Origin of the sequence: Bacillus coreaensis (genome assembly GCF_050586445.1) — a bacterium.
Classification (GTDB): domain Bacteria; phylum Bacillota; class Bacilli; order Bacillales; family Cytobacillaceae; genus Robertmurraya_A; species Robertmurraya_A coreaensis.
Window position 1 is genome coordinate 115344 of record NZ_JBOCCY010000003.1, and the last position, 115048, is coordinate 230391.

General features: G+C 39.1%; 126 protein-coding genes, 4 pseudogenes and 6 riboswitches (2 of these 136 only partly in view). Of the genes and pseudogenes, 97 read left to right on the plus strand and 33 right to left on the minus strand.

Going from position 1 to position 115048, the window contains the following annotated elements:
• Positions 1-1170, plus strand: partial view of a peptidoglycan D,D-transpeptidase FtsI family protein gene (locus ACQ5H4_RS06555; RefSeq protein ID WP_430774162.1) — the 3' portion only. 720 nt of this gene lie to the left of the window's left edge; only the last 1170 of its 1890 coding nucleotides appear in the window; its start codon lies off the left edge, out of view; the stop codon is at positions 1168-1170.
• A 72-nt stretch (positions 1171-1242) separates the two neighbouring features.
• Here the strand turns inward: ACQ5H4_RS06555 and ACQ5H4_RS06560 are convergent, their stop codons facing one another.
• Positions 1243-1908 carry an HAD family hydrolase gene (locus ACQ5H4_RS06560; RefSeq protein ID WP_430774163.1) on the minus strand — a complete coding sequence of 222 codons (666 nt, stop codon included), beginning with the start codon at positions 1906-1908 and terminating at the stop codon, positions 1243-1245.
• A 90-nt stretch (positions 1909-1998) separates the two neighbouring features.
• Entirely contained in the window at positions 1999-2133 is a 135-nt protein-coding gene (locus tag ACQ5H4_RS06565) for a hypothetical protein (RefSeq protein ID WP_430774164.1), read from the minus strand.
• Between the two features lie 155 nt (positions 2134-2288).
• On the opposite strand from ACQ5H4_RS06565, the gene ACQ5H4_RS06570 reads away from it, so the two are divergent.
• On the plus strand, positions 2289-3647 hold the full coding sequence (locus ACQ5H4_RS06570; protein ID WP_430774165.1) for an amino acid permease: 1359 nt from the start codon (positions 2289-2291) through the stop codon (positions 3645-3647).
• A 36-nt stretch (positions 3648-3683) separates the two neighbouring features.
• Here the strand turns inward: ACQ5H4_RS06570 and ACQ5H4_RS06575 are convergent, their stop codons facing one another.
• Positions 3684-4802, minus strand: coding sequence for a CAP domain-containing protein (locus tag ACQ5H4_RS06575; protein WP_430774166.1), 1119 nt, complete (start codon positions 4800-4802; stop codon positions 3684-3686).
• Between the two features lie 221 nt (positions 4803-5023).
• Between ACQ5H4_RS06575 and ACQ5H4_RS06580 the strand changes: the two genes are divergently transcribed.
• A complete protein-coding gene (locus ACQ5H4_RS06580; protein ID WP_430774369.1) occupies positions 5024-5278 on the plus strand; it encodes a GNAT family N-acetyltransferase in 255 nt (84 codons plus the stop codon).
• Positions 5279-5326: 48 nt separating this feature from the next.
• Here the strand turns inward: ACQ5H4_RS06580 and ACQ5H4_RS06585 are convergent, their stop codons facing one another.
• Positions 5327-5704: a hypothetical protein gene (locus ACQ5H4_RS06585; protein WP_430774167.1), complete on the minus strand. Its 378-nt coding sequence runs from the start codon at positions 5702-5704 to the stop codon at positions 5327-5329.
• Between the two features lie 255 nt (positions 5705-5959).
• Between ACQ5H4_RS06585 and ACQ5H4_RS06590 the strand changes: the two genes are divergently transcribed.
• A complete protein-coding gene (locus tag ACQ5H4_RS06590) occupies positions 5960-6832 on the plus strand; it encodes a PP2C family protein-serine/threonine phosphatase (protein ID WP_430774168.1) in 873 nt (290 codons plus the stop codon).
• A gap of 43 nt (positions 6833-6875) precedes the next feature.
• Here ACQ5H4_RS06590 and ACQ5H4_RS06595 read toward each other — a convergent pair whose 3' ends face one another.
• Positions 6876-7628: a PAS domain S-box protein gene (locus ACQ5H4_RS06595; RefSeq protein WP_430774169.1), complete on the minus strand. Its 753-nt coding sequence runs from the start codon at positions 7626-7628 to the stop codon at positions 6876-6878.
• Positions 7629-7770: 142 nt separating this feature from the next.
• Between ACQ5H4_RS06595 and ACQ5H4_RS06600 the strand changes: the two genes are divergently transcribed.
• Positions 7771-8442, plus strand: coding sequence for an SOS response-associated peptidase (locus ACQ5H4_RS06600; RefSeq protein WP_430774170.1), 672 nt, complete (start codon positions 7771-7773; stop codon positions 8440-8442).
• Between the two features lie 43 nt (positions 8443-8485).
• Here the strand turns inward: ACQ5H4_RS06600 and ACQ5H4_RS06605 are convergent, their stop codons facing one another.
• A complete protein-coding gene (locus ACQ5H4_RS06605; RefSeq protein ID WP_430774171.1) occupies positions 8486-9370 on the minus strand; it encodes a YitT family protein in 885 nt (294 codons plus the stop codon).
• 140 nt (positions 9371-9510) lie between these two features.
• Here ACQ5H4_RS06605 and ACQ5H4_RS06610 point away from each other — a divergent pair, with 140 nt between their 5' ends.
• The 3 genes from ACQ5H4_RS06610 to ACQ5H4_RS06620 all read left to right on the plus strand — a co-directional run bounded on the left by ACQ5H4_RS06610 (position 9511) and on the right by ACQ5H4_RS06620 (position 12373).
• Positions 9511-10065: a tyrosine-type recombinase/integrase gene (locus ACQ5H4_RS06610; RefSeq protein ID WP_430774172.1), complete on the plus strand. Its 555-nt coding sequence runs from the start codon at positions 9511-9513 to the stop codon at positions 10063-10065.
• 13 nt (positions 10066-10078) lie between these two features.
• Positions 10079-11542: a potassium/proton antiporter gene (locus tag ACQ5H4_RS06615; RefSeq protein WP_430774173.1), complete on the plus strand. Its 1464-nt coding sequence runs from the start codon at positions 10079-10081 to the stop codon at positions 11540-11542.
• Positions 11543-11641: 99 nt separating this feature from the next.
• On the plus strand, positions 11642-12373 hold the full coding sequence (locus ACQ5H4_RS06620; RefSeq protein ID WP_430774174.1) for a ZIP family metal transporter: 732 nt from the start codon (positions 11642-11644) through the stop codon (positions 12371-12373).
• A 90-nt stretch (positions 12374-12463) separates the two neighbouring features.
• Here the strand turns inward: ACQ5H4_RS06620 and ACQ5H4_RS06625 are convergent, their stop codons facing one another.
• Positions 12464-12937 (minus strand): YhcN/YlaJ family sporulation lipoprotein, encoded by a 474-nt coding sequence (locus ACQ5H4_RS06625; RefSeq protein WP_430774370.1) that lies wholly within the window; start codon positions 12935-12937, stop codon positions 12464-12466.
• Between the two features lie 275 nt (positions 12938-13212).
• On the opposite strand from ACQ5H4_RS06625, the pseudogene ACQ5H4_RS06630 reads away from it, so the two are divergent.
• A pseudogene (locus ACQ5H4_RS06630) lies at positions 13213-13680 on the plus strand (DUF3231 family protein); the annotation flags it as partial.
• Between the two features lie 9 nt (positions 13681-13689).
• On the plus strand, positions 13690-14211 hold the full coding sequence (locus ACQ5H4_RS06635) for a DUF3231 family protein (RefSeq protein WP_430774371.1): 522 nt from the start codon (positions 13690-13692) through the stop codon (positions 14209-14211).
• A gap of 42 nt (positions 14212-14253) precedes the next feature.
• Here ACQ5H4_RS06635 and ACQ5H4_RS06640 read toward each other — a convergent pair whose 3' ends face one another.
• Entirely contained in the window at positions 14254-14379 is a 126-nt protein-coding gene (locus tag ACQ5H4_RS06640; protein WP_430774175.1) for a hypothetical protein, read from the minus strand.
• Between the two features lie 401 nt (positions 14380-14780).
• Positions 14781-14972 (minus strand): gamma-type small acid-soluble spore protein, encoded by a 192-nt coding sequence (locus tag ACQ5H4_RS06645; protein ID WP_430774176.1) that lies wholly within the window; start codon positions 14970-14972, stop codon positions 14781-14783.
• Positions 14973-15097: 125 nt separating this feature from the next.
• On the opposite strand from ACQ5H4_RS06645, the gene ACQ5H4_RS06650 reads away from it, so the two are divergent.
• Positions 15098-15670, plus strand: coding sequence for a cysteine hydrolase family protein (locus ACQ5H4_RS06650; RefSeq protein ID WP_430774177.1), 573 nt, complete (start codon positions 15098-15100; stop codon positions 15668-15670).
• A gap of 30 nt (positions 15671-15700) precedes the next feature.
• On the opposite strand, the gene ACQ5H4_RS06655 is transcribed toward ACQ5H4_RS06650, so the two are convergent.
• Both ACQ5H4_RS06655 and ACQ5H4_RS06660 read right to left on the minus strand, forming a co-directional pair.
• A complete protein-coding gene (locus ACQ5H4_RS06655) occupies positions 15701-16456 on the minus strand; it encodes a YqcI/YcgG family protein (protein ID WP_430774372.1) in 756 nt (251 codons plus the stop codon).
• Between the two features lie 135 nt (positions 16457-16591).
• On the minus strand, positions 16592-17404 hold the full coding sequence (locus ACQ5H4_RS06660; protein ID WP_430774373.1) for an EcsC family protein: 813 nt from the start codon (positions 17402-17404) through the stop codon (positions 16592-16594).
• A gap of 162 nt (positions 17405-17566) precedes the next feature.
• On the opposite strand from ACQ5H4_RS06660, the gene guaC reads away from it, so the two are divergent.
• Positions 17567-18550, plus strand: coding sequence for a GMP reductase (gene guaC / locus ACQ5H4_RS06665; RefSeq protein WP_430774178.1), 984 nt, complete (start codon positions 17567-17569; stop codon positions 18548-18550).
• Positions 18551-18568: 18 nt separating this feature from the next.
• Here the strand turns inward: guaC and ACQ5H4_RS06670 are convergent, their stop codons facing one another.
• From ACQ5H4_RS06670 to ACQ5H4_RS06700, 7 genes and pseudogenes are all read right to left on the minus strand, one after another.
• Complete coding sequence (locus tag ACQ5H4_RS06670; protein WP_430774179.1) at positions 18569-19231, minus strand: phosphatase PAP2 family protein; 663 nt, start codon at positions 19229-19231, stop codon at positions 18569-18571.
• A gap of 38 nt (positions 19232-19269) precedes the next feature.
• On the minus strand, positions 19270-20040 hold the full coding sequence (locus ACQ5H4_RS06675; protein ID WP_430774180.1) for a TerC family protein: 771 nt from the start codon (positions 20038-20040) through the stop codon (positions 19270-19272).
• A 117-nt stretch (positions 20041-20157) separates the two neighbouring features.
• Positions 20158-20487, minus strand: a pseudogene (locus ACQ5H4_RS06680) (redoxin domain-containing protein); the annotation flags it as partial.
• Between the two features lie 15 nt (positions 20488-20502).
• Complete coding sequence (locus tag ACQ5H4_RS06685) at positions 20503-20670, minus strand: putative periplasmic lipoprotein (RefSeq protein WP_430774181.1); 168 nt, start codon at positions 20668-20670, stop codon at positions 20503-20505.
• Positions 20671-20691: 21 nt separating this feature from the next.
• Positions 20692-21096 carry a DoxX family protein gene (locus ACQ5H4_RS06690; protein ID WP_430774182.1) on the minus strand — a complete coding sequence of 135 codons (405 nt, stop codon included), beginning with the start codon at positions 21094-21096 and terminating at the stop codon, positions 20692-20694.
• 59 nt (positions 21097-21155) lie between these two features.
• Positions 21156-22010, minus strand: coding sequence for a M56 family metallopeptidase (locus tag ACQ5H4_RS06695; RefSeq protein ID WP_430774183.1), 855 nt, complete (start codon positions 22008-22010; stop codon positions 21156-21158).
• Positions 22010-22432, minus strand: coding sequence for a BlaI/MecI/CopY family transcriptional regulator (locus ACQ5H4_RS06700; RefSeq protein ID WP_430774184.1), 423 nt, complete (start codon positions 22430-22432; stop codon positions 22010-22012). Before ACQ5H4_RS06700 ends, ACQ5H4_RS06695 begins: the two co-directional genes overlap by 1 nt.
• 168 nt (positions 22433-22600) lie before the next feature.
• Between ACQ5H4_RS06700 and ACQ5H4_RS06705 the strand changes: the two genes are divergently transcribed.
• The 19 genes from ACQ5H4_RS06705 to cobO all read left to right on the plus strand — a co-directional run bounded on the left by ACQ5H4_RS06705 (position 22601) and on the right by cobO (position 39137).
• Complete coding sequence (locus ACQ5H4_RS06705) at positions 22601-23251, plus strand: YdeI/OmpD-associated family protein (protein WP_430774185.1); 651 nt, start codon at positions 22601-22603, stop codon at positions 23249-23251.
• Between the two features lie 101 nt (positions 23252-23352).
• A complete protein-coding gene (locus ACQ5H4_RS06710) occupies positions 23353-23697 on the plus strand; it encodes a MerR family transcriptional regulator (RefSeq protein ID WP_430774186.1) in 345 nt (114 codons plus the stop codon).
• Positions 23694-23873: a hypothetical protein gene (locus tag ACQ5H4_RS06715; protein WP_430774187.1), complete on the plus strand. Its 180-nt coding sequence runs from the start codon at positions 23694-23696 to the stop codon at positions 23871-23873. Before ACQ5H4_RS06710 ends, ACQ5H4_RS06715 begins: the two co-directional genes overlap by 4 nt.
• A gap of 11 nt (positions 23874-23884) precedes the next feature.
• Entirely contained in the window at positions 23885-24142 is a 258-nt protein-coding gene (locus ACQ5H4_RS06720; protein ID WP_430774188.1) for a hypothetical protein, read from the plus strand.
• A gap of 333 nt (positions 24143-24475) precedes the next feature.
• Positions 24476-24829 carry a putative zinc-binding protein gene (locus ACQ5H4_RS06725; RefSeq protein WP_430774189.1) on the plus strand — a complete coding sequence of 118 codons (354 nt, stop codon included), beginning with the start codon at positions 24476-24478 and terminating at the stop codon, positions 24827-24829.
• Positions 24830-25115: 286 nt separating this feature from the next.
• Entirely contained in the window at positions 25116-26348 is a 1233-nt protein-coding gene (locus ACQ5H4_RS06730; RefSeq protein WP_430774190.1) for a multidrug effflux MFS transporter, read from the plus strand.
• A gap of 163 nt (positions 26349-26511) precedes the next feature.
• A riboswitch (cobalamin riboswitch) is annotated at positions 26512-26704 on the plus strand.
• A gap of 139 nt (positions 26705-26843) precedes the next feature.
• Positions 26844-27030: riboswitch (cobalamin riboswitch) on the plus strand.
• A 112-nt stretch (positions 27031-27142) separates the two neighbouring features.
• Positions 27143-27526: a (2Fe-2S) ferredoxin domain-containing protein gene (locus ACQ5H4_RS06735; RefSeq protein ID WP_430774191.1), complete on the plus strand. Its 384-nt coding sequence runs from the start codon at positions 27143-27145 to the stop codon at positions 27524-27526.
• 3 nt (positions 27527-27529) lie between these two features.
• A complete protein-coding gene (locus ACQ5H4_RS06740; RefSeq protein ID WP_430774192.1) occupies positions 27530-28243 on the plus strand; it encodes a HoxN/HupN/NixA family nickel/cobalt transporter in 714 nt (237 codons plus the stop codon).
• Entirely contained in the window at positions 28244-29821 is a 1578-nt protein-coding gene (cobJ, locus tag ACQ5H4_RS06745; RefSeq protein WP_430774193.1) for a precorrin-3B C(17)-methyltransferase, read from the plus strand.
• A gap of 56 nt (positions 29822-29877) precedes the next feature.
• Positions 29878-30789, plus strand: coding sequence for a sirohydrochlorin chelatase (locus ACQ5H4_RS06750; RefSeq protein WP_430774194.1), 912 nt, complete (start codon positions 29878-29880; stop codon positions 30787-30789).
• Positions 30786-31562: a precorrin-6A reductase gene (gene cobK / locus ACQ5H4_RS06755; protein WP_430774195.1), complete on the plus strand. Its 777-nt coding sequence runs from the start codon at positions 30786-30788 to the stop codon at positions 31560-31562. The genes ACQ5H4_RS06750 and cobK overlap by 4 nt, the downstream gene beginning before the upstream one ends.
• Complete coding sequence (locus ACQ5H4_RS06760; protein ID WP_430774196.1) at positions 31552-32199, plus strand: precorrin-8X methylmutase; 648 nt, start codon at positions 31552-31554, stop codon at positions 32197-32199. The genes cobK and ACQ5H4_RS06760 overlap by 11 nt, the downstream gene beginning before the upstream one ends.
• 3 nt (positions 32200-32202) lie before the next feature.
• Positions 32203-33303: a cobalt-precorrin-5B (C(1))-methyltransferase gene (locus ACQ5H4_RS06765; RefSeq protein ID WP_430774198.1), complete on the plus strand. Its 1101-nt coding sequence runs from the start codon at positions 32203-32205 to the stop codon at positions 33301-33303.
• Entirely contained in the window at positions 33300-34511 is a 1212-nt protein-coding gene (cbiE, locus tag ACQ5H4_RS06770) for a precorrin-6y C5,15-methyltransferase (decarboxylating) subunit CbiE (protein ID WP_430774199.1), read from the plus strand. Before ACQ5H4_RS06765 ends, cbiE begins: the two co-directional genes overlap by 4 nt.
• Positions 34505-35206: a precorrin-2 C(20)-methyltransferase gene (gene cobI / locus ACQ5H4_RS06775; RefSeq protein ID WP_430774200.1), complete on the plus strand. Its 702-nt coding sequence runs from the start codon at positions 34505-34507 to the stop codon at positions 35204-35206. Before cbiE ends, cobI begins: the two co-directional genes overlap by 7 nt.
• Entirely contained in the window at positions 35203-35976 is a 774-nt protein-coding gene (gene cobM, locus ACQ5H4_RS06780; protein ID WP_430774201.1) for a precorrin-4 C(11)-methyltransferase, read from the plus strand. Before cobI ends, cobM begins: the two co-directional genes overlap by 4 nt.
• Positions 35976-37097 (plus strand): cobalt-precorrin 5A hydrolase, encoded by a 1122-nt coding sequence (locus tag ACQ5H4_RS06785; protein WP_430774202.1) that lies wholly within the window; start codon positions 35976-35978, stop codon positions 37095-37097. The genes cobM and ACQ5H4_RS06785 overlap by 1 nt, the downstream gene beginning before the upstream one ends.
• An 18-nt stretch (positions 37098-37115) precedes the next feature.
• Positions 37116-38495, plus strand: coding sequence for a cobyrinic acid a,c-diamide synthase CobB (locus tag ACQ5H4_RS06790; protein ID WP_430774203.1), 1380 nt, complete (start codon positions 37116-37118; stop codon positions 38493-38495).
• Positions 38496-38600: 105 nt separating this feature from the next.
• Positions 38601-39137 (plus strand): cob(I)yrinic acid a,c-diamide adenosyltransferase, encoded by a 537-nt coding sequence (cobO, locus tag ACQ5H4_RS06795; protein ID WP_430774204.1) that lies wholly within the window; start codon positions 38601-38603, stop codon positions 39135-39137.
• Between the two features lie 29 nt (positions 39138-39166).
• Here cobO and ACQ5H4_RS06800 read toward each other — a convergent pair whose 3' ends face one another.
• On the minus strand, positions 39167-39598 hold the full coding sequence (locus ACQ5H4_RS06800) for a MarR family transcriptional regulator (RefSeq protein ID WP_430774205.1): 432 nt from the start codon (positions 39596-39598) through the stop codon (positions 39167-39169).
• A 152-nt stretch (positions 39599-39750) separates the two neighbouring features.
• On the opposite strand from ACQ5H4_RS06800, the gene ACQ5H4_RS06805 reads away from it, so the two are divergent.
• Positions 39751-40230 carry a DUF2798 domain-containing protein gene (locus ACQ5H4_RS06805; protein WP_430774206.1) on the plus strand — a complete coding sequence of 160 codons (480 nt, stop codon included), beginning with the start codon at positions 39751-39753 and terminating at the stop codon, positions 40228-40230.
• Between the two features lie 43 nt (positions 40231-40273).
• Here the strand turns inward: ACQ5H4_RS06805 and ACQ5H4_RS06810 are convergent, their stop codons facing one another.
• Positions 40274-40633 (minus strand): Lin0512 family protein, encoded by a 360-nt coding sequence (locus tag ACQ5H4_RS06810; RefSeq protein WP_066049581.1) that lies wholly within the window; start codon positions 40631-40633, stop codon positions 40274-40276.
• 677 nt (positions 40634-41310) lie between these two features.
• Between ACQ5H4_RS06810 and ACQ5H4_RS06815 the strand changes: the two genes are divergently transcribed.
• From ACQ5H4_RS06815 to clpP, 9 genes and pseudogenes are all read left to right on the plus strand, one after another.
• Complete coding sequence (locus ACQ5H4_RS06815; RefSeq protein ID WP_430774207.1) at positions 41311-42243, plus strand: prolyl oligopeptidase family serine peptidase; 933 nt, start codon at positions 41311-41313, stop codon at positions 42241-42243.
• Positions 42244-42365: 122 nt separating this feature from the next.
• On the plus strand, positions 42366-43532 hold the full coding sequence (locus ACQ5H4_RS06820) for an acyltransferase (RefSeq protein WP_430774208.1): 1167 nt from the start codon (positions 42366-42368) through the stop codon (positions 43530-43532).
• 24 nt (positions 43533-43556) lie between these two features.
• Positions 43557-45086 carry an AMP-binding protein gene (locus ACQ5H4_RS06825; protein ID WP_430774209.1) on the plus strand — a complete coding sequence of 510 codons (1530 nt, stop codon included), beginning with the start codon at positions 43557-43559 and terminating at the stop codon, positions 45084-45086.
• 24 nt (positions 45087-45110) lie between these two features.
• The gene (locus ACQ5H4_RS06830; protein ID WP_430774210.1) at positions 45111-46070 is read left to right on the plus strand and encodes a sulfonate ABC transporter substrate-binding protein; all 960 of its coding nucleotides are present in this window, start codon (positions 45111-45113) and stop codon (positions 46068-46070) included.
• A 17-nt stretch (positions 46071-46087) separates the two neighbouring features.
• Positions 46088-46852, plus strand: a complete 765-nt coding sequence (locus ACQ5H4_RS06835) for an ABC transporter permease subunit (RefSeq protein ID WP_430774211.1) — start codon at positions 46088-46090, stop codon at positions 46850-46852.
• A 20-nt stretch (positions 46853-46872) separates the two neighbouring features.
• Positions 46873-47625 (plus strand): ABC transporter ATP-binding protein, encoded by a 753-nt coding sequence (locus ACQ5H4_RS06840; RefSeq protein WP_430774212.1) that lies wholly within the window; start codon positions 46873-46875, stop codon positions 47623-47625.
• Positions 47626-47715: 90 nt separating this feature from the next.
• The gene (locus tag ACQ5H4_RS06845) at positions 47716-48408 is read left to right on the plus strand and encodes a hypothetical protein (protein ID WP_430774213.1); all 693 of its coding nucleotides are present in this window, start codon (positions 47716-47718) and stop codon (positions 48406-48408) included.
• A 163-nt stretch (positions 48409-48571) separates the two neighbouring features.
• A complete protein-coding gene (locus ACQ5H4_RS06850; protein ID WP_430774214.1) occupies positions 48572-49285 on the plus strand; it encodes a sigma-70 family RNA polymerase sigma factor in 714 nt (237 codons plus the stop codon).
• Between the two features lie 24 nt (positions 49286-49309).
• Positions 49310-49894, plus strand: a pseudogene (gene clpP / locus ACQ5H4_RS06855) (ATP-dependent Clp endopeptidase proteolytic subunit ClpP); the annotation flags it as partial.
• Positions 49895-49930: 36 nt separating this feature from the next.
• Here clpP and ACQ5H4_RS06860 read toward each other — a convergent pair.
• Complete coding sequence (locus ACQ5H4_RS06860) at positions 49931-50245, minus strand: DMT family transporter (protein WP_430774215.1); 315 nt, start codon at positions 50243-50245, stop codon at positions 49931-49933.
• On the minus strand, positions 50245-50586 hold the full coding sequence (locus ACQ5H4_RS06865; RefSeq protein WP_430774216.1) for a DMT family transporter: 342 nt from the start codon (positions 50584-50586) through the stop codon (positions 50245-50247). Before ACQ5H4_RS06865 ends, ACQ5H4_RS06860 begins: the two co-directional genes overlap by 1 nt.
• Positions 50587-50653: 67 nt before the next feature.
• Positions 50654-50754, minus strand: a riboswitch (guanidine-I (ykkC/yxkD leader).
• 143 nt (positions 50755-50897) lie between these two features.
• Positions 50898-50940: riboswitch (PreQ1 riboswitch) on the plus strand.
• 53 nt (positions 50941-50993) lie between these two features.
• On the opposite strand from ACQ5H4_RS06865, the gene queC reads away from it, so the two are divergent.
• From queC to ACQ5H4_RS06885, 4 genes are all read left to right on the plus strand, one after another.
• Positions 50994-51647, plus strand: a complete 654-nt coding sequence (queC, locus tag ACQ5H4_RS06870; protein WP_160546090.1) for a 7-cyano-7-deazaguanine synthase QueC — start codon at positions 50994-50996, stop codon at positions 51645-51647.
• 3 nt (positions 51648-51650) lie between these two features.
• Positions 51651-52130, plus strand: coding sequence for a 6-carboxytetrahydropterin synthase QueD (gene queD / locus ACQ5H4_RS06875; protein WP_391560580.1), 480 nt, complete (start codon positions 51651-51653; stop codon positions 52128-52130).
• Positions 52127-52855, plus strand: coding sequence for a 7-carboxy-7-deazaguanine synthase QueE (gene queE / locus ACQ5H4_RS06880; RefSeq protein WP_430774217.1), 729 nt, complete (start codon positions 52127-52129; stop codon positions 52853-52855). Before queD ends, queE begins: the two co-directional genes overlap by 4 nt.
• Before the next feature lie 150 nt (positions 52856-53005).
• Positions 53006-54214: an MFS transporter gene (locus tag ACQ5H4_RS06885; RefSeq protein ID WP_430774218.1), complete on the plus strand. Its 1209-nt coding sequence runs from the start codon at positions 53006-53008 to the stop codon at positions 54212-54214.
• Positions 54215-54242: 28 nt separating this feature from the next.
• On the opposite strand, the gene ACQ5H4_RS06890 is transcribed toward ACQ5H4_RS06885, so the two are convergent.
• Complete coding sequence (locus ACQ5H4_RS06890; protein WP_430774219.1) at positions 54243-55586, minus strand: MFS transporter; 1344 nt, start codon at positions 55584-55586, stop codon at positions 54243-54245.
• Between the two features lie 371 nt (positions 55587-55957).
• Here ACQ5H4_RS06890 and abnB point away from each other — a divergent pair, with 371 nt between their 5' ends.
• From abnB to ACQ5H4_RS06905, 3 genes are all read left to right on the plus strand, one after another.
• Complete coding sequence (gene abnB / locus ACQ5H4_RS06895) at positions 55958-58312, plus strand: arabinan endo-1,5-alpha-L-arabinosidase AbnB (RefSeq protein WP_430774220.1); 2355 nt, start codon at positions 55958-55960, stop codon at positions 58310-58312.
• 158 nt (positions 58313-58470) lie between these two features.
• Complete coding sequence (locus ACQ5H4_RS06900) at positions 58471-59205, plus strand: SGNH/GDSL hydrolase family protein (protein ID WP_430774221.1); 735 nt, start codon at positions 58471-58473, stop codon at positions 59203-59205.
• A 62-nt stretch (positions 59206-59267) separates the two neighbouring features.
• Positions 59268-59726 carry a DinB family protein gene (locus tag ACQ5H4_RS06905; protein WP_430774222.1) on the plus strand — a complete coding sequence of 153 codons (459 nt, stop codon included), beginning with the start codon at positions 59268-59270 and terminating at the stop codon, positions 59724-59726.
• Between the two features lie 25 nt (positions 59727-59751).
• Here the strand turns inward: ACQ5H4_RS06905 and ACQ5H4_RS06910 are convergent, their stop codons facing one another.
• From ACQ5H4_RS06910 to ACQ5H4_RS06920, 3 genes are all read right to left on the minus strand, one after another.
• Positions 59752-60804 (minus strand): iron-containing alcohol dehydrogenase family protein, encoded by a 1053-nt coding sequence (locus ACQ5H4_RS06910; protein WP_430774223.1) that lies wholly within the window; start codon positions 60802-60804, stop codon positions 59752-59754.
• Positions 60804-61457 carry an MtnX-like HAD-IB family phosphatase gene (locus ACQ5H4_RS06915; protein ID WP_430774224.1) on the minus strand — a complete coding sequence of 218 codons (654 nt, stop codon included), beginning with the start codon at positions 61455-61457 and terminating at the stop codon, positions 60804-60806. The genes ACQ5H4_RS06910 and ACQ5H4_RS06915 overlap by 1 nt, the downstream gene beginning before the upstream one ends.
• Positions 61458-61564: 107 nt before the next feature.
• Positions 61565-62035 carry a hypothetical protein gene (locus ACQ5H4_RS06920; protein ID WP_430774225.1) on the minus strand — a complete coding sequence of 157 codons (471 nt, stop codon included), beginning with the start codon at positions 62033-62035 and terminating at the stop codon, positions 61565-61567.
• Between the two features lie 112 nt (positions 62036-62147).
• Here ACQ5H4_RS06920 and ACQ5H4_RS06925 point away from each other — a divergent pair, with 112 nt between their 5' ends.
• The 25 genes and pseudogenes from ACQ5H4_RS06925 (at position 62148) to ACQ5H4_RS07045 (ending at position 86900) form a co-directional block, all read left to right on the plus strand.
• Complete coding sequence (locus ACQ5H4_RS06925) at positions 62148-63080, plus strand: D-2-hydroxyacid dehydrogenase (RefSeq protein WP_430774226.1); 933 nt, start codon at positions 62148-62150, stop codon at positions 63078-63080.
• 171 nt (positions 63081-63251) lie between these two features.
• Positions 63252-64958: a methyl-accepting chemotaxis protein gene (locus ACQ5H4_RS06930; protein WP_430774227.1), complete on the plus strand. Its 1707-nt coding sequence runs from the start codon at positions 63252-63254 to the stop codon at positions 64956-64958.
• 25 nt (positions 64959-64983) lie between these two features.
• Positions 64984-66039 (plus strand): sugar ABC transporter substrate-binding protein, encoded by a 1056-nt coding sequence (locus ACQ5H4_RS06935; RefSeq protein WP_430774228.1) that lies wholly within the window; start codon positions 64984-64986, stop codon positions 66037-66039.
• 204 nt (positions 66040-66243) lie between these two features.
• The gene (nikA, locus tag ACQ5H4_RS06940; protein ID WP_430774229.1) at positions 66244-67770 is read left to right on the plus strand and encodes a nickel ABC transporter substrate-binding protein; all 1527 of its coding nucleotides are present in this window, start codon (positions 66244-66246) and stop codon (positions 67768-67770) included.
• 75 nt (positions 67771-67845) lie between these two features.
• Entirely contained in the window at positions 67846-68781 is a 936-nt protein-coding gene (gene nikB / locus ACQ5H4_RS06945; protein ID WP_430774374.1) for a nickel ABC transporter permease, read from the plus strand.
• Positions 68778-69602, plus strand: coding sequence for a nickel transporter permease (gene nikC / locus ACQ5H4_RS06950; protein ID WP_430774230.1), 825 nt, complete (start codon positions 68778-68780; stop codon positions 69600-69602). Before nikB ends, nikC begins: the two co-directional genes overlap by 4 nt.
• Positions 69599-70417, plus strand: coding sequence for an ATP-binding cassette domain-containing protein (locus ACQ5H4_RS06955; protein WP_430774231.1), 819 nt, complete (start codon positions 69599-69601; stop codon positions 70415-70417). The genes nikC and ACQ5H4_RS06955 overlap by 4 nt, the downstream gene beginning before the upstream one ends.
• Positions 70414-71184 (plus strand): ABC transporter ATP-binding protein, encoded by a 771-nt coding sequence (locus ACQ5H4_RS06960; protein ID WP_430774233.1) that lies wholly within the window; start codon positions 70414-70416, stop codon positions 71182-71184. Before ACQ5H4_RS06955 ends, ACQ5H4_RS06960 begins: the two co-directional genes overlap by 4 nt.
• 15 nt (positions 71185-71199) lie before the next feature.
• Positions 71200-72330, plus strand: coding sequence for an MATE family efflux transporter (locus tag ACQ5H4_RS06965; protein ID WP_430774234.1), 1131 nt, complete (start codon positions 71200-71202; stop codon positions 72328-72330).
• Between the two features lie 1110 nt (positions 72331-73440).
• Positions 73441-73584 (plus strand): annotated as a pseudogene (locus tag ACQ5H4_RS06970) (HAMP domain-containing protein); the annotation flags it as partial.
• On the plus strand, positions 73576-74523 hold the full coding sequence (locus ACQ5H4_RS06975; RefSeq protein ID WP_430774375.1) for a methyl-accepting chemotaxis protein: 948 nt from the start codon (positions 73576-73578) through the stop codon (positions 74521-74523). The pseudogene ACQ5H4_RS06970 and the gene ACQ5H4_RS06975, both read left to right, overlap by 9 nt.
• Before the next feature lie 105 nt (positions 74524-74628).
• A riboswitch (TPP riboswitch) is annotated at positions 74629-74741 on the plus strand.
• Between the two features lie 94 nt (positions 74742-74835).
• Positions 74836-75651 carry a hydroxyethylthiazole kinase gene (gene thiM, locus ACQ5H4_RS06980; RefSeq protein ID WP_430774235.1) on the plus strand — a complete coding sequence of 272 codons (816 nt, stop codon included), beginning with the start codon at positions 74836-74838 and terminating at the stop codon, positions 75649-75651.
• A 15-nt stretch (positions 75652-75666) separates the two neighbouring features.
• A complete protein-coding gene (gene thiE / locus ACQ5H4_RS06985; RefSeq protein ID WP_430774236.1) occupies positions 75667-76302 on the plus strand; it encodes a thiamine phosphate synthase in 636 nt (211 codons plus the stop codon).
• A 20-nt stretch (positions 76303-76322) separates the two neighbouring features.
• Positions 76323-77138, plus strand: coding sequence for a bifunctional hydroxymethylpyrimidine kinase/phosphomethylpyrimidine kinase (gene thiD, locus ACQ5H4_RS06990; RefSeq protein ID WP_430774237.1), 816 nt, complete (start codon positions 76323-76325; stop codon positions 77136-77138).
• A 5-nt stretch (positions 77139-77143) separates the two neighbouring features.
• A riboswitch (TPP riboswitch) is annotated at positions 77144-77240 on the plus strand.
• Between the two features lie 99 nt (positions 77241-77339).
• A complete protein-coding gene (locus tag ACQ5H4_RS06995) occupies positions 77340-78110 on the plus strand; it encodes a thiazole synthase (protein ID WP_430774238.1) in 771 nt (256 codons plus the stop codon).
• 9 nt (positions 78111-78119) lie between these two features.
• Positions 78120-79235, plus strand: coding sequence for a 2-iminoacetate synthase ThiH (gene thiH / locus ACQ5H4_RS07000; RefSeq protein ID WP_430774239.1), 1116 nt, complete (start codon positions 78120-78122; stop codon positions 79233-79235).
• Between the two features lie 13 nt (positions 79236-79248).
• Positions 79249-80310, plus strand: coding sequence for a LuxE/PaaK family acyltransferase (locus ACQ5H4_RS07005; protein WP_430774240.1), 1062 nt, complete (start codon positions 79249-79251; stop codon positions 80308-80310).
• Positions 80307-81740 carry an acyl-CoA reductase gene (locus ACQ5H4_RS07010; protein WP_430774241.1) on the plus strand — a complete coding sequence of 478 codons (1434 nt, stop codon included), beginning with the start codon at positions 80307-80309 and terminating at the stop codon, positions 81738-81740. The genes ACQ5H4_RS07005 and ACQ5H4_RS07010 overlap by 4 nt, the downstream gene beginning before the upstream one ends.
• Before the next feature lie 13 nt (positions 81741-81753).
• Positions 81754-82506: an ABC transporter ATP-binding protein gene (locus tag ACQ5H4_RS07015; RefSeq protein WP_430774242.1), complete on the plus strand. Its 753-nt coding sequence runs from the start codon at positions 81754-81756 to the stop codon at positions 82504-82506.
• Entirely contained in the window at positions 82503-83270 is a 768-nt protein-coding gene (locus tag ACQ5H4_RS07020) for an ABC transporter permease (RefSeq protein WP_430774243.1), read from the plus strand. Before ACQ5H4_RS07015 ends, ACQ5H4_RS07020 begins: the two co-directional genes overlap by 4 nt.
• The gene (locus tag ACQ5H4_RS07025) at positions 83267-84268 is read left to right on the plus strand and encodes an ABC transporter substrate-binding protein (protein ID WP_430774244.1); all 1002 of its coding nucleotides are present in this window, start codon (positions 83267-83269) and stop codon (positions 84266-84268) included. The genes ACQ5H4_RS07020 and ACQ5H4_RS07025 overlap by 4 nt, the downstream gene beginning before the upstream one ends.
• 12 nt (positions 84269-84280) lie before the next feature.
• Complete coding sequence (locus tag ACQ5H4_RS07030; RefSeq protein WP_430774245.1) at positions 84281-85057, plus strand: SDR family oxidoreductase; 777 nt, start codon at positions 84281-84283, stop codon at positions 85055-85057.
• Positions 85058-85067: 10 nt separating this feature from the next.
• On the plus strand, positions 85068-85679 hold the full coding sequence (locus ACQ5H4_RS07035) for a thiamine phosphate synthase (RefSeq protein ID WP_430774246.1): 612 nt from the start codon (positions 85068-85070) through the stop codon (positions 85677-85679).
• Positions 85676-85879 (plus strand): sulfur carrier protein ThiS, encoded by a 204-nt coding sequence (gene thiS, locus ACQ5H4_RS07040; protein WP_430774247.1) that lies wholly within the window; start codon positions 85676-85678, stop codon positions 85877-85879. Before ACQ5H4_RS07035 ends, thiS begins: the two co-directional genes overlap by 4 nt.
• Before the next feature lie 4 nt (positions 85880-85883).
• Positions 85884-86900, plus strand: a complete 1017-nt coding sequence (locus ACQ5H4_RS07045) for a thiazole biosynthesis adenylyltransferase ThiF (RefSeq protein WP_430774248.1) — start codon at positions 85884-85886, stop codon at positions 86898-86900.
• 44 nt (positions 86901-86944) lie between these two features.
• On the opposite strand, the gene ACQ5H4_RS07050 is transcribed toward ACQ5H4_RS07045, so the two are convergent.
• Positions 86945-87400, minus strand: a complete 456-nt coding sequence (locus ACQ5H4_RS07050) for a hypothetical protein (RefSeq protein ID WP_430774249.1) — start codon at positions 87398-87400, stop codon at positions 86945-86947.
• A gap of 12 nt (positions 87401-87412) precedes the next feature.
• Positions 87413-89515: a peptidoglycan-binding protein gene (locus tag ACQ5H4_RS07055; RefSeq protein WP_430774250.1), complete on the minus strand. Its 2103-nt coding sequence runs from the start codon at positions 89513-89515 to the stop codon at positions 87413-87415.
• 126 nt (positions 89516-89641) lie between these two features.
• Here ACQ5H4_RS07055 and ACQ5H4_RS07060 point away from each other — a divergent pair, with 126 nt between their 5' ends.
• Together ACQ5H4_RS07060 and ACQ5H4_RS07065 are read left to right on the plus strand one after the other, a co-directional pair.
• A complete protein-coding gene (locus ACQ5H4_RS07060) occupies positions 89642-90148 on the plus strand; it encodes a GNAT family N-acetyltransferase (protein ID WP_430774376.1) in 507 nt (168 codons plus the stop codon).
• Between the two features lie 97 nt (positions 90149-90245).
• The gene (locus ACQ5H4_RS07065) at positions 90246-91223 is read left to right on the plus strand and encodes a DUF3231 family protein (RefSeq protein WP_430774377.1); all 978 of its coding nucleotides are present in this window, start codon (positions 90246-90248) and stop codon (positions 91221-91223) included.
• Between the two features lie 42 nt (positions 91224-91265).
• Here the strand turns inward: ACQ5H4_RS07065 and ACQ5H4_RS07070 are convergent, their stop codons facing one another.
• Together ACQ5H4_RS07070 and ACQ5H4_RS07075 are read right to left on the minus strand one after the other, a co-directional pair.
• A complete protein-coding gene (locus tag ACQ5H4_RS07070; protein ID WP_430774251.1) occupies positions 91266-92237 on the minus strand; it encodes an alpha/beta hydrolase in 972 nt (323 codons plus the stop codon).
• 12 nt (positions 92238-92249) lie between these two features.
• Positions 92250-92783, minus strand: a complete 534-nt coding sequence (locus ACQ5H4_RS07075) for a helix-turn-helix domain-containing protein (protein WP_430774252.1) — start codon at positions 92781-92783, stop codon at positions 92250-92252.
• A 215-nt stretch (positions 92784-92998) separates the two neighbouring features.
• Here ACQ5H4_RS07075 and ACQ5H4_RS07080 point away from each other — a divergent pair, with 215 nt between their 5' ends.
• From ACQ5H4_RS07080 to ACQ5H4_RS07105, 6 genes are all read left to right on the plus strand, one after another.
• Positions 92999-93220: a hypothetical protein gene (locus ACQ5H4_RS07080; protein WP_430774253.1), complete on the plus strand. Its 222-nt coding sequence runs from the start codon at positions 92999-93001 to the stop codon at positions 93218-93220.
• A 61-nt stretch (positions 93221-93281) separates the two neighbouring features.
• Positions 93282-93725: a hypothetical protein gene (locus ACQ5H4_RS07085; RefSeq protein ID WP_430774254.1), complete on the plus strand. Its 444-nt coding sequence runs from the start codon at positions 93282-93284 to the stop codon at positions 93723-93725.
• Positions 93726-93744: 19 nt separating this feature from the next.
• Entirely contained in the window at positions 93745-94278 is a 534-nt protein-coding gene (locus ACQ5H4_RS07090; protein WP_430774255.1) for a GrpB family protein, read from the plus strand.
• A gap of 161 nt (positions 94279-94439) precedes the next feature.
• Complete coding sequence (locus ACQ5H4_RS07095; protein ID WP_430774256.1) at positions 94440-95138, plus strand: response regulator transcription factor; 699 nt, start codon at positions 94440-94442, stop codon at positions 95136-95138.
• Positions 95135-96067 carry a histidine kinase dimerization/phospho-acceptor domain-containing protein gene (locus tag ACQ5H4_RS07100; RefSeq protein WP_430774257.1) on the plus strand — a complete coding sequence of 311 codons (933 nt, stop codon included), beginning with the start codon at positions 95135-95137 and terminating at the stop codon, positions 96065-96067. Before ACQ5H4_RS07095 ends, ACQ5H4_RS07100 begins: the two co-directional genes overlap by 4 nt.
• 30 nt (positions 96068-96097) lie before the next feature.
• Positions 96098-96496: a PepSY domain-containing protein gene (locus ACQ5H4_RS07105; protein ID WP_430774258.1), complete on the plus strand. Its 399-nt coding sequence runs from the start codon at positions 96098-96100 to the stop codon at positions 96494-96496.
• A 27-nt stretch (positions 96497-96523) separates the two neighbouring features.
• Here the strand turns inward: ACQ5H4_RS07105 and ACQ5H4_RS07110 are convergent, their stop codons facing one another.
• Positions 96524-97423 carry a Gfo/Idh/MocA family protein gene (locus tag ACQ5H4_RS07110; protein WP_430774378.1) on the minus strand — a complete coding sequence of 300 codons (900 nt, stop codon included), beginning with the start codon at positions 97421-97423 and terminating at the stop codon, positions 96524-96526.
• Between the two features lie 226 nt (positions 97424-97649).
• Here ACQ5H4_RS07110 and ACQ5H4_RS07115 point away from each other — a divergent pair, with 226 nt between their 5' ends.
• The 11 genes from ACQ5H4_RS07115 (at position 97650) to pepF (ending at position 108003) form a co-directional block, all read left to right on the plus strand.
• The gene (locus tag ACQ5H4_RS07115; protein WP_430774259.1) at positions 97650-98213 is read left to right on the plus strand and encodes a sigma-70 family RNA polymerase sigma factor; all 564 of its coding nucleotides are present in this window, start codon (positions 97650-97652) and stop codon (positions 98211-98213) included.
• Positions 98206-99336 carry a hypothetical protein gene (locus tag ACQ5H4_RS07120; protein WP_430774260.1) on the plus strand — a complete coding sequence of 377 codons (1131 nt, stop codon included), beginning with the start codon at positions 98206-98208 and terminating at the stop codon, positions 99334-99336. The genes ACQ5H4_RS07115 and ACQ5H4_RS07120 overlap by 8 nt, the downstream gene beginning before the upstream one ends.
• Positions 99337-99437: 101 nt before the next feature.
• The gene (locus ACQ5H4_RS07125; RefSeq protein ID WP_430774261.1) at positions 99438-100244 is read left to right on the plus strand and encodes a Cof-type HAD-IIB family hydrolase; all 807 of its coding nucleotides are present in this window, start codon (positions 99438-99440) and stop codon (positions 100242-100244) included.
• A gap of 258 nt (positions 100245-100502) precedes the next feature.
• The gene (locus ACQ5H4_RS07130) at positions 100503-101111 is read left to right on the plus strand and encodes a TetR/AcrR family transcriptional regulator (protein ID WP_430774262.1); all 609 of its coding nucleotides are present in this window, start codon (positions 100503-100505) and stop codon (positions 101109-101111) included.
• Positions 101112-101122: 11 nt separating this feature from the next.
• Positions 101123-101734: a TetR/AcrR family transcriptional regulator gene (locus ACQ5H4_RS07135; RefSeq protein ID WP_430774263.1), complete on the plus strand. Its 612-nt coding sequence runs from the start codon at positions 101123-101125 to the stop codon at positions 101732-101734.
• Positions 101735-101881: 147 nt separating this feature from the next.
• Positions 101882-103396: a carboxypeptidase M32 gene (locus ACQ5H4_RS07140; RefSeq protein ID WP_430774264.1), complete on the plus strand. Its 1515-nt coding sequence runs from the start codon at positions 101882-101884 to the stop codon at positions 103394-103396.
• 72 nt (positions 103397-103468) lie between these two features.
• Positions 103469-104344, plus strand: a complete 876-nt coding sequence (locus ACQ5H4_RS07145; protein ID WP_430774265.1) for a GNAT family N-acetyltransferase — start codon at positions 103469-103471, stop codon at positions 104342-104344.
• A 247-nt stretch (positions 104345-104591) separates the two neighbouring features.
• Positions 104592-104981, plus strand: coding sequence for a hypothetical protein (locus ACQ5H4_RS07150; protein WP_430774266.1), 390 nt, complete (start codon positions 104592-104594; stop codon positions 104979-104981).
• Between the two features lie 20 nt (positions 104982-105001).
• The gene (locus ACQ5H4_RS07155; protein WP_430774267.1) at positions 105002-105652 is read left to right on the plus strand and encodes a PspA/IM30 family protein; all 651 of its coding nucleotides are present in this window, start codon (positions 105002-105004) and stop codon (positions 105650-105652) included.
• A 116-nt stretch (positions 105653-105768) separates the two neighbouring features.
• Positions 105769-105963, plus strand: coding sequence for an IDEAL domain-containing protein (locus tag ACQ5H4_RS07160; protein ID WP_066049157.1), 195 nt, complete (start codon positions 105769-105771; stop codon positions 105961-105963).
• A gap of 252 nt (positions 105964-106215) precedes the next feature.
• Positions 106216-108003, plus strand: a complete 1788-nt coding sequence (gene pepF / locus ACQ5H4_RS07165) for an oligoendopeptidase F (protein WP_430774268.1) — start codon at positions 106216-106218, stop codon at positions 108001-108003.
• 47 nt (positions 108004-108050) lie between these two features.
• On the opposite strand, the gene ACQ5H4_RS07170 is transcribed toward pepF, so the two are convergent.
• The gene (locus ACQ5H4_RS07170; RefSeq protein ID WP_430774269.1) at positions 108051-109715 is read right to left on the minus strand and encodes a hypothetical protein; all 1665 of its coding nucleotides are present in this window, start codon (positions 109713-109715) and stop codon (positions 108051-108053) included.
• A 163-nt stretch (positions 109716-109878) separates the two neighbouring features.
• Between ACQ5H4_RS07170 and ACQ5H4_RS07175 the strand changes: the two genes are divergently transcribed.
• Positions 109879-110538: a hypothetical protein gene (locus ACQ5H4_RS07175; RefSeq protein ID WP_430774270.1), complete on the plus strand. Its 660-nt coding sequence runs from the start codon at positions 109879-109881 to the stop codon at positions 110536-110538.
• A 254-nt stretch (positions 110539-110792) separates the two neighbouring features.
• Here ACQ5H4_RS07175 and ACQ5H4_RS07180 read toward each other — a convergent pair whose 3' ends face one another.
• Positions 110793-111044 carry a phage holin family protein gene (locus ACQ5H4_RS07180; RefSeq protein WP_430774271.1) on the minus strand — a complete coding sequence of 84 codons (252 nt, stop codon included), beginning with the start codon at positions 111042-111044 and terminating at the stop codon, positions 110793-110795.
• Between the two features lie 196 nt (positions 111045-111240).
• On the opposite strand from ACQ5H4_RS07180, the gene ACQ5H4_RS07185 reads away from it, so the two are divergent.
• The 4 genes from ACQ5H4_RS07185 to ACQ5H4_RS07200 all read left to right on the plus strand — a co-directional run.
• Positions 111241-111384 carry a YvrJ family protein gene (locus ACQ5H4_RS07185; protein WP_340903521.1) on the plus strand — a complete coding sequence of 48 codons (144 nt, stop codon included), beginning with the start codon at positions 111241-111243 and terminating at the stop codon, positions 111382-111384.
• A gap of 221 nt (positions 111385-111605) precedes the next feature.
• Positions 111606-111806, plus strand: coding sequence for a cold-shock protein (locus ACQ5H4_RS07190; RefSeq protein WP_430774272.1), 201 nt, complete (start codon positions 111606-111608; stop codon positions 111804-111806).
• Between the two features lie 148 nt (positions 111807-111954).
• On the plus strand, positions 111955-113094 hold the full coding sequence (locus ACQ5H4_RS07195) for an exonuclease SbcCD subunit D (RefSeq protein WP_430774273.1): 1140 nt from the start codon (positions 111955-111957) through the stop codon (positions 113092-113094).
• A gap of 1 nt (position 113095) precedes the next feature.
• Positions 113096-115048: the 5' portion of an AAA family ATPase gene (locus tag ACQ5H4_RS07200; protein WP_430774274.1), read on the plus strand. Its footprint extends 1185 nt past the window's final position; 1953 of the gene's 3138 nt are visible here — the first part of the coding sequence; its start codon is at positions 113096-113098; the stop codon falls past the right edge of the window.

Genomic DNA, 115048 nt, shown 5'->3' on the forward strand with positions numbered 1-115048 from the left:
GAAACCTGGCTTAGAGGGACCAAGGAAGAACAAACGTATGTTCAAGATAAGACAGGTAACCTGATTGAAGGGGAAGTGACCCCTGGGGAATCTGGAAAGGACTTGATTCTTACCATTGACTTAGCCCTTCAGCAGGAAGCGGAGAAAATCATAGAGGAAGAGTTGAAAAAAGATAGTGGTGCAAGGGAAGCATATGCGGTCGTAACCAATCCACAAACAGGTGAAATTCTTGCGATTGCTGGAAAAAGTGAAGAAAATGGTTCTATAAACGATGAAACATACGGAGCATTATATAATGCCTATGCAATGGGTTCTGCGGTCAAAGGAGCAACCGTGTTAACGGGTTATGAAACAGGAGTAATATCTCCAGGAGATACTTTCCTAGACAGTCCGATTAAAATTGCTGGCACTCCAACGAAGAAGTCATATCAGAATATGGGGACCATTAATGACCTTACCGCTCTCGAGCGATCTTCAAATGTGTATATGTTCCACATCGCCATGAAAATAGGAAACTATGATTATACGGAGAAAGAAGGCTTTCACGATCCTGATGAAGCATATGCAACCATGAGAAAGTTTTTCAACCAATTCGGTTTAGGAGTAAAAACGGAAATTGATCTTCCGAGTGAAGCAACGGGCTATAATGGCGGGGTTCAGCAATTAGGAAACTTAATGGATTTTGCTATTGGACAGTTTGATACGTACACGCCTCTTCAACTAGCACAATACGTTTCTACCATCGCAAATGATGGAAAAAGAGTGCAGCCTCACTTGATGAAGGAGGTACGCGAGCCGGATCACGAAAGTGGTGAGTCAAGTGAAGTGATTGAAGAGTTTGAAATCAATGTGTTAAACACGGTGGATATGGACTTATCTTATATTGAACGCGTACAAGAAGGATTCCGCCGAGTGATGATCGGATCAAAAGGAACCGCAGCGTCCTACTTTAAAGGGGTCACCTATGATCCAGCCGGTAAAACAGGGACGGCTCAGGTGTCAGATGGAAAGGGTGGCTACAACTATAACTTAACATTAGTTGGCTATGCACCCTATGACAATCCCGAAATCGCAATCTCGATCGTTGTGCCCAATGCAGAAAATGATAGCAGCGGAATTAATAAATATATCGGAAAGAGAATACTTGATTTTTACTTTGAAAATAAGTGAGCCGGCGTCTAATTGGATGCTGGTTTTAAAATAAGCCAGTTTCCCTTCAAAAAGGAACTGGCTTATTCCACGTTATTTGTGTTGCTTTTTTGTTAAATGGTCTAATAAATCGTCAAAAGATAGTTCAGACATGGATGTAAGTCGGTGAACATGACCTTTAAAGTCCAAGTATTGTGTTACTGGGTTGGGGACGATGACACAATGAAGTCCAGCTCCAACTGCAGCTGTTAGCCCATTTAAAGAATCTTCAAAGCAAAGTGCCTCATTAGGCTCGACTTCTAGCTCCTGAAGGGCCTGTACATACAACTCGGGATCTGGTTTAACTTTTTGAACGTCATCGGAGGTTTTGATCACTTGGAAATAATCTAGAATCTTAAATCTATCAAGGTAATCAACCACCCATTTTCTACTCGAGCTTGAGGCAAGTCCAATCTTTAACCCATGTTCTTTCGCAGCTTGAAGATAATCTAACACTCCCTCACGAAGAGCAAATTGATCCTTTCTTTGCTGATAAAGTTCATTTGTTCTAGATTTCACTAATTCCCGATCAAATGGTTGATCGGACATGGCGTTCAGTTCGTCGTACAAGCCACCACCTGTTGTTCCTATGTATTTTGCAAAATTCTCGAGCTTTAAATCACAACCGTAATCCAGCATGACCTCCTTGGTCACGTCATACCAAACGGATTCGGTATCAACAATTAATCCATCAAAATCAAAAATGATTGCTTTATACATAATTACCTCCAGTTTTGATAATAGGTTATAATACATTATATCTGTAAAAAGGCCAAAATCCCATAACGATTTTGGCTTATTCAATTGATTTTATCTGTTTTCTTTACGATCTGGTAGATCAATCGCTTGTTTATGTTTGTTACCTTTATAGGAATGCTTTTCATCCGTACGAGTTTCCCAAATACTATATTTAATGTCATTCGAGCTTTGTTTTTTACTTGTCATCCAAAAAACACCTCCTTATTATAGATTTTTATAAATGGAAAATTCTATACAACAATAATAATAAAAGAATATTGGCAATTTTCTTTCGTATGGAAAAGTACGGATTGATTGTATATTCTGATAAGATAAACCGTTTTTGAAGGGTGGAGTATTTTGTGGGGAAACATCACGAAAGTGAGAAGTTACAGCGCGGGTTAGACAACAGGCATATCCAGCTGATTGCGCTAGGAGGAGCGATTGGAGTTGGCTTATTCTATGGATCGAGTGCAACGATTCAAATGGCTGGTCCTGCGATTCTTCTCTCTTATTTAATCGGAGGAATTGTCATTTTTACGATCATGAGAGCATTAGGGGAAATGGCAGTGGATGAACCGATTTCTGGTAGCTTCAGTTCTTATGCTCATCGTTACTTAGGACCGTTTGCGGGCTACCTTACTGGCTGGACGTATTGGTTTATGTGGGTGGTTGTCGGAATGGCCGAAATCACGGTCATCGGCGTATACGTGAATTATTGGTTTCCAGATATCCCTCAGTGGGTGACGGCTCTAGCTACATTAATTGTCGTAACCCTAATTAATTTAATGAATGTAAAAGCCTTTGGAGAGTTTGAATTTTGGTTAGCACTTATTAAAGTTGTGGCTATTATCGGAATGATTTTAGTTGGCTTAGGGACAATTTTGTTTGGGTTTGGAAATGGTGGACAACCTATGGGTCTAGACAATCTTTGGGCACATGGCGGATTTATGCCAAATGGAATAGAGGGAATTTTATTATCTTTAGTTTTGGTGATGTTCTCTTTTGGCGGAGTTGAGCTAGTAGGGATCACGGCAGGTGAAGCGAAGGATCCACGCAAGTCGATTCCGTCTGCGATTAACAATGTCGTTTGGCGAATTTTAATTTTTTATATTGGTGCTTTAGGAATTATGATGATTTTATATCCTTGGAATGAAGTGGGATCCAATGGAAGTCCGTTTGTTTTGATTTTTGATAAAATCGGAATACCAGGCGCTGCACATATTATCAATTTTGTCGTGTTAACGGCTGCGTTGTCTGCCTTTAATAGTGGCATGTTCAGCACAGGGAGAATGCTTTACAATTTATCGCTACAAAATAATGGCCCTAAATACTTTGGTAAGTTAAACAAACATCAAACCCCAAGACGTGGAATACTATTCTCGGCTTCGTTTTTATTAGTCGCTGTATTTCTTAATTATATTATTCCAGAAAAAGTATTTATGTTTATTTCTTCAGTTGCGACAGTGGCTGTCATTACAAGCTGGACGATTATACTACTCACGCAAATAAAGTTTAGACAATCAAAAACAAAGGAAGAGGTTGGAAAGTTAGCGTTTAAAATGCCTCTTCATCCACTTTCGAACTATGTGGCTCTTGTGTTCTTAGCTTTTGTGATTGTGTTAATGGCATTCATGGACGGTATGAGAGAAGCCTTATATGTAGCACCTGTATGGTTTCTTATCCTTTACGTAGGATATCGATTAAAAACAAAGAAATAACAACAAAGCGGTCTCTCAATACGGAGACCGCTTCTTTTAGTTAGCGTAATAATTTTGTGTGTAATAAGGCTGTGCTTCCTCATTAAAGGCAACTCCAACACCTAAGTATTCAAAACCAGACTTTATAATATTTTTCCGGTGCCCTAAAGAGTTCATTAATCCTTCATGTGCAAAAATACTGCTGAACTGACCGTACGCAAGATTTTCTCCAGCCAAAGTGTACCTTATTCCGTCTTCTTCCATTCGGTCAAAAGGAGACTCTCCTTGAAGATTCGTATGATCAAAATAGTTGTTAACGGCCATGTCCGTGCTATGCTTCCGTGCCGTTTGCATCACATGTTCATCCCATGAAAGAACCTGTAGCCCATGATTGACCCGAGTCGCATTAACCAAATCAAACATTTGCAACTCAAATCCTTTTTTTAATGCGTCACTTGGCTCTGAATAGATTGCTTTTTTATTGTTTTCAACCTCTTCAGTTAATATTTGAATGGCGGTTACCGTATTATCTTCATGCACATCATAAAAAAAAGTCACGTATGTTTCATCAATCTCATACATGTCATAATCGCTGTCTTCTTGTAGCTGATAAAAAACTAATCCCTTTTGCAATCGAGTGATTGGCTGCCCTAATGAGTCGCGAACGGTTTGTTTTGGACTATTTAGTTTAATTCCGTTTGTGGAAGAAATCAAATCTTGATTCGTGTACAAACCAATTACTTCTTGCTGGTCATTGTACATAACTTTGACAAAGTTATGGTAATTTTCATGATACGTATGCCATTCCGTTCCATACTCATTCATCTCAGAACGCTTGGGTGCTCCCAACATATTTTCAATATCTGTCTTCGATTCACCGAGTTCGATATTATATATCGAAAACACTTGATTGGAGGGTGACTCCAGATCGGGAGAAGGGACTTCTTTTTCAGAAGGCAGCTGATCCTTAGCCAGTTCTTCAACTTTTTCCTCAAGAAACCCTATGCTGCTAGCAATACCCATGTATAAGTCGTTCAAAAGTTCAGATAGATCGATATGATCTCCTTGTATGTTAAGTTCCTTAGTTATATCACCTAATCCGAATTCTTTACCGTACGAATTCCATAAATAATTCAAACCAAACAATAATATAACTAAGAGAAATAGTCGTCTCAAGTTTTCTCCTCACTTTCTACCATAAATCCTATCTATTCCATTATAGCTTCCAATTTCAAAGCCCATACCTATTTCCATTGTAAACGATGTTTCTTTCCTCGTGTTAGTAAAAGGAACTTGCAGGAAAATGGAAAAATTTGTTGTATTCTAAAATAGAACAATGAAGGAGGGAGTGTATGAGTTTTTCAGATTTACATGAGGCAGGGGAATGAGACCAACATCTGTGGGGAGATGATCTTCCTGTAAATACTGTCTACTTGCATAGACTGGCCATTTCCCCAGCCTTCATGAGTCAGGGAATTGGTAAAAAAGTGATTGAGTGGATATCTATGAGAGAGATAGACAGAGTAAGATTGGATTGTGTCGCAGACAATGATAAATTGAATCGATTTTATCAAAATAGTGGCTTTGAGTTGATAGGAATAACGGATGATCATTGCAAATATCAAAAAATCATGAAAAGGGGGCTTTCCTAGTATTTGTACATTAAGGGTGTAAACCATTTTTTACACCCTATTAATAAATTAGGGTATAAACCCTTCACTATCTCTAGCAATTTCGTCTCTAATAAAACGTTCTCCGCCTGTTGCCTCCACAGCAGCCCCCATGGATTGCAACCAATCCCCATTTATGGCGGTTCTTTGCCCAGAAAGGACGGTTTTATTGTCTTTTGCTAGACTTTGTTGTGTGACGCCAATGGCTTCTATTAATTGTCCAATCACTTGTATCCAGATGCCAGTAACAATATCCTGAGAACCTGGCCTCTGTACCTCTAACTCATATAGTTTCGTTACTGCTATCGCTTCCGAAAGTAAAGCAAAGAACTGAATCCATAGGCTGGCTTCTACCTGTTTTTCCAATACTAACTTCGTTTGCTCCTGTTTGTCTCCTTTTCCCTGCATTTTTCAGGTCACTCCTTACTCCATACCTTTGTTATGTATATCCATTACATTAAAAAAGGTCCATGAACTATTCGTTGACTTATTCCATAAATTTCCTGGCTAGATTGTGAAAAATCTTTGATAAAATAGTCATCAATTGCCTTAGGACTAAAGAACTAAAAATAAGACAAGATTACTATATCCATTGTTTGACATTGTGGTAGAATATGAGATTATTACGAATTCTAAAATAAATAGAGTTTCGAGGAAAATAGAGTGGCGCATACTTATTTAGCGTATAATTATCCGACCGTTATTGTAACGGTGCTTGTTGCCATTATTGTTATGACGATAATCATCGTTGGAATTACCTATACTGTATTTCGAAATGAAAACGAAGACCTTCTTAAACTAAAGCTCACAGAATTAAACTTAGCAAGAGCGGTTCAGGAAAAATCATTACCTCTTCCTATCCATAACGAGAGGATAAACATCAGTGCCTATTACAAAGCGTCCGAAGAACTGTCAGGCGATCTGTATTATTGGTCAAAAACAGACAGCGATCAGTACGGTATATTTATTATGGATGTGATGGGACATGGAGTTTCTTCATCCATTATCAGTGTGTCGATAAAATCGTATCTTCAAGGAGTATTAAGGAGAGTAAGTGAACCTATGAGTGTAATGAAGGAGCTGTCTGATCATATGAATTCGATGTTTGAGGGAAGTGATAACCCGTTTTATTTTACAGCCATTTATCTTTTAGTCGATACGAAACAGAAAAGGATCACTTATGTTAATGCAGGTCATCCATCAGGGCTATGGCAGGTCAAAGGGGAACCGGTTGTACCTATTGCGTCCACGTGTCCACCGATTGGACTTGTAGCAGAATTACCAATCATAGCTGATGAGATTTCCTTTGAAGGACAAGGAAGACTCGTGTTATATACAGATGGATTTATGGAGGGCATAAGTGATCATCCTAGAGTACAACTTAAGGTAATTGAACACATTCTTGTCTCTAACCAAGAAAAAGACATAGAAGAGGTAAAAACTCAGCTGCTAATAGAACACAAAAATCATCAAAGGCAACCGGATGATACTTGCCTGCTGGTGATTGATATTAATGGTGAATATTCAGACACCTAATTAAATAAATTAAAAAAAGACCAAAAATCTATTTTGGTCTTTTTTATCTTCCTTGATAATAACTAATCGCGTCTTTAACGGTGGCCATCGAGCGAGTGGATGACAAGTTTAATCCTTGATCTACAGCCAGCTTAGCTAATTCGGGTCTCAGTCCAGCAATAATGGAATGTACACCCAGAAGTGACATAACATGAACGATTTTAAAGAGCGTATCAGCCACTAAGGAATCTAAATTAAAAGTTCCAGAAAAATCGATGATTAGGCATTCAACCCTTTCCTTTTGTATCTTAATCGGTATGGTATCAAGTAGCTGCCTAGCTCGGTCTTCATCAATTGATCCTACGAGGGGAAGGACGGATATCTCATTTGAAAAAGGTACAAGGGTTGCAGACAGTTCATTAATTTGTTTCAGCATTTGTTTTTGTAACTTTTCGTTTTCTTTTCTAGCTGTGATATCCCATACGATGGATTGAATCGCTCTTTTATCGGCAAGTGGGGCAGGATGACAATACAGGTCAATATCTACCATTGTTCCATCCATTCGATAGACGGTTTCTTCAATGACTGGCATGGGTGTTTCGTAAGCGGATTCTATTCGTTTCTTTATGGCTGCCTTGGAGAAGTCTTGAAAAATATCAAGTGGGCTAAGGCCTAGAACCTCTTCTTTCGTTGTTCTAAAAAAAGTCTCTGCTGCGTGGTTGATATAAATTATTTTTAAATCTGTATGAATAATAACGGGGTCTAACGAATATTCAACGATCTGGCAGTAATTTATTTTTGAAAGATCTTCACTCACGATGTTCACTCCCTTGTAACTAAGGGTAAAGTATCATACCATATTTATCAAGGAATTAAGATAATTTTGAATAATAATAAAATGGTTAAAAATCGTTATACTGATACATATTGAATTAATTAATGAGAGGGGTGAACGTTCCTTGTGTGGAAGATTTTCCTTAACCGAAGAAATATATAATTTAAAGAGGCAGTTTGAATTTGAATTCTTGGAGGAATTCGGTCCAAGGTATAATATTGCTCCAAGTCAGATGGTGCTAGCGATTGGACAAAATAAAGGGGTACGTAAAGGAGCGTATCTCAAATGGGGTTTGGTTCCATACTGGGCAGCTGATCCAAAGATAGGGTATAAAATGATTAATGCTCGAAGTGAAGGGATTGATGAAAAACCATCATTTAAACAACCTTTCAAACAGCGGAGATGTCTGATCTTAAGCGATGGCTTTTATGAGTGGAAAAAGATCGGGAAAGAGAAACATCCATATCGGTTTGTTATGAAAGATGACAAGCCATTCGCACTAGCTGGTCTTTACGATGTGTGGAAAAAGGAAGGGCAGCCCACATTAACCACATGCACGATCATTACAACAACACCAAACAGTGTAACTGAGGATGTTCACGATCGAATGCCCGTAATTTTAAAAAAAGAAGACTATGACAAGTGGTTAGACCCGAATAACCAAGATACCTCTTTACTAAAATCTCTCTTAACTCCTTATCCAGCTGAGGAAATGATGAAGTATGAGATATCTTCATTAGTAAATAGTCCGAGAAATGAAGATCCAAACATCCTTCAAGCAATAAATAGTCTGTAAAAAATAGACCTCTCTCAGAAACATGAGAAGAGGTCTTATCGTTTTAGTGGATTGCTTTTTTCTTAAATCTACCGCCTCTAACCTCAGCGATATCTGCAATCGCTAAAAAAGCAGATGGGTCGATTTCTTCGACGATACTAGTCATTTTCGACTCTTCTAGCCTTGTGATGATACAAAAAATGACCTTTTTATCATCGCCTGTATAAGCACCCTCTCCATGTAAAAAGGTAACACCTCTACCAAGACGGTCCGTAATGGCATCCCCGATTTCATGGGCGAAGTCACTAATGATCCAAACCGATTTGGATTCTTCCATCCCAGTAATGACAATATCAATCGCTTTTGAAGCAATCACGTACGCTAAGATCGAATACATAGCACGATCCCAGGAGTACACAAAACCGGCAGAACCAAGAATGAATAAGTTAATAAACATAACAATCTCACCAACGGAAAAAGGAACCTTTTTACTAATTACGATCGAAAGGATTTCTGTTCCATCGAGTGCTCCACCATTTCTAATAACTAGTCCCACACCGATCCCTAAGAAAATACCACCAAAAATCGTTGCTAGTAGGATATCATCGGTAAAAGCAGGGACTGGATGAAAGAATGTTGCAAATAGGGATAACATGATAATTCCATACACCGTGGAAATCGCAAATGTTTTTCCAAATTGCTTATAACCTAAATAAACAAAAGGTAGGTTTAGTAAGAAAAGAAAGACCCCTAATTTAATTCCAGTAATATGTGAAAGCATAATCGAAACCCCGGTTACACCCCCGTCAATAACCTGGTTAGGAATCAAGAATATTTCTAAACCTACAGCCATCAACAAAGCCCCGATAGTTATAAAAATACCTCTTTGAACAATTCTAAGGGCTGATAATCTTCGGTGTTGTCTTTTTTCTAACGCTAAATCTGTCAAAACCCATCACGCCTTTTCTATTATATGTAATTAACAAAACATAAGATCCCTGAAAGCAACATATTTGTATGTAACATAAGTATATAATATAATAAGGTTATGTTACCAAATATATGCTCAGAAGAAGGGAATCAGTCACTATGGAATATGTAGATGCGATTCGTGATACAGGGAAAATTAAAGCCCTTAAAAAGTATCTGAAGGACCAATCGTCAAGAGATTACTTATTATTTGTTCTTGGAATTAATACAGGATTAAAAATTAGTGAAATTTTGATTATTAGGTGGAGCGATATTTTAAACGAAAATGGAAGTATTAAGAATTTCATGGAGCGAGAAGAGCAAGAAATCCCCATTTATGTAAATGCAAAAGTAAAGCATGCTATTTCTCTTTATCTTTCCTCAATTTCCTATCATTATAGTGACTATGTTTTCAAATCCTCTAAAACAAATGACCCCATCACGAGGCAGCAGGCGTATCGAATCATTAATAAAGCAGCAAAACATGTGGGGATTGAAGGGAATATCGGAACACACTCCATGAGAAAGACCTTTGGATATCACGCCTACAAAAAAGGAATCGCCATTGCACTATTACAAAAAATCTTTCACCATACATCATCTTCTGAGACATTCAAATATTTAGGAATCAAAAAGGAGGAAGAAATCAAAACTGAAATCGATGTGAATTTATAAGGGGGAAAAAAACATGATTAATATTGATTACTCGATTTTACTAGGTTCGTTACTTCTTATTATAGGAATCATTACAACCAAATTCTCAAGTCGACTCGGTATGCCAGCTCTAATTCTCTTTTTAGCCGTAGGGATGATTGTTGGAAGTGATGGGTTAGGAATCATCTATTTCGATAATGCTACTTACGCACAGCTAATTGGTGTTCTAGCACTGATTATCATTTTGTTTGAAGGTGGTTTGCAGACGAGATGGACAACAGTAAAATCAGTGTTGAAGCCATCGTTATCTCTTGCAACCGTAGGTGTATTGATTACAACTTCCGTCGTAGCTGTTGTTGTTAACCTATTATTTGATGTTCCTTGGCTGGAAGCATTTTTAATAGGATCTATCGTAGGTTCAACCGATGCGGCTGCTGTATTTGCAGTATTAAAAGGGCAAAATATTAATCCTAAACTTGGAGCAACCCTGGAGGCTGAATCTGGTACGAACGATCCTATGGCCATGTTTTTAACCTTAATGTTTATACAGTTGCTGACGATAGATGAGGCAAACATGTTCCTACTAATCATCTCTTTCTTTTGGCAGATGGGAATGGGATTACTTATTGGTGTTATCTTCGGGAAACTAGCAACCATGGCTATTAATCGAATAAATCTAGATTCTAGTGGACTTTATCCAATTTTCGCAGTAGCTTTTGCCTTACTGACCTATAGCTCCACAGCGTTGGCACACGCTAGTGGATTGTTAGCTGTATATGTGGCAGCTCTTATTATTGGGAATTCTGACTTAACCTATAAAACATCCATTTTCCGTTTCAATGAAGGATTTGCCTGGATGATGCAAATCCTAATGTTTATCATTCTAGGATTATTGGTTTTCCCATCTCAGCTATTTACCGCTGATGTGATAATAAAAGGCATACTCATTTCGGTAGCTTTAATCTTTGTAGCACGCCCAATCGCGGTATATGTTTCAACGATAAAAATGGATTTTAGTCATAAAGAAAAGATCTTTGTAGCTTGGGCGGGATTACGCGGAGCGGTGCCAATTGTATTGGCAACATTCCCTATGCTTGCAGGAATCGCCGATAGTCAAACCATCTTTAATGTCGTATTCTTCGTCGTGTTCACGTCCGCATTGATTCAAGGGTCAACCATTTTGCTACTTGCAGGAAAACTAGGGCTAACGGGACCAAAAAAGACGACCCCTGCACATTCATTGGAATTAGTCTCTATAGGGAAAGCCAATGCAGAAATCATCGAGTACGAGATTCATAAAGAAGATTTACTAGTAAATAAAAAAGTTGTAGACATTTTATTTCCAGAGAATGTTCTGATCAACGCCATCATTCGCTCCGATAAATTGGTCACACCAAGAGGGGATACTTGTTTGCAAGAGGGTGATCTTCTTTACATCCTCACACCAAGAACCAGTATTGGAAGATTAAAACAGATGTTTAAGGATCATGAATTTTGATATAAAACGGACAGTTATTCATGAAAGAATAGCTGTCTATTTTTTTACAAGAATGCTTGGCAAATTTATACATATGATGGGTATATAAACAAATGGAGGTTGTCCATGTCCTTACTCCCAATTATTGTCTCATCATTATGTACCGGTTTAGGTGCCTTGCCTATTTTACTCGTAAAAGATGTTTCTCACAAGGGAAAGGATGTGTTATTAGCATCTGCAGCGGGAATCATGGTGGCTGCATCTGCCTACGGTTTAATTCCAAATGCAATTAAGCTATCAAATGTAACCGTTTTGGTGGTTGGAATCTTGTTTGGAACACTCGTTCTAACCTTGTTGGAAAGTATGATTCCGCATGTTGATCTCGAGCATTCGGAGCAACCGTCAAGAAAAAATAGAGTCGTCTTTTTGTTTCTAGTAGCCATGTCTCTACATAATTTACCTGAAGGACTATCCGTAGGGATAAGTAATGCCAGTGAAAATCATCAAGTTGGCTCGCTTGTATCATTTGCCATCGGCTTACAGAATGTCCCAGACGGTTTTTTGGTTGCGTTATTCCTTCTAAGTCAAAACGTAAGTGTTTACCGTTCGATTTTGCTTGCGACTTTAACTGGTTTTATTGAAATGTCTGCAGGTTTAATTGGAGTATTTTTGGGGGATACGTTTGAGCCAATTATTCCGTATGGACTAGCATTTGCAGCTGGCTCTATGTTATTTGTGGTGTATAAGGAGCTGATTCCTGAAAGCCATGGAGACGGAAACGAAAGGGCATCAACATGGGCATTTATTATTGGGTTTGTGGCTATGATTATTGTGACAGAGGTTTTTCGATAAGATGGAATAATCGAGGCTACTCATAAATACTACTCACCATTTTGAGATGATGATGACAAGTGTCTTGCAAATGTCATCATCATCCTTATTTTATCGTCCACTAGGAAAAACTCGTTCAACCATCTCTGTAAATTCCTCAAACAGTCCTTTAACAGGTTCACCTTTTTGAATCTTGTCGCCATAATCTCCCATGCGATCAACGAAGTCTGGGTTACTAGATACAAAAACATTTCGAATTCCTTTGTCTGTTGTTTTTACTTGATCCGAAATTTTTTTCTCTAGATCCTCTCTAACATCGCCCTTTGTATTGTCCTCTAACACAACAGCGACATAAGCATTATTTTCAGTCACAATCACATTCGCATGACGCACTTCTTGCATATTTTCGATTTTGTCCTGTGCTTTGTCAGCTACACGCATTTTAGAATCGTTGTTTTCATCATCTACGTTTTGAACCTTTGTTCCTCTGTCATTTTCCTCTTTGTTATTGTCATCTGCCGCACTATCTGCCCCGCAAGCTGTTAAGACAAAAGACAGCGTTAGGATAGTAAGCCATTTGAACATGTTCATAGTATCCCTCCTACCATTTATTGATTATAGATTTACCAAAACGACTGAATTTATGTAAGTTCGGAAAGATTAGGAAAGAGGTGATACAAATGGTCAAATAAATTGTTGGCATTTTCCTAAAGTGAAGGTTGCTAGTGGAAGCCAAGGTCAGATCTTTATTGCCAAAAAAGCTGACAGCGGGTGGTTTGTTTGGTTTAAATATCACTAAAAACGTATAGAATGGCTGCTTCAAAGAGAAAAATACTTCTATTGGAAACGGAGGTAATACAATGGAAAAGCATAATATACGACTCACTTCCTCAGAGGTAGCGAATCTATGGGCAAACTACATGGGAGATAGTATGTCTATCTGCGTATTTACATATTTCTTGAATCATATCGATGACTTGGAAATTAAACAGGTATAAGAGCAAGCCATGGATTTATCCTCCCAACACATCAAAAAAATCACGAAAATTTTTGAAGAAGAAGGAATTCCCGTACCCCGTGGGTTTACCAATGAAGATGTGTATCCAAATGCGGAACGATTATTTTCTGACTCCTTTTACCTGCAATATGTGAAGCATATGACAAAGGGAGGACTTGCCACTTATAGTGCTGTTTTACCAAATGTGTTTCGAAATGATATTCGGGAATATTATATGTCTTGTATCTCTTCAACGATGGAATTGTTTAATGAATCAACCAATGTTTTACTTTCGAAAGGACTTGAAACTAGGTCACCAAATCTAACTTACCCTACAAAAGTGGAATTTGTAGAAAAGCAAAGCTTTTTAGCTGGTTGGTTTGGTGAACAAAGACCCTTGACCGGACTAGAAGTCACACATTTATATGCCAATATACAAACGAACAAGCTGGGAGAGGCTTTTTGTCTAGGGTTAGCCCAGGTAGCAAAACAAGAAGAAATTAGGGACTATATGATAAGAGGAGTTGAGATATGTAAAAAACACATTACCCTCTTTAGTGAGTATCTTCACTCTAATTTTCTTCCAGCTCCTATGACATGGGACCAAGAAGTAACAGGCTCAACCGATTTACCATTTTCAGAAAAACTCATAATGTTTCATGTAGGTCTATTAAGTGCGGCTGGAATGGGGAACTACGGGGTGGCGATGTCGCTATCGCCAAGAAGAGATATTGCTGCTATGTATGCTCGATTAATTCCAGAGGTAGGAAAGTTCGCAGAAGATGGAACAAACATAAATATCAAACATCGCTGGATGGAAAAGCCGCCTCATGCCATCGACAGAGATGAACTAACAAAATAGAATGAAGAACGCTTAGGTAGCGAGCACCCAAGCGTTTTTGTATTATTTATTTAAATCTTTCTTTGTCATTTCGCTTCGAATGTCTTTTTCCTTTGAGAATTCTGTATCTTGCTTTTTATTGTTCGGATACTTATTTTTACGTTCGCGGTTATCGTTTCGGTTGGTCAAGAGTTTCACTCCTTTCTATGTAGTCGAAATTATTATTGGCTATTTTCATCCTATATATTAACCATTCTTGTTTAGAACGTCCTCCAAACACCCAAACATTTTCCACTATAATATAAAATATTAAAACATCTTTCCAACGGATCTCATGTCATAAAGGAGTCCTGTTACAATAACATTGGCCATCTGCTTTCATGAATTTAAAGAAACTGGTTACTTAGACTTGGCAAGGTGCTTGACGATGACTCTAAAAGTGTATTTCATAGGTTTTGAGTCAAATTTTTAAGAGTATACCTGCTGATTGGAGCGGAAATCAGTCCTTTTCCTACAATTCTCCAATCAAAAAAATGACAAAAGGTAGCGAGAAGTTGAACTGCCTTTTGTCGACAATCTGAGACATCCGACTATGATTGGATGTCTTCTCCGTGAAATCTTCTTTTGATTTCTTCTATATCTGTATTACTGTACTGACTAGTTCCTTTTCCGCCTGTTTGAGATAGTAACGCTTTCATCTCATTATAAGACAAACCTGATTCCGCATTTTTCCTTTTAACTTCATTGATATCTGTTCCAACCTCTGTATAATCCTTATCCATGAAATGACCTCCTAATGCCTCTACTCTTACTCTTTCTTGTTAAAGATAAAATTATGTAATGGAAGGGTCTTAACTTGCAAACAATGTAAGTTGTAGAAAAAGTTTATCAAGATAGGAGTCATCCAATGGCAAAATTAATTAATTTACCAGCGTTACTCATTCTAGATGTTCAAAAAGGATTTGATGATCCATACTGGGGCAATAGGAACAACCCAAAGGCAGAGGAAAACATAGCTCGGTTACAAGAGGAGTGGAGGAAGAGGAAGGGGACCATCTTTTACTCGAAGCATCTATCCATTCAACCCCAATCACCTTTACACCATACGAACAAAGAAGGAACTGAGTTTAAAGAGATAATTAACCCTAAACCTAATGAAACAGTTTTCACGAAACAGGTGAACAGTGCTTTTATAGGAACAGAGTTGGAAACGTATTTAAATGAGCAGAATATAAAAACAGTTGTTATCACAGGACTTTCTACACAGCATTGCGTTTCGACCACTACAAGAATGAGTGGGAACCTCGGTTTTCAAACCTATCTTGTTTCAGATGCGATCGCGGCTTTTGAGATTACGGATCACAAAGGAAAAAAACACTCTGCTGATACCATTCAGGAACTTGAATTGGCGATGCTCCAAAAGGAATTTGCTACGATTTTAACAACCAATGAAATTATTAATCAACTCGATCAGCTTTAATACATATGTAAAGCGCAGGGGAGCTCTGCGCTATTTATCTAGCTTAAACAAATTTATGAAGCGGTGGTAGGGACATTTGGATAATGACGTATCATCATCGCGTAAGAAATATTGTCTCCACTCAAAATTATCTTCTGACCCATAGCTATTTAAATCGGGGTGGATGGAAATAAAATCGTACATCGCAAGGCGTTTACGTACCTGCTTTTTAATATTTTTGGCATATGATTCATTTTTACTAAATTCTTGTAAAACCCATCTTGGGGTAATTGCGAGCATCATCGTATCAAAATGCCGGCTTTGTCGATTTTGGTGTGATGGGGTGGCACAATACATAAAGTATTTTTCCCCGTGGAAACAAAACTCCCAGACCGAATCATGAGGGTCAGTGGGAATGTCTTTAGGCCACTCCATCCCGTCAATAACAGAAAGACCACCTAATTGTTGCCAAAATAGTTGTTCAAACTGTTCCACTGTATATGATTTTTCTACTTCTTTTGGAATTTCATAAAAAACAATAAGTGACGTAAAGTTACCAAATCCCTTTGATTCTTCAGTGAACCTCACTAATAGTTCTGCTAGTGCATGTACCGTGGAATCCCTCCTTGGATCACCTACAAATCCATAGCGAAGTTGATTAGTGGAATACCCAATAGTAGCTGGTATGCAAGGGAAGGGTCTTTCTTTATCCGTCATTTTTGCGTCGAATTTTTCGAGAGCATTTCTTTCCCATGGGGCTAGTTGTTCTCGTAATATCACTTCATCTTTATATAAACCTTTGATAATGATCACCTCACAAAAGCTTATATACTATATTCCTAAAAGCTTTTGCTCGATGAATGTCCTAGAGAAATTGGGCGATTATGAAGACCAAGCGATGAAGACCATCCATCATGCTTCGACTCCAAAATCCAACCATCCTTACGCCTGTTCTTCAGTAGTAACTCCCAATCGCTCCATAATTCTTCTTTTTCGATACAACATAACTCCCACTTCTGCTAGGTCATTAATCATCGAGCGATTGGTAAAGGCGCCGAATACCATTCCTGCGATAGGGACCATTTGAAATAGTTTTTTCCATCCAAATTGATCTCGGTATGTATACACGACTTCTCGCCAGCCTTGAAGCTGAGACATCATCTCACCCGATTGATTGCCGTTTTGGTAGTAGTTGGATAACTCCTTGAGAATCGCCTTTTTTCCAACAATATCAGCTGATGAAAATTGTAAACACTTGATGATAAAGATTCGCTCGCTTTTTTCGTTTGGATCGTACCCGTGGATGATTGCGATTTCTTGCAGTGTTTTTAATGAGATGGCTAAAAGCGCGGGTACATCAATCGCGAGGGTGAAGATTCCTCCGATCCCTGTTGTTGCTCCTTGGAACGTTGCGACCTTTTTCCGGTTTTCCGTTAATTTTTGACTTACCGTTTTCATAGTGGAAAGAGGGATTTCTTTTATCTCCGCTATGCTCTCTATTGATTGGTTAGTTTCTTTTTCGATGAGCTCAAAAAGCTGTTTTTCCGATACTAAATATTTTCCACCAGTTTGAATGTAATTTCCAACTTCATCTAATAAAACTCCCACTTTATTGTGAACAAACTGTGGGGTAATTTTGTCTAGTAATTTAAAAGGAAGTCTTCCAAGTCGTTCCCAAATCCACAAATTCCCTTGGTCCTGTTCCCAATTTTCAATTATAGCTAGCTCTTTTTTTAATTCTTCATTCTTTTCCAAAATAATCATCCTTGTCCTTCTCCATTTTCCTCAGTTTTTCTTATTCATCATTGTTCTAATCATTAGATACGGAATTACCTGAAAAAAGGTTTCAAAACTATCTTTCATGATTAAAAGGGGAAAGGCCATACTAAGCTTATTCAATACATAGAGGTGATAGTGATGGATAACGTATTTGATTATGAAGACATACAATTAATTCCAAACAAATCGATTGTTAACAGCCGAACGGAGTGTGATACGAGTGTGACGTTTGGCGGTCATACGTTTCGATTGCCGGTGGTGCCTGCGAATATGCAGACGATTGTTGATGAAAAAATATCCGTATTTTTAGCAAAAAATAACTATTTTTACATTATGCATCGTTTTCAACCAGAAACGCGAATACATTTTATAAAAGATATGAAAGCTCGTGGGTTATACGCTTCGATAAGTGTAGGTGTAAAGGAAGAGGAGTATCCGTTTATTGAACAACTAGCAAAGGACAATTTGTCCCCAGAGTTTATAACGATTGATATTGCGCATGGTCATTCGAATGCAGTAATTAATATGATTCACCACATTAAGAATCATTTACCTAATAGCTTTGTAATTGCAGGCAATGTGGGTACACCAGAGGCAGTAAGAGAGTTGGAGAATGCAGGTGCGGACGCGACGAAGGTTGGAATTGGACCAGGGAAAGTTTGTATTACGAAAATAAAAACAGGCTTCGGAACAGGTGGTTGGCAATTAGCGGCCTTACGATGGTGTGCGAAAGCCGCTAGTAAACCCATTATTGCAGATGGGGGGATTCGCACTCACGGAGATATTGCCAAATCGATTCGCTTTGGTGCATCCATGGTTATGATAGGTTCGCTCTTTGCGGGACATGAAGAATCGCCAGGAGAAACTGTTGAGAAAGATGGGAAAAAGTTTAAGGAGTATTTCGGATCTGCCTCTGAATTTCAGAAGGGTGAACGAAAAAATGTCGAAGGAAAGAAAATGCACGTGGAATTTAGAGGGTCATTAGAGGACACGTTGATTGAAATGGAACAAGATTTACAATCATCCATTTCCTATGCAGGTGGAAACAAGCTGTCAGCGATTCGAACAGTCGATTATGTAATTGTGAAGAACTCGATCTTTAACGGAGATAAGGTATACTAACAAAAAGGAAAGTGAGCATTACCCAGATGGGCTGCTCACTTTCCTTTTTCTTTTATCCATATATCGCTGGAAAAATCCAATAGCTAACGTAAGCCAAAAAGCACTGATAAAATAGCCCGCTAAAATGTCACTTGGATAATGAACACCGAGGTAAATTCGACTTATACCTATGGAAAGGATAACGATACTACTCACAATTATGTGAATCGTCCTTTTGAAGGACGTATTGATATGACGCCATAAAATAAAGGTTAGAACTCCATATAAGGAGAAAGCCATAGTCGCATGACCACTTGGAAAGCTATAATTAGTCGCTTCCGCTAAACGATGCAAATCAGGTCTTGCCCGTTGAAAGAACATCTTTAACGTGAGAAAAAGAATATTCGCACCTAAGATTACCGTTATAAATAGAATAAGCTCAGCTCGGTGATTGAGAACCTTGTAAAGAAGAATGATACTGACTAGAGACAAAATAATCACCGGAATCGTATCACCAATAAACGTGAAAAATCGCATAATGGAGGTTAACCATGGAGATTCCAATCCTTGAACAAAGGAAATAATTTTGCTATCAAAAGAGACAATGGTATTCTTCTTTACTAAAATTGCCATTACACTAAATGCTAGTAAAGAGACTAGGCTTATTAGAAATGCAATGAGAAGTTGTATTTTTAATTTCATGTAGTACTCCATTTTTTTCATAATAGCGTTTTTAAAGTTTACTTACCGGGTTCCTCAGCAACTTTTTCTTTAGAAAGAAACCAGCCTAAAACGGCTATTAATAACAGAACGGACCAAAATGTTAGTTTCCATTCTGTTGATTTAGGAAATGCCTTTGGTAGATAACCTAAATCAGGGTGAGCAAGGGTGTATACTGCCAATTTAACACCCACCCAACCGACGATAAAGAAAGCGGCCGTTTCAAGCCCAGGTTTTTTATGAAGAATCCCTACAAAGAAATTAGCGGCAAATCTCATAATCACTAAACCGATGATTCCACCTGCCAAGATCACTAAAAATTGTCCACCATCTAATCCCCCAATAGGAGGTAGTGGCGTTTCAGGGAGAGCAACGGCAAAAGCAACCGCAGCTAAAATCGCATCTACGGCAAAAGCTAAATCGGCTAATTCAACTTTTAACACAGTCATCCAGAAACCTGAACCTTGCTTTTCATCTCCCGTTTTCTTATTTTCTCCCTTTCTTAAAACAAATTTCTTAAAAATGTGATTGAAGGAAATAAATAGTAGATAAAGAGAACCGATAGCTTGTACCTGCCACACATCGACTAAAAAGGAAATGATAAATAACGAACCAAAGCGAAAGATAAATGCACCAGCTAAGCCGTAAAATAAAGCTTTTTTTCGCCTTTCTTCCGGTAAATGTTTGACCATAATGGCAATGACTAATGCATTATCTGCTGCCAAGATTCCTTCTAATCCGATTAACACAATTAAAACCCATAGATATTCAAGTAAAAGGGCAGTGTCCATGTAAAATCAACTCCTAATCTCTATAGTAACTCCTGATATGAGTTACTTTGGCTTTAATTAAAATTAATATACGGTCCATTTCAAATGAAAAGCCGCAGGAGCTCCTGCGGCAAAAGGTTACTTTTCAAGTAATTGATACTCTTTATTTATTTCCTTCAAGGTTTCGTCAAACTCCTCACCCCAAAGGTCATTAATCGTATGAAACACAACCTCACCATCACTGTTTAACATACCATAGCCTCTATAAGCCATGTCATCATTTTTCATCCCAAATAAATCAATTAATTCTAGCTTAGGGTCAGATATAAAAGGGATGCTTCTCCCGAACATGTCGACTATAGCCTGATATAACTTCAATTGTTCATCTGGGGTATCACCGCTTACGATATACATATTCACATCTAACTCTTCTAATTGCGAGAGATTTTCATGCAGCTGAACCAGCTGCTGTTGGCAGTGCGTTCAGGTATAGGTGGTGATAAAAAAGAATAATGTTGGTTTCTCTTGTGGGAACGTGATCTCCTTGTTATTTTGGTCAACTAAAGACATCGTTCCTTCCATTTTCTCTTGTCCGCAACCGGTTAATAAAAGGACGAAAGCTAATAGAATAAAAAATCGTTTTGTTTTCATTGTTACACCATAACCTTGTCTTTATATTTGAGTTTGAGCTTGCGTTTCTTTCGTGGGGATTTTTGAATCCAGACTGAACATAGAGCTGCCAGTAATTGATAAAAAGACAGCGATAGCGAGTAAAACAACGTCTAATTCATATCCTCCCATAAATCCTGCGCCAATTTTCACTTTTACAATGGCACCTAACATAATAAGTGCAAACAGGGCTGAAACCATTTTCGTTCCTAGTCCAACGATTAAGGCGACACCACCAATGAGTTCAATTCCAGTAACTACATAAGCAAGTGTTCCTGGCAGACCTATACTAGAAAACCAGCCAGCCGTATTTTCAATTCCTCCTTGTATTTTGGCTAATCCATGGACAAAGAAGGTAATACCAAGCACAACCCTTAATAGAAGTGCTCCCATTTCATGTTTGTTCATTATTCATTCTCCTCTCAATATTTTCAAACTACATATTGTAGTGTAAAACCCGAAAAAGATTAGGCAGTAGTAAGAAATACCATGCCTATGAAAAAAAGCAACACGTGCACCGAAATGAAGATGGTTTTTGTGGTCAATTTAATTGGAATTGCTTCGTTTGGTTCGACTAATTGCTGCAGTCGGAAGTTAATAGACCCACCAGAAAAATGGACCATAGAAGGGGGATTCTTCACTGAAACATGATACTTAATTAACTTGATTAAAGCGGTGCTTAACTCCATTTCTGACCCCATTTTTCTTACCGCATACTCATCAGCCAGAATTTCACTAATGATACTATAGTTTTGTTGACACCACCGGGTTAGCGGAATAAACCACAAAGACTGTGCGATGAGCTCTAACAAAAAGACCTTTAACGGATCATGATTGTTTTTATGAGAGGTCTCGTGCTCAATCACAGCTCTTAACTCATCTTTTTCAAGTATCTGGATTAAACTGGTTGATAGAACGATTGTAGGTTTTAAATACCCCATGGTGAAGGCGAGTACGGAACTACTTTTGACAACGATTAAATTTTCATTATGACCATACGTAGTTCGAATCAACGAGCTTAACTCGTAATCCTTGGCTTCCAATAATCGTTTTGAAAACCTTTTAGACTCGATAACTTGTCTACCTATTTTTATTACGGTTATTAAAAAAATATAGGTCAAAAGGGTATTAACGAGAAATATAACTAAAAAATAATAGAAGGAATCTTCCATAAATAAGGTTAAACAAAATTTAAAAAAATTCATTTTAAGCTGTGTTCCAAAAATCAAATGGGTAAGAAACATACCCATTTGAACCCATATTAGAGTCGCTAACCCAAGGCTAAGTAGAAGTAGGTAGAGTGATTTCTTTTTCCACCACATTATAACTTGTCCTTTTTTAATTGTTGAATTTTTTGTTCTAGTTTATTTAGTAACTTATCATCCACGTCGGTGAGGGAATCAATCATGTGACTGATCACAACTCCCCCAAATTCATCGAGTAAATTTTCAGTCAGTTTTTTGGACTGTTCTTCCAAAAATTCCTCTTTTGTTTGGATAGGTCTGAAAAGGGACACACGGCCACTCGCACGTTTTTTTAGCACCCCTTTATCTACAAGTCGATTCATGACCGTCATGACAGTATTAAAATTAATATTTTTTTCAGAATCAAGGCTTTGCTGGACTTCTTTAATACTGAACTCACCTTGCTTACTATCCCAAAAAAGCTCCATAATTCTAGCTTCTAATGGACCAAAGAAACGCGAAAGACCTTCCTCATTGTACTTAAATCGTTTAATAGACAATCTAATCACCTTCCACTACTGATTGTAGTGTGAAATAAAAAGAGAATCAAGTGAAAAACATCCTATTAATAGATATCTACTTCAGAAATTGTATGATATAACTAATAATGATTTTTATATTTACATTTACTATATATATTTTAATGCCGAAAGAGAAGGGAGTTAACTATGTCAATCATCGATAAATTAAAACTAGATAAATACACTAACATGGCAATAATTAAACAACCTAGTGATTATGAAGTTTTTACAGGTTATCCTACGGAATTATCTAAAGATCATGATGCGATTTTTATCTTTATTGAAACATTGGACGAAATGTTCGATTATACACAACATGTTATTAAGGATCAACTATTACTTGAAAAAGGCTATCTTTTCTTTGCCTATCCGAAAAAGGGGAATAAACGATATAGTACTTATGTACATAGAGACGATATCTTTCCTGCGATGAATGTTGGGGAGGATGGTTATATTGCTGAGAGTGACATTAAATTTGGACGCATGGTTAGTATGGATGACGTGTTTACTGTTGTTGGCTTAAAGCGTGAGAAAAAGAAAGTAAAGAAAACTCCGGCTGCCAGTCAATGTGTAGCAGACTATGAGGACAATTTCACAGATGTGGAAGTTTTATTAGCAGAGACACCAAACGAGCTTGCATTTTACCAAAGCTTGACCCCGGGATATCGAAAAGACTGGGCAAGATATATTTTTTCAGCGAAACAGCAACAAACAAGAGATAAGCGCCGCGGGGAAATGGTTGAAGTCCTTTCGCAAGGCTATAAAACCATGGATTTGTATAAACAACAGAAGAAATAAATAGAATGACGAATGAGAGAGATGCTCATTCGTTTTTTTTTAGAAAAAATTATTGACTGTGTTGTACACCCCACAGTTTATCCTAAAGGTGGGAGGACGAAATGTATAAAATCAGTGAATTTGCGGAGTTAACAGGATTAAGCAAGGAAACCCTTCGTTATTATGCAGAAGTGAAGCTTCTAGAGCCCACTTTTATAGATCCAAAAAACAATTATCGCTACTATGACGATGGAAGTATCTTTTTAGCCACTCTATTAACAAAGCTTAAAAAATTAGGATTCACTATCCAAGAAATGATCTCCGTGATGGAGGACGAATCCTTTGCGAATCTAGAAACATTATTAATACAAAAGAAAAGAAATATACTGCAGCAAATCCACGAACTTCAGTTGCAAGTTGAAGAAATAGATGGATTTTTAGGCTCAGGCAAGGAGGAAAGCGAATGATACAGTGGAAGGAAGAAAAAGTGATACCTACCAATATCGAAAAGGTATGGAATCTATTTTCAGATAAAAATATCAAGAGAATCATGCCAAAAGTAGAAGAACATATTTTAATTGAAAAAAGTGAAACTGAAGCAGGAGCCAAGCATCGACAAACCTATCGAGAGGGAAAAGACTAGAAACCTATATAGTGGATACACTCATTTATGAAAACAGGGAAGAGGAAAAGAAAAAACAAATTCAGTTTGTGTTAGGAAAAGCCTTTGAAGTCACCCTAACTTTTACACTTATAAAGGTTGATGATTCACACACAAGACTGATTTATGAAGGGGAGAACAAAGGGGTCAATTTTGTAGGAAGAGCGATGCTGAAGCTTGCTGGGAAGAAAAGTAATTATAATGTGGTGATAGAGTTTCTAGAGCGTGTGCAGACAGAAGCGATGAAGTAAACTAGCGCTTACGGTCTTCATTAATAATTTCCAACTACAAATTTTCTATCTCTACACAAAAACCTGGTTGTACAATCTTTGTACAACCAGGTTTTTCATAAGATATTTATTTCCCGAAATATTTATCTTAAAATAACTTAGTAGTTAGGATATCCTAAGTCCAATATGCCTAAATCCAGTCGATTCTTGTCACGTAGTGTTTGTTGTGATTTGTCGTGCCAAAAATATGTGTAAAAAAAGTAACATTTTTCACAGAATCCAACCAACATTTTCCTTTACAGTTAATAAAAATCAGAACAGTTTGAAAAAAAATATTGAAAAGGAGGAATTCTAATGAAAAGAACGCATTTGCCATTGGTATATTCATGCTCAGGTTGTTCTTCAGCTGCACAAACTGCAAACTTAATCGCCATCAAAATGGATCGGGAGGAGATTGCCGAAATGTCTTGCATCGCTGGAGTTGGAGGAGATGTTAAGCCACTTGTAAAAACTGCGAAATCAGGGAGGCCAATCATCGCCATTGATGGCTGTCCGTTGGCCTGTACAAAAAACTGTCTCGCAAGGCATGCTGTTCAACCAACCCATCATTTTGACTTATCTAATTTTCATGTGGCAAAGAAAAAAGGAGAAGACCCAGACTTAGATGTCTTTATGAATACATATGAGAGAATAGTAGAGCTAATTTAATTTAAAAAGGATCTGTTCCAAGGGGGACAAATCCTTTTTGCTTTTATATTCATAACCGAACCAATTTCACTCTAAACCCCAACTTGAGCCACCATATCACAAGTAATGATACCTGCTAGTTCCTTCGATGTAACCGCATACAAAATCTTAATAAATATAATCCCAAAATTATTATATATTTCAATGACCGAAACAATTTACTTTAGCAAGGCAATGTTATAGAATGGTTAAGTTACAAACTTAGGAAATTATGAATCTTCATATTAAAAAGAAAGGCGAGAGGAACTTGAACAATTTAACAGGTACAAAGCGTATACAGCTGGCATTGCTTCTAGGGTCTCTGGCAATCTTAGGTCCGTTTACCATCGATATGTATTTGCCTTCTTTTCCGACTATTGTAGAAGAGTTAGGTACAACGGCATCTTTCGTACAAATTAGTTTAACTTCTTGTTTGTTAGGTTTAGGATTAGGGCAATTAATTATCGGCCCAATGAGTGATGTGCAGGGACGGAAAAAACCATTATTAATATTCCTTATTATGTATTTAATTGCCTCTGCTATTTGTGCATTTGCCCCAAATATTTATTTCTTTATTGCTGCACGTTTCTTGCAAGGATTTTCAGCAGCAGGTGGTATCGTTATTTCTAGAGCCGTCGTTCGGGATAAGTTTAACGGTAGAGAATTAACGAAGTTTTTTGCGTTATTAACATTAGTAAGTAATCTAGGTCCTATTATCGCTCCTGTTGCAGGTGGCGCAATTCTAGCCTTTACAAATTGGACGGGAGTGTTTGTCGTTTTAAGTGTTGTCGGTCTAGTTTTATTTTTCACGGTCATTTCCAAGCTGGAAGAATCACTACCAGCGGAGAAGCGTGTACCAAGTAATATTGGGCAAACATTTAGAAACTTTGGAACTTTATTAAAAGATCGTCAGTTTACGGGATATGCCTTCACACAAGGATTTATTGTTGCTGGGATCTTTGCTTATGTATCTGGTACACCGTTTGTTTATCAAAATATTTATGGTGTTTCACCTCAAGTATTTAGTTTATTATTCGGATTGAACGGAATTGGCTTGATTCTTGGAAGCCAGGCAGTAGGGAAGTTCGTAGACGTGGTATCGGAAAAGACATTTTTAGTCATAGGTCTGACCATTTCAAATGTATCAGGTGCCATTCTTCTTGTGTCGTTATTACTAAAGGCTCCATTAATTATGGTTGTTATTCCTATCTTCTTCCTCGTTGCATCGATCGGGATTATTGGAACCACATCGTTTTCTCTTGCTATGGAGTCACAAGGCCATATTGCTGGTAGTGCATCGGCCTTATTAGGATTATTACCATTTATCCTAGGCTCTATCTCTTCACCACTTGTAGGGATTGCAGGTGAGAATTCTGCCATACCGATGGGCTCCATTATCTTTGGTGCTAGCTTTTTAGCTTTTCTATCATATTTTCTTTTGGTACGAAAGGCTTCCGTTGTTAAACCATCTATCGAAGAACCTAGTAAAATCTCAGTATAATATATAGACGCTATCCAAATAGGGTAGTGTCTTTTCTTTTTTAAACATCTAATGGTGGTCATTCATGTAAAATTGGTTAGACTAGTAAATCTGTCATGTTTGTGATATTAGTAGTTGAAAAATAAGAACGTTTCATCTAATATAGAATCTAGCTTAATTGAATAGTTTTCCAGAAAGTTAAGATGCCAAGATGGCTTAATAGGGAATCTGGTGAAAATCCAGAGCTGTACCCGCAACTGTATGTGTGGACAAAATAAGAAATCCACTGTGTGCATACGTGATTCGTATGGATATGGGAAGGTCTTAAAGTAGGAAGAAGCACAAGTCAGGAAACCTGTCTTACTTTTAAACGTTTCAGTTTCTCCGGGAATAGAGAAGGTGTTTCGATGGTGAGAATAGACTCTGTTATTCTATTTGTCTTTTCGTGCTTTCGTTTCATCCGCTCATTCCCTTTGAGCGGATTTTTTTATGGAAATCATTCATTGGGTTGATAACTTCATAGTTTACTTGATAGGTGCAAAAGAAAAACTTTTGCTTAAAAGGGAAGCACGGTGAAAAGCCGTCGCGGTACCCGCCACTGTATTGGGGAGCTTTGTTACAAATGGTCACTGAGTAAAATCGGGAAGACGTAACAAAAGCAAGGAACCAGAGCCAGGAGACCTGCCTATAAAGTGTGTCACATACCTACGGGACTATAGGTAGATGTGTAGAAAGATCTACATTCCGTATGTTCTTATGCACCTCTATTTGTAGGGGTGCTTTTTTATTACAAAAAATGTAAGGAAATGGAAAACATGACAACATGGAATTTAAAGGGGACAAAGCATCACATCTTGATTTGCAATGGAAGTAGTTGCATGAGAAAAGGGGGAGAAGAAGTAACGCAAGCGATTCGTGATGAAATTAAGCAGTTGGAGTTGGACGACAAGATTCATACAACAAGAACGAGATGCAATGGAAGATGCAAGGATGCTTGTGTCACCATCGTTTATCCAGAAGGCATCTGGTATAAGGCACTTACAGAGGACACGGGACGAGAAATCGTACGGAGTCATCTCGCTCAAGGAAAGATACTAGAAGAATCTGTTATTTATACATACGACCAGGAAGGCTTCGTAGCACCTGAAAACTCAGATAGTATTGAGGGAATTTCGAAAAAAGTGAAAGAAGAGGTATGACTTATGGAATTGATCATGTTTGCTCTGCTTGCTGTGTTTATTGGCATGAGGCATGGAATCGACGGAGATCATGTAGCAGCGATTGCCGATATGGTTGGAAGTGAGCAGCGAAAGAAGAAACAGCTTACTCTTGGTGTGATGTATGCCATTGGACACGGCATGATTGTGATGGTTATTGGAGTGTTATTTATTTATATTGGTTTACAACTTCCAGATGCAACGAAGCAAGTACTAGAAATGCTCGTTAGCTTCACCCTTATTTTGCTTGGAATGTTTATTATTTGGTCCATTTTTAAACAAAAGAAAGAATACGAGTATAAAAGTCGACTCAGAATTGTTGTTGAGTTTTTCCATAACATCGCTACTAAGGTGAAATCGGGAACAAAAACCAATCAACTTTCACCTACGAAACTAGGTGGCATTGGTGCGTTTATTATTGGCATTCTTCACGGCATTGGTGTGGAAAGTCCGACTCAGATCGCGATAATTTCTAATGCAATGGGGCTTGATAATATAACCGTTGCCCTTATTCAACTGACTCTATTTGTTATTGGTCTACTCATCGCTACAATCGGAATTACGTTTTGTCTTTCATGGGGATTTATGAAAGCTAGAGTGAAAGACAAGTTGTTTATACTATTAGGTTCGGTAACAGGAGCCTATAGCTTAGTACTCGGAATTTTTATGATGGTGGAATTAGTGAAAGGAGGAGCGTAATTGAAAGGAAAGCTATTAGTCATTGGGTTTGGCCCAGGAAGCGAGGAGCATATAACGGACCGAGCAAAAAAAGCTCTTCAAGAAAGCGATATGATTATCGGTTACAAAACGTATGTGGAACTGATTGAAGGGTTACTCGAAGGACAAGAAATCATCAGCACTGGAATGACAGAAGAAGTAAGTCGAGCACAAGAGGCAGTGAGACAAGCAGAGCTCGGGAAAAAAGTGGCCGTGATCTCTAGTGGAGATGCGGGTGTTTACGGAATGGCTGGCCTTGTGTACGAAGTGTTGGTGGAAAAAGAATGGAAAAGGGACACAGGTGTTGAGGTTGAAGTAATCCCAGGAATCTCTGCTATCAACTCATGTGCTTCCCTATTGGGAGCCCCGGTCATGCATGATGCATGCACCATCAGTTTGAGTGACCACCTGACTCCTTGGAGCTTGATTGAACAACGAATAGAAGCAGCCGCACAAGCCGATTTTGTGATTGCCTTGTATAACCCAATGAGTGGGAGAAGAACAAGACAAATTGCTGAGGCCCAACGGATATTATTAAAATACCGTTCTCCAGAGACACCGGTTGGACTTGTAAAAAGTGCCTATCGTGAACGGCAAAGTATTACGCGAACCACATTAAAAGACATGCTGAATCATGAGATTGGCATGTTATCAACCGTGGTGATCGGAAACTCGTCAACCTTCTTTTACGACGATTTGATGATTACCCCAAGAGGTTATCAACGAAAGTATACATTGAGTCAAAAGGAACAACCATTGAAACCTCATCAACGATTGAAAAAAGAAGCTGAGCCATGGGCGTTAGAGCAGGAGGTGGTCGATACTTCCTCAAGAGAAATGGCGGATGAAGCATTACAGCTGATTTTAGGAGAAAGAAATCAACCAAAAGAATACATCCAACACCCCATTCAATCAATCTTTGAAGTGTCGGTTAGTCCGGGTGTTGCGAACAAAAAATTTACCCCGAAGCAAATGATCACACTAGCTGAGATCGTTGGTGATGATGGATGCATGGAGTATACCCAGGACCATCATATTAAGCTTCAAGTTCCAACCTCTAACCCCGAACATGTCGTAAGGGAGCTTGAAGAGGTAGGTTTTCTTCTTGCCCCTGTTGGCGATGTGCTAACACTGAAGGCCTGCGATTTTTGTGAAGGAGAAAAGAAAGATAGCATTCCTTATGCAGAGTCGTTACAAGTAAAACTTGGTGGAATGGAGCTACCAAAAGAACTGAAGATCGGTTTTAACGGGTGCGGAATGGCGTGCTTTGGTGCAGTACGTGAAGATATTGGGATTGTATTTAGAAAAGGCGCCTTTGATTTATTTTTAGGTGGAAAAACCATCGGGAGAAACGCACACTCTGGACAAATTGTCGCAGAAGGGATTGCTGCGGACGAAATCGTTGAACTAGTTGAGAGAATTGTTCAAGAGTACAAGGAAAAAGGTCATCCGAATGAGCGTTTCCATAAATTCTTTAAGCGTGTGAAGAACGTGTGTGACTTTGAATTTCAAGACGTATCACCATCATTAAAAATAGAGCCTGCCCCTTGTGGAGATTAAGGAAATAAAAACCATCCATAAAAAGGCCTAAAACATACCATTTAAGGAGGAAAAACATGAAAGCGATTCTTTTCGTTGGACATGGAAGCAGAGACCACGAAGGCAATGATCAAATCCGGGAATTTATTCAGAACTTAAGACCAAGTGTAGATGAGTCCATCCTCGTTGAAACATGTTTCCTAGAGTTCGAGAGACCAACCGTTGGACAGGGCATCGACTTATGTGTAGAAAAAGGTGCTACAGATATCGCGGTGATCCCAATTATGCTCCTTCAAGCGGGTCACTCCAAAATCCACATCCCTGGTGCGATTGACGAAGCAAAGGAAAAATATCCTCATGTCTCGTTTACATACGGGAGACCGATTGGAATTCATGAAGAGGCTCTAAACATTTTACAAACAAGATTAATAGAGGCAGGAGAAGACCTCGACTCGCCTTCTGACGATACAGCCATCCTCCTCCTAGGCCGAGGCGGAAGTGATCCGGATGCGAATAGTGATTTATACAAGATTGGGAGATTGCTATGGGAAAAAACGAAGTATCAGGTCGTTGAACCAGCTTTTATGGGGGTTACTGATCCTCTAGTGAACGCTGGAATTGAACGATGTATCAAGCTTGGTGCAAAGAAAGTAGTGATTTTGCCATATTTTCTTTTCACGGGTATCTTAATTAAACGACTAGAAGAGCTAGTTAGTGAGTTTCAACAATGTTACCCAGACATTGAATTCCAACTCGCTGGATATTTTGGATTCCATCCTAAATTACAGACCATTTTAATGGACCGGGCAGAAGAAGCACTTCAAGGTGATGTGAAAATGAACTGTGATACATGCCAATACCGTTTAAATGCAATGGAGTTTATTGGTCATCATCACCATCACGATCACGATCACGACCATGACCACGGGCATCACCACGACCACCATCATCACCATCACGATGAGGTAAAGGTAGGGAATACCAAGTGATTTTTATGTTAGCCGGAACAAGTGATGCTAGAGCTCTTGCGCTCGAAATTAAAAATGAAGGTCATCAACTCCTCACAACAGTAGTAACAGAAAATGGCGCAACGGAAATGATTAAGGCGGAAATTCCCGTCCATGTTGGTCGACTGCCTGCTGATGAAATGATCAGTCTTATTCGAGAAATCAAAGCTAACGTAGTAATCGACGCGAGCCATCCATTTGCTGAGGAAGCTTCAAAAAATGCCATAGAAGCGGCGAAACAACTAGGGCTTCCTTATATACGTTACGAACGAGAGTCACAATCGTTTGATTACGAAAAGTTAACAGTTGTTTCAACCTACAAGGAAGCAGCGAAACTAGCCGCGACCAAACAAGGTGTCGTTATGTTGACGACCGGAAGCAAGACACTAAAAGTGTTTACAGAGGAATTACTGGACAAACCAGATATTCGTCTTGTAGCCCGAATGCTCCCTCGTTTAGATAATATGGAGAAATGCGAGCAGCTTGGGTTTCCGCAAAAAAACATTATCGCCATCCAAGGACCCTTCACTAAAGAATTTGACCAAGCGCTTTATAAGCAATACGGAGTCACCGTCATGATTACAAAAGAAAGTGGCAAGGTGGGCTCGGTCGATGAAAAAGTAGAGGCAGCAAAAGAGTTAGGCATCGAGATTATCATGATCGCCAGACCTAAAATGGACTACGGCGTCAGCTTTTCAGAGTTCTCACCAATTTTAAATTTATTAAAAAAAGGAGCCGGATTTCATGGACTTTAAAACAGAATTTAAACCATTAACCGTTCAACCAGAAGAAATTGAAGGCATTAGCTTTCAAATGATTGATGATGAAGTAGGAGAGCATAATTACACTCCAGAACAATACCGCGTAGTCCAACGAGTGATTCACGCTTCAGCCGATTTTGAACTTGGAAAAAGTCTCTTATTTCATCCAAAAGCCATGGAGGCTGGCATTCAAGCCATTCGCAGTGGAAAAAGAGTTGTGGCTGACGTTCAAATGGTGCAATCAGGGGTAAACAAAACCAGAATTGAGAAATTCGGTGGAGAAGTAAATGTATACATTTCTGACCCAGACGTGATGAAGGAAGCCAAACGGTTAAACACAACTAGAGCCATTATTGCCACGAGAAAAGCAATTAAAGAAGCTGAAGGTGGAATCTTTGCCATCGGAAATGCGCCAACCGCTTTATTAGAACTGATTCGCCTGATTAAAGAGGAAGACGCAAAGCCAGGACTTATCATCGGGTTGCCAGTTGGATTCGTATCCGCTGCTGAATCAAAGGAAGAGCTCGCAAAACTAGATGTACCGTTTATTACGAACATAGGCAGAAAGGGTGGTAGTACGGTAACAGTTGCTGCCTTAAATGCCATTTCTATTTTAGCCGAACAGGTATAAACAATGGCCGAGCAAGCAAAAGAGGAGAAAAAGCTAAGGGAAGGCTACACAACGGGAGCTTGTGCCACAGCTGCAACGAAGGCGGCACTCATCGCATTAATCACCGGGGAAGAACAAACAGAGTCAACCATCTTTCTCCCCGTTGGCCGCTTTGTCACCTTCGCCATTGAGAACAGCCAAGCATCCCCCAACGTAGGGGAAGCCACTGTGATTAAGGATGGCGGTGATGACCCGGATGCCACCCATGAAGCACAAATCATCTCTACCGTCACTTGGTCAAATGAACCAGGAATCGCACTTGATGGAGGGATTGGAGTCGGAAGGGTAACAAAACCTGGTCTGCCCGTTCCAGTTGGTGAAGCAGCCATCAATCCGGTCCCTCGAAAAATGATCCTCGGTGTTGCCGAGGAAGTGTTACAGGCTTACGAAGTGACAAAAGGAATTAAAATCGTTATTTCCGTACCCGCTGGGGAAGAAATTGCAAAAAAAACCTTAAATGGTCGATTAGGTATTCTTGGCGGGATTTCGATTTTAGGAACGAGAGGAATTGTCGTTCCCTTTTCTACATCTGCTTATAAAGCAAGTATCGTCCAAGCGATTAGTGTGGCACGCGCAAGTGGTTGCGAACAAATTGTTATCACGACTGGTGGTCGGAGTGAAAAGTACGCAATGAAGCAGTATCCCGAGTTACCAGAAGAAGCATTCGTTGAAATGGGAGACTTCGTCGGATTTTCGTTAAAACAATGCAAAAAGCAAGGGGCAAAAAAGGTTTCGATGGTTGGAATGATGGGCAAGTTTTCCAAAGTGGCTCAAGGAGTTATGATGGTTCACTCGAAAAGTGCTCCCATCGATTTCGGGTTTCTTGCTAAAGTGGCGGAACAAGCCGGCGCACACGAAGAACTTGTGAGTGAAATCAAGGGTGCTAATACAGCTTCACAGGTCGGGGACATGATGTCAGAATCGGGTTATCATCAATTTTTCGACTTACTTTGTAGCTCATGCTGTGAGGAAGCATTAAAGGAAGTGAATGGTAATTTGGAAGTAGATACGACCATTTATACATTAAAAGGAGACTTATTAGGAAAGGCGGTGCGACAAGGATGAAACCTATTAAAATGATTGGAATTGGTGATGACGGGAAGAAAAGTCTTCTGCCTAAATACGAAGAGTGGATTTATGAAAGTGAGCTATTAGTTGGGGGAAATCGACAGTTGGCTTATTTTCCTGACTATCAAGGTGAAACACTTCCCATTGAAGGCGGCCTTTCACGCTTAGTGGAAAGATTACAGACCGAAACAAAGAAGGTAGTCATTTTAGCATCTGGAGATCCCTTATTTTTTGGAATTGGAAGCTATCTTTCTAGCAAGCTCGATTTAAAAATTTATCCTTATTTGAGCTCGATTCAATTAGCCTTTGCAAAAATGGGAGAACGCTGGCAGGATGCTCATTTGGAGAGTGTCCATGGGAGAACAATGAAAGGCTTGGCACAACGGATTGATGGAAAATCAAAGGTTGCAATTCTAACGGATGCGGAAAATTCCCCAAATAAGATCGCCGAATATCTCCTGTCTTTTGGAATGACCGAATACGAGGTATTTGTTGGAGAAAATTTAGGAGGGGAAGATGAAAGAGTCGGTTGGTATCAACTCCAAGATGTAAGAAATGTGGAGTTTTCCCCTTTAAATGTGGTGATATTGAAAAAAATGAACATGGGACCATCATGGTCCATTGGAATTGATGATCAAGAATTTATACAAAGAAAGCCGGATAAAGGTCTGATTACAAAAAAAGAAGTCCGGGTGTTAAGTGTTAGTGCTCTACAGCTAAAAACAGATAGTATTGTGTGGGACATTGGGACCTGTACCGGATCGGTTGCCATTGAAGCAGGTAGAATCGCTCGTGAAGGTCAAATTTTTGCCATTGAAAAAAATGAAGCGGACTTAGAAAACTGCAGACAAAATTTAGCGAAATTTCGTGTCGATGCGACGGTCGTACATGGAAAAGCTCCTGATCAATTGGATCAGTTTCCCTCACCAGATGCCGTCTTTATAGGGGGAACAGCAGGTGGGATGGAGGAAATCCTAAGAGTTTGCTGTGAAAGGCTGAATCAAAACGGTCGAATCGTTTTAAACGCAGTAACAATTGAAAACTTAGCCGAAGCCATGGCTGCTTTTAAAAAGAATGGTTTCACTACAGAAGTCACACTAGCGCAAATTTCAAGAAGCAAGCCTATTTTACAGCTAACACGCTTCGATGCGTTAAATCCCATTTATATCATTACTGCCAAAAGAGAGGAAGAACAAACATGCTAGGAACATTGTACGGATTAGGAGTTGGCCCAGGAGATCCCGAGCTAATTACGGTAAAAGCCTTTCGTCGTTTAAAAGAGTCCCCAGTTATTGCATACCCGAAAAAACAAAGAGGAAGCAAAAGCTACGCACATAAGATCATTGATGTCTATTTTCAACCAGATGAAAAAGAAATGCTTGGGCTTGTATTCCCAATGACCAAGGATCCAGAAATTTTAGATAAAAAGTGGTCGGAAACAGTTGAACTAGTATGGGAAAAGGTTCAGGAAGGAAAGGATGTTGCCTTCGTAACAGAGGGGGATCCCCTTCTATATAGTACGTTCATCCATATGATGCGTCTCATGCAGGAGCGACACCCAGAAGTACCGATTGAAGTGGTACCAGGTATTTCATCGTTTAACGGTGCTGCATCCCGACTAGGAATTGCCTTAGCTGATGGTAATGACCATATTGCCATTGTTCCCGCAAGAGATGACTATGAAACCATGAAAAAAGTGATTCAAGAAAATGACTGTGTCATATTTATCAAAGTCGCAAAGGTCATCGATGTCATGTTACACGTACTTCGCGATTTGGATCTATTACATAGAGCTTCTGTTGTTACGAAAGTTACGTCTGATGAGGAAATTATTTGGAACGCAGCCGAGCTTGATGGTGCTGAGCTTGAATACTTAACGTTAATGGTGGTGAGAAAATGAAGTTGTACATTATTGGTGCCGGACCAGGAGATCCCGATTTAATTACAGTGAAGGGATTAAAGCTCTTACAAGAGGCCGATGTGGTTTTATATGCGGATTCGCTTGTGAACGAAGAGTTAATTAATAAATCAAAACCAACAGCTGAAGTAATGAAAACAGCAGGAATGCATCTTGATGAAATGGTAGACATCATGGTCGACCGAATTCGTTCTGGACATAAGGTGGTTCGTGTTCATACAGGTGATCCTGCTGTATACGGGGCAATTATGGAGCAAATGACGCTTTTAAAGAAAGCTGGCATTGAAGTAGAGATTGTTCCTGGAGTTAGCTCCGTGTTTGCCGCGGCAGCTGCTGCCCAGGCAGAACTAACCATTCCTGATTTAACACAAACAGTGATTTTAACTAGAGCAGAAGGGAGAACGCCAGTTCCAGAGTTTGAAAAGCTTCGTGATCTTGCCAGTCATCATAGCACGATCGCTCTTTTCTTAAGTGCTACGTTAACAAAAAAAGTGATGAAGGAATTTATCGATGCAGGCTGGAGAAAGGATACCCCAGTCATTGTTGTCTACAAAGCCTCGTGGCCGGATGAACAAATTGTCCGAACGACGGTTGAACATTTGGATGATGATATGCGTAAAAACGGGATTCGTAAACAGGCGATGATCCTTGCAGGATGGGCATTAGACGAAAAAATACATGATAAAAACTACCGCTCAAAGCTGTATGATCAAAGCTTTACTCATGGGTTTAGACGTGGGGTGAAGCCGTGATGATATCTTTAAAAGAAGGAGAATTTGCTTCTATCCATCAAACCGGAGATTACGCGATTGTCGCTATTACGAAGCACGGAGTCGAGATTGCTAGAAAGCTAGTACCTTCTCTACAAAACTCCGATTTGTATTATATGAGTAAATTTGAAAAGGGAGACGAACAGGACCGAGGAATACAGATGTTTTCCGGAAGCGTTCGTCTTCTATTTCCTTCTTTATTTCAGGCGTATAAAGGTTTGATCATCATTGTCTCCTTAGGGGCAGTGGTTCGAATGATTGCTCCACTTTTAGTAGATAAAAAGGTTGACCCTGCCGTAGTCGTAATAGATGATAAAGCAGAGCACGTGATTAGTGTTTTATCCGGGCATATAGGCGGAGCAAATGAGCTAACAAAGGAAGTAGCTGCAATTTTAGATGCTCGTCCGGTGATTACCACTGCCTCTGATGTACAAAAAACCATTCCTGTTGATTTGTTCGGAAAACGATTTGGTTGGGTGTGGGAATCTGCAGAGAAGCTAACACCTGTAAGCGCATCGGTGGTGAACGAGGAATCAGTCGCCGTAGTCCAGGAATCAGGAGAAAAGGGCTGGTGGACGTATGATCGGCCACTCCCAGAAAAAATCAAGGTGTTTTCTAGTATCTCAGAAGCATTAGGTACCAAGCCTCAGGCAGCACTTGTAATTACGCATCGATTACTAGATAAAGAGGATCAAGCTATCTTGGATAATGGTGTACTGTACCGCCCCAAGGTCATTGCTTTAGGTATTGGCTGTAATCGTGGGACGTCAAAGGAAGAAATCGAGTCAGTGATTCAAGAAACATTGGCTGAGCTTCGTTATTCTATAAAAAGTGTGAAGGCGATTTGCTCGATTGATTTGAAAAAAGACGAGCAAGGGTTAATAGAGATCACTGATCAATACGGGTGGGAATTCGTTACCTATTCTCCTGAACAGCTTAATAACGTACCTATCGCCAGTCCGTCAGATACGGTTTATAAGTTTACAGGAGCGTACGGAGTGAGTGAACCCGCTTGCTTGCTTTACTCTGGAGCATCGAAACCCATACTTGAGAAGAAAAAATCAGGAAATGTCACCATTTCTGTTGCACTAATTCACTACTAATAGAAAGGAGGACATAACATGTCAAAAAGGAGATTAGTCATTGCTGGAACAGGGAGTGGTGTCGGGAAAACGACATTAACCATCGGACTGATGTCAGCTTTTAAGAAAAAAGGGTTAGTTGTTCAAGGATTTAAATGTGGACCTGATTACATCGATCCGACCTATCATACAGCTGTAACCGGAAGGCCCTCTAGAAATTTGGATAGCTGGATGCTCAACCACGAGCTTGTAAAAGAGATCGCTGTTCGAGGCAGCAAAGGAGCCGATATCTCGATTATCGAGGGAGTTATGGGGTTTTATGATGGGAAAAGCCCTACTTCAAATGATGGCACGACGGCAGAGATTAGTGTGATTACAAAAAGTCCTGTTGTTCTGGTTGTTAATTGTGCGAGCATGGCCCGTAGCGCTGCTGCCATCGTAAAAGGGTTCCAAGCTTTTAGTGATGACGTGAATATCGTAGCTGTCATTGCGAACCGAGTGGGAAGCGTTGGACATTACAAATTAGTCAAAGCAGCAGTCGAACAAGAGTGCGGGATTCCTGTGATTGGTTACTTAAAAAGGGAGGATGAATTAACTATTCCCGAAAGACATCTTGGATTAATTCCTTCCATCGAACGAGGAGAGCTAGAACCATTTTTTCAAAAGCTAGGAGATTTTGTGCTTGAAACGATTGATGTTGACAAGCTTTACGAACTAGCATTAGCTCCTGAGCTTGTGCTTCAAGAAGAACAGCTTGGAAGAACTAAGGCCAAAGATATACGAATTGCTATTGCAAGAGATGCTGCTTTCAATTTTTATTACCAGGAAAACTTGGAATTGCTTGAATCGTATGGAGCAGAATTAGTGGAGTTTTCTCCGTTGAAGGGAGAATCACTCCCAGAACAGATAGATGGTCTATACCTCGGAGGAGGATTCCCTGAAGAGTTCGCACAAGAGTTAACCGAGTTGGAAGAGGTCAAGTATTCTATTAAACACGCGATAGAAAACGGCCTGCCAACTTTGGCCGAATGTGGAGGTTTTATGTATTTAACAGATGCGATTGAAACCACAGAAGGGGAAAGTTTTCCGATGGTTGGCTTGATTCCTGGGGTCGTTAAAATGCACAAAAATCTAGCTGCACTTGGTTATAGGGAAATCACCGGAGAAGAAGGGAACTTTCTGTTTCAAGGAGATCTAGGAGCAAAGGGGCACGAGTTTCACTACTCTACTTTTCATCCGACCTCAAAGCTACCTCCAGCTTATCAAACCAAAGGCATGCGTGGAATGAAAAAGGAAGGTTTCCTAACAAGAAATCTAGTTGCCGGCTATACGCATTTGCATTTCGGCTCCTGCACGGAATTAGTAGAAAACTGGATATCGCAGTGTAGAGGGCATAAGGGATCTTGGGCTAAGCAATAAATATAGAGGACGAAGAAGCCAAATACAGAATTAGTGCCCATGAAATCCAGATAACACGAAAATATCCAAACAAAACGAAAACTCATCACAAAAGGAGGGTACAAATTGTCTCAACATGGATTAACTCTCATCTATACCGGAAACGGAAAGGGCAAAACCACAGCTGCTCTCGGTCTAGCTGTTCGGGCAAAAGGCCGAGGAAAACGTGTCTTAGTTCTTCAATTTATCAAGTCTCCCATCCGAACCTATGGGGAAAAAATCATGTTTGACCAAATAGGAATAGAGATGCAGCAACTCGGTATTGGCTTTACATGGACGAAAACGCCAGAAGAGCATCGGGAGGCGTTGAGAAAAGCTTGGGAAATCACAAAGGAAAAGGTTTACAGCGAGGAATACGATGTCGTGATTCTAGACGAGCTCAATAACGCACTTGCTATCGAAAAGTTTCCGATTGGGGATGTTCTTCCAGTTGAAGAAGTTATCCAACTGATCAAACATCGTCCTGAAGCTATGCACCTCGTAATTACAGGCCGCTCGGCTCGACAGGAAATTTTGGAGCTAGCCGATCTTGTTACCGAGATGAAAGAGGTCAAACATTATTATGAGGAAGGCATTCCAGCAGTAAAAGGAATCGAATTTTAATCAATAAGCTAACTAGTAGGAAGTGGAATTCAGCTTCTATACCAGTTAGCTTTTAATATGTCCTTTAAGAGTTTGACTTTTTCTTGCCCCAAAGAGTCAGCGATTTCTTTTTCAATTTCTTCTTTAATCTCTGTCATTTCTTTGCAACTTTCTAAGCCTTTACTCGTTAATCGCAACAATTTTTCACGCAAATTATCTTCAGATGTTTCTGCTACAATCAGTCTTTTTTCAATTAAGCCCTTTGCACATTTATGGGCGGCTTGTCTGGAAATATTCATTTTTCTAGCTGTTTCGGCAATGGTTAATTCCTGGTGTAGTTCTAGCCTTGTCATTAAGTAGTACTCTTGTGGGGTGACATCTTCATTTCCATTTTGGATCCAGCGCTGACGGACCTCTCCTCTAAGCTCGGCGTGTTTATCACTGACTAAATCAATTAATCCGAACAAATTCAATTCACTCATTTTATTCTCCTATGGTATGTTATTCCTTCCATTGTAACATTTTTTTAAAAATACCGCGCTACCAAAACCGTCAACACAGTTGACAATAACGCGAATATCAAGTTAAAATAAACCGTCAACTAAGTTTACGTTTGGAAAAGGAGAGGAAAAGAGTGGGGAAAAATAAACAGGAACAACTGGTGTTCACAACCCTTACTTGCGCTTGTATGGTATTAGGGATGAGCATCTACAATGTATTATTATTAAAAGGATTTACTTCTACTGTATGGATTGATGTAATCATTGGATTTATTCCAGCATTTATAGTTGGATTATTATTAGATATTTTTGTAGTAGGAAAACTATCAAAATCCGTAGTAACCAAAGTCGTTAAACAGGGAGATCCATTAATTAAAAAGATTCTATTTATGTCATTTTTTATGGTAACCGGCATGGTTTTGTTAATGTCTCTGTATGGGGCCATCATGAATGTTGGAGTTAGCACCGAGCTTCCAAGCGCGTATGTGAAAGGGGTAGGTTTCAATTTTATTGCAGCCTTGCCACTACAGCTTATTATTGTCGGTCCAGCTGTTCGCTTGATTTTTACAAAGATCTATCCTACAGAACAATCACTTTCACCTGCACAGAGGTAAACCAAAAAGGGGCGGAAAGCAATTTTCCGCCCTATAATATCTATTAATATCCAACCTCAACAGCTGCCACAACTATGTACATTAAATCATTTTTATCTTCTTTATCAGGAAGAACGATTCCACTTGTCGTTAACATTCCACCGTCTTGAACCTGTACAGTCACCTCTCCATATGGAAGGACGGCCTTCACCGCTTCAATATCTAGTAGCTCTTTGTCACCAGGAACCGCCAATTTGACATTCACCTTCATATTCTCCAACTTATTCTCCGGAAGAACCGTGCGAATGCCAGGCATTGAGTTAAAGTGAATTGCATTTTGTACCGCGCGAATTGCTGCCTTCGTCACGTTTTGCCCGTGAACATCAATCCCCATTCCTGTTTCAATAAACATAATTTGATCCATAAATTTCCCTGCCTTTATTATTTTTTCACTCTAAGGATAACGCAAATCAATCGTTTTACCAACTATAAGGGTTATTCTTGCCATCATAAAATAGAATAAATTGGTTAATTTAATAAAATAAAGCAGTTTAGAGTGTGAATGAAGACCTAATTCGCAGTAACGGCAACACCATCCAATTCAGAGTCCAAATGACAGTCTGATTCAGACAGCAACGGCAGCTCCAAGTAATTCAGAGTCCAAATGACGGTCTGATTTGGACAGCAACAACATCGCAAACTAATTCACAGTCCAAATGAGAGCCTGATTCGGAAAGCGACGGCTTCACCAACTAATTCAGAGTCCGAATGAGAGCCTGATTCGGAAAGCGACGGCTTCACCAACTAATTCAGAGTCCGAATGACGGTCTGATTTGGACAGCAACAACAACACAATCCAATTCAGAGTCCAAATGGGAGCCTGATTCAGACAGCGACGGCTTCACCAACTAATTTCGAGTCCAAATGACAGCCTGATTCGGACAGTAGCAGCAACGCAAACCCATTCACAGTCCAAATGAGAGCCTGATTCACACAGCAACTGCATTACCAACCAATTCACAGTCTGAATGACGCATTCATTCCCATACCAAACACGAGCACCACCTTCATCAATCCAAATAACCAAAACGAGTTGATCACATGAAAAAAAGCATTCTTTTATTAATCATCGTCGCCATAACAAATTTAACTACTTGCAGCTCTTATGCTGAAAATAACGATGACATTCAAACCATTCCAACGAAAAAGTCAGCCTATAACGGAGTGCATCTTCAAGCAAATATCGTCTACGCCAAGACGGAGGTCAAACCCTTACATATGCACGTCCTGATATCAAAACAAAAATCAAAACCTCGTCCGCTAATCGTGTTTATAAAGGGAGGGGGCTGGGGATTCCATCATCCTCAAAAGACCTTCGAGTTCATCCCCCAATTAGTGATGTTCGCCCAAGATGGCTATGTGGTGGCAAGCATCGAGCATCGAACCAGTCATGAAGGAAAATTCCCGACCCAGCTATACGATATAAAAAACGCCGTACGTTACTTACGCGCGCATGCAGCCCAATACAATATTAACCCCAATCGAATCGGTGTTTGGGGCAACTCCTCCGGTGGCCACCTAGCTGCTTTACTAGGGACCACAGGAGAAGTCCGTGAACTAGAAGGCGATGGTGAATACTTGAACGAGTCAAGCTCCGTGCAAGCCGTAGTCGATTGGTATGGACCGACAGATATGTTACAGATGAGTAAATATCCCGCTGATGTTGATTTTGACTCACCGCACTCACCAGAATCAGTCCTCATTGGCGGACCTCTTCAAGAAAACAAGGAAAAAGTGAAACGCGCCAACCCCATCACATATATAACCAAGGATGATCCACCATTTTTAATTATGCATGGTGACAAAGATCGTAGGGTTCCTTACAATCAAAGCGTCCTTTTATTCGAAGCCTTAAGAAAAGCAAATGTAGAAGCAACTATGATTAAAATCAAAGGCGCAGGTCACGGAGGATTTTCACAGCCGGAAATATTAAAGACCGTACAGCAATTTTTTGATAACCATTTAAAAAGGTGAGCCACCAGGTTCACCTTTTCGCATTCTACCTACTTTGTTACATAAATGGTAACAAAATCGTCATATTTATCCTTTTAAATAAGATAGTACAAACTTTCTAGATAAGGAGGGACTTAGATTAGGTGAAGAAGACACATGTATATGAAGTTGATTTTATGCGAACGTTCATCATGCTGGGGGTTTTATCTGTACATACGATGACGATTTTTAATCAACAATTTGATGATTGGACCATTCCCTTTCTGTCCATGTCTGCCTTCCATTCCTCGATGAAAGTGACAAGACTTGCCTTTATGTTCATCACGGGCTTTGTCTTGTTTCTAACGTATTATCATAAGGAACTTCAACTTTTTACCTTTTGGAAAAAAAGATTATCATTGATCGCCATTCCGTATGTCTTTTGGAATATTGTTTATCTATTGTTTCGAGGGACGTACAGCATTGATTTTGACGGATCCATCTCAGCTTTTTTAGTGGAACTTATGAATTCATTGCTACAAGGTGATGAGTTTTATATTTATTTTGTTTTAGTAAGTTTCCAGTTTTATCTCGTGTTTCCGTTTTTACTAGCTTTGCTAAAAAGGTATGAAAAATGGCATTTGCAGCTATTTGTTGGAAGTGTGATTTTTCAGGTACTGTTAACAACCTTTTATAAGCTAGGAATTCCTCATCTTGATACAAGCGATTGGCCCTATTTGCTTTCTCATTACGGTGTATTTGTGTTTTCGTACCAATGTTGGTTTGTGGCAGGGGGAATGGTGGCTTGTCACTATGAAAAAATATGTGCGTTTCTCGAACAACATAAAAAGACGATTCTGTTTCTATTAGTTGCTGGAGTCGTCATTATGTGGGTGTATTACTATTTTAATCGCTTCATTCTTTTGGAAAGTGATAAAAGGGCACAGTCACCACAGCAACCGATCTTCCTTCCATATAGCTTTCTAGTGATTGCCATTCTATTGATTTACGGCAGGAAGTGGGCAAGTGTTCGCAACGAACCAAAATGGGAAAAGTTCACCCAATTTATTATGTTTGCGTCTAGTTGTTCCTTTGGTATGTTTCTCGTCCAACCGTTTCCACTGTTTATGGTTAAGCAAATGGTGCCACTGTTCTCTGAAGCAAAGTGGATGTATGTGTTTGTTCTTCCGTCTTCGATTGTGTTTGTATATGCTACATCCATGATCCTTTCGTACATGTTGAACAAAACCCCCATCGTATCTTATGTGGTTGGTAAAAAGTCCAAACTTCCACGTGGGCCAAAAATGGTGAAGGCACGGGAACAACTGTAAGAATTTAGATAGGAGTGGAGTCAAATGTCAAAACTAACACAACTAATACAAGAAGCGTTACTACAAAATAGGCCCATTTTACATGAGAAAGAAACCTGGTATACAACGAGAGAATTGCAATGGGAGATGGCAAAAGTTCAAGATTATTTGATCACAGCGGGTGTCTCCAAAGGAGATCGTGTCCTTGTCGGCCTACCAAACTCGTATCAATTTATTTCTATTTTTCTAGGAATCATCGATTACGGTGCGGTCGTTGTACCGATGCATCCCAACATGCCAGAGATTGAATTTCTTTCTTTCATTGAAAGAAGCAAGCCGGTATTTGGATTTATCAAACCAGAGTATACAAACTTTTTATTAAAAGAAGAGGTGAAGAGGATTCCACTCGACTCCTTTTGCCGTGTGGACTACGACGTTTACACCTTCTTTGATTTTAAAGATTTACCTCAACCACACCAGCGTGAATCCAATACAGAAGAAAATTCCATTGCGATCCTTTTATATACATCAGGAACGACGGGCGTTCCAAAAGCAGTTGGATTAACTCATAGACAAATTCTGGAGACGGCCAAAAATATTATCATGTCTCATGCGCTTCAACCAACAGATACAACCTACTGCTTTTTGCCATTATTTCATATTAATGCCCAAGTGGTAGCCGTTCTTTCGACCATTTTATCACATGGAAAAATCGTTCTTGAAGAGAAGTTCAGTGCAACAAAGTTTTGGAAGGTCATCTCTGAGTTTCAGATCACATGGGTATCAGCCGTACCTGCGATAATAGGGATTTTACTAGAAAAACCAAAGCCGAAAGAAATTCCCACTCATTTTCGATTTATCCGTTCCGCCTCAGCACAGCTACCAATGATTCATGCGAAACGATTTGAACAACGATTTGGTATTCCTTTAATTCAATCGTATGGAATGACAGAAGCGGCGAGTCAGATATGCGTAAATCCACTTCCACCAAAAAAGAGAGTACTAGGATCTGTTGGTCGGCCAGTTGGGCTAGAGCTTCAAATTTTCGACTCTAACGGAAGAAAAGTGCCTGCTAATAAAGTAGGGGAAATAACCATTCGTGGAAAAAATGTCATCACAGCGTATGCGGAAGCTCTGAACCAAGATGATTTTCGAGAAGGCTGGTTTCATACCGGCGATCTCGGCTACGTAGACCAGGAGGGGTATGTATTTATCGTTGGTCGAATCAAAGAAATGATCAATCGCGGAGGGGAAAAAATCAGTCCATACGAGGTGGAGGACGTAATACGTCAACTTCCTATGATTAAAGAAGCGGCTGTGATCGGGATCCCGCACCATCTCTATGGGGAAGAAATCGTTGCCTATATACGTCAAAATCAACACGATCACAATGATGAGTTGGAACAGTTGGTCATGGATCATTGTAAAAGAAACCTAACAAGCTTCAAGTGTCCAGCAAAAGTTGTCATCGTTAAAGATCTCCCTCACGGACCAACAGGAAAAGTGCAAAGAAGTAGATTAAAAGAAATAAGCGTGGAATATTTTCAAAATCTCCAGCATTCAAGTATGAGATAAAATATAGATAGGTTGTGTATCAAATTGAAAAGGAATAAAAAGTATCTGATGATCCTTAGTAGTTTACTTCTGCTATGTTTCGTGACGATCGGTTGCAACAATCAATCGAGTAATGAAACAGATGAGGAAAAGGTAGTTAGAATTGGTTATCAAAAAAATGGACCTTTGTTTATTGTAAAGTCACGTGGAACCTTAGAAGAAAGCTTAAAAGAGTTAGGATTTACGGTCGAATGGAAGGAATTTCAGGATGGACCTTCTCTTTTAGAAGCCTTAAATGCAGGAAGCATTGATTTTGGTCGAACCGGGAACACACCGCCGATCTTCTCACAGGCAGCGGGTTCTCAACTAACATATGTTGCTGCAGGGTTTTCGAAGTATGAAGGCAGTGGAATTCTTATAAAAAATGATTCAACGATCACGTCGCTCGCTGAATTAAAAGGGAAAAAGATCGCTTTTTCAAAAGGCTCTAGTTCCCACTATTTACTCGTCAAAGCCTTAGCATCTGTTGGTCTTTCTCTCAATGATATTGAACCTGCCTATTTAACTCCTGGAAATGCTCGGATTGCATTTGAGCAAGATCAGGTGGACGCATGGGTTGTGTGGGATCCTTATACATCTTCTACTGAAGTAAATGCCAATGCCAAACTACTGGTCAATGGGGAAGGGTTAACCTCTGATCGAGACTTTTTTGTTTCTACCGAAGACTTCGCTACTAACGAAGAAGAAGCACTTACCGCCGTTCTTAATGAAGTGGATGCTTCTATGGACTGGGCGAATAGTCATCATGAGGAGCTCATTGAGTTACTTGCAACAGAGCTAAAAATGGATGAAGCTTCTGTTACCTTAGCGGTTGAACGACGCGTGTATGGGGTAGAGGACATCAATGATGAAATTTTGAAAGAACAACAAGAAATGGCTGACTTGTTTTACACATTAGAGATTATTCCTAATGAAATAGATGTCAACGAAGCAGTCAAGCAATAAGAATGGAGGGAAAGGGAATGTTCAATCGTATATGGAGGGAAAAGCTGATTCCTTGGATGATTCCTATGTTCATCCTTGGGTTATGGCAGATTCTTAGTATGAACGGGATGATTCCGGCTACCATTCTACCTTCACCAATAGCGGTGATCCAATCTGGAGCGGAGCTTACTGCATCAGGTGAATTAATCAACCACATTACTATAAGTCTAGGTCGTGCCTTAACTGGTTTTCTGATCGGAGGGTTATTAGGTTTTCTTTTCGGTTTATTTAATGGATTATTTAAACCTTTGGATTTACTATTGGATACTTCGATTCAAATGCTTAGAAATATTCCGCATTTAGCGTTACTTCCACTCGTTATCCTTTGGTTTGGAATTGATGAAGTGTCTAAAGTGTTTCTCGTCGCTTTAGGAGTTCTTTTTCCAATCTATATCAATACGTACCACGGAATCAAAGGGGTTGATAAAGGACTTATTGAAATGGGAAGAGCCTATGGTTTGAAAGGATATTCGCTATTCTTTCAGGTCATTTTACCAGGTGCGTTATCTTCCATTTTGGTAGGTATTCGATACGCTTTAGGGGTGATGTGGACGACACTTATTGTGGCCGAGACTATCGCCGCTAATTCTGGAATTGGTTATATGGCCATGAACGCGAGAGAATTTATGCAGATGGATGTGATTGTGTTAAGCATTCTCATCTATTCCTTACTTGGAAAACTCTCTGATTGGATTGCAAAACTCTTTGAAAAAAAATGGCTGATGTGGAAGCAATTATCGTAACAGAAGGAGGATGATATCGTATGGACTTTAACCCAATATTACATGTGGATCATGTTCGGAAATCGTATAGCAACACCCCGGTATTAAAAGGCATTGACCTGTCTATTTTTCAAGGAGAATTTATTTCGATCGTTGGGAAAAGTGGCTGCGGAAAAAGTACACTGCTTCGTATAATTGCTGGTCTAGAAAAAATAAATGAGGGTCATGTAAAAGTGAATGGTGAAAGATTAACAACCATTAACGATGATGCAAGAATGATGTTCCAAGATGGAAGATTGCTGCCGTGGAAAACCATTCTCCAAAATGTCGGTTTGGGCTTAAAGGGTGATTGGAAGCCGAAAGCTACCTATGTATTAAATAGTGTTGGTTTAAAGAATCGCGTAGACCATTATCCATCTTCCTTATCAGGGGGGCAAAAGCAACGAGTAGCACTAGCTCGGGCGCTTGTCCATGAACCAAAGCTGTTACTGTTAGATGAGCCACTTGGAGCTCTTGACGCGTTAACTCGAATGGAAATGCAAAACCTGATTGAGTCCGTATGGAAAGAGAATCGACTCACTGCGATTTTAGTCACGCATGATGTGGAAGAAGCCGTTCTTCTATCGGACCGAGTGATTGTGATTGGTGAAGGGGAAGTAGTGTTGAACAAAAATATTGATTTGCCAAGACCTAGAAGTCGATCCAACCCAACCTTTCACCACTATACCGAAGAAATTCTTGATGTGATAATGGAAGAAAGTTGCGTCAAGAAAAGTGGGTATAAAATTGTTTAATGATTCTTTCATCATTTGTTCATAAATTGGTAATAATATCTGGACATCCTACCTTCTGTAGTACAAAACATAAAATGAAGGAGGAAAGAAATGGTGAATAAAATCAGTGGATTATTTGTGGTTGCTCTAGTTTTTGGATTGCTTGTTTCTGTTCATACACTTGCAGCAACAGAGGAAAAGGTGGAAGTGGAATCGAAGGAAGCACATGCTCATAAGGGACATTTCCACCATAGTCCAGAGTTTCTTGAGAAAAAAGCGAAAGAGTTAGGGATTTCAACTGAGGGTAAGAAATCCGAAACGATAGCGAAAGAAGTTCGTGAAGCCATGATCAAAAAGAAGGCGGAAGAACTCGGAATTAAAACAGAGGGAAAGAACTTTGACACCCTAGCTAAAGAAGTAAAAGAAACCTTTATTAAAAAACAAGCAGACGAGCTTGGTATCAAAACGGATGGAAAAGATATTGACACGTTAGCAAAAGAAGTCCGAGAAACCCTCATTAAATCAAGGGCAAAGGAACTTGGCATTTCTACTGAGGGGAAAGAACTCAAAGAACTAGCCAAAGAAGTTCGTGAAGCCAGTATCAAGAAAGAAGCAAAAGAATTGGGAATATCTACAGATAACAAGGATTTCCGTCAGCTAGCACATGAAGTACGTGAAGCAAAAATTCTTCAAGCGGCAAAGAAATTAGGGCTTTCTACCGAAAATAAAACGATGGAAGAACTTTTTGATGAAATGATGACCAATCATGAAGAGGAAGCAAAAAAGTTAAAGCTGTTTCCTTGAACTCATATGTGACTATTCGATTTAGAGTAGTCACATTTTTTATGTTTCAAATAGTGGTACCAACATATACATTTCGTATAAACTAAAAAAAAGATGGTGACCCCGTATCTTTATTTCTCCATTCTTCGTTTAAAGGATAGAGAGTGCTGAAGGAGTGATGGTTGTGCATAGTAAAGTTAGGAAAAAGAAGACGGATGTTCAGGAACACCCTAGTCTTACACATGCGGAAGAAATCGAGGAACTTTATTCAAAGCTTCAACGATATTGTCAGTTCATTTCCCAAAATAAATGGGATGGAGAGGATTTGGCTCAGGAATCGTTCCTCAAGGCTTGGCTTCATTATAAGTATCAGCCGGAGATTTCTGCCGCGCTTGTGAATAAGATTGCTCATAATGAATGGATCGACACCATAAGAAAGCGCAACAAAGAAACAGTTGAAGATATTCCTGAACAATCCCAAAACGAGACAGAACAAATTGTTAACCGCTTTGAAGCGATTCAAAAACTGATTTATCAATTAACACCGAAACAAGCAATTATGTTTGCCTTAAAAGAAGGCTTTCAATTTCAACTTTCGGAAATAGCAGAGCTTTTGGATACTTCTGAAGCGGCTGTAAAGGCGGCCATCTTCCGGGCAAAACAGAGGATTGGAAAAAAAGAACACAATCCGTTCATTGAACAGTATTGGAATGAGGAAGAACGTCAACAAATCGAGATCCTTCTTCATGATTCTTTCAAGTCTCAAAATCCGTCGATACTGATTCGTTCCATTCCGAACATTCGCTCGTTACGAAAAGATGATTCCCTAACTTGCAGTATGAAAAAACCATCACCTCTCTTCAATCATCCTTCATGCACTGTCTGTATGGCTGCATAATTTTATGCAAGTGAAACGAAGGAGGAAACAAATATGAGTTTAATTCCTTATGTAATTGAACAATCGAATCGCGGAGAACGTTCGTACGATATTTACTCTAGACTATTAAAGGATCGAATTATTATGATCGGTGAGGAGATTAATGATGCTGTAGCTAATAACGTAGTAGCACAGTTATTATTTTTAGCAGCCGATCAACCCGAGAAAGACATTTCTATCTATATTAATAGTCCTGGTGGTTCCACTTCGGCGGGGTTCGCGATATATGATACGATGCAATACATTAAACCAGATGTAAGGACGATCTGTACAGGGATGGCTGCTTCCTTTGGGGCGATGCTCTTACTCGCTGGAACAAAAGGAAAGAGGATGGCACTCCCGAATAGTGAGATTATGATTCATCAGCCTCTTGGGGGAGCGAGGGGGCAAGCAACAGAAATCGAAATCTCAGCCAAACGGATTATCAAACTTCGTGAACATATCAATCAGATTATTTCCGACCGAACAGGCCAGCCTGTGGTGAAGGTAGCGAGGGATACAGACCGAGATTATTTTATGAGCGCAGAAGAAGCGAAGGAATATGGGATTATTGACGAAATTATTAAGTAGTAAAAAGAGGAGTAGCTTCTTTTAAGGCTACTCCTTTTATGAAACTAGCTTTAACCCAATTACAGACCCTAAAACCATAGCGATAAAAAGCATACGTTTCCAATCGTTCGATTCACCATAAAACATAATCCCGATAATAGCACTACCTGCAGTCCCAATTCCTGTCCAAATCGCATACGCTGTTCCCATCGGTATCGTTTCCATCGCAAATGAGAGAAGAAAGAAACTCACTCCAAATCCAAGAACTACGAAAGCTAGTGAATACCAATTTCGTTTTATATTGAATTGATTGATCAAACTCACACCAACTATTTCGAACAAACCTGCTAAAATTAGGGCAAACCATGCCATTAGTTTTCCTCTCCTTCCAGAACTTTTTCTCCCGTGACGATCTTAAGACCAATGATTCCTATCAATAAAATCAGAATCAGCAGCATTTTTTCTATTTTAAAAATGTCTCCAAAAAACAAGATATCTGCCAATACCGTACCGACCGTTCCTAATCCGACAAAGACTGCATACACCGTTCCAACAGGCAGGGCGCGGCTCGCGCGAAGCATCACATAGAAACTGATAGCAATCGAAATAACTGTTCCTAACCAACTCCAGACATTATCGGCATGCTTTAACCCAATCACCCAAAACACCTCAAAAAAAGCAGCAATAAACACCATGATCCAATGCTTATTCATGAGAAATCCCTCCAAAATTTATTATTCCCACAAAACAAAAAAGCCGAGAGCTACTGAAAAATCAGTTACCTCCCGGGCTTTTATCCCTCCGTGACACAGCCGAAAAAACTGTGAGTTTCCTCTCGGTCCAGTCCAACAAGCTGTTACGGAACCCTAGAAAACATTTTCCATATATAACAAAATATATTATACACATATATGAAATTTATGCAAATAGATTACATATTTTATAGTTTTATTAATAAGTATGATAGTAAGAACAAATTTACTACCACTTTTGTCGAAATATGATATAATTCTCGAGGGATAAATAAAAAGAGGTTCTAGCTACCCTCTCTAAAAAACTAAGGAAAACAGTACTGCTTTCTTAGTAGTGCTGTTTTTTCTGTTAAAAAGGAGCATGCAAATTGAAAAACGATAAAGCCATTGTTGTGTTTAGCGGCGGACAGGATAGCACGACTTGTTTATTTTGGGCACTTAAAAACTTTAAAGAAGTCGAAGCGGTAACGTTTGACTATAACCAACGTCATAGCTTAGAAATACAATGTGCAAAAAATATAGCCAATGAATTAGGTGTCAGACACCATATTTTAGATATGTCATTACTCAATCAATTAGCACCAAATGCGTTAACTCGCTCAGATATCGAAGTAAAAGAAGGAGAAGAAGGAGAACTTCCATCTACTTTTGTTCCAGGAAGAAACCTCTTATTCCTAACATTTGCTGGTGTTTTAGCACGTCAAGTGGGTGCGAAGCATTTAGTAACAGGTGTTTGTGAAACAGATTTTAGCGGGTACCCAGATTGCCGTGACATTTTTATTAAATCATTAAATGTTACCTTAAATCTTTCCATGGATGATCAATTTGTGATCCATACCCCGCTTATGTGGTTAAATAAGGCCGAAACCTGGGCATTAGCGGATGAGTTAGGTAAGCTTGATTACGTTCGTGAAAATACATTAACTTGCTACAATGGTGTCATCTCTGATGGCTGTGGAGAATGCCCCGCTTGTGTGTTACGTAAAAGAGGCCTTGATGATTTTTATAACGGGAGGTTTTAACACATGTACGGATTTCGCATCGTAGAGAATCTTCAAAAAATAGATCAAGACATCAAACGAAACGAACTAAAATATCATACCAAACGTGTGCTTGTGAGTAAGGAATTTACGTTTGATGCGGCACACCACCTACACTGTTATGAAGGAAAATGTAAAAACCTTCACGGCCATACGTATAAAGTGATCTTTGGAATTAGCGGCTTTGTTGATGACAGAGGTTTAATGATGGACTTTGGTGACATTAAAGACATTTGGAAAAATGAAATTGAAATTTTTCTTGATCATAGATATTTAAACGAAACACTACCTCCGATGAATACAACGGCGGAAAACATGGTTGTCTGGATTTATGAAAAAATGCAAGAAGCTGTTTCAACAGAAGAACGTCAAAATCTGTATCATGGGGCAAGAGTGGAATTTGTTAAACTCTATGAAACTCCTACAAGCTATGCCGAAGCAAGAAGGGAGTGGATGGAGGAATGAGTAAAATTCCTGTGTTAGAAATTTTTGGTCCAACGATTCAAGGAGAAGGCATGGTCATCGGGCAAAAAACGATGTTTGTCCGCACAGCTGGCTGTGATTATTCGTGCAGCTGGTGTGACTCAGCCTTCACATGGGATGGAAGTGCAAAAGACGATATTCGCATGATGACAGCAGAAGAAATTTGGCACGAGCTTAAAGAAATCGGCGGAGACAATTTTTCATTTGTAACGATCTCTGGTGGAAACCCCGCCCTTTTGAAAAATTTAGATGGATTTATTGGCCAACTTAAAGAAAATCAAATCAAGATCGGGATTGAAACACAAGGCAGCCGTTGGCAGGATTGGTTTTTACAAATTGACGAACTTACTCTATCTCCTAAGCCGCCAAGCTCTGGCATGGAGACGAATTTCGAGGTGTTGGACAGCATTTTCGTCAACTTGCAAGCAGGAGAATTTGCGAATCAAGTGAGTGTAAAAGTAGTTATTTTTGATGATCTTGATTTAGAGTATGCGAAAATGGTTCATAAAAGATACGCTACTATTCCTTTTTACTTACAAGTAGGAAATGACGACCTCACCAATACAAACAACGATGAGCTTGTGAAAAAGCTTTTACAAAAATACGAGTGGCTAGTAGATTGTGCTGTTGCTGATCCCGAACTCAACGATGTAAAAGTTTTGCCACAATTACATGCGTTTTTATGGGGAAATAGGCGCGGAGTATAAGATAAAATAGAAGCATTCACCTTTTTGGTGGATGTTTTTTATTTTAAACCTCGAATATTTCGGAAATGAAAACAATTCCATTTTATGTTATTATATAAAGATATAAATCTTGCAAAGCATTAGCGAATGAAAAAAACGGAGATGCAAAGGATGGAAACGTGGAAACGAAATTTGTGGGTACTTTGGATTGGCGTCTTTTTTACAGCAGCTAGTTTTTCTATGGTCATTCCGTTCTTACCCATCTTTCTAATCGAAATTGGTGTGCACGACCATACGGAAATGTGGTCAGGATTATTGTTTAGCTCCGCCTTTTTTGCAGGGGCAATTGCCTCACCATTCTGGGGAAGAATAGCCGATAAATACGGTAGAAAACCAATGATTGTACGGGCTGGAATTGTCCTGTTCTTTATTTACACTTTAATGGCCTTTGTCACGAACCCTTATCAAATTTTGGTACTTCGAATACTACAAGGTTTACTCAGTGGTTTTATTCCTGGAGCCATCGCACTTATTGGAACAAATACTCCCTCCAAGCACGTAGGCTATGCGTTATCGCTCATATCGACAGCCTCAGCCTCTGGTATGATTGCTGGACCATTAATTGGTGGTGCCATTGCAGAGTGGGTTGGTAACAGATGGGCGTTTGCAACGGGTGGGATAATTGTATTCATTGCCACCATTCTTATTATCTTATGGGTCACAGAAGAGAACTTTGTACCTAGTAAAGAAAGAGGATCAGTCTCGAACGATATCAAGTTAGCAATGTCCAACCGTCCACTAATGATGGTCATTGTACTGACCATCATAACCAGTTGTTCCATTATGATTCTTGAGCCTGTTCTCCCACTGTATGTGGTGAAAATCGGCGGAGCCTATGAAAATACTTCACTATTAGCGGGAATCATTTTCTCTTTGCCTGGAATTGCGAGTGCTTTGTTCGCACCTGTATGGGGCAAATGGGCAGATAAAGTGGGATTTCATAAAGTATTGTTCATTGGCCTTCTCGGTGGGGGGATTGGCATGCTCGCCCAAATCGCGTTTTCTGAAATTTGGGGATTCTCAATCGTACGCTTCTTGTTTGGAGTTTTCTTCTGTGCGGTATTCCCAGCATTAAACGGTCTTGTGGTAAAGGCAACGGAAGAGGATTTCCGTGGCAGAGCGTTCGGACTGAACCAAACCGCCAACCAATTAGGTGGGATGATTGGACCGATACTTGGTGGAGCAATCGGTGGTTTATTCCCGATTCAGACAGTTTTCCTCGTTACCGCGATATTATTATTTGCAGCAACAGCTGTTGTCTTCTGGAATGGAAACGGAGTTCAGACATCACAAAAGAGAAAAGTCGCTCATAGCAAGTAAAAGGACGCTCCCTGAGCGTCCTTTTATGTTACCCAATTTTAGCAGCTGGAGCGGATTGTTCTGCTGCATTTTTTTGAATAAGGAAAGATGTTAGTAGAGCTAAAATACTTCCGATAAAACCAAACTGGAATAAATGATGAATACCGTCCATATCGGTAGCACCTGTTGTTAAAAGATAACCCATAACCGTTACACCTATAACGGTACCCATGTTACGGCAGAGCATAATAAATGCCGTTGATACTCCTTTTTCATGTACTCCCACCAGTTGTTGAACTCCAATCACTCCCACTGTAGAAAGCATCCCGAAAGCGATTCCTTGGATAAGCATAACAAAGAATACAAACCAAAAACCATGACTTGGATCTAGAAGAAGCAACAAAAGACCAGATGCAAATAAAAACGCATTACCGATAATCAGCAATCTTCGATATCCGTATTTTAATATCCATTTTCCTGCCGGTACGGCTGCCATCATCCAGCCAATAGCCGAACCGAGAAGCGCAACACCACTGAGAAATAAGGAAAGACCAGCAATATTTTGTAAGAACAATGGAATATAACTAGCTGTACCAAAAAGCGCTAGGTTTCCAACAAATCCATTAAAATTAATTCTCGTTATCATCTTGTTTTTAAACATAGAAAATGGAACGATCGGTGAAGCTTGTTTTTTCTCGAAGAAATAAAAACCTACAAGCAATAACACTCCTACAATGCAATAGATCCATCTATTTTCCTCAACCACTGTAACAAGAAGCAGACTAGTAATGCTAGCTCCAAACAGTCCCGCACCAATATAATCGACTTTTGCTTTTTTCGGTACATATTCCTCTTTATAAGCTAATAAAGTGACAAACGAAATCAGACAGATGGGTAGGTTAATATAGAAAATCCATCTCCATGACAAAACTTCAACAAAAAAAGATCCTAATAGGGGAGCAAGTACAGCTGACAATCCCCACATTCCGGTGAATAACGCCTGGATTTTCCCGCGTTTTTCTACGGAGAACAGGTCACCAGCAATAATGGCTGGAAATGGCATCATAAAACCAGCACCCATTCCTTGTACAGCACGGAAAATAACCAATTGTATCATATTAGCAGATATACCACACAGAAGGGAACCGGCTAAGAAAAGTAAGATCCCGAAGCCAAATACTTTCTTTCTCCCAAACAAATCAGATAATCTTCCAGCTACCGGGGACAAAATGGTGCTTGCAATCATATAGGAAGCAAAAGACCATGCATACAAATCAAATCGGCCAAGCTCCTCGGCAATAACGGGCATGGTGGTGTTCATGATGGTTGTATCTATGGATGCTACTAGCATTGCCAGTACAATACTAATCATGACAGTTACTCTACTATTCATAAAAACTCTCCTTTATACGCACTGAACTATATATAATACTTCGAAAGCAGAAGTATCTTGAACTTGAAGTATATTAAAGCAATTGGTGGTTTATGTCAAGAGGAGAAGCCATAATAGATGTTTCATAGTATTTTGCAAACTTGATTGTACATATATTTATTGTAATTGTCATACCAAAACCAACTTGACCGTACAAATATAGTTCTTTGGTCACATTGATAGTTTAGTGGAACATGGTGTACTCTGTATTTAGGTTAAGTTGAAAGCGCTTAATCTTCATATGGTTGTACGTACATATATGAAGCGAATAGGAGGTTTTTTGTACATTTATTGGAAACCAGGAATTCAAATTCAGAAAGCGAGAGGAAAAGATGAGTAAACGAACTTTACAAAAATGGTTTTTGAGTGTAGTCTCTATTTCATTAATTATTCCGATCTCTGCATTTGCAGCTAGTAAACATACAACAGAAGACTCAATCGAAGCTCCAACCTTTGAAAATGCGTCTGTTCATGATCCATCCGTTATTAAAGTAGACGAAACGTATTATGTGTTCGGCTCGCATTTAGCTGCCGCTAAATCGAATGACCTTATGAAGTGGGAACAGGTAGCAAATGGAGTTAGTAGCAGCAATCCACTTTTTGAAGATGTGGTTAAAGAGTTAAAAGAGACGTTTGAATGGGCTCAATCAGATACTTTATGGGCAGCTGACGTGATTCAGCTAGAAGATGGAAAGTTTTATATGTATTACAATGCTTGTAAAGGGGACTCTCCAAGATCAGCACTTGGTGTGGCGGTAGCTGACAGTGTAGAAGGACCTTATAAAGATTTAGGAATTATTATAAAATCGGGTATGTGGGACCAAACGAGTGAGGATGGAACCATTTATAATGCTACCATTCATCCAAATGCGGTAGATCCAGATGTATTTTTTGATAAAGACGGAAAGCTTTGGATGATGTACGGGTCGTATTCCGGTGGAATTTTTATTATGGAAATGGATCCTGAAACAGGGAAGCCTTTTCCAGGCCAAGGCTATGGGAAGAAATTATTAGGTGGAAATCATAGCAGAATTGAAGGCGCTTACGTATTATACAGCCCTGAAACCGACTATTATTATATGTATCTATCATTTGGAGGTCTTGATGCAATTGGCGGCTATAATATGCGTGTCGTTCGCTCCGAGAATCCAGACGGTCCTTACTATGATGCACAAGGCAATGACATGATTAACGTTAAGGCGGACCCTAACCTTCCTATATTCGATGACAAATCAATTGAACCGTATGGGGTTAAAGTTATGGGGAATCACCTTTTTGATAGAAAAATCGGTGACGAAGGAACAGGAATTGGTACGGGGTATGTTTCTCCAGGCCATAACTCAGCCTACTATGACCCAGAAACAGGTGAAAACTTTTTGATATTCCATACTCGTTTCCCGCAAACAGGCGAAATGCATGAAATTCGTGTTCATCAAATGTTTATGAATAAAGATGGTTGGCCAGTGGTCGCACCCTTCCGCTATGCCGGTGAGACATTAGAAAAAGTATACCGAGAAGATCTCATTGGCGACTACAAAATGATCAACCACGGTAAAGACATATCGGCAGAAATTAAGAAAACTGTTGATATTACGCTAGCGAAAAACAATAAAATCACCGGTGATGTGACAGGAATGTGGAAAAAGACAGATCATAACTCAGCCGAGTTGATTATTGATGGCAGTACGTATAAAGGGGTGTTTTTACGTCAGTGGGACCCAACCTCAGAAACACATGTGATGACCTTTAGTGCTTTATCTCAGGAAGGAATAGCGGTTTGGGGAAGCAAGGTTCCATCTAAAACAGATAAAGAAATCGTCGCAGATGTTGAAGCTGATCTGAATATTGGGGATACGGCAGCTGTGATTAATAATCTCGAACTACCAACCGAAGGAACTCGTGATGCATTAATCAGCTGGTCATCTTCAAATGCAGATGTGGTAACAGACACAGGGATCATTACACGTCCTGCAGCAGGTTCTGACCCTGCCGAAGCGACATTAACAGCAACGATTCAAAAAGGAAGCGAAACAACAACAAAAGTCTTTACCATTACTGTCCTGCCAGCAAAGGCAAGCGGAGAAATTGCACACTATTCCTTTAACGGAAATTTAACGGATTCACTAGGTTATGTAGCCACAGCAACGGTTACTGGAAATCGTATTGATAATACGACTGGAAACATCAGCTACGCAGAAGGGAAAAGTGGAAATGCGGCTGTTTTTAACGGGGATTCAGGAGTACGACTACCAAATGGCTTGATTTCAAGCAACTCCTATTCTGTGGCACTTTGGTTAAAGCCTGAACAGCTAACAGCATTTACTACCACATTCTTCGGGGCAAGAGATTCAAAGAATTGGGTGAGTCTTGTTCCAATGGGACCAGTTGGTAATCAAACAATGATCTGGTCTGGCACTGCCTGGTACGATGCCGTTACAGGGATGACGATTCCAGCTGGAGAGTGGACGCATCTCGCTTTTACAGTCAATGAAGGGCAAATCTCGGTGTACGTGAATGGAGAAGAGAAATTTAACAAAGGCGGCTTCCCGAATGTATTTACAACAACGAACGGAACCTTTGGATTGGGTGTAAACTGGTGGGATACACCATATAAAGGGTTAATCGATGACTTACATGTATATGAAGGGGCATTAACTGAACAGCAGGTGGCAGAATTAAGTAAGTAATAAGAAATCCAACTCACTGATTAATGAAGGGTGAGTTGGATTTTTGTTTTATTTTTGTGGTCAAATGGAAAAAGAAAATAAAATATTTATCGTACGAATAGGAATTTTGTTCTTAATCACGAATTATTATAAAGAATAAGGATAAGGGGGAGTGGGTTATGAAAATCAAGAAGATAATTTTACGTTCTTTGGTAATTGGGTCACTATTAGCAACCTTACCAATGACAACGTTCGCAAAAGACAGTAAACAAGTCGACTATGTGGCTCTAGGTGATTCGTTAGCCGCTGGGGCAACACCTTATCGGGAACTCGATAAAGGGTACGCAGATTTTCTAGTTGATCGTTATGAGCAATCACAGTACGAAATCACTTTAAATAACTATGGTGTCCCTGGATACAGGACTACCAATATCGTAAGTGAGCTTCTCAATCCCACCAATTCCAAATACGGTCCACTAAGGGAATCCATTAAAAACGCTGAACTTATTACCATTGATATTGGAGCGAATGATTTGTTAGCCAATTTAAAAACGATACAGCAAAATCCTTCCACAGCACCAGCTGTCCTAAACACCATTGCCCAAAACTTATACCTTATTTTAAGTGAAATCGATAAGATCAATCCCGGAATAAAGGTCTATGTCATGGGCTACTACAATCCATTCCCTCATTTACCAAAGCAAGAGCAGGCTGCCTTACTTCCATTATTAGATGCGCTGAACCAAACCATTGAAAAAGTAGCTTCTGCCAACGGAGATGAGTTTGTGCCTACCGCAAAAGTGATTAAAAAATATGAAACGGCATATGTGCCTAACCCTAACGACATCCACTTAAGTATAGAAGGATATCAGGCCGTGGCAAAAGAATTTTGGAAGGCGATACAAGAAGAGTAAAGTTGCTCCCGCCCTATTTTCACTACGAATAGGGCGGGACACTTTTAGGAGGAGGAGGAAGAATGGAATCCATTCAAAGTATGTTTGATCATTTACATTGGGCAAATGTACGTATCAACAACACATTACTTTCACTTAGTGAACCCAATAAACAAGCAGAAAAATTATTCGCTCACACTTTATTAGCTGAACGAGTATGGATCACAAGGCTGGTGGGGATGAGCAGTGCTCATCTCCCTATTTGGACAGACCTCTCATTGAAAAGTTGTGATGAACTTCTTCACAAGAACCATTATGATTATCGGACTTATTTATCGAGAGTAACAGAACAAGGAATCGAGGAAATAGTTATTTATAAAAATAGCACGGGAGAGGAGTTTCATAACTCGATAAGAGATATCCTTGTCCATGTAGCTCTACACGGGCAGTATCATCGAGGGCAAATCAATCTCCTTCTTCGGCAAAATGACGAAGAACCCGTTAGCACGGACTATATCATTTATAAAAGAGAACAACAATAAAGTGGGTGCTAGAAATGCATCCTCTTTATTGTTTAAATAATCCCTGCAAAATTTCATCTTCATCAAGCAACTGTTTGGCTTTTTCACGATACTTTTCTTCGTGTAAAAATGTATACCGATTTGGCTTCATGGAAGGTGACAAATCAATCGCTTGTCGATATTCTTCTTTATGTAGTGATAATGATTGTACATAATCAAAAAATCCCGTACGTTCAAACACCTTTCTCACACGTTCGTATCTATGATTCTGAACTTTCGCTACGATATACGTTGCAACCCCTACTTGAACACCATGCATTTGTGGTGTAACTGATATTTTATCTAATGCATGTGAGATCAGATGCTCAGAACCGCTAATCGGAGCACTATTTCCACTAATGTCAGTCGAAATTCCACCCATCGTCATCGAACTTACCAATTCTTTTAAGAATATTGGATTCTTAATATCGTTCATAGGTGTTCGGATAAAACTATTCACCGCTTTTTTACTTAGCATCGCCGCAAATGCATTAACATAACCAACCCCATGTTTCTCTTCAAAATCCCAATCATATAGGGCGGTGATATTTGATAGTAAGTCACCGATTCCTGCGAGAATCATTTTTGTCGGGGCAGTCTGTATGATATCAAGATCCACAACGATTCCATAAGGAATTTGCGCTGGAACCGTCGTCTTTTTGCTATTTACCACAATCGAACAGTTGGAGCTTGCAAATCCATCATTTGACGCAGATGTAGGAATACTAATAAACGGAAACTTCCTAACAAACGCAATATATTTTCCATAATCGACTAGAGCACCACCACCCATAGCTAGAACTACATCATAGTTCTTTAGCGAAAAGGATACTTGAATCAAATCATTGATATCCAATCCAGATTTCAATACCTTTGTATCAAGAGAGAGCCTGGTAAAGGAGGACCCAATGGTTTCAGCAAAAGCCTCATTCGTAAATTCATCAAAAAAGATTATTGCATCACGAAAGCCATGCTTGACTAAGTAGGATTCTAATTGATGTATAATCCCACTATTAATCTCTAATAAAGAAGGAATCGAAATATTTGTACCTTGACGCATTATCGTGAAATCAGCCCTTTATTAATTAAATATTCTTCAATTTCTGTGAACTCCTCCACAGCTTTGTAAGGAACACCTTTTTCCTCTAGCATCTCTTGTAGTGCATCCTTGGCAAAGGTGAGGTCAGCAAACACTGCAGGATGCGAGTCAGGCTCACTGTCACCAGCAAAATACACTAGCTCATATTCTTCCTTTAATTTTTGAATTACCTTTGATTTATCAATCCCATATCGCTCAGAGTATTTCCAATCGTAACGATCAATTTTCATATGAATATTTTTTTCGTGAAAAAATCCTTCGTTTGAAAACACCGTCACATCTTTTATGTCGTATTTCTTGAGAATATGATGAATGTAATAATCCGTACCTGCACTTAGTATGTAAAAATCTCCACCATTTTCTTGAACATGCTTGATAAAAGAAGGAACATACTCGTCAATTGGAATCGTATGTATATCTGCAATAATATGTTCTTCTTCTTGGTGAATTGCTTGAAAAACAGTAGCGAGGAAATCAATATCTTTGATTTTCCCAGCCTTCCAGTCAGTAAAGAGATCTTTCCCTTCTAAAAAGTATTTATCAATCACCATCCAGTAAAAGTCTTTTTTCGAAATCGTACCATCGAAATCGGATACAAATGCCCATTTTTTCATCTACAAAATTCCCTTCATAATAATTTAGGTGTTTCCCATATTATAAGCAAAAATTGGTAAGATAACGAAGTAAATTTTAAAAGACTCATGGGAAAGTTCCATGAGCCTTAACCGGATGATTTATCCGTCTCTTGTTCCGGTTGAAACAACTTAGTGGATACAGCATTTAGTTTATTTAAAAACCGATTAAAACCAAAACCAACAAAAAACGCAATGCTGATTTGCGCGTATGGTGTATCTTCATACTCAATAAATTGAATCAATAAGATCCCACTTTGAATGAGGGTAACCGCCACAACGGCCGTACCTGTAGCAAATATAGGATAAAAAATATACATGATCCACTTTCGATAATCCGTTAATTCACCCTTCATATAATGAGAGCAAAACATATATAGATGACGAAGTGAACCCCCGATTGCACCTGCAAAGAAATAATATAAAAAGATTTCTATTTTAGAAACCTCTGGCATCCATTGTTCAATACTTCCCGTCCATAACATTCCTACAGCGATAAAACTTCCGAAAAATAAAAGGGATAAATAGACGAGTATTACAATTTTTAACCATCTCTTCATAGTAATCACCCCGTTTTTACACTGTATGAAAAAGAAGCATAGGAAATGTCAAAGAGCTATTTCTATTCATCAAGCTATAGTACAATACAAACAAATAGAAACGGAGGTTTGTATGAACATACATAACATTCTTATAGCAGGGGAGTATCAGAAGGAATTTGAGACCTATTTTCCAAACATGAAACGAAAGGAATTTCGTTTTCTACCTGTGGAGGTGATCACCACGCTTGACTTAGATTGGGCAGATGCCTACGTCGGTTTTAAGCCATGCGCAAAATTTGAATTATCGAAAGTAAAATGGGTTCATTCCTTTAATGCGGGTGTGAACAATTTTCTAGACATAGAGGGGTGGAAAGAGAATGATGTTCTTCTTACCCGTACCATTTGTTCCTTCGGAGAGCGAATAAGTGAGTACTGTTTAAGTTATCTATTAAAGAACCTACAATATCATGAGCAATTTCAGGAACAACAGCAACATAAAAAGTGGATTCAGAGAACACCAAAGTTGCTGAAAGATGTTACGATCGTTATTTTTGGAACTGGGTCTATTGGCCAAGAAGTAGCAAAGACATTTGCCCATTTTGGTTCCACCGTGATTGGCGTCTCCGAAAGTGGGAAACAAAAGGAGTATTTTCATCACGTTGTTCCGATAAACTCCGTTTCTTCCATAATTGGAAAAGCCAACTGGATCATCAGTACGCTTCCACTGACTCATCTCACAAAACAATTATTCAATAAAAAACTTTTTTCTCAAATAAAGTCAGTTGGTTTTATTAACGTAGGCAGAGGAGCAACAGTTGATGAAAAAGCTCTGATCACTGCGCTCGATTCAGGGAATATACATACGGCGATCCTAGATGTAGTTGAAATTGAACCACTACCAGAAGAATCAACTCTTTGGTTAAGAAAAGACGTAACCATTACTCCACATATCTCTGCCGTCACCGAACTGAAAGAAGCGATCACATGCTTTGCTCAAACCTTAAACGCTATAGAATTAAACCAACCTTTATCGAATTCAGTGGATTTTGATAAAGGATATTGAAAAATATAAGCCTGTTTCTATCAAAATGATGGAAATAGGCTTTTATAGTTCTTTATTCATATATAATAAATTATTTGTAAGAAAACTTAACAAACTACACTTCTATGCCGATAAAAAGAATGATGAATTTTGTCGATTGTTAGGAACAATCACTGAGTTAGGGGGAGTAGTATGTTAAGAAGGGTAAAATGGTCAAACATCAAAATTGGTGGAAAGTACATGGTAATCTTCTCTTTTATGACCATTGCATTTTTAATTTCTGTAGTAGTAACAGGAATTTTTATTAAAGACACGAGTGAAAAAATGGAAGATACTGTGACTAGAAACCAAGTAGCAGTAGATGCTGGAAATTTGGTAACTCTTTACCATGAAAAGTATTTACTAGTTCCAGAGTACATTCTGTTGTCTGATGAAACAAAGTTGAATGTGTATTTGGACCATAGTCAAGAGTTTGTTAGCATTGCTAAAAGAATAAAGCAAAATCTAACTACCAATCAATTGGAAACGTTTAATCAGCTCATTGAGAACAATCATAAACTCGACGAGTATTTCTTTAGTACGATCGTACCAAAAGTACAACAAATTAATACAGAAGAGTTTGCGACATTAGAAAGTGAAGCACGAGAACTGAAAAACGAAACCATTAAATTAGGTTATGAGTTAAAAGATTCCGCAACAAAAATTAGTGAAGCTGATTTATCAGCCGCACAAAGTCAACTAGAGAGACTTTATCTGATTCTTATCATATCGTCAATCGGATCGATCGTTCTTTCATTTATCATGATTTTCACCCTAAGCCGTAGAATCAAAAGAAATTTGGAAGAAATCGTCGTTCAAAGTAATGAGATTGCTAGCGGAAGACTCAACAATAAGGAATTAACCTACCGTGGGACAGATGAAATTGGACAGCTCTCACACTCTATTAACGAGATGGCAGCAAGCTTAAGAGCAATGATTTCTGAAATCTCAACCCTATCAGCTGAAGTGGACAAGCAAAGTGTCACATTGTTTGAGTCATCTGAAGAAGTAAAACTAGGAAGTGAACAAGTTTCTATCACGATTGAAGAAATGGCTAACGGTGCAAGTACACAAGCGGATAATGCAGCCAATATTGCATCAAAAACGAAGGAATTCAATGAAGAAATCGTTCATTCTAACTCACAAGGTGAAAGTTTAGTAGAATTCTCCGGTCAAGTGTTAGATGTAGCCGTTCGTGGAGACAATCAAATGAAAGAATCATTACTACAAATGAAAAAAATCAACCATGTAGTAAGTGAATCCGTTCATCAAGTAAAGAATTTAGAAAGCAAAACTCAATCGATCACAGAGATTGTCCATGTGATCAAATCGATTGCGGATCAAACCAATTTGCTTGCTTTGAATGCATCCATTGAAGCGGCTAGAGCTGGAGAAGCAGGAAAAAGCTTTGCTGTTGTAGCAACAGAAGTAAGAAAATTAGCCGAAGAGGTTTCCCGTTCTGTCGAAGGGATCGCATCCATTGTTTTCAGCATTAAAGAAGAAACATCAAAAATTGCAGATAATCTGAACGAAGGGTACGGTGAGGTGAATAAAGGAACCGTACAAATTGAGCTAACTGGTCAACAATTTGCCGACATTAAAGAAAAAGTAGAACATATGTCGATTAGCATAAAAAACATTTCAGAGAGTTTTAATAAAGTTCAGCAATCAAGTCAATCGATGAGTGAAAATATCGAGCATATTGCTGCCGTATCAGAGGAAACTGCAGCTGGTTCGGAAGAGATTTCAGCTGCTGTGCTTCAGCAAAACCAATCACTCGATAATATTTCTGTAAGTGCCAAAATGCTAACAAGCATGGTAGAAAGAATGAACAACTTGATCAAAAAATTCGAACTATAATGGCTTACTAGGAAGGAGGAAGGATATGAAGAATATTACAAAGATGTCACTCACAAGTTTATTTTTAATAATCATTATGATTGTTACAGCAGGTTGTTCCTCAGGGGAGAAAGCGTCAAGCAATAACGACTCAAAATTAATTACCGATGAATCTAAACCGTATGTTGGTTTCTTACTAGATACGTTAAAAGACGAAAGATGGTATAAAGATAAAGCACTGTTTGAAGAAGAAATTAAAAAGCTGGGTGGTCAAGTAAAAACACTGGCAGCTAACGGTTTGGATGAAGTGCAAATAAAACAAGCCAAATTATTAATTGATGAGGGAGTAGACGTATTAGTTGTCGTTCCTCACGATGCAGTGATTTCAGCTGAAATTGTAGAAATTGCCCATGAAGCAGGTGTAAAGGTGGTTTCCTATGACCGTCTGATAAAAAATGCCGATGTTGATTACTATATTTCCTTTGATAATGAAAAAGTAGGAGAAATTCAAGCTACTGAAATATTAAAGAAAGCTCCATCAGGAAATTTCGCTTATATCGGTGGAGCAGAATCTGACAACAATGCGATTCTTTTCCGTCAAGGAGCCATGAAGGTATTACAGCCTCTGATCGATAACGGAACTGTGAAGCTCGTTCATGATCAGTATACCGATGATTGGAACCCAGACATTGCAAGGGAAAATATGAAAAACGCCCTAAGTAAAAATGGAAATGCTATTAACGCAGTTATTGCCGCCAACGATGGAACCGCTGGTGGAGTAATCGAATCATTAACTGCCGTTGGTATAGCTGGCACCGTTCCAGTATCTGGTCAGGACGCCGAGCTGGAAGGTGTTCGCCGTGTCGTTCAAGGCTTACAAACCATGACTGTGTATAAACCAATTAACCTATTAGCGACTAAATCAGCTGAAATGGCGATGATGGTAGCAAAGGGGGAAGAAGTAAAGACAGATAACCAAATTAACAATGGAAAAACCGATGTACCAGCAGTCTTCTTAGATCCAATTGCCATCACAAAAGAAAACGTGCGTGATACCGTAATTAAAGATGGATACTTAAGCGAAGCAGACGTGTTTAAATAAATCATAAGTACAAGGACCAACTGATGATAGTTGGTCTGTTTTTTTATATTTAAATCGTAAAAATTACGATTTATTATTGACACGACGAATTCAACACATTATAGTTTAGTAATGTAAACTGAAATGATTTCGATTTACCAATATTTATAACATTTAAATCGTAATGATTTCTGTTTATAAAAAATGTACAAAGGATGGGTCTTTTTGAAAAAGTCATATATCTCCCACATACTCCTTATTTTCGTAATTGTTTTCTCATCTGCTTGTAGTAGCAGTTCGACTTCTTCTCAAGAAAGCGAAAATAAGAAATCTGTCAAACTGTTATTTAGCTTTGCATCAAAAACCTTGGATCCGCATCAGGATTGGATGGGCGTTCGGGCAGGGATCGCAGAAACGTTAGTGAAGATAGATGAAAACCTAGAAATACAGCCCTGGTTAGCCGACTCTTGGGAGCAAGTAGATCCAACTACATGGAAGTTTCATATTCGAGAAGGGGTTACTTTCCATGATGGAACTTCACTAGATGCTGAAGCAGTAAAGCGATCATTTGAAAGATTAATAGAAGTGAATGAAGCAATGAACTCTAACTTAAAAATCGCAACCATCACCGCTACTGGCCAAGATATTACGTTTCAAACCACCGAAGAATATCCAGTATTTCTATCAGAATTAATTCATACGAATGCTTCTGTCATCAAAGTCGAATCTGATAATATCAGTGAGAAACCCATAGGTACTGGTCCTTTTCAAGTACAAAGTTTTGCACCAGAATCTGAAATGAAACTAGTAAGCTATGAGCAGTATTGGGATGGTAAAGCAAAAGTCGACGAAGTAACGGTCACATTTAATTCGGACGGTAATGTTCGTGCGTTAGCTCTTCAATCAGGAGAGGCTGATATCGTATATCACTTGCCTCCCGAAACACTGAAGCCCATTGAAGATAGCAAGGACCTTCATATTGAATCGATTAAGAGCTTGCGTGCCCATTTCCTTGTATACAATTCCACCAATCCTCAATTACAGGAAGAAAACGTCAGAAAAGCGTTAGATTTACTGTTAGACCGTACGACCGTTGTGAATGAAATTATGTATGGCCATGCGACAGAAGCTACTGGTCCTTTTAACCCCATGTTTACTTTTTCGTCTGATACAGAAGTGGTAAAGTCTAACCCCGTGAAGGCAGAGGAACTATTGAAGGAAGCAGGCTATGTAAAAAATGCAAGTGGGACACTCGAAAAAGACGGAAAGTCACTTGAGTTAACCGTTGCTACGTATCAAGGAAGACCTGAATTACCGTTAATTGCTCAATATTTACAAGCAGAAGCAGCTAATGTTGGCATAAAAATCAATATTGTTACAGTTGAAAATATTGATACATTTTTATGGGAAAAGCAAGAAGACTGGGATATTGCGACGTATTCCAATTTAACTGCTCCTCGTGGTGATGGTGGTTTTTTCTTGAATTCTGCATATGTTCCAGATGGATCATTAAACCCTGGACAGATTAACGTACTGGAACTAACTGACACTATTTTACAACTAAATACTACGAGTAACTTAGAGGAGCGCGTGGAGTTAGAAAAAGAAGCCGTTCAGTTAATCCAAGAACATGTTCTTCATTCGTTTGTTGTACATCCTCATATTATTGTAGGTGTCAGCAGTCGTGTGAAAAACTGGGCTCCAGGTTCAGAAGAATACTATATTTTAACAAATAAAATAGAGGTTGAATAAAAAGGGTGAAAGTGTCCTTTGGCACTTTCACTTTTCTTATGAGGAAGGTGATTATTTTTGAAAAGAGTAGGGAAGATGATTGGTTCAAGGCTGTCTCAGCTTTTTATCATGATATTTGTTTTATCCTTTTTCACTTTCCTGTTAATGAAAATCACTCCCGGAGATCCGATACGGTCCATCCTGAAGGTAGATGATGTTTCAGTAACGACAGAGAAAGAAGAGCAGCTGAAAAAGGAATATGGATTTGATGAACCAATCCTAAAGCAATACGGTGACTGGATCATCAATGTAGCCCAATTCGACTTGGGTGAATCTTTAATCTCAAAGAAACCAGTCTCTGAGCTGATACTAGAGCGATTACCAGCTACTCTTGCTTTAGCAATGGGAGGATTAACGGTTCTTTTCCTTATTTCCATTCCATTAGGTGTGGTCAGTGCTTTATATGAAAACCGTTGGCCCGATTACATAGGCCGCTGGTTTGCGCTTGTTGGTGCTTCCATCCCAAGTTTTTGGTTAGGTTTACTTCTTATGTATTTCTTTTCTTTAAAACTGCAATGGTTACCGATGATGGGGAGAGGGACATTTGCCCATTTTGTATTGCCTTCAATCACTCTTGGAATAGCGATGGCACCGATGTATATTACCCTGCTAAGAGAACGGCTTATTACCATTCTGCAAAGCCCTTATATTGAGGCAGCAAAAGCAAGGGGAATTAGTAGAAGTAGAATCCTATTCTTCCATGCATTAAGAGGAAGTCTCATTCCCCTTGTCACGATGTTCGGTCTTAGTCTCGGAAGTTTACTAGGTGGTTTATCTGTGATTGAAATTCTTTTTTCTTGGCCAGGAATGGGGGAATTGATTGTTCAAGCTGTTACTCAACGTGATTATCCACTAATTCAAGGCTTTATTATTGTGATCGGCTTATTAATCGTACTAACCAATTTGCTCGTTGATTTACTTTATATGATAATTAACCCGCAAGTCCAGCAAGGTAAGGAGGCAAGGGTATGAAAAACAAGCAAAACCCCAGTATGTTACTTGGGATTGTTCTTGCTTCCATTTTAGCCATCATCTTTCTATTGGGAAGTTTCATTGGTACACAAGATCCGTTTTATATAAATATGGCTAACCGGCTAAGTTCCTCATCAGCCCATCATTGGCTAGGTACGGACCATATGGGGAGAGACATTTTTGCCCGAATTGTTTATGGAGCCAAATTAACAATCGGTCTAGGACTCCTTATCATTTTGCTAGCAATGTGTATAGGTATCCCTATCGGTTTGCTATCAGGCTATATCGGCGGGAAGATAGACGCTTTTTTTATGAGAGTCATAGATGGAATTCTCGCTTTTCCTGATTTCATCTTAGCGATCGCGATAGCAGGAATCCTAGGACCGAGCTTAACCAATATTGTAATTGCGATTGTTCTCGTAAAATGGATTGTCTATGCTCGTGTTGTGCGAGGTTTGGTGTTAGAAGAGAAACAGAAGGAGTTTGTTCTTGCCTCAAGGCTTTCTTATTCTAGTACCCTTCATACCATACGGTTACATATTATCCCACAAATATATTCTGAGATTGTCGTTATGGCTGCCATTGATATAGGAAAAATCATTTTGATGATTTCTTCTTTTTCCTATATTGGAATAGGTGCTCAAGCACCATTACCCGAATGGGGAGCCATGTTGAATGAAGGAAGATCCTTCTTTCAAGTGCATCCATCTCTTATGCTCTATCCAGGCATTGCTATTTTATTAACTGTTCTATGTTGTAATCTTCTTGGAGATGGATTAAAAGGTTATTTTAAGACGGGAAAAAGGAGGAACCTAATGTGAAGGAAAGTCTTTTATTTATACAAAACCTATCAATAAAGACAAAAGATAATCAGATACTTCTAAAAGAGATCAACTTAGAATTGAATCAAGGGGAAATGGTCGCACTGATCGGTGAAAGCGGCAGTGGAAAAAGTATAACCGCAAGGACCATTCAAGGCTTGTTGGCTCCTAATATGATGGTTACTGGTCATGTATTCTATCAAGATATGAACCTTCTTTCCATGGATAAAAGCAACCATCATCAACTGCTAGGCAGTGAGATAGGGAGTATTTTCCAAGATTATCGTGGCAGCTTTACCCCGTTTATAAAAGTAGGAAAACAGATGGTAGAAGCGATTCGTTCACACTTTTCCATAAGTAACAAAGAGGCAAGGGAATTATCTCTTCATGTTCTCGAGGAATTACATTTGAATAGCAAACAAATCTTTCATAGCTATCCCTTCCAATTAAGTGGAGGGCAAGTCCAGCGTGTTGCGGTCGGATTAGCATTAGCTCTAAAACCAAAATTGCTGATTTGTGATGAAATAACAACCGCTTTAGACGTTATGACAGGGGAAGCAGTGTTAGATGCAATTGAGAAAGTTAGAAAAGAAACAGACTGTGCCGTTTTATTTATCACACATGATCTCGTCCAAGCCTACAAGCGAACCGACTATATCTATGTGATGCAAAACGGGAGGATCGTCGAGGAAGGGTCACCAGAACAAATCCGTTGTGAACACCAACATCCATATACAAAAAAATTATGCTCATGTTTGTTGTCACTACCAGGAGAAAATCATCCTCACATTTATCAAGGAGTTCAATCCGTATGAGTCTACTAACAGTGGAACACGTCTCCAAAGTATATACAAACAATATCGCTGCCCTTCAAGGGGTTTCCTTCCAAATAGAGAAGGGAGAAATCGTTGGAATTGTTGGGGAAAGCGGCAGCGGAAAAAGTACACTCACGAAACTCATTCTTGGTCTCGAAACGTATAAAGATGGTTGTATCACATTTAACGAACAACAAATCCCTCCTAAAAAACGATCAGACGTTCGTGCTTACCGGAAAAATATCCAAATGGTATTTCAAGACTCAAGTATTGCCTTAAATCCTAAACTACCAATTGTGAAAAGTTTACTTGAGCCACTTAACAATTATAAAGATTTTACGCCTTCCTATTTCCCGCCAGGAAAGTATACCAATCGTGAAAAGGCAGAAAGATTGCTTGAAATTGTAGGACTAGAGAAAACCATGGTCGATCGTTATCCCCATGAGTTGAGTGGCGGGCAAAAACAAAGAGTGTGTATTGCACGGGCCATAAGTATTGAACCTTCCTTACTAGTTTGTGATGAAGCAACTGCCAGCTTAGATGTGTCCGTCCAAGTGCATATCATTGAACTATTAAAAACATTGCAGCAAACCTTACAAATGTCGATTTTGTTTATTTCTCACGATATACGAGCAGTAACCAATTTATGTGATACAATCCTTGTGATGAAAAATGGGTGCTTGGTCGATGATTTTCAACTATCCGAACTATATGCTCCTGAACGACATTCATATACAAAAGCGTTGTTACAAGCGGCTATGCTGTAAGAAAGGGGAGTAGGAATGAACTTAGCTTCCGTTAGACAAATGGTTCACCGTTATTCACATACATGTACTCATCGCGAATACTTTATACTAGCTTTTCCTTTAATTTTATCTGGAGTCTCTACTCCATTACTTGGGGTGGTAGATACGGCCGTCGTTGGAAGAATACAAGACCCCACGGCGTTAGGCGGAGTCGCTATTGCTGCCGTTATTTTTAATTCGATGTACTGGCTGCTCGGCTTTTTACGTGTAACGACAAGTGGCTTCACGTCACAAGCTGATGGAGCTAAAAATGAAGAAGGTATTATGTTTGCGCTTTATCGCCCGATGATTATTGCTATTCTCATGGGTTTGATTTTCATCCTTTTTCAAAAGCCAATCATCCAATTATCTCTTCTCCTTATGGGAGGAAATGAATCAACAAATGCTCTGACTGAAACTTACTTTCTCATTCGTATCTGGGGTGCACCTTTTATTCTACTAAGCTATGTAACCATTGGATGGCTAGTCGGCTTAGGAAAAGTAAAAATGTCGTTATTCCTGCAAATTGGTATGAACCTATTAAATATTGTGCTAGATATTGTTTTTGTTCTGGGCTTACATATGGGGGTTGCAGGCGTCGCCTTTGCTACTTTAATCGCTGAAGTGTCCTCGGTTTTAATTGGAATGCTCATTATTTATCATACAAATAAAAGTCGTTTCTTTATTCCTTCAATTGCTGCGTTAATCAAGAAGGACACCTTAGTTCAAATGTTTCTTGTGAATCGCGACCATTTTCTCCGAACATTATGTTTAGTCACGATGACTGGAATTTTCACCTCAAAAGGAGCAAGCATGGGGGAGCTCACATTAGCAGCAAATGCGATCCTTCTACAAGTCCATTACGTAATGGACTATCTTTTTGGAGGATTCGCTAATGCCTCAAGCATTTTAGTAGGTAGAGCGTTAGGAGGAAGGAACAGCTCTCTATATTTTCGAGCCTTGTCACTTTCTGCAACCTGGGGATTTGCCACAGCTATTTATTTATCCCTTTTGACCTTCTTGTTTGGAGACTTTATTGTTTCACTATTTACGACAATTCACGAGGTTAGAGAATCCACTCATGTATTCTTATTTTGGATGTTTCTATTTCCACTTGTCGGATTTTGAGGATTACAACTAGAAGGCATTTTTTCTGGTGCAACGGACGCGAAATCGGTTAGAAATTCTATTTTTATCGCTTTGCTTGTGTTTTTAGCAGCCATTGTATGTTTGGTACCTGTTTTTGGGAACCACGGAGTATGGATGGCGTTTATCTTATTTAGTCTATCCCGAAGCATCTTTTTATCTCTTTATGTCAAAAAACTAACTAATCGATTAGTCGGATATGGAATTTTGCAGAGAAATGTCATAACCTGCGCTTGCCTAGGAAATACCATCATTTCCTAGATTTTATTTTATAAAATAGTTCTTAAGGATCAGGTATAAAGTTATATTATTTAATTAATACTTACAATCTCTTTACAATTGCTTAATATTCCTTTGCCATAATGAATGGGACAACGGGTGAAGGATGTGTAAGGATTGAAGTCTATTGGTAAATGGGTTAAAAAAAGAATTCGTATTAATAAGAATACAACATGGCATCTGCCAATCATAAAAAGTCCATTTCAATCACAAAGTATTCGGAAAAAAATCATGCTTAGCTTCGGGCTAGTGTTACTAGTTTCTAGTGGACTAGCTATTTACTCCATGATCAATACCCAAAAGGCAAATGAATTAGCTAAATCACTTATTCTAGAAGAATCACAGCAATTAAACGATCTGCAAGATTTACGATTTTACATGGCTGAGCGATTACGGCTCGTAAATGAGTACATGCTTGATGGTTCTCCACAGGCAAAGGAAAGCTTTGAGAGCAATGTAAAGCTTAGTAAACAGTTAGAAAAAAAGTTATTGAATAACGTTGCAGGAACCAAAGATGAAAACTCAGTAAAAAAGGTCATTTCCGATAGTGTCAAATGGAATGAGGTTATGATGAAGGATGCTTTTGACGTGTTTGACAGCGGAGAGAAGCGTCAAGCCTTTCTAAATGTTGGATCTGAAAAGTTTAAAGCCGAACAAACGATGACAAAACTAAAAGCTTTAGCTGACGAAAAAAATAAAAGCGTAGAACAGCTTGGAGAAGAAATCATTTCTAACGGAAATCAAGTTCAGCTTTGGACAATGATTCTTACAATAATAGTTATTGGTATTTCCGTATTAGTTGCCTTTGTATTAATGAAGTCTATTCATGGTCCGATCCGTCGTTTATCAGATAGAATTCAAGAAGTGGCAGAGGGTGATTTTAGTCAAGCTGATATGAAGGTCACATCAAATGATGAAATTGGTGAGCTAACCATTACTTTCAACCGAATGGTAAAAGAGCTACGAGCATTAATTTCACAAGCCTATGAAACAACCACTCAGGTTTCTTCGTCTGCAGAGGATTTAACAGCAAGCTCAGAGGAAACAGCGCAAGGGGCAGAAAGTATTACTTATTCCATTCAAGAGGTGGCCGCATCCTCTCATAAACAATTAGAAAGCGTAAATGAAACTATACATACAATGAACACATTGGCTACGATTCAAGAAACACTAACGCTTTCATCAGAAGAACTGGAAGCTTCAGCAAATATGGTTGACGGAGTGTCTAAAAACGGAAATCAAGTTGTACAACATGCGATTAAGCAAATGACGCATATTCATGACTCCGTTTTAGAAGTGTCAGGAGTGATTGATAACCTTGGTAGTCAATCAAAGGAAATTAGTCAAATAACAAAAGTGATCACAAGTATTGCGGATCAAACTAATTTACTCGCTTTAAATGCTGCTATTGAAGCAGCACGGGCAGGTGAACATGGGAAAGGCTTTGCTGTTGTTGCTGATGAAGTACGTAAGCTTGCCGTACAATCTAAGAGCTCTTCTAACGAAATTATTGATCTTATTTTAAAAATCCAATCTGGTACAAATCAAGCTGTAAAAGCGATGGAAAAGAGCACACTTGAAGTAGAAAATGGGTCAATTGCTGTTAACGAGGCAGGAAGATCATTTACACAAATTACTCACTCTATCACAGACATTCGTAAGACGATTCAGTCTATTCATCAATATGTGCAAAAGATGTCGGAAAGCTCCAAATATGTAACTGCGAATATTGAAGTGCTAACAGAAATTGCAAAGGTGAATTCCAATTCCTCACATGCGGTGGCTGCATCAGCTGAAGAGCAACTGGCAACAATGGAAGAAATCGCTTCGTCCGTTCAGGCAGTCAATGAAATGGCCATTAATTTAAAAGATCTTTTAAGGAAATTTACGATTTAAATAGAATTCACTCCTGTTGGTACAGAGAGAACTTTTTTACTATTTAAATTATTTATAGTTGCGTTATGAAAAACCTTCCACTATGATGGAATTATAGTTTCATATGAAATCTACTAGGGGGGCCCGTATGTTCGGGCTGAGAGAAAACAATATCCAGTTTTCGACTCTTGGAACCTGATCTGGCTCATACCAGCGGAGGGAAGTAGTTACTGCGAAGATGAATGTTTTTTGTTTCGTAACTATGCCAGGTTCTATAAGAATCTGGTTTTTTTGTTTTAAAATAGGTTTTTAATACGAAGGGAGTAAAGAAAGATGAGTCATGAATTTTTAACATTAATTGATAGAGTAAGAGAACAATCACCGTTAGTTCATAATATGACGAATGTGGTAGTAACTAATTTTGTTGCAAATGGGTTGTTAGCTCTTGGTGCTTCACCAGTTATGGCCTATGCCAAAGAAGAAGTAGCTGACATGGTAAGCATAGCAAATTCACTCGTGCTCAATATCGGCACATTAAGGGAACCGGAAGTAGAAGCTATGATCATTGCAGGAAAAGCTGCTAATGGAAAAGGAGTACCGGTCGTGCTTGATCCGGTTGGAGCTGGTGCAACAACATATCGTACAAATACTGTAAAACGAATACTAACAGAAGTGAATATTAGCATATTACGTGGAAATGCTGCCGAGGTAGCCAACGTAGTAGGTGAAGAATGGCAGACACGCGGTGTTGATGCAGGTACAGGTGAAGGAAATATCGCAGATCTCGCTCTTTTAGCAGCTCAAAAATTACATATGACAGTTGTGGTTACCGGAAAAGACGATATTGTCTCTAATGGAGAAGAATCGATCATCATTTCAAACGGACATCCTCTTCTAACAAAAGTAACTGGGACTGGTTGCTTATTTTCATCAGTTGTAGGAGCTTTTGCAAGTGTTGAAACAAATTATTTACTCGCCGCGGCAGGGGCTTCAGCATTTTATGGTGCAGTCGCTGAGCGCGCGATTTTAGCAACAGGTGACCAACATGTTGGCACTTTTCAGATGGAATTTCTAAATCAACTCATGCTTACTTCAGCCTCCGATGTGGTAGATCTAGCCAAAGTGTATTCAAAAATCACAACGATGTAAGGAGCATTGGGGAAAATGGAATATCTAAAACTGTATTTTATAATGGGCAGTCAAGATTGCATGGATCGAACACCTGAAGAAACGTTAGCTTTAGCGATTGAAGGTGGAATAACGTGCTTTCAATATCGAGAAAAAGGGAGCCACTCTCTTGGAGAAACAGGAAAGTACGAGCTTGGAAAAAAACTGCGAGAACTCTGCGCGGAACATAAGGTCCCATTTATCGTCAATGATGATTTACCACTCGCTATTGCTCTTGATGCTGATGGAGTTCATGTTGGCCAGGACGATGAAAATGCAAAATATGTGAGAGAGACAATCGGTCCTAACAAAATTCTTGGTGTATCCACTCACACGATTGAAGAGGGACTTCAAGCCGTTCGAGACGGAGCTGATTACTTAGGAATTGGACCGATGTATCCTACCATTTCAAAAGAGGATACCGAAAAACAACAAAACTTGGATATCTTTACTGAATTTCGTAACGCAGGAATCTCTCTGCCTCTAGTTGCAATTGGTGGAATTAATTCTACCAATGGAGAAACCGTTATGAAAGTAGGAGCAAATGGCCTAGCGATTATTTCCGATATTTGTCGAGCCAGTCACATTCAAGAGCATACCAAGCTATTACGTAGATTAGTTGATGAATTTTAGTCAAGGAGAGGTTATTCACTATGGTAAATAAAGCATTAACCATTGCCGGTTCAGATAGTGGTGGAGGGGCTGGCATACAGGCCGATCTGAAAACATTTCAAGAATTAGATGTGTACGGAATGTCTGTGATAACAGCCGTAACCGCACAAAACACAACAGGGGTACAGGGGGTATATTCAGTTCCTTTGGAAGGAATTCAAGAACAACTCCGATCGATTGCTGAAGATTTGCGTCCAGATGCGATCAAAACCGGGATGTTATTTAACAGTGACACCATTGAGGCTGTTGCGAGATTTATAGAATTTTATGAGATGAAACACATCGTCGTAGATCCGGTGATGATTGCAAAAGGTGGTGCTTCACTTTTACAAAACGAAGCAGTAAAAGCATTAAAAGAAAAATTACTGCCACTCGCGACTATCGTTACACCAAATATTCCCGAAGCCGAGGTGCTTACAGGAATAAAAATTGAGACGATGAATGACCGAAAACAAGCAGCAAAATTGCTCCATGAGATGGGTGCTGAAGCTGTCATGATTAAGGGCGGCCATGATCCGGGAAGTGAAGAAATGATTGATCTTTTATATGATGGAGAAAAATTTCACACCTTTACTTCAAGTCGGATTTCCACAAAAAATACTCATGGCACAGGTTGTACCTTTTCCGCTGCCATAACCGCTCAACTCGCAAAAGGAAGCTCGGTTGTTCAGGCGGTGCAAGTGGCAAAAGACTTTATACAGGCAGCCATTGAGGATGACTTACACATCGGATCCGGTCACGGTCCAACCAATCATTGGGCTTACAATCGAAACAAATCAAAAATCGGAATCAAATAAAATTTGAAATTAGCTAGGGGTGCCTAAAGGCTGAGAGGAAACTTTCCAACCCTTGAACCTGATTTGGTTAGAACCAACGTAGGGAAGCAATCATTTTGCATGAGCTCTATTAAGAGGAAAAGCTCTATGTAAAAGTGAAGGCTTGCCAAGATTGGTAAGTCTTTTTTATTTATCCAAAACAAACCAATAGGAGGAACCACAATGACCGACTTATTAACGATTGGAAACACACAGCTACATAATCGCCTACTCACCGGAACAGGCAAATTTAATAATCACAAACTTATGAAAGAAGCACTAACCCAATCCGGTTCACAGGTTGTTACTGTCGCTTTAAGACGAGTCGACCTGAATGCTACTGGAGAAGAGAACATTCTAGAAGACATTCCGGAAAATATGATTTTGCTTCCGAATACGTCGGGAGCGAGAACCGCCGACGAAGCGGTTCGAATTGCCCGACTTGCAAGAGCAGCCGGTATGGGAAATTGGATTAAAATCGAGGTCATTTCCGACCAAAAGTACTTGCTTCCTGACAATTACGAAACGACTAAGGCAACTGAGATTTTAGCAAATGAAGGGTTTGTCGTTCTACCTTATATGAGCCCAGACTTAATGGCAGCAAAAGCAATGCAAAATGCTGGAGCAGCAGCCATTATGCCACTTGGCTCTCCGATCGGTTCAAATCGAGGAATTCGGACGAAGGAACTGATCCAAATTTTAATAGAAGAAATGGAGCTTCCAATCATTGTTGATGCAGGAATTGGAAAGCCATCAGAAGCCGCAGAAGCAATGGAAATGGGGGCAGCCGCTGTACTAGTAAATACAGCCATTGCTACAGCTAAGGATCCAGTTGAAATGGCCATCGCCTTTGATCTAGCAGTCAAGGCTGGAAGGAAAGCCTATTTAAGTGGTGTAGGACCGACGACAACGACAGCACAAGCGTCATCTCCATTAACAGGATTTTTAGGGTAGGTGAGTGAAATGTCATTTTACGATGAATTTGTAAAAATAAAAAATTATCCATTTGACCACTTTTTTTCCACCATCACCACTCAAGACGTAAAAAAGGTTTTGCAAAAAGAGAGACTTCATACAGAAGACTTCTTAATTCTATTATCTCCAGCTGCTGAACATTGTTTAGAAGAAATGGCGCAAAAGGCTCATCACCGTACTGTACAGCATTTTGGTCGTACGATTCAATTATACGCACCACTTTATTTAACCGATTATTGTGTGAACAAATGTACGTACTGTAGCTTTAGTATTGATAATGATTTTCCACGTAGAAAACTGACATTGGCTGAAATTGAAGAAGAATCGAAGGCACTTGTCAAAATGGGATTACGACATATTATCTTACTAACGGGAGAATCTCGTCTCCATTCCTCAGTCGATTATTTGTGTGAAACGATTGATGTGATGAAAAACTATTTTTCTTCTCTATCCATTGAGATACAGCCATTAGATACGGAAGAGTACCGAACACTCGTTGCCCAGGGAATTGATGGATTAACGGTGTACCAAGAAGTGTACAACGAAGAAATCTATAAAGAGCATCACTTAAAGGGACCGAAGCGGAATTATCGCTATCGACTAGATGCACCTGAAAGAGGTGCCAAAGCTGGCATGAGATCCGTCAATATCGGAGCACTACTAGGAATGGATGAGTGGAGAAAGGAAGTCTTTTTCACTGGCCTTCATGGTCATTATTTACAAAAAAATTATCTTGAAACGGATATTGCTCTGTCATTTCCTCGAATTCGGCCAAATCTTGGTGGCTTTCAACCAAAGGTGGATGTTACAGATAAAAATTTGGTTCAAGCCATGCTAGCGTCCCGTTTATTTTTACCACGTGCAGGAATGACTCTATCAACGAGAGAAAGTGCTGAACTAAGACGTCATTTGCTTCCATTAGGAGTGACCAAAATGTCTGCTGCCTCATCAACCGTTGTTGGGGGATACGCCAATAAAGAACACACACATAGTCAATTTGAAATATCGGACAAAAGAAGTGTGGCTGAGGTAAAGGAATCACTAAGAGAACTTGGCTACCAACCTGTCGTAAAAGATTGGGAAATACTGACACATTCATCATAAGGAGAGCCACATCATGCACTATGAAAATATCAAGGAAAGAATTCTCACTTTTATTGAAAATGAAGAAAAAGATTCATTTGATTCATTAGCTTTACAGGTCTTCGCCTACCAGTACGAAAATAATCGTATTTACCGAAAGTTTTGTCGATCAAGAAAGGTTCACCCATCGATGGTGCAATCCTATCAGCAAATTCCGCCTGTACCAGTAGGTGCTTTTAAGGAGGCGGACATTGCTTGTACACCGATTGAAGAGGTGGAGACTTATTTTCAAACAAGCGGAACGACCAGTGGAAAGCAAGGGAGAAATTTTCACCGTGATTTAGAGGTGTGGACTTCCTCGATGAAAAAGCACTTTGAAGAAAATATCATGAAGGACAAGAACCGTGTAAAAATGGCTATACTATTTCCTCATCCATCGGAAATGCCCAATTCCTCTCTGTCTCAGTATTTGTATACAGCCATTCGCGACTACGGAACGGAGGAGAGTGTATATATCGCCAGCAATGGGACGTATGATTTCGAAAAGCTTGTCTCGTTCATTGAAGAATCTGAACGCACCAACACTCCTGTATATTTGTTAGGAGCTACGTTTTCCTTTATCCATTTTGTTGAGTTCATGAAAGGCAAAAACCTTCAATTTCAACTACCAAAAGGAAGCCGGATAATGGATACAGGAGGGTCTAAGGGTCGAGCCATTGAAATGAGTTCAGTTCAATTTAAACAAATGGTGGCAGAAGCGTGTAGCTTACCCGTTGAGGATTGCGTGAACATGTATGGAATGACTGAGTTAAGCTCTCAGTTTTACGATCAAAGCGGATCTGGGCAACAAAAAGCCCCTCATTGGGTAAGAACAGTAGTCATCAATTCGGAAAACGGTTTGTGTGTACAAGATGGAAATCGAGGAATCCTCGTTCATTATGATCTAGCCAACTTCCATTCGGTCCTTGGGGTTATGACGGAGGACTTAGGGATTAAAGAAAGTGATGGGTTTTACTTGTTAGGAAGAAGCGAAGGGGCAGAGGCAAAGGGCTGTTCCCTCGCTGTAGAGCAGTTTCGTAACGGAGTAAGCAAATGAAACTAAAAATCGGTTTTGTCCCAAGCATGATCTCACCCTCTTATGAAGAACGAACGTTTGATACTCTAACACTACTTGTACCAAAACTAACAAGTGAGGAACTGAAACAAGTCATTTTACATCTAAGACAACAGCAAAGAAAGCTACAGGGACGCAAAACAAATGACATTATTAACATCCTTGATCAGGCCATTCAACTCTGGCTTGACCCGAACTATCACTATCGAAAACTAGCGGAAGAACTACTTCCACTTATAACCGGGTATGACTCGGAAATGATACGTGTGTTTTTACATTCATATTTACGTTCGTTTCGTAAAGAAAAGCTGCAAAGAATGGTCGAAGTGGATTTCCCCAATCCACTTGTCCTTGACGAATTTCGTCCACGATCATCGGGAGGCTTAACAAGAGCCTATGGACCAGAGCTCATTACGCATGTGTTTTCCGGAAATGTTCCTGCCTTGCCGTTATGGAGTTTAGTGAGTGGTCTTTTAGTTAAGTCTAGTACACTTGGGAAGCTCTCTTCCTCCGAGCCTTTGTTTGCCTGTCTGTTTGTTGAAACATTGAGAGAGATTGACAAGGACTTGGCGGAATCCATCAGCATCATTTGGTGGAAAGGTGGAGAAGAAGAATTAGAGCAGATAGCATTCTCTTCATCAGAGGCAGTGATTGCATATGGAAGCGAGACGTCCATTGATTCGATTAGAAAAAAAGTTCCACCTCATGTCCACCTTCATGCACACGGACATAAACTGAGTGCGGGTTTTATAGCAAAAGACTGCCTACAGCGCGTTCTCGTAACCGAAACTGCCAGAAGGGCAGCGAAGGATGCTTCTCAGTTTGATCAGCAAGCCTGTCTTTCTCCTCATGTTTTTTTTGTCGAGGAAAAGGGGAATGTATCGGTACGTGAATTTGCTAGTTTGCTAGCGCAAGAAATGAATAATTATGAAGTGAAAATGCCAAGAGCTAGATTAAGTGAACAGGAAAAACAAGCGATCATTCAGACTCGCTCAACCTTTCAATTTCAAGCTTTTCAAACGAAAGAAATAGCTATTTTCCAAAGCGAGGAAAGTACTTCCTGGACGGTTGTTTACGATAAGAAAGCGACTTTGTTTCCGATATCGCCATTAAACCGCTTTGTGTATGTGATTCCCGTTCAGTCCGTTGAGAATGTACCTTCCTATCTACATGAAGTACGAGGATTATTACAGACCTTTGGGGTCGCCTGCACTCCAAACAACTTTCGTTCCATCATAGAAGTGCTCGGTCAATGTGGAGTCAATCGAGTTACCTTTTTAGGTAGAATGGGAGAACCAGAACCTGGTTGGCATCATGATGGCAGACCACATTTAGCCGATTTGGTTCGTTGGGTCGACGTGGAGGCTAGCGTAGAAATCGAAATGGAAACGTATGATCCGAACCGAATATAAGGAGAGAAGGGAAATGCAGGCACCATATATACAATTAAAAGAGGTCGGTCTTACCTATGAAAAAGATCAAAGAGATACCATCCGGCAATTTTCCCTTGATATTAAGGAAGGGGAATTTATCAGCATTGTTGGAAAAAGTGGCTGCGGAAAAACAAGTCTTTTACAAATGATCGCAGGACTGCAAAAGCCTACCACTGGAATGATTACTATAGGTGGACATGAGGTGAAAGAACCGGTTGATGAGCTTTCATACGTTTTTCAAAAACCCATTTTCTTAGAATGGAAGACGATTTTGGAGAATGTCTTACTTCCACTCCAGTTAAAGAGAAAATTGACAGAAACGGATATGAATAAGGCAAAGGAAATGCTAGATCGTGTCGGTCTTACAGATGCGATTCATAAATTTCCATATGAGTGCTCGGGAGGAATGCAGTCAAGAGTGGCAATCGTACGTGCTTTACTAGATCAACCACACATCCTTTTGATGGATGAACCATTTTCTGCCCTAGATTCTTTTACAAGAGATCAGTTGCATGTTCAACTTAATGAATTAATTGATATGTACAAACCAACCGTATTATTTGTCACCCATGATCTGCAGGAAGCATTTTTCCTGTCTGACCGGATCATTCTTCTAGGTGGGGAACCTGGAAGAATTCTTCAAGAGTACCAAGTACCGTTTACTCGACCAAGACAGAAGACTATTTGTTTTGATCCGTCTTTTTTCAACTTTCAGCAAGATATGAATGAGAGGCTTCAATCATGAAGAAAATCTATCTATATTCGACTCTACTATTTATTTCCCTACTTATTTTGTGGGAGATGATTGTAAAGGTGATGAAAATATCAACGCTAATTTTACCCAAACCAACAACGATTGTAGAAAATCTTTTCACCCTGGTACTTAGTGGGTATTTTACGCCACATATTTTCACAACCCTAGTTGAAATTATAAGCGGATTTTTTGTAGGTGCTCTCATTGGAATCGGACTAGGCCTTTTAGTTGCACAGTCGAACACCCTTCGACTTGTTCTGAAGCCCTATATTATTGCCACACAAGCGATGCCAAAGGTCGCTCTAGCTCCACTTCTCATTCTATGGTTTGGGTACGGATACACGCCAAAGATTTTGATTGTAGCATTAATCAGTTTCTTTCCTTTATTTGAGAGTACCATAACGGGTTTATTAGTAGTCGACAAGGACCGTTTAGCCCTTTTTCAGCTATTAAAAGCTAGCAAATGGCAAACCTTGTGGAAACTGCAGCTGCCGACCGCTATCCCTTACTTGCTTTCGGGTATGAGGGTGGCAATTGTCCTTAGTGTGGTTGGAGCAGTTGTTAGTGAGTTTATTGGTGCCAATAAGGGATTGGGAGCGTTAATTATCGTGGCACAAGGAATGATGGATACGCCCTTATTATTTTCAGCCTTTATTCTATTAACAATCATTGGCATTTTTTTGTACGCTTCGATATCTGTCATCGAACATCTTTTTTTAAGAAAATATACAACTTATCGGAGGAAAAACTCGTGAAAATCTTTAAAGGATTATTACCTATTTTACTAGTATTAACAGTCATAGTAACGGGATGTTCAAAGGAAAGTAGCCAACCAGCTGAAACAGAAAAACAAGTGGAAACGATTCGAATGGCCTCCTGGAGCAAGCCAATTGTTGAACAAAGCAACTTATACGTGGCCGAGGAAAAAGGGTTTTTTGAAAAAGAAAATCTAACATTTGAATACATACCGGGAGCTGGTGGAGGAGATGCGGTTAAGAATATCCTGGCTGGAAATGCTGATATAGCTTTCGCAAACCTAGAGGCCGTTCTGTTAGCAGCCGAAAAAGGTGAAAAATTGAAGATCATTTATAATATTTATCCTGAAAACGTATTTAACTTGGTTTCCTTAAAGGAAAGCAATATCCAATCGATAGAGGATTTAAAAGGAAAAAACGTCGGTGTTTATAGCCTAGCAAGTGGTACGTATCAAAATTTACAAGTGCTATTGCATGACGCTGGGGTGAAGGAAGAGGAAATTACGGTAACAGCAACCGGTGTTCTTAATTTCGCCCCTTTGATGGAAGGGCAAGTGGCTGCTACCGCTGCTACTGATACCGGTTTGTATGATGCCAGGCAAAAGGGCTTAGGCGAAGTAAATATCATTGAAGTGAAAGATGTTCTAAATACTCCATCTGATGTGTTTGTAGTTTCCGAAAAAGTATTTAATGAAAAGAAAGATCTGCTTATTCGCTTTCTTCAAGTCTACAAAGATAGCATAGAGTACACGATGGAGAACCCAGATGAGGCGGCTGATATAGCAATGAAGCATGCAGTGGACGGTACCGATGTCACACGAAACAAAGAGATTATTGCGATAAGAAACCAAACAAGTAAGAACAACAAGGGTCTCGGGATGTTCGACTTTACTGTTTTAGAAGAGGTTGAAGCTTCTTACGTAGACATGGGATTATTACAAAAAGCGGTCCATATCGAAGACCTTACAACGAACGAACTTGTTGAGCAGCTGAAATAAGGGGGTGTAGATGTGAATCTCTCTTTAGCAGGAAGGGTATGTATGATCACGGGCTCAAGCCGAGGCATTGGAGCGGCATTTGCTGAAAGCTTCGCCTCCGCAGGGTGTCATGTAGTTATCAATTATTTAAAAAATGCAGAAAAGGCAGAAATACTGGCGGAAAAATTACAAAAAAAATACGGAGTGGACTGTCTAGCCATTCAAGCAGATGTGACGAATGAAAACGATGTAAGAAGATTGATAAGTAAGGTAATTGAAGAGTTTGATCGGATCGACATCGTAGTTAATAACGCCCTCCATGGATACCTTTTTGATCCTACAGAAAGAAAATGGGCATGGGAAGTAGAGTGGAAAGATTATCAAAAACAAATCGATGGTTCGTTAAAGGGAACCTATCTAATGTGTAAATACACGATACCTCATATGAAAGACATGAACTTCGGTCGAATCATTAATATGACCACCAATTTATTGTATCGCCCGATTGTACCTTACCATGACTATAACACAGCCAAGGGAGCCGTCATGACCTATTCGCAAAACTTAGCAGCTGATCTAGGAAGGTTCGGTATTACCGTTAATTGTATTGCTCCAGGGCTAGTGTACCCAACAGAAGCAAGTAAACGAACAAAGGAAGAAGTGAAATCAGTCATTCTTGCTGAGACACCCCTAGGGAGAATTGCCCGACCTGAAGATATTACTGGAACGGCACTTTATTTAGCTAGCAATTGGGCACGATTTGTTACCGGTCAAACCATCATCGTTGACGGTGGATATACGATGAAATAAGGAGCGTATGATGAAAAAAGAATTGCATGTCATTTCAACAGGACAGCAAGAAAAAGCAGATATGATCAAAATTGCCCGAAACATTCACTCATATGTGGATTATATTCATTTACGTGAGAATCATCGGTCACCAGAGGAAATTCTTCACTTCATTCAAGGCATGAAAGAAGCTGATATCCCCCTTTCAAAAGTGATACTAAATGGATCGTCAAGTATAGCGTTAGCTGGAGGAGTAGGTGGGATTCAGCTTTCCCATAGAGGCGAAGATGTATTAATGGTAAAAAAGCATTATCCGATGTTACGAGTCGGATGCTCCGTACATTCGCTCAGTGAAGCATTGGAAAAAGAAAAAAGGGGTGCCGATTTCTTACTATTTGGCCATGTGTTCGAAAGTAATTCTAAGCCTGGACTCCGTCCTCGTGGTTTGTATGCTTTACAAGAAATCACTGCCTACGTAGCTATTCCTGTCATTGCCATCGGTGGAATGATCCCTTCGAATATACAGGAGGTATTTACAGCAGGTGCTAGTGGAGTGGCTGTCTTATCGGGTATTTTTGGAGCGGATGATCCAGTAAGAGCTGCCATCAATTATCATAAGGAACTTGAGGTGATTGGAAAATGACTATTTACGTTAATGGAAAAGAAACACTGTTAGAAACAGGAACAAATACAATCATGACACTTATTGAATCTTACGAACTAAATCCAAAGGTTGTCATTGTTGAACACAACAAAGATATCGTTGCAAAAGAAAACTATGAATCAACAATACTTGAACATGGGGATCAAATCGAACTCGTACATTTTGTTGGGGGAGGTTGATGATTTGAACGACCGTTACTCGAGACAAGAACTTTTTTCACCAATAGGAAAAGAAGGTCAAAAGGAAATACAGCAATCACATGTATTAATTATTGGAGCAGGTGCACTAGGAACAGCACTTGCTGAATCTCTCACACGAGCAGGAATAGGGAAACTAACCATCGTTGATCGGGACTACGTCGAATGGAGCAATCTTCAACGCCAACAGCTATATAGCGAATCAGACGCTCGTGATCGGATCCCAAAGGCTGTGGCAGCAAAAAAACGGCTGCAGAATATCAACTCTGACGTGGAAGTAGTATCACACGTGATGGATGTAAGCATCGAGGAGATGGAGCAGTTAATCGTAGGGGTTGATCTTATTTTAGATGCCACCGATAATTTTGACACGCGACTGCTCATCAATGATATATCACAAAAAGCGAACATTCCATGGATTTATGGAGCATGTGTGGGGAGCTATGGGTTATCTCTTACCATTATCCCTGGAAAAACACCATGCTTGCAATGCTTATTAGATAGTATTCCTCTAGGTGGAATGACCTGTGACACAGCAGGCATCATTTCACCCGCAGTTCAAATCGTCGTTGCACACCAAGTAACAGAAGCACTCAAGCTAGTTACTGGAAATCTAGCAGCACTTAGAGGCAATCTTTATTCGTTTGATTTATGGCTGAATTCATCGTCATCGATTTCAGTAGAAAAAATGAAAAAAGATGATTGCCCGTCTTGCGGAAAGACTCCAAGCTATCCGTATTTAGATAAAAGCAACTCAACAAAAACAGCGGTGCTATGCGGAAGAAATACCGTACAAATTCGACCAGCGACCAACACAATGTTAAATCTTGAAACACTAGCTGATCGATTAAAAGCCTACGGCCAAGTGAGTAGAAATCATTATTTACTATCACTGACGAAGGGAGATCACCGACTTGTTTTCTTTACAGATGGACGTGTGCTTATACATGGAACAAAGGATATTGCAGAAGCAAAAAAACTGTATTATCAGTTTGTAGGATAATCGAAAGGGTCCTAGTCTTTAGAACTGGACCCCTTTTGTATGCCTTATTGTCCGGTCACAGTCACATTTCTTACCGAAAATTCCGTTTTCCTCTTCTCTTTTGTTAATACAAATACATCTACTTGTGATGTTTCACTCTCAAGTATAAAGTCTAGTTGTTTTATACTCCAATTACTTGTTAATGAGACTTCCAATTCTTTTTCTTTTAAAAATTTGCCTCTAGCATCTGTTTCTTCGATTTTTAAAATGACCGAACCTGATCCTTTGGATTCCAATTGAAACAAAATGTTTTTCGAATCAAGATCTTTAGGTGTTGCAACAAAACCTTCTCCGGCCTTCAATCCTTCTGTTTTAATGAGAAATTCTCCGTTTTGACTATCTTGAACCACAGCTCCAATACCAAGTAACTGAATGCTCTTTATTTCCTTCGCAAAAATACTTTGGCTATTTACCACAAAAGCGAGCAAGATTATCAGAAACACATGCATCGTTTTTTTCATCACTTCATCCTCCTATTTAGTTATCGTATCTAATTTACTGAGAGTTGCTGGCCCTGCAATACCATCAGCTTTTAATTTATATTTCTTTTGAAACGCAATGACGGCATTTCTTGTTGCTGCATCATACGAACCATGTGAATTTCCTCTGTATACACCATTTTTCTTTAATTTGTTTTGCATATCCGATACAGCGGCACCTTTTGAACCAGAACGTAAGGTAGGGTACTTTTTAACAGTGGTTGTTGCTGGTTTTGATACGGTAGCCACTTTGGTTGGGGCGATTACTGCATCAAGCTTGGATAAAGTAGCAGGTCCTGCGATACCGTCCGCTTTTAGCTTGTATTTTTTCTGAAAGGCAATGACCGCATTTCGGGTACTTGTATCGTATTTACCATGCACACTTCCTTTATAAATTCCCGCTTTCTTTAATTTATTTTGCATATCCGTAACGGCTGATCCACTTGATCCCACACGAAGGGTTGGGTATTTCTTTACTGGTGCTGCAACGACAGGTGCCGATGCTCTGGGTGGCGTAACGGCTGGTTTTGGTGCTGGAGCAGGTGCGGGTACCGGCGTTGTTGGTACTGGAGCAGAAACAGCACCAGGTGTATTTGCAGCTGGTTGACTTTTTAATGGTGGTTGAGTATCTGTTTCGGTTTGCGAAATTTTTACTTTCAAAGCTTGTCCAATAAAAATTGATTCTGATGTTAATTGGTTCCATTCTTTCAATTCATCAACGGTCATTTTGTAAGTGGTCGCAATTTTCCAAAGTGTGTCCCCAGATTGAACGATATGTGTAACGGCAGAAGAAGGAGATGTACTTCCTGTATACTCTTTTGGCTGAGTTTCACTAACTGGAGAAACTTCCAGCTGTCCATCATGCGCTAACCATGTACGATACGATTGCCAAATGGAGGAGCTTTCTTGTCCTAAGCTCCAGCTTCCCGAACCCTTAAGATTATATTTATGAATTAACTGTAATTTCGCTTTAATCGACTCATGATTTTCATACCAAATATGATACGTACCAGCTGTAAGTTTGTTACCGGCAATGGTCATGGTTGGGTCTCCTGGTTTAATCGTAATCGTTGCTTTAGGAGATTGTGATGCTTCATCATAGGTTACCGTACCGCCATATTTGGCGAGCATTTCGTCAACCCGGTTATTTGAAATACCCGCACCACCTGTTGCTTCACCTTCTTTCCAGTATCGGCCATAAAAAGGAATGCCTAGAACGATTTTGTCGGCAGCGACTCCTTGATTCAAAGAATATTGGATGGAGCGTTCCACCCAGCTGTAACTTGCGACCGGTCCTTGAGGTCCACCGGCATAGCTTTCATCATATGCCATAATCATTAAATAACTGGCATATTTCGAAAGCTCTTTGTAGTCATAAGAACCGTGCCAACCTTTGGTCCATCCGTTCGGGTTAGCGGCAACTGCTACCGACACCTCCTTGTTTGCAGGAAGTTTTTCACGCAATAAACGGACCAAATCCGTGTAGGCTTCACGATCAATATCTGTCACATTTTCAATATCCACCTGAACTCCATCAAGATTATTTTTCACGATAAACTCGGCGATTTGAGAAGATAATTTTTCACGGTTGCTAAGCGCCTGGCGTCCTAGGGTTCGGTCCCAATGATTACTCAAAAAAGGAATGACTTTTATGCCACGGGCGTGCATTTGAGTAACAAAAGCTGGATCATATTGAGAAGTAATTTTGAGAGACGCATCTGCATTTAAATCAAAATAGCTGGGGGACACTTGGCTTAAGTTTCCTTGTGTTTTATCAACTTGAGAGATATAAGAGCTCGTATTACCAAAATACAAATAACTCATGTTAAAAGTGACTTCGTGAGCGGAAGTGCTTAATGAAGGGAAGTTAGCAAGAATCATAGCACTGGAAACAACTAGAACCCTTGCGATCTTTAATCCAGGGTATTGCTTCTTTACAAAGATGTTTGCAGAGTTTTGGAGAGATTCCTCGTTTTCTTCACCAACTTCTGAACTAAACTCAGTTAGCAATTTTTGTTTATCTATTTTCATATGTACAGTAGCTATAAGCTGACCATCTTGTTCTTTTAGTTCAATATGCGAAAATTCATACATCATCTTGATCACCACCTGGTGTTAGTATGTTCTATCCGCTATTTAATCATTAAAATACATAACCGAGAACGAAAGGTTTCTTGATATAATGGGGTTATTATGAAGTTCATGAGGGGAGAGGACAGAGTGATGATTCGTAAAGCCTTACAAGCGGATGCAAAGGGCATTGCCAAAGTTCATGTTGATAGCTGGCGAACCACATATAAGCATATTTTCCCAGAAGATTACCTACAATCACTAACGTATGAAAGTCGTGAGAAACTATGGAAAAGTGTAATCCCTAACGGATATGTATATGTCGCTGAAAATCATCAAGGGGAGATCGTTGGCTTTTCATCAGGTGGGAAAGAAAGAACGGGAGACTACCCAGGGTATGAGGGAGAATTATATGCGATTTACCTTCTGCAGGAGTACCAAGGGAAAGGGATTGGACGCCAGCTCATGAAGGCGTTAATTGAACAGTTCACTATTGATGGAATTAATTCAATGACGGTATTGGTATTGGAGGAGAATCCATCAAAGCTTTTTTATCAATCACTCGGAGCGATAGAAATTGACCGACTACAAGATACATTGGCTGGGAAAGAAGTAATTGAACTTGTATATGGATGGAAAGACATATCAAAAATCGAATAAAATACAACTATATCGCTTACATAAAACTCATGAATTTCGTTTGTTTCGCCAACAATAAGAAATAAAGTTTTTAATGAGAGGACGATCATAGTTGAAAATGCAAATGGATTTGACCGCAAGTGAACTAGGCTATCTTTGGTCGATGTACCAGTCCCTATCCATGAATATGTGCATTCTAAAGTATTTTGACCAAATTGTAGAAGATGATGAGATTAAAGGGTTAAATAAGGAACTTTTAGCATGTTGTCTGACCGCACAAGGTGAAATCACCACGATTATGAATAATGAGAAATTCCCCATTCCTGTTGCCTTTACGGATCAAGATGTAAACTTACAAGCAGGCAAACTATTTACAGAACCACTCATCCTTTATTATCACTGGTTTGTTTCAAAAGGAAACTTAAATTATTCATCCATTGCCTTGAATACCATTGCTCGGGAAGATATATTTGCTTTGTTTAAGCGCTATAATACCGAGTCTTTAGAAATGTTGGATAAGGCAAGAAGTCTTTTACTCGAAAAAGGATTATGGATTCGTTCACCTTATATCCCCATCCCAATTGAGGTTCAATTTGTTCAAAAACAAAGTTACTTAACTAAATGGCTTGGGGAGCATCGTCCGTTGACAGGACAAGAAATTTCAATGATTTTTTATAATATTTTAACGAATGAAGTTGGGCTCACGGTGATGAAAGGCTTTATTCAGGTAACCGATGATGAGCCTTTCAAATCCTATATGATAAAAGGGAAAGAAATAGCAACGAAGCATATGAACACATTAAGTGAAATATTTAAAAAGGAGGAAATCTCCACTCCAGGTGCATGGAGCGTGAGTACGACTTCTTCCAAAACAGCTCCATTTTCAACAAAACTAATGATTTCTCTAATCAATTTCTTAAACTCTCAAGGAATCGCTAACTATGGTGTGGCTTTAACAAGTTCAATGAGAAGCGATATTTTTAGAACTTTTACTAGCCTAATGGCAGATGTTGCTCGGTATGCTGAAGATGGGGCGAATATTTTGATTGAACATGGTTGGTTTGAATCTCCACCACAAGCATCAAAATTAACGTAAATAAAAAACGACCTCCTTTATCAGGATGGTCGTTTCATATATTTAAAAGATAATGTGACTTAGATTTTTCGTTTCTAAAAGTTGTTTCTCTACCCAGTTTCGTAATAGCTTCTCTAGTTCGGGATGAAGGGGGAGGGAAGACTCAGCGATTATGTCTTTCTTGGCCGTTAGCATATGGGAGGTCTGAGCATGAAATTTCAGTGAATGACCCATATTCTCCACAATATAATATTCAGAATCACCTTTAACAAAGCTAGCTAAGTCCTCTAAAACAGCAGGGTTTGCTTGAATGTCCCTAGAGCCAGTGATCGCAAGAACGGGACAAGTAACCTTAGCTAAATCCTCCCGTACATTATAGGCAAAATGTTCACGCATCCATTTTGCATTGATGGTCTGAAATTGAACCTTCATCGTGTCCTTTTTAGATTCCATCACTTTTTGGATAAAGGCCTGGGCCTGAGGTTCAATTTTTTTATCAGTTTTAAACAAGCGTAACAGGAACCCAATAAACCCTTTAGCACTCCTCATATCCACAGCTGCTATCTCTCGTTGCCTTTTTAACGCTTCTTCTAAACGTTCCACGGCACCTGCAAGTAAAATCAATCCAGAGATTGGTTCTCTAGCTGCTAGAGCTGTTCCAATCATACAACCTTCACTATGACCAAGGACAATCACTTGATCTGCATCCACAGCATCATGCGATTTTAAAAACTGAACAGCTGCTTGCGAATCGTCCACGAGATCCCAAAGACCAGTTCGGTTATAATCACCTTCGCTTTTTCCAACGCCACGTTTATCATAACGTAAAGTAATAAATCCAAGCTCTGTAAAAAAATGTGCCAGCTGTTTGTATAAATTAAGATCTAACTTTTTATTTACTTTCCCATCACGATTCAGCTTTCCAGTGCCAGGAATAATCAATATGGAAGGAGACTTTTGCTGAACACGATCAGGAAGGGTAAGGCTTCCACTTAATTTAACTTTGCTTTGAATAACAACCTCTGTTTCTCTCATACACATCTCTCCCTACTCATTTGGTTCTGGTATAATGATATTAGCAAATGTTCGTTTCCTTCTATTTGATGCTTGCTTATTCGTTAGGACTTTAGAATACACGTGCCCGAGTTCTTGAAGGAGGGAAGTGAACTCTTCGTCAGATAAATAAAGGGAAGCTTGGCGTAATGAAACTCCATCCTTTACAAAGTCTACCTTTTCCTGTGAAACGTACCGTTCATATTCAGCCATAATATTAGCGATATACTTCATGAAAAGAGCCATGTATTGTTCTTTATTATAGTTGGCTAGGACATCAGTCCCTAAGTTAATTTCCTTGGGTTGAAGAGAATACCATTTTTCTACCGTTCCCCGGATCTGTTGCTCATCTACTACAAACACAACTTTGGATTCAAATAGTTTTTTTAAATGACGATAAAGGGTCGCTTGGGGAATGTCAGGCATTCTTTCCTTCATTTGTTGAACAGTTAAGGGCTCGCTAACAAGAGACTGGATGATTCTCATGCGAACAGGGTGTAGGATGACATCTGCTTTTGATTCACTCATATAAGCTAGCTCCTTTTTATTTATTATCACTATTGATAATGATAATATAAACGTTTTATTGGAAAAAGTAAAGAACAATCCAAAAATAGAAAGGTGCTACGCTGTGCTATCAGAAAGATATCACGCTTCTACCTAAGTGCATTGCTGGACAATACTGTATAAGTAGTCTATGGATGTCTATACTAATATCAGTTTCTAACTAGGAGGAATATAGAGTGAAACACGATTATGACCATGGAGAAGATTCAATGAATCGAAAAAATCTAAAGCAAACTTTAGAAGAAACTCTTGAACTTGAAAATCAGCTTTTACGAACATACGCCATTACCGCTGAAGCGGTCCATGAAGACCATGAGCTTAAAACAAGATTACATAATATGGCTGAAGGAAATGCAAAAAGAGTCAATCAAATTGAGTATGAGCTTGAAAAGTTATAAAATGGAAAAAGGGTGCAGAATTCGTTGCACCCTTTAACTTCGACTTAGAGGAGAGATGAAGATGAGTGCTTCATGGTTATTTGTTCTTTCATCCGCAATAGCTGTAGTAGGTATTTCTTTTGCCTTTAACAAAATGATGCAGCAGGTCCAAGAAAAAGTAGAAAAAGGGGACCAACTAGAACTGAATACGATGCAAGCAGCGCAAACGAAGTTTTTTATTCAGGTGGCAATGGCTGAAGCGATCCCTATTTTCATCATCGTTTATGCATTTACGCTAATTGGCCAGGTAGTTGAGAATAATGTTATCGTTCCACTCGTAGTTATTATTGGAATCTTGGTCGTTGCAATGGTTTCTCTTCTGCGTATCAGGAGGGATATCATGGGATCTCCACGGTTGAATCAACAATCAGTAGGAATGATAAATACTTTATTTTTTATCGGTGCAGCACTGCTTTCTTCCATCCCTATCATTTCAATTGTTGGGATCATGACTACAAGCTCGTAAAAAAGGACGGATTCATTTTATGCGTAAAACAAATATCGTACCATGGTCAGAAGAATGGGCTAACCTTTTTGAAAAAGAGGCAGGACTTCTCAAACAAATCTTTCAAGATAACATGATTGACATTCATCATATAGGAAGCACCTCCATTAAAACAATTGGTTACGCCAAGCCTATCATCGACATATTGATGGTCGTACATGACATATCCAGAGTTGACCATTTAAACAAATCCATGCTTGAACTCGGGTACGAAGCAAAAGGAGAAAATGGGATACCCGGAAGGCGATTCTTTCAAAAGGGTGGGGACCATCGTACCCATCATGTCCATGTTTTTCAAGAAGGAGATAAACAAATTAATTTCCACCTAGACTTTAAAAGGTATTTACTCCAACACCCGGAACAAGCTGCCAAATACAAGCAAAAAAAGCTGGAACTAGCCAGCCAATTTCCCGATGAACATCATCGATACCAAGAAGGAAAACAAGAACTTGTTTCTGAGCTAGCTGAGTTAGCCACAAAATGGAGCGAAGAACTAAGAACATTGAAAGATTAATAGTTACTATTTATTTTGCATCTCGTTTTAGCCCTCCAATTGTTTTGGAGGGTTTATCTTATTCACTTTTCTCCTTACTTCTTCACACGCCATACACAAATTAAGTAAACAACATACATTTATGATAAAATGACGGTAAATTCCATTCTTTGGAGGTTTTAATGGATAAACCAAAGGTATTAATTATTGAGGATGAAGAAAAAATTGCCCGTGTTCTTGAGCTGGAACTATCCTATGAGGGTTATGAAGTAAAAACGGCATTAAATGGTTTAGAAGGTTTTCAGATGTTTCAATCAGACTCTTGGGACGTCATTCTATTAGATGTGATGCTTCCTGGTATCAGTGGAATTGAACTTTTGCGACGGATTCGTTCAACACAGACAACTGTTTCAGTTATCATGTTAACTGCCAAAGATTCAGTTGAGGATAAGGTGTCTGGACTTGATCTTGGAGCAAGTGATTATATGACAAAGCCCTTTCAAATCGAAGAATTCCTAGCCAGAATTCGTGTGTGTCTACGCAATAAGCTGCCGATTCCAGATAATATCACGGAATCCGACTGGCTAATTTTCTCTGATTTAAAACTAAGCGAAACGACACACGAAGTAATGAGAGGGGAAGATCGTATCGAGTTAACCCCAAGAGAATTTACGTTGTTATCACACCTCATCAAACACCCACGACAGGTGCTAAGCCGCGAACAGCTCCTAAACGGTGTCTGGGGTTATGATTATTACGGTGACACCAACGTTGTTGATGTTTACATACGCTATTTAAGAAATAAAATCGACAAGCCCTATCCTACGAATTTGATTCATACAATTCGAGGCGTTGGTTATGTTCTAAGGGAAACAGAATGAAACTAAAAAATAAAATTAATTTATCTACAGCAGTCATGTTCATTGTTCTGTTAATCATTATTGTATTAACGATATATCTCTCTTTTAGCGCAATGGCGAAGAACCGTGAAATAGACAGAGTGTATGAAGAAGCGAAACAATCAACTACCGGTATTCACCAGTCGGATGCGTCTGTTCCGGTCCAACAACTTCTCCGAGCATACGTACCCGTAAATGGCCTTCTACAAATTGTTAAACCAGATGGAAGTAGCCAAGGAGCCGTAGCCGAGTCAGCACAACAATCGGAATTACGAAATTTATCCGCAACCTACTACGGGAAAGAAGAGAAGAAAATTATTAACAACAACGGAAATTCCTTTGCCTTTGTCTCACTCCCAATCGTATGGCTGGATGGAGAGGTTGTTGATCTACAAGTAATGGTCAGTTTACACTCAACCGATGAAATGCTTCACATATTAAAACTTCTTCTCATTGCTATCACCTCATTAGCGACCATTCCTGCCCTGATTTCTTCGAGGCTATTAGGAAATGTTATTACAAGACCCATAACATCCATGATTTACACCATGAAGGAAATACAAAAAAATGGTCAATTTAAAAGACTTCCTTTACCGAAGAAAACAAATGATGAACTTTACCAAATGGGAGATGCATTTAATAAAATGATCGAGTTATTAGAGGTCAATTATCAGAAACAAGGAGAGTTTATTAGTAATGCTTCTCACGAACTTAAAAAACCTTTAACAGTCATTGAATCTTATGCCAATTTATTGCGTAGAAGGGAGAAGGCGAGGCAAGAAGTGTTCGATGAATCCGTTCATGCCATTCTTTCTGAAACCGAACGGATGAGGGATTTAACCAATAATCTCCTTTTATTAGCCAAACACGAAGAGCAATGGCAAGTAAACATAGAGAAAATAGAACTATGATAAGAGTTTCAACAGTAAGGAGGAAACAAAATGAAAAAGAGAAATGTATTATTATTTGGTATTGTAAGCTTCGTTGTACTAGGTGGAGCAATCGCGGTAGGAGCGATCGATAAAATGGAGGATTCGGTAAACCCTGTTACCGGTGTTGTATCAACTAGCCAACCTACAGAACCTACACAAACAAATGTAAAATCAGACAATAGCACATCTGTAACATCTCAAGAAGTGAAAATTACCCAAGATGTGGCCATTGCTATAGCCTTAAAAGAATCTCCAGGTACAGTAACTAAAGCTGAACTTGACGATGATAACGAATACGAAATTGAGATTCGAGATGGTGACAAGGAGATTGACTTTGAAATTGACGCCATGACAGGAGAAATTAGAGAAATGGATACTGACTTTTTCGATGACAGAGATGATGATTAATTAATTCAATGAAATACCCCCACATTTTCACAAGTGGGGGTTTACTAATTTCATGACTAATTGTTGTGATTTTAACGCTTCTTCACCATCAACTGAAGGCGTTATATCATTGTCAACACAATGAATAAAATGATGGATAGCATCTTCAAATCCGCGTTGTTTCAAAGTAGAATCCCAAGAGCCTGGGTAAGAAGTAGAGATCATATCACTAGCTTCCTTCTCAGTCACATTCATATTCTTTACACGTATAATGGCCCCGTTCGTAACAAGCTCCAGTTGCTCCAAGCCCGTACCAGCATTTCGATGCATGGCTGTCGTCATTTGAATTCCATCTTTCTTGGAGAATGTATGCTGTCCAAAAACCATCTCGTTTTTTTCATTTTTATGTAAGGTTCCATGCTGAAGAATAAGATCACCATCAGCCACCCAACGGACTGTATCCACAAGATGCAAATAATCATCTAACATTGTAAATTCTACATCATGTGGACCAACACTATTCGCACGATGCTTCTCAAATCTCGCCCATGCAAGATCTTTTGATTGTTCCTTCGCTTTCACATACATAGGAGCAAAACGACGATTAAAGCCCACCATTAATTTACAGCCTGATGAATGCTGCAACTCCACCAATTTCTCCGCTTGATCAAGAGTAGCCGCTAATGGCTTATCCACGTATACATGCTTGCCTCTTAAAAGTAAAGTAGAGATAATGTCAAAATGTGTATCTGTGGAACTATGAACAAACACAGCGTCGCACGCATCAGCCACTGAATGAACACTTGAAAAATCCTCTATTCGGTACTGCTTACAAATTAAACTTCTCTTTTCCTTATTTGGGGTGAAAGCACCAACAAACTCCCAATCTGTCTCTCTAGTTAGAATAGGCAAATATGCCTTTTGTGCTATATTTCCAAGCCCAACCATACCAATTTTCAATTTCAAGTGATACCACCCCTTACCATTTAGTACATCTTTCATCATATAGATGGAGGGGAACATCCGTCAACAAGGATATGCTTAACTATTTTATCTGAGAAACAAAAAGTTACATGCTATAGTAAAAAAAGTGAAACCGATGTGTTTGTTTCTTCGTCTAACGCATGGAAATCAAATAAGGTAGTAAGTTTATAAAAAAGGAGGGGCTTATATTTTGAGTTTAGAAAAAGAAATAGAACAAGCCCTTGTAGGAATATATGAACGAGAAAAAATCATCGAAATGGTGATGGATGAGTATGGAACCAAGTTAAAACGAATGATCTACTCTTATGTAAAGGACTGGGAGGTTGCTAGCGATCTCACACAAGAAGTGTTTATCACCGTTTATGAGAAACTATTATCGTTCAAACGACGCTCAACTTTTAAAACATGGATCTACAGCATAGCGATCAATAAAAGCAACGACTACCTAAAGAGCTGGCATTATCGAAATCTTGTAATCAATGAAAAATTATTCTTTTTTAAACAAAGTGGGGAGACAACACCAGAGGACCTGCTTTTACAAAAAGATATGCGGTCAGAGCTCGCAAAAGCCATTATGGCCATGCCTGTGAAATACAGAGAAGTTTTTTTACTCCACTATTATCAAGATTTTACTTACAGTGAGGTTAGTGATGCACTCAGCCTTCCTTTAGCAACGGTAAAAACAAGGCTTTTTCGAGGAAAAGAAAGATGTAAACGTTTCTTAATTAATGAAAGGGGAGAACAACATGGCTGACCTTCATACACAGGTAAAAGACGCCGTTCATACAACAGCTTCTGAAAAATCCATTTTCACAGAAATAGAAAAACAACGTGTTCTCCGAAAAATACGATCTGGAGATACACAAAGCAGCCAAAAATCTAAACAATTTGTTCCAAAGATGGTCACTTCTATTGCTGTTGCAGGATTTTTATTATTTATTGATGGAATCATTGGAACAAATATGGAAAACAACAATAAAGCCACACAAAGCAACAATGTTGCGGATGAAGAAAAGTTTTACCCAAACCTCCAAGATGGGGAAATGTTAAATGGTTGGAGCCTCCTTAATAAAGGACCATCCGACGGGACAAAAAGGGAACAAAGCGGATTATTGCAGGCTGTTTTTCAAGGAGAAGCACAAATTACTGGTACTTTAAAATATTATGATATAGATGATTCAGAGCGCCCGGATCAAATTTTGTTTACCCCGGATAAGCTTTCCTTACAATCATTGCCTGTAGAAGAGGGTAGACATCCAGACCTTACTTTCACCTCCAATGAGCAACGTAAACTCAAAGCCGTGTTCGGACTTGGAACCAATCGCATCGATATAGGAGAAGTCACACTCGTAGTTGACAACTACACGGCTAGGTATCTAAAAGGAAAAACGCTACCAGATACAGTAGGTTTAAAGGAAATTGTCTTACCGGTAGAACCTGAAGTTCAATCCACACCTTTTCATATTCAAGTGAATCAAGGTCAGAAACTGGAACTATCAGCCGTTCTTCTTGTTCGCTATGAACAATTTAAGGTCACCAAAGACAAACAGGCTTTAAGTGGATTATCCCCTTCAGAGGTTTTCCAGCTTTACTTCTATGCGGAGGAGCTGCAGGATTATGAAACGCAATATTCACTTTTTATTGACGATGAAGAATACTTAAGAGTGTTCGCAACATATGAGGATTATCTTACTGCCAAACAACAAAACCCTAGCACAGGCTTGTTAGAACAAGTAAAAGTTGGAACCTTGTTTGAGCATATTATTGATGAAACTTCTGCTTCAGTTAGTATAGAAGCAGAAACAAAAGGCTTATCGTTCGGATTATCTAAAAATAAACTTGGAATTTGGTGCGTAAACTGGCTTCCTATCCAATAATTAAAAAAATGCCACCTATTCGAATTGATAGGTGGTCGTTTTTATGTAAAAATAAGATATGTTAAAAAATATTACAAAAATTTAATTTTAGTTAGGTGTGAATGTGTGTGAAATGTGTTGCTCTTGATTTAGATGGTACTTTGCTCAATTCAGAGCATGAGGTATCTGCTGAAAACGAAAAGACGATCCGAAAGCTCCAAGAACAAGGGGTAGAGGTGATCTTGAATACAGGACGAGCTTATGCTGATGTTGTGAAGGTAAATGCGATTCGCGAGCTAAACTGTCCGATTCTCACGTTAAATGGATCTGCGCTTTATGGAAAGGACGGTTCCTTATTATACGAAACGACGATACCCGTTCCTGTCTATAAGCAAATGCTGACTGAATTAAGAAAACTATCTGTTGGGATATTGGTATATACAAATCATGGAGGATTTCCTTGTACACTTCCCGGGTTAAGAGGCAAAAGTGACCAGGAATTAAAAGAGCTATTCCTTACATACGATTATGACCATATTCTAAAAATCGAGGATTTGAAGATTTTCAAATGTATTGCGGTAGTTTCTTATGAAGAACTTGAGAGAATTCAAACCGTTAAGGAGCAATTATCTGGTTTTGAAGAATTAACTCTGGCTTCTTCCTTCCCCAATAACGTTGAAATCATGTCAAAAGAAGCTCATAAAGGGAAAGCGATTCAGCGTTATGCTTTGATGCATAATCATGTATTTTCTGAAATTTACGCATTTGGTGATGGAGGTAACGACTTACCAATGTTCGAAATCGCAACAGCATCCGTCGCCATGGAGAATGCACCAGATGAAGTAAAGGAAAAAGCTACGTATGTAACTAAATCAAATGATGAAGACGGAGTTTCTCACGCCATTCATCATATTTTAATGCTTTTATAAGCAGTTTTTGATCGTTTCCCTCTTGTTTCTGAGCAGGAGGGGACGATTTTTTAAAACTTCTTAAAAAATCACTTGTTGTTTTCTAATATTTTTGCGATAATCAGAACTTATTTGCGATTATCGGGAATTACTTGCGATTCCAAAAAATTACTTGCGATTAAAATTTTTTATTTGCTATTTTCAGAATTTACTTGCGATTATTAAAAGTTATTTGCGTTTCCACCATTTAATCACAACAAAATAACAAAGGAGGAGCTTATGCCAATCGTTTCCGAGGAGTACAAAGAGGAGAAAAAAGAACAAATTTTAGACAGCGCGTTTGAATGCTTTGCGAAAAAAGGCTTCCAAACGGCGACAATGGATGATATTGTTGCCCATTGTGGTATGAGCAAAGGAGCAATCTACAATTACTTTTCAAGTAAGGAGGAAATCTATTTAGATCTCCTAACACGTGCAACAGATAAAAACTTTACTCAATACCATAAACACTTCGCCAAACATCGGACAGCAAGCAGTAAAATGGATTATCTGTTTAATGCTTATTTATCTGCAAATCCCATTGACCGCAATCGATTAGAATATATTGTTGTTTTCTACGAATTTAATCTTCACAGTACAAGGGATTCTGATCTTCTTCAACAGCTTCATGAAAGAAAAAGAAAATTGGTTACTTTAGTGAATGACATTATTCAAGAAGGACAACAACAGGGTGAATTCAAATCAGATATTCCATCCCACCTTTACGCTGAACGATTTTGGACAATCATCGATGGAGTTAATCTTCATGCAGTATATGATGATTTTCCTTATTACGATGTGTTAAGGGAATTAAAAGATATGTATTTAGAAGAATTAAAGTCGGAATAAGGGAGGGTACTATGCCAATCGTATCTGAAGAACATAAGAGACAAAGAAGAAATCACATATTATTGAGTGCCCAGCATTGCTTTGCGAAGAAGGGATATCATATCACGTCAATGGATCAGCTTGTTCAACATTCGGGCCTTTCAAGAGGAGCGATTTACAACTATTTTAAAAGCAAAGAAGAAATATACTTAGAGCTTATGAAAGGGATTGTCACCCGAGAATTTGAGCCGATCGATTCACATATTAAGACCCTCCCTACAAATCTTGAAAAAATAGCCTATTTGTTTGATCATTATTTTCAGTTAGAACCGATGTGTGAAGAGCAAAAGGAAGCCTTTTTCGTTCAACTTGATTTTCAATTATCCGCTTCTAGAAATCCTGACATGATGGCCATTCTAGAGGAATTACATAAAAATTTGAAGTTCGAATTAGTGAAAAGGATTTTACAAGAAGGGAAAGAGGCGGGAGAGCTCAAATCAAATATCCATGTTAATATTTATACTCACATGTTTTGGTCGTTTATTGATGCGGCAAATATGCAACGAATTCTATTTCCTGAGCTTCCGTACCAATCAATCTTAATGGACCAAAAGCAGTCTTTCCTAAAAAAGATCACTAAATAGACTTGTCGGTATGTTAAGGACCCTTCTGATACTACGCATTTTTTCGCGAAAATTGACCGATTATTTATACTTGATAATATTCTGAATGTTCCATATAATGAAAATAAACCGATTAGTCGGTTAAAAACATTAAAGGGGTGTTCGGCTATGACTCAATCGGTTCTACATACGGCTCTTGAAAGATTTCAAGCATTGGACGAAAAAATTTCACACTTAGAAAGTATCGCTGGTCTCCTTTCATGGGATCAAAAAGTAATTGCGCCAAAAAAGGGAAGAGCTCAGTTTTCAAAAGCATACGGTGCATTGCAAACGGAAATATTTGATCTTATGATCTCTCAGGAAATGGGAGAACTTTTAGATCAGTTGTCAGAAAGCAATGAGAATTTTGATACAGTAACAAAAGCGAAAATCCGTTTACGATCACACTTTTATAACCGTTCAAAGAGTATTCCTTCTGATTTATATAAGGAATATTCCGTTTTGTGCAGTGATGCTAATGATGCATGGGAAGAGGCACGAGAAAATAATGACTATGGTCTATTTCTACCTTATTTAGAAAAAATCGTAGAAATAAAAAAGAAATTCGTTGAATATTACGGGTACGAAAAGCATCCGTATGATGCCTTACTTGATGAATTTGAGCCAGGCTTAACGGTAGAAGCACTTGATCCACTTTTTGCTAGCTTAAGAGCGAAGAGCATAGCACTATTAAATAAAATTAAAACTACCTCACATAAGACACCTGTTGAAATCGTGAAACAGCCATTTTCTATAGAGAAACAAAAAGAGTTTAACCACTACATGCTTCCACAATTAGGCTTTGATATGGACGCTGGAAGACTCGATGAAACCGTACATCCATTCGCCCAGACGGTAAACACAGGAGATGTTCGAATTACAACTCGCTATCTAGAAGACAATGTACTTTCTGCCTTATTCGGTACGATCCACGAGGCGGGTCATGGAATTTACGAACAGCAAATTAGCTCAGAGTTAGAGGGAACAGTCTTATGCGCTGGTACTTCCTTTGGGATTCATGAATCACAGTCTCGCTTTTTGGAAAATATGGTGGGAAGAAGTGCAGCCTTTTGGCAGTTTTTTTTGCCAAAGCTTAAGGAATTTTTCCCCACTCAGCTTCATAACGTTGAATTACAAGAATTTCACGAGGCAATCAATACGGTTCATCCTTCATTTATTCGTGTGGAAGCAGATGAACTTACTTATAATCTTCACATTATGCTTCGCTATGAAATTGAGAAGGAATTGTTTGAAGGAAAACTAGAGGTAAGCGAACTCCCAACAGTTTGGAATAAGAAAATGAAAGAGTTTCTAGGAATTATTCCTCCAACAGATACACTAGGTGTTCTTCAGGATGTTCACTGGTCATTCGGCGGCTTTGGTTACTTCCCGTCGTATTCGTTAGGTAATATGTATGCGGCACAACTATTAAAAACGTTGAAAAAAGAATTTCCGAATTTTGACCAGTACTTGGAAACTGGTCATTTACAGCCAATCATGAGTTGGTTAAAGGAAAAGATTCATCAACATGGAAGCTTGTATACTCCAAATGAATTAATTGTTTCTGTGACAGGCGAGCAACTAAATGCCGATTATTTAGTCGAATATCTTGAAGAAAAATATAGTCGAGTTTATCAGCTGTAGATGATTGAAGGGTGTGCCAAATGAAGAGTGTTTACCACTTTCAGGCACACCCTCTTTTAAGGAGGGATACCAATGCTTAAGATCAAAAGATTAAAAGATTGTGAGATTTCAGAAGCAGTAGAGGCATGGAATATTGGCTTTAAAGGATATTACTTTGATTTAACGATGACTACCGAAACATTTATGGCTAGAATGGCTTCCGAGGGACTATCTGATGAGTTGTCCGTTATTGCCTTTTGGAATGATAAACCAGTCGGTTTAATTTTAAATGGAATCAGAGAGTTTCAAGGCGAATTAATTGGCTGGAATGGAGGAACCGCAGTCAACAAGGACTACCGAAGCAAAGGAATCGGCAGAAGAATGCTTGAAGCCACTTTAGATATTCTTGAAGAAAATAACGTGAAAGTGTCGACGCTAGAGGCTATAAGCGAAAATAAGGGAGCTATTGCTCTCTATCAATCTCTTGGGTACGACATTATTGACCATCTCGAATGCTTAGAAAAAAAGGAAGGTCAAATATCAGCCTTTCCTTCAAATGTTTTTCAAATAAAGCGAGTTTCACTTGAAGAAGTCGGCAATCTATCGTTCTATCAAGGAAAAAACCCTTGGCAAACCCACTGGCAAAGCGTCATGGACGGGGAAGCGTTGATTGCTGAAGATACCTTTGGAAATGCCATTGGTTATGCTTACTTCCGTAAGATTTTTTCAGAGGAAGGAAATCATACGGGCACAACCTTATATCAATGTGAAGCAGATCGAAGCAGAAGGGATCAAAAAGAAATCATTCAGTTTTTATTAGCAGAAGCTTTCCAGACTTCCACTGACCACCTTCGTCACTATGTTCCAAACCTTCCGAAATTAAGCAGTTCCACTACTCATAGAGTATTAAAAGAGATGGGATTTGAACCCATTGTTCATCTTGTTTACATGAAACAAATCTTAAACTAACCAATCCGTGACCTTACTCTGAAAAATGAGAAAGGTTTTTTTATGATCTTTAATGAATTGTTCCTCTCTTTTCCTACATTTCGTAAAGGATCGTTAATAGTTTAGACATAACTCCTCGATATGATAATAACAAGCCCAGGATATAGCAGCCTCAGCCAAAAGAGAACCCTTGGAATTCCCCCCTCCAATGAATAACTCATATAAAGAGGCTGCGAATCCGGTTAATAGGGAGAGGAGGTGTAGTTGATTGAAAAAGTTAAAGTGGCTGCTTTTCTTCCTTTTACTTGCAGTTGCTTTTAGTTTAGGAGTCTATACAGCTCCCTATCTAAACGGAACAACACAATGGGTACAACCCTTACCAAATGTAAGTAACTGGAATGTGAATTATAATCCACTACCGTTTTTAATGGCACTTAGTATGTCAACGATACTTACTATCATTAAAATTATTACTGCGTTCATCGGTTGGCTCCTTTGGAGTAAAACGAAAAAGCTGAATTTAGTTAAGCTATCAGGTTTACTATTGTTCACTTTTTCCATCATTTCCTTATTACCTATGTTATTTGCAGTAGGGCTGATTGGATTAGCTTTATTTTTAGTAACAAAAAGTAAAAAAAGAAGAACCATAATGGAATGAATTTGAGGAGGAACTACGAAATGGGATTATTTAAACGTTTAAAAACGATCGCAACAGCAGACTTACATGATGTACTAGACCGAATGGAAGATCCAATTGTGATGCTTAAGCAGCATCTACGTGAAATGGAACAGGATATTGCAGGAGGGGAAGAAGCTTTAGCCAAACAATTGTTTTTTGAGAAGAAACAAGAAGCACAATTAATTGAAACTAGAGCATTAATTGAAAAAAGAGTGGGACAAGTTGAAATAGCGGTAAAAAAAGATGACGACGAAACAGCCAAACAATTAATCTTAGATAAAATTGAACTAGAAAAGAAGGAACAGGTTTATGCTTCACAGCTTGAAGCTCTCTCTCAACAAACAAAGAAACTAGTTCAGCAAATTGAAGACTATAAGCATAAATATAAGGAATTAAAAAATAAGCAGCAGCTTCTTATTTCAAGAGCTCATGTCGCAAAAGTGACTGAATCCATTGAACAATCTTTTGCGACTTTTACTCCTGGAAGTGCTGTTAAGGGATTTGAACGTGCTGAGGAGAAGATTCTTGCTCTTGAAGCAAAATCAAAGGCAAGAGAACTGTTTCATCCGTCCGTTGACTTAAATAAAGTTTATGACTATGAGCTCGAAGAACAGGTCCAAAAAGAATTAGAGAAGATTAAGAACAACTAATACGAACACTCTGATCACTCCTTAACAAAAAGTATTCCGAAAAAATAATTTATTTAATTATTGAATTTTCAGAAAACAAATGTTATTATAGAAAAAAGGTTAAGGAGTGATTTCCAATGGAAAAGTATTTGCTAAATTCACCACAACAACCAACTGAAGAACAATTGTCGTCAGCCGCAGATATGGTCATCCGTCAAGCACTACTTGATTATCGCAAAGATAAGTTAAGAAAGGAAATTGATGATTCCTTAGCCACGAGAAATAAAGAAGAGTTTTTTAGACTAACAGACGAATTAAAAAATTTAATGTAAGTTAAATTAATCGACGACCACACAATTGTGTGGTTTTTGTTTTTTATAGGCTCTTTTCTAAAACATTAGAAAAGAGCTACTCTCCAAATAGACCAATATACCCAGCGTTATGTGGGGAAAAATCAGGCATTTGGGATTTTTCCAGAACAACAAACTTTACGAATACAGCCTTTTTATACGATATTCGATTTGTATTGGCGTATAATGGATATAAATAGAAAATATTACATACATAAGGAGTTGTCTTCGCCTATGACTACCTATACGTCTCGAGACCAAGTACCCACACTAGAAAAGTGGAATTTAGATGATATTTATTCCGATTTAGCATCATGGGAGAACGATTTTAAACAAGTCGAAGAAATGACGAGTGAATTAAAAGCTTTTGATGGCAAGATCCAGGATGGAGCTAGCCTCTTTCAATTTTTAAAGAAAAAAGAAGAGCTTTCCTACAAATTCAATCATTTGTATGCATACAGCATGCTGAAGGTGGATGAAGACACTCGTGTGACAGAGTCTCAAAGCTACCTCGAACGAATGAAGAGCTTAGGTATTAAAGTAAGTTCCTCTACGTCATTTTTTATGCCTTATCTCTTAAGTTTAGAAGAGAAGGACTTAAAGGCCTTTATTAAGGAAGAAAAGGGCTTGAGTTACTTTGAAGAGGATTTATTTGAATCGTTTCGTTACAAGCCTCATGTTCTATCTACGGAAAAAGAAGAGCTCGTTTCCCAGCTTGGAGAGGCTTTTTCCGCACCAAGTACCATCTACGGAATGATCAACAACGCGGATATAAAGTTTGGAGAAGTGACACAGGAAGACGGCACAAAGGTCGAACTCACACGAGGATTATATTCAAAATTGATTGAAGATGAGAACCGTGAGAAGAGAAAAGAAGCGTATAAAGCTTACTACCAACCTTATATTCAGTTAAAAAATACAATAGCTTCCACACTTTCCAATTCAATAAAAAACAATGTGACGATGTCGAAGCTTCGGAGTTATCCGTCTGCACTTGAAAAATCATTGTTTGGCGATAATGTTCCGAAAGAAGTGTACGATAATTTAATTATGTCAACAAAACAACATATTGCACCGATGCATCGTTATAATCAAATTCGGAGAGAAAAGTTAAACCTCGATGAACTTCGAGCCTATGACATGAGCGTTCCAATCGTAAGTGGTGTGAAAATGGACATTACTTACGAAGAGGCATACGAAACGATGCTAAAAGCACTAGCTCCACTTGGAAGTGATTATATTGAAACATTAAAAACATTCAAGGATTCCCGATATATTGACGTTCGTGAGACAAAAGGGAAACGGTCTGGTGCATATAATCTTGGAATTTATGGGGTCCACCCGTATATTTTATTAAACCATCAAGATGATTTGGATAGCATGTTTACACTCGTCCATGAATGCGGGCATGGTGTTCATAGTAAATTAAGTGCGGAGCATCAACCGCAAATTTCAGCAAGATACAGTATTTTCGTAGCGGAAGTAGCTTCCACTGTAAACGAAGTACTTTTAATCAATTACTTATTAGAACATGAAACGGATCCTGATATTCGAAAGCATCTTTTAAATCATTTTATTGATCAATTTAAAGGAACATTTTTTACTCAGGTCATGTTTGCAGAATTTGAGAAAAAGACACATGAAATGGCGGAGCAGGGAACTCCTTTAACTGTTGATGTTTTTAACTCAATCTATGAACAACTATTCCGAGAGTACAACGGAGAAGAGCTTATTTTTGACGAGGAAGTAAAATACGGTTGGTCACGAATCCCTCATTTTTATCGCCCGTTTTACGTATACAAATATGCGACTGGCTACGCATCCGCCATTCATATTGCCTCGAATCTATTGTCTGGTGATGCAAAAGTTCTTGAGTCGTATTTAGAATTTTTAAAAAGCGGTAGTTCTGATTATCCACTTGAGCTTTTAAAGAAAACAGGTGTGGATCTTACCAATAGTGAACCAATCGAGTCAGCTATGAAAAAGTTTTCAGAGCTTGTAGATGAATTCACTAGCTTATAATTGAACTGATCTAAAAGGACGAACCCATTCGGTTCGTCCTACAATATTTATTCAATACTATCTATTGTTAACTTTTTCACCGAGAGAAAGTCCTCTCCGGAATCCAAATACGTGAGACTTACTTTGTCTCCACGCTCTAAGTAGATTGCTAGAGGGTTATTTTCTGATGAAACGGTATAATTCTTTTGATTGTTTAGCAGGAAAGAGACAATTGTATAATCTCCAATTCTCTCCTTATACACTCGAAGGACTTCACCGCTTGTTTCCATTTCTTCAGCCTTCGAAGTTCCATTAAGTGTACTACCTTCTCGCTGGAGCGCTACCTTGAATTTTTTTAGCGCATCATTAGGAGTTTCTGCATACGATGATATTTCAGGATTTGCTGCCGAAACGATAAAATAGTTTTGTAGGAATCCATTGGAATCAAGAACAGGAGTGAGCCAGCTTGCTTCTCCATAGAAATTGTAGAGAACAGGCATTTCTCCATCCCATTTTTTCTCGATAAATTTCTTATCGATAATTTCAAGAGCTCCTCGAGAATCCATATATGATTCCTCTAAATTCCCAGTGTAAAAGGTGGCTTTTCCAGTGCGAGCATTTGTTAACGAGTACCCCAACATGGAATCTACTCCTTCTTTCGGACTCGTAAAATCAGTAAAGTAATACATCACTCCATTCTCATCAAAAATTGGGCTAACATTGGCCTCGGTGCCTTCATCAGAAGGCAACTTCACATCTGATTTCCCAAATAAGCTATTCCAAAACCCATGTACAAAATTACCGTAATAACTATTTTGTAAACTCACAGCTTCAGGTGAGACAGACCCATCAAGAAACTCTGGTGCGGACTCTAGATCAAAGGCTTCAGTTTTTCCAGTAGAAGGATCGACAAGAACGATACCTTCCGCTTTAAAGCCGTTTCGTGCCGTGACAAAACTACCATATGTTCGAATAAAATAAGGCTTTCCATCATCATCTATTTCAAGCTGCACATCCCCGTAGAATATGTTCTTTGGATAGTGGAGACGAATATGACGTTCAAGATTCTTCTGAAAATAGGAAGATGGAGTGTACTTCATGCTTGACTGAACAAATTTAGGATTCGCAGAGGAATCCGTTGCACTCAAGGTAAAATAACCAGGTGTTTCCTCGCCCTTAAACCACTTGAAAAAGCCTGAGAACTCAACAGGGGCAATGTAGACAAATTGTCCATTTACTTTCTGTATTTGTAAATTTCCAAGCTCATAGTAACTCGTATTTGGAACCTGTCCAAAAGCCTTTCTCATTTTATTTCTAGCAAATTGGGGTGGTACACTCGCTGGAGTCACACTTTCATCAAAGGCCGGGATTTCAATCTCTTCGTCCATTTTGGAAAGCTCATACTTCTCATTTGCATTGAACACAAAAGCAGATAAAAAATAAATTCCAATTCCAAGTGCTCCTAGCGAGATGATTCCTTTCAACTTTCGCTCGATTCCTTTCGAAGCGATTGTTCCTCCAAGTGATGCTAATAGTATTAAAGCCCAAAGAGTACTGAAGTTTTGATCCAGTTTCGTCAGATAAAAGAATCCGAACACTATCAAAACAAGAGTCGTTGTAAATGCCAACGCAATACCTGTTACTTTCGTTTCTTTTGTCATTTTTGAAAAAGGGATAAGTAGAATGCTCGAAATAATTCCTGCAAGCAGTGAAAAGATAAGAATGTTCCCCATTAGAAAGCTCCCTTCGCCGATTTTATATGTTTTACGGATGTGAAAGGACAATTGTTTCAAGTTTTTAAAAATTGTAATAGGCTTGTAATATTTTTACCAAATTTTGAAACTTTTTTTATTTGAATTCGTCTAATAAGTATGAGGTATTTTAGGGGGGAGTCATTTGAAAAAGAAAGTTTTGACCGTTTTACCACTGCTCTTGGTTGTTATTGTTGTTAGTTTCTCACGTTTTTTAGATGTTGGTGCAAATGTTACAGCCAATCAAGGATCCTCACCAAATGTAAGTCATGATGTTCCAAAAAGAGCAGATATCTCCCTAGGAAAAACAATGGATAATGAGTCGGCTTTTTTAGTAGCTTCCGAAGAGGAGGAGGTATTGGAAGTGGTTGCCGTTGTTTCAGAACCAACTGTAGAAACGACGGAGGTCGTGAGCAAAGGGGAAGAAACTCTTGTTCCGGATTCAATCGAGTTGTTTGGATCAACATATGAGAAAGTTACAGATGAAAAATTTTCTGTTTATATAAATATAGCGAGTGAATTGGGGGCAGGTTTTTATGCCATTCCAAATAGCGATGTTTTTGCGATGGTAAAGAATGGGGAAGTTTTATTTCAGATGTCTACCGGAATTAAAGCTGTTCCAATGACAAATGTAGAATTATTGGTTCGCATTTTTGAGAAAACTGGAGAGTTTAACCTAGTGGGACCTATCGGCGACGATATTCGAAAAGTCGCCTCCACAGGGGAAACGATTAGTGTTGAAGGTGAGAACTACACCGGATATAGCGTATTTATTCAGGACGAATGGATTCTCGTATCGTTCTAATCAAATAAAAGGGCCGCCTAAATGGGTGGCTTTTTTCATTGGAAAAGGATTTTTGCCTCCGCATGTCAAGCAGCCTATCCATATCTCATCCAGGGGGGAGTGGATGGGAATAAAAACTCAGTTATTCCATTCCATATATACCCTCACATTATAAAAATAAAACCCCAAACGAAAAAATCCAACACCTAACTGTCCACCCCAGACGGACAAAAGCAGCACTTCTGTCCACGAAGGGTGTCTGACACCTTTTTTTGTCAACCTTTTTTGATTGTTTGTTTGACCATTTGGTGGCCCAGTACGGCTATTCCCGCTGCGATGATCGCGTTAATTACCCCTGTGTAGGAAAAACCCCAAGCAATGACTCCGAAAATAAGGGAAAATCCTAATAAGACCCAAATAATTGACCAGTTCGGTACGCTAGGTGTACGTTTAAGTGCAAAACCTAGGACCCAGAGAGCTGGGACAAGCATATAGTAATTTTCATTTAAAAAGGATGCTAAATCCATTTTCTCACCTCCTAATCGTGCTACTAACATGATATGAAGGCTTGTCGTTGTTGGTTTGCATTCATGTCCTCTAAATGAAAAATTATTATTTCAATGCCTGTCCAAAACAGTCGATCGATAATATATAAAAGGTAGAAGGTTAATAGGATTAATCACTCCTACACCTTTATATTCAAAAAGAAAGGAGCTGAGGCTAGTGGAACAGCTTATTGCGTTCATTAGTGATGTCGGATTTCCGATTGTAGTGACTTTATACTTGCTTCATCGAGTAGAGGCAAAGTTAGATGCTGTCGTTCAATCCATTCAAAGTCTACCTGACCGAATTCGCGAAATCACTTAGTGTTAAATTTTCCTAACTTTCTAAATTTTATACACAATAAAGGTTAGATATTATTGACAGAAATAGGCGATGATGCTAAATTTAGGGTAACCGTTCTGCACCGTGTTAGAGTTTTTGTACGACTTGGTTCCATGTTTGGATGCGTAATGTTTGCAAATGCTATACGTTGTAAATGGTAAAATTAAGGCATGGCTTTCAACAGCCAGTAGGGGGATTTTGAGATGAAAAACGGAAAAGTAAAATGGTTCAATGCTGAAAAAGGTTTCGGTTTTATCGAAGCTGAAGACGGTAACGACGTATTCGTTCATTACTCTGCCATCCAAGCTGAAGGCTTCAAAACACTAGAAGAAGGTCAAGAAGTATCATTTGATGTAGTAGAAGGTGCACGTGGGCCTCAAGCTGCTAACGTAACAAAAAAATAATTCCTATAACCTTTCAAGCAGTTTAACCACTTGCGGTTAAGCTGCTTTTTTATTTTGTTAAAAAATGAACTTACAAAAATATGTAAAGAAAAACGAATGCACGTTCTGTTATAATAGAGAAATATACTAAACAAACGAGGTGGAAGGTTTGAAATTTATTCATACAGCGGACTGGCATTTAGGAAAGCTCGTCCACGGTATATATATGACGGACGACCAGAAAGAAGTATTAAACCAATTTATTCAAGTGGTTGCAGAGGAAATGCCAGATGCAGTTGTGATTGCCGGAGACCTTTACGATCGCTCTGTTCCACCAACAGAAGCGGTCGAGCTACTTGACCAGGTATTGTTCGAAATCAATGTAGGACTTAACATACCCGTCGTAGCCATAGCCGGAAATCATGACAGTGCCGAGCGTTTATCTTTTGGAACCTCCTGGTATCGTAATAGCCAATTATACTTAACTGGTAAACCGGAAGCGAACTTACAACCTGTTCATATTAATGGGGTAAACTTTTACTGTGTCCCATATGCAGAGCCTGGTATTATTCGACAATTATTAAATGAGGACAGCATTCATAGCCATCAGGAAGCAATGAAGAGAATCATCGGAAAAATTGAGGAGCAGTTAGACCCGAACACACCAAATGTATTCGTCGGACATGCCTTCGTATTAGGGGGAGAGTCTACGGATTCTGAGCGATCCTTATCTGTAGGAGGATCCGGATGTGTCACTCAGGATTTATTTTCTCCATTTCAGTATACAGCGTTAGGGCATTTGCACAGTCCTGATGCGATTAAGCATGATAAAATTTTCTATTCTGGATCTCTATTAAAATATTCCTTTTCAGAAGCAAAGCAAAAGAAATCCATTCAGATCGTAGAAATGGATGAAAAAGGTGATTTTTCAATTCGTTACCGTTCGTTAACACCAAAACAGGACATGCGTGAACTCGTTGGATACTTAGATGAACTATTGGATACGAGCTTTTATGAAAAACAAAAGGTCGATGATTATTTAAGTATTACGTTACTAGATGAAGGGGCACTACTTGATCCAATCGGTAAGCTTCGTCATGTCTATCCAAATGTTCTTCACTTAGAAAGACAGACCGTGCTAAAGGATATGAAAGAAAAGAAATTACTCACTGCAATCGGACAGGAAAGAAAATCGGAACTCGATCTGTTTGAACAGTTTTATAAAGAAATGACTTCAGAAGAATTCTCACCTGAAAAGAAAAGGATTATGGCAGGGGTCATTGAGAGTGTCTTAAAGGAGGAACAATAATATGAGACCTTTGAAGCTTACGATGCAGGCATTTGGCCCATACTCTCGTACAGAGGTAATTGACTTTTCCGAACTTGGAAACCGAACAATGTTTGTTATCTCTGGGAAAACTGGATCAGGGAAAACGACCATTTTTGACGGAATTAGCTATGCCATCTATGGAAAGGCGAGTGGTGAAGATCGGAATGGTCCAGAGCTTCGTAGCCAATTTGCCGATAATGATACATTAACAGAGGTTTCATTGGAATTTCGTCTTCGTGGCAAAACGTATGAGATTAGTCGTTCTCCTCAACAAGAAAAGAAAAAGTCGCGTGGTGAAGGGGTAACCTCTATCGGCGCAAAAGCAGAGTTGTATGTATACGATATGGATGGGACGAAGCAAATCATCGCATCAAATGTTCGTGATGTAGATGAAAAAATTAAACAAATCATGTTGATTGACAGCAATCAATTCCGCCAAATCATTATGATTCCTCAAGGCGAATTTAGAAAGCTACTAACCTCTGACAGCAAGGAAAAAGAGTCCATTCTACAACGTTTATTCCATACGCAGCTGTATAAAAGAATTGAGGAAAAGCTAAAAGAAGAAGCAGCTTCTTTAAAAGCAGCAGTAGAAAAACAGCTGGCGGACCGTAACCTTGCGATTCGAAAAATCCATGCCTTGTTTACAGAGGATTTAAAAGAGTATATGGAAGCGGGCAGCACAAATGATCTTGTCATTATTCCGGCATTAATAGAAGAAATCCAAGCAATGTCAGAGCAAATCGCTTTATTTGAAAAGGAAATTGTGGAAAGAGATCAGCTACGTCAAATTGAACAAAAAAAGCTTTATGATGCAGAAATAGTTATTAAACAATTCGAAGCAAAGGAAACGGCCCTTCAGAATAAGTTACACCTTGAAAATCAAAAGGAATTGTTTGAGAAAAAAAAGGATGATGTAGAATTAGGAAAAAAAGCAATATTGTTGCTACAACAAGAGCAACTATGTGCTAGGTTAAAAAAGGAACTGACCACTTACGAAACTCAAGCGAACGACTTGTTAGGAAAGCAAAAGTCGTTTGTGGATCAAGTGCAAAAACTTGAAGCCGTATTTCAATCAGAAAAACAAAAAGAACCGGAAAGAAAAGCATTAGAAGAAGGTATTCACAAGCTAAGATCATTAAAGGATGATATACACTCTTATGCAAAGCTTGAAGATGAAATTCTCAACCTACAACTACAATGGAAAAAACTTGAAGAGGACAAGGTAGCAGCGGAAAAAAAGGGAACAGAAATTGACCAACGTCTTCGATTGTACACAGAGAAAAAAGAAGAAATCGATGCTAGTAAACTTGTTTTTCTTGAAAACAAAGGCCTCCTTGACGAGTTAAAGCGTGAAGCTGATTTAATTTCTACTCTAGAGAAACAGAAGGAAAACTTGTTAACTCTAGAAGTGAAATTTAATCAAAAAAAAGCGGAGTTTGAGCGGACAACTGATCGCTACTTGGATTCCAAATTTCTCGTTGAAGAACTAGAAAACAGCTGGATGAATGGACAAGCTTCCATACTAGCCAGCAAGCTTCAAGATGGTGCTCCTTGTCCTGTCTGCGGTTCAGAACATCATCCAAAACCGACCAGTCAGGAAAATAACACCATTCCAAATGAAACCGATTTGAAGGCTGCTAAACAACAGCTCGAAGTACTAGAGAAAGAGAGAAACGAAGCTCAATCACAAAGTTTCAAGTTACAATCGAGTGTGGAAACTTCCACATTATTAGTCGCTCAAACACTAGAGTCATTACAAGCGAGTATGCCTGATTTTTTGATTGAGGAACTTCCTGTTTTTAAAGAGACCGTATTAAGTAAGAAAAGAGATGTCGAGGAAGAACAACGAAAATTACAAACAGGTCTTGAACAACTGGATAAAATTGTTGAGGGCCTAAAGAAACTTGAAACGGCAAAGGTGGAATGGGGC

Coding starts and splice junctions, on each gene's coding strand:
- ACQ5H4_RS06560 (WP_430774163.1), bottom strand. CDS start 1,908: ATGTATAAAGCAATCATTTTTGATTTTGATGGATTAATTGTTGATACC.
- ACQ5H4_RS06565 (WP_430774164.1), bottom strand. CDS start 2,133: ATGACAAGTAAAAAACAAAGCTCGAATGACATTAAATATAGTATTTGG.
- ACQ5H4_RS06585 (WP_430774167.1), bottom strand. CDS start 5,704: ATGCAGGGAAAAGGAGACAAACAGGAGCAAACGAAGTTAGTATTGGAA.
- ACQ5H4_RS06610 (WP_430774172.1), top strand. CDS start 9,511: ATGGAATATGTAGATGCGATTCGTGATACAGGGAAAATTAAAGCCCTT.
- ACQ5H4_RS06615 (WP_430774173.1), top strand. CDS start 10,079: ATGATTAATATTGATTACTCGATTTTACTAGGTTCGTTACTTCTTATT.
- ACQ5H4_RS06625 (WP_430774370.1), bottom strand. CDS start 12,937: ATGTTCAAATGGCTTACTATCCTAACGCTGTCTTTTGTCTTAACAGCT.
- ACQ5H4_RS06645 (WP_430774176.1), bottom strand. CDS start 14,972: ATGGATAAGGATTATACAGAGGTTGGAACAGATATCAATGAAGTTAAA.
- ACQ5H4_RS06650 (WP_430774177.1), top strand. CDS start 15,098: ATGGCAAAATTAATTAATTTACCAGCGTTACTCATTCTAGATGTTCAA.
- guaC (WP_430774178.1), top strand. CDS start 17,567: ATGGATAACGTATTTGATTATGAAGACATACAATTAATTCCAAACAAA.
- ACQ5H4_RS06670 (WP_430774179.1), bottom strand. CDS start 19,231: ATGAAATTAAAAATACAACTTCTCATTGCATTTCTAATAAGCCTAGTC.
- ACQ5H4_RS06675 (WP_430774180.1), bottom strand. CDS start 20,040: ATGGACACTGCCCTTTTACTTGAATATCTATGGGTTTTAATTGTGTTA.
- ACQ5H4_RS06685 (WP_430774181.1), bottom strand. CDS start 20,670: ATGAAAACAAAACGATTTTTTATTCTATTAGCTTTCGTCCTTTTATTA.
- ACQ5H4_RS06690 (WP_430774182.1), bottom strand. CDS start 21,096: ATGAACAAACATGAAATGGGAGCACTTCTATTAAGGGTTGTGCTTGGT.
- ACQ5H4_RS06695 (WP_430774183.1), bottom strand. CDS start 22,010: ATGTGGTGGAAAAAGAAATCACTCTACCTACTTCTACTTAGCCTTGGG.
- ACQ5H4_RS06705 (WP_430774185.1), top strand. CDS start 22,601: ATGTCAATCATCGATAAATTAAAACTAGATAAATACACTAACATGGCA.
- ACQ5H4_RS06710 (WP_430774186.1), top strand. CDS start 23,353: ATGTATAAAATCAGTGAATTTGCGGAGTTAACAGGATTAAGCAAGGAA.
- ACQ5H4_RS06715 (WP_430774187.1), top strand. CDS start 23,694: ATGATACAGTGGAAGGAAGAAAAAGTGATACCTACCAATATCGAAAAG.
- ACQ5H4_RS06725 (WP_430774189.1), top strand. CDS start 24,476: ATGAAAAGAACGCATTTGCCATTGGTATATTCATGCTCAGGTTGTTCT.
- ACQ5H4_RS06735 (WP_430774191.1), top strand. CDS start 27,143: ATGACAACATGGAATTTAAAGGGGACAAAGCATCACATCTTGATTTGC.
- ACQ5H4_RS06740 (WP_430774192.1), top strand. CDS start 27,530: ATGGAATTGATCATGTTTGCTCTGCTTGCTGTGTTTATTGGCATGAGG.
- ACQ5H4_RS06750 (WP_430774194.1), top strand. CDS start 29,878: ATGAAAGCGATTCTTTTCGTTGGACATGGAAGCAGAGACCACGAAGGC.
- ACQ5H4_RS06760 (WP_430774196.1), top strand. CDS start 31,552: ATGGACTTTAAAACAGAATTTAAACCATTAACCGTTCAACCAGAAGAA.
- ACQ5H4_RS06765 (WP_430774198.1), top strand. CDS start 32,203: ATGGCCGAGCAAGCAAAAGAGGAGAAAAAGCTAAGGGAAGGCTACACA.
- cbiE (WP_430774199.1), top strand. CDS start 33,300: ATGAAACCTATTAAAATGATTGGAATTGGTGATGACGGGAAGAAAAGT.
- cobI (WP_430774200.1), top strand. CDS start 34,505: ATGCTAGGAACATTGTACGGATTAGGAGTTGGCCCAGGAGATCCCGAG.
- cobM (WP_430774201.1), top strand. CDS start 35,203: ATGAAGTTGTACATTATTGGTGCCGGACCAGGAGATCCCGATTTAATT.
- ACQ5H4_RS06785 (WP_430774202.1), top strand. CDS start 35,976: ATGATATCTTTAAAAGAAGGAGAATTTGCTTCTATCCATCAAACCGGA.
- ACQ5H4_RS06790 (WP_430774203.1), top strand. CDS start 37,116: ATGTCAAAAAGGAGATTAGTCATTGCTGGAACAGGGAGTGGTGTCGGG.
- ACQ5H4_RS06800 (WP_430774205.1), bottom strand. CDS start 39,598: ATGAGTGAATTGAATTTGTTCGGATTAATTGATTTAGTCAGTGATAAA.
- ACQ5H4_RS06810 (WP_066049581.1), bottom strand. CDS start 40,633: ATGGATCAAATTATGTTTATTGAAACAGGAATGGGGATTGATGTTCAC.
- ACQ5H4_RS06815 (WP_430774207.1), top strand. CDS start 41,311: ATGAAAAAAAGCATTCTTTTATTAATCATCGTCGCCATAACAAATTTA.
- ACQ5H4_RS06825 (WP_430774209.1), top strand. CDS start 43,557: ATGTCAAAACTAACACAACTAATACAAGAAGCGTTACTACAAAATAGG.
- ACQ5H4_RS06835 (WP_430774211.1), top strand. CDS start 46,088: ATGTTCAATCGTATATGGAGGGAAAAGCTGATTCCTTGGATGATTCCT.
- ACQ5H4_RS06840 (WP_430774212.1), top strand. CDS start 46,873: ATGGACTTTAACCCAATATTACATGTGGATCATGTTCGGAAATCGTAT.
- ACQ5H4_RS06845 (WP_430774213.1), top strand. CDS start 47,716: ATGGTGAATAAAATCAGTGGATTATTTGTGGTTGCTCTAGTTTTTGGA.
- ACQ5H4_RS06860 (WP_430774215.1), bottom strand. CDS start 50,245: ATGGCATGGTTTGCCCTAATTTTAGCAGGTTTGTTCGAAATAGTTGGT.
- ACQ5H4_RS06865 (WP_430774216.1), bottom strand. CDS start 50,586: ATGAATAAGCATTGGATCATGGTGTTTATTGCTGCTTTTTTTGAGGTG.
- queD (WP_391560580.1), top strand. CDS start 51,651: ATGTACGGATTTCGCATCGTAGAGAATCTTCAAAAAATAGATCAAGAC.
- queE (WP_430774217.1), top strand. CDS start 52,127: ATGAGTAAAATTCCTGTGTTAGAAATTTTTGGTCCAACGATTCAAGGA.
- ACQ5H4_RS06885 (WP_430774218.1), top strand. CDS start 53,006: ATGGAAACGTGGAAACGAAATTTGTGGGTACTTTGGATTGGCGTCTTT.
- ACQ5H4_RS06890 (WP_430774219.1), bottom strand. CDS start 55,586: ATGAATAGTAGAGTAACTGTCATGATTAGTATTGTACTGGCAATGCTA.
- abnB (WP_430774220.1), top strand. CDS start 55,958: ATGAGTAAACGAACTTTACAAAAATGGTTTTTGAGTGTAGTCTCTATT.
- ACQ5H4_RS06900 (WP_430774221.1), top strand. CDS start 58,471: ATGAAAATCAAGAAGATAATTTTACGTTCTTTGGTAATTGGGTCACTA.
- ACQ5H4_RS06905 (WP_430774222.1), top strand. CDS start 59,268: ATGGAATCCATTCAAAGTATGTTTGATCATTTACATTGGGCAAATGTA.
- ACQ5H4_RS06910 (WP_430774223.1), bottom strand. CDS start 60,804: ATGCGTCAAGGTACAAATATTTCGATTCCTTCTTTATTAGAGATTAAT.
- ACQ5H4_RS06915 (WP_430774224.1), bottom strand. CDS start 61,457: ATGAAAAAATGGGCATTTGTATCCGATTTCGATGGTACGATTTCGAAA.
- ACQ5H4_RS06920 (WP_430774225.1), bottom strand. CDS start 62,035: ATGAAGAGATGGTTAAAAATTGTAATACTCGTCTATTTATCCCTTTTA.
- ACQ5H4_RS06925 (WP_430774226.1), top strand. CDS start 62,148: ATGAACATACATAACATTCTTATAGCAGGGGAGTATCAGAAGGAATTT.
- ACQ5H4_RS06930 (WP_430774227.1), top strand. CDS start 63,252: ATGTTAAGAAGGGTAAAATGGTCAAACATCAAAATTGGTGGAAAGTAC.
- ACQ5H4_RS06935 (WP_430774228.1), top strand. CDS start 64,984: ATGAAGAATATTACAAAGATGTCACTCACAAGTTTATTTTTAATAATC.
- nikB (WP_430774374.1), top strand. CDS start 67,846: ATGATTGGTTCAAGGCTGTCTCAGCTTTTTATCATGATATTTGTTTTA.
- nikC (WP_430774230.1), top strand. CDS start 68,778: ATGAAAAACAAGCAAAACCCCAGTATGTTACTTGGGATTGTTCTTGCT.
- ACQ5H4_RS06960 (WP_430774233.1), top strand. CDS start 70,414: ATGAGTCTACTAACAGTGGAACACGTCTCCAAAGTATATACAAACAAT.
- ACQ5H4_RS06965 (WP_430774234.1), top strand. CDS start 71,200: ATGAACTTAGCTTCCGTTAGACAAATGGTTCACCGTTATTCACATACA.
- ACQ5H4_RS06975 (WP_430774375.1), top strand. CDS start 73,576: ATGGTAAAAGAGCTACGAGCATTAATTTCACAAGCCTATGAAACAACC.
- thiM (WP_430774235.1), top strand. CDS start 74,836: ATGAGTCATGAATTTTTAACATTAATTGATAGAGTAAGAGAACAATCA.
- thiE (WP_430774236.1), top strand. CDS start 75,667: ATGGAATATCTAAAACTGTATTTTATAATGGGCAGTCAAGATTGCATG.
- thiD (WP_430774237.1), top strand. CDS start 76,323: ATGGTAAATAAAGCATTAACCATTGCCGGTTCAGATAGTGGTGGAGGG.
- ACQ5H4_RS06995 (WP_430774238.1), top strand. CDS start 77,340: ATGACCGACTTATTAACGATTGGAAACACACAGCTACATAATCGCCTA.
- thiH (WP_430774239.1), top strand. CDS start 78,120: ATGTCATTTTACGATGAATTTGTAAAAATAAAAAATTATCCATTTGAC.
- ACQ5H4_RS07005 (WP_430774240.1), top strand. CDS start 79,249: ATGCACTATGAAAATATCAAGGAAAGAATTCTCACTTTTATTGAAAAT.
- ACQ5H4_RS07010 (WP_430774241.1), top strand. CDS start 80,307: ATGAAACTAAAAATCGGTTTTGTCCCAAGCATGATCTCACCCTCTTAT.
- ACQ5H4_RS07015 (WP_430774242.1), top strand. CDS start 81,754: ATGCAGGCACCATATATACAATTAAAAGAGGTCGGTCTTACCTATGAA.
- ACQ5H4_RS07020 (WP_430774243.1), top strand. CDS start 82,503: ATGAAGAAAATCTATCTATATTCGACTCTACTATTTATTTCCCTACTT.
- ACQ5H4_RS07035 (WP_430774246.1), top strand. CDS start 85,068: ATGAAAAAAGAATTGCATGTCATTTCAACAGGACAGCAAGAAAAAGCA.
- thiS (WP_430774247.1), top strand. CDS start 85,676: ATGACTATTTACGTTAATGGAAAAGAAACACTGTTAGAAACAGGAACA.
- ACQ5H4_RS07050 (WP_430774249.1), bottom strand. CDS start 87,400: ATGAAAAAAACGATGCATGTGTTTCTGATAATCTTGCTCGCTTTTGTG.
- ACQ5H4_RS07055 (WP_430774250.1), bottom strand. CDS start 89,515: ATGATGTATGAATTTTCGCATATTGAACTAAAAGAACAAGATGGTCAG.
- ACQ5H4_RS07060 (WP_430774376.1), top strand. CDS start 89,642: ATGATTCGTAAAGCCTTACAAGCGGATGCAAAGGGCATTGCCAAAGTT.
- ACQ5H4_RS07065 (WP_430774377.1), top strand. CDS start 90,246: ATGCAAATGGATTTGACCGCAAGTGAACTAGGCTATCTTTGGTCGATG.
- ACQ5H4_RS07070 (WP_430774251.1), bottom strand. CDS start 92,237: ATGAGAGAAACAGAGGTTGTTATTCAAAGCAAAGTTAAATTAAGTGGA.
- ACQ5H4_RS07075 (WP_430774252.1), bottom strand. CDS start 92,783: ATGAGTGAATCAAAAGCAGATGTCATCCTACACCCTGTTCGCATGAGA.
- ACQ5H4_RS07085 (WP_430774254.1), top strand. CDS start 93,282: ATGAGTGCTTCATGGTTATTTGTTCTTTCATCCGCAATAGCTGTAGTA.
- ACQ5H4_RS07090 (WP_430774255.1), top strand. CDS start 93,745: ATGCGTAAAACAAATATCGTACCATGGTCAGAAGAATGGGCTAACCTT.
- ACQ5H4_RS07095 (WP_430774256.1), top strand. CDS start 94,440: ATGGATAAACCAAAGGTATTAATTATTGAGGATGAAGAAAAAATTGCC.
- ACQ5H4_RS07100 (WP_430774257.1), top strand. CDS start 95,135: ATGAAACTAAAAAATAAAATTAATTTATCTACAGCAGTCATGTTCATT.
- ACQ5H4_RS07105 (WP_430774258.1), top strand. CDS start 96,098: ATGAAAAAGAGAAATGTATTATTATTTGGTATTGTAAGCTTCGTTGTA.
- ACQ5H4_RS07110 (WP_430774378.1), bottom strand. CDS start 97,423: ATGGTTGGGCTTGGAAATATAGCACAAAAGGCATATTTGCCTATTCTA.
- ACQ5H4_RS07120 (WP_430774260.1), top strand. CDS start 98,206: ATGGCTGACCTTCATACACAGGTAAAAGACGCCGTTCATACAACAGCT.
- ACQ5H4_RS07125 (WP_430774261.1), top strand. CDS start 99,438: ATGTGTGTGAAATGTGTTGCTCTTGATTTAGATGGTACTTTGCTCAAT.
- ACQ5H4_RS07130 (WP_430774262.1), top strand. CDS start 100,503: ATGCCAATCGTTTCCGAGGAGTACAAAGAGGAGAAAAAAGAACAAATT.
- ACQ5H4_RS07135 (WP_430774263.1), top strand. CDS start 101,123: ATGCCAATCGTATCTGAAGAACATAAGAGACAAAGAAGAAATCACATA.
- ACQ5H4_RS07140 (WP_430774264.1), top strand. CDS start 101,882: ATGACTCAATCGGTTCTACATACGGCTCTTGAAAGATTTCAAGCATTG.
- ACQ5H4_RS07145 (WP_430774265.1), top strand. CDS start 103,469: ATGCTTAAGATCAAAAGATTAAAAGATTGTGAGATTTCAGAAGCAGTA.
- ACQ5H4_RS07155 (WP_430774267.1), top strand. CDS start 105,002: ATGGGATTATTTAAACGTTTAAAAACGATCGCAACAGCAGACTTACAT.
- ACQ5H4_RS07160 (WP_066049157.1), top strand. CDS start 105,769: ATGGAAAAGTATTTGCTAAATTCACCACAACAACCAACTGAAGAACAA.
- pepF (WP_430774268.1), top strand. CDS start 106,216: ATGACTACCTATACGTCTCGAGACCAAGTACCCACACTAGAAAAGTGG.
- ACQ5H4_RS07170 (WP_430774269.1), bottom strand. CDS start 109,715: ATGGGGAACATTCTTATCTTTTCACTGCTTGCAGGAATTATTTCGAGC.
- ACQ5H4_RS07180 (WP_430774271.1), bottom strand. CDS start 111,044: ATGGATTTAGCATCCTTTTTAAATGAAAATTACTATATGCTTGTCCCA.
- ACQ5H4_RS07190 (WP_430774272.1), top strand. CDS start 111,606: ATGAAAAACGGAAAAGTAAAATGGTTCAATGCTGAAAAAGGTTTCGGT.